Raw genomic sequence first — 111,924 nt, 5'->3', positions numbered from 1 at the left:
GCTGTCTACTTCTGGCTTTATCGGCGTAATGTGATCGCCTTTGGGGGGCGTGATACTGTCTGCAATCAGTTGATGGGCTTCTGCCATCTGCTCATTATTAATCGGTTCAAGTCGCTCATGACTGTTGCTGAGACCAGTGTCATTTTCGCTGGCTGCTTGACTAGTGACATGCTCTTCGCTGTGGCTGTCTGCTGCTGGCTTTATCGGCGTGATGTGATCGCCTTTAGGTGGCGTGTCGTCAGCGAACAATAGTGGATAAATTGGATTTAAATGGGCAATCTCTGTTGATACAAGCGGTAGATTATTTATTGTAACAGCCATTGATGAGGCAAGAGCCATAGAATCGATATTTTGATGACCGCGACCCGCATTTAGTGCTAATAGCTCGCTCTCAATAGACTTGATCGGAGTGATGTTATCTCCTTTGAGTTTATGGGTTTCACTCGGCAAGCTTAGTCCGATATCTTGCTGCGTATCAATTTCCAAATAAGAGAGTGAAAGTTCAATATTGGACCGGATCAGCATTGAGTTAGCGTCATATAGCGGGGAGTTGGTAATGTCTATATTGGTGTTTATAGGCGTAATATAGTCAGCTTCAAATTGATAAGGCGTCAACTTTATCGGTGTTATCCAATGGGTAAACTTATAGATCATATCGCTAGACTGTGAAAATTGAATAGCCGGTGGCGTCTCGATAGCTGATACTCTCAGGTCTCTTATTTCGCCCAAGAACTCAGAACCATCATCTAGGAGTTGATTGCCAGTACTAAATACTGTTGCGCTGCTGTCTACGGTTACCGTTATGATTTTCAACGCCCCCAGTGCAAATTCACCTTCGTAGGTGGCGAGGGGCTCCATATAGAGGGTGAAATTATCGCCATCACTGGCGCCATTAACACTCAAGGCCGCCACATCATCAATATTGACTAGCCACTTATTGCCTACTTTGTCACCGTGAGACAGGGTGAGATGATCCGGTAAACCAAAAATAGTTAATAAACCGGCTTCTGTTGCTGCAGGGTTTTTTAGTTCCAAACCTAAGTTGAGCAAGACGTTATTGGGGTCAGTGGCAATCACATCGGCTGCTTGAGTCCAAATGGGGCGATCGACTTGTGGCTCAATCTCGATATCGAAATGCACGGTTTGTGCATCGCTAGTATCTATCGAGGCCACTCCTAATACGATTGCGGCGTCGACTGAACTAATATCCATTTGTACATTGAGCGTACCAAAGGCCAGTGGTCCTGGGTGCAGTTCAAATTGAGACAGTGATGCACTATTAGTCGTGATTTGCGCGCTATAGCTGTCGTCACTGGCATTGTAGGTAAATGAGGCGAAGCGATCACCGATGGCGATACCGTCAAGGTCGACCAAAGCGCTGGCTTGATCTGAGGTAATGGTTATCGTTAACTGCACTAGCTCATCACCGCTGGTGTCGAGAATTTCCGCATTTAAATCGATGCTGATAATGTCATCTTCTACGCTGTTGTAAAGTGCATCAGGCGCTTGGATGATTTGTGCGCCGTCAGCAACGGGAGTGACTCCCACAATCAGCTCTGTCGTGGTGGTAGCAAACTGATCTGTGCCTAATTCTTGGGTGATTGCTTGTACCGTCAGTGGAATATCGCCATTGAAGTCTAAGGGAGGGCGCAGAACTAAGCTGGCTAGCAGTGCTTCGGTGACCGACCAAGAAAAAGTCGGTTTTCCAGCGAAGGTCCCGCCATCTTCGCCATTGTTCGGCAGTTGGACCAAGTTGCCACCATCTTGATAGTACAAGACGGCACCTTGAGGTACGCCCTGAATGGTGAGGTAAATAACTTCTGAGCCGTCTTGGTCAATCAATTCAAGATTGCTACTACTTAACCCCGATAAGTCGATATCGCTATCTTCGGCGCCCACAAAAGTAGCAATACCACCTGGCGTATTGGCTGCATCCACGACAGGTAGCACTGTGATGGTGCTGGTGGTGCTAAACGTATCGGTTGCTGTCGTTGGGCTGCCATCAATGTTAGCGGTGTCTTCGATGGTTCCGCTGATTTGAATTTGGAAATCACCACTTAAATGGGTTGGCGGCACAAACTCTACCAATCCAAGCGCGGCGTCTAAATCAGCTTGAGTAAATCCTTTAAATTGCCAAGTATTACTACTGCCAGCCGGTGCGACCCAGAAACCCGTTGGATCGTTAATCGTGCCACCATCAAGCAAGGTCAACGTGATGGGCTGTGCGGGGTCACCAATGAGCAATTGCTCTTGTCCGCCACTGGCGGGGCTTGAGTCAGCGTCTGCAAATAGCAAACTTATGCCTAAAGGAATGGGCTGATCTTCCAGCATAGTGTCGTTGGCAATCGTTAACTCTGCGCCATCAACGACAGGACTGATATTGATGTCTAAGTTTTGGCTAGTATCAGTTTGGGTATCACCGCTGATTGGGTCAGTTGCAATGATAGTAATTGGGATAGTTAAGTCACCGGCGTAATCATCGCTAATGTTATGCAATTTCAGGCTAGCCAATGATTGGCTAGTGAAAACGTACTCAACGACATTCATGCCACTGCTGTCATAAACGGCAATAACATCGCTGCCGCTAAAGTAGCCGCCTTGGGGGAGATCTGACGCCAAGACTTTGAAACTGACAATGTCGTTACTGTCGTTGGTGATATTAGCGTTTAGGTGGCCAGCAAAGTCGATAGTGTTATCTTCAATAGCGTCTACTGTAGAAAGTTGTAGGCTGTTAACGTTAGAGGCATCGCTCGCGCCACTGCCTTGATCAAATTGGACGTAGAAATCAGTACTGATGATATCGGCATCATCTCTATCGAGTACGCGTGCCTCAATGGTTATTTTCTCTAATCCAGTCGCTGACGCGCTGCTGATGGTTGCGCCATCGAGGATAGATAAGCCCCATTCTTGAGTGCTGTCGTTGGTCAAGTTGGATAGTGGAATGATCCAGCGGCCGTCACCATCATTTATTGCCCCATTCGGGTGTTCAACATACCAGCCATCACTATCCGGTACGATGATCACTACATAGTCGAGCACTTCTGAACCATCAATATCTTGCTCATTAAAGGTAACTTGCTGGGTTAAGTCGATTGGACTGCCATCAGCACTGGTTAATACTCGTTGCTCACGCTGTAAATTGGTTGCAAGGTCGACCACCGCATCAACATTGATACTCACCTGTGATGACACAAACTCGGTGACGACTTCTCCAGAATTTGAGGTATCTTGGACTTGGTATTGAATAGCAAGGTTGAACATACCATCCGCATCTTCAGGTGGTAAAACAGCCAACCGACCTGAGTTGATTAGCGCATCTAATGTTGGGCTAGTCGTGTCAGTTAAATTGGCAAGATCAATACCTTGTGGACCAATATCAACGGGTGCGCCATCGAGTAATAAAATTAAGCCATTGATTTGCGCTGGAATGATGATGCCGACAACGGTTTCGCTACTATCCATGTCTGCCAGCATGCTGGGGCTGAGATCTAAAATTATCGCTTGATCTTCTCGGCCGTTAACTAAGGTGGTTAGTGATTGGCTGTCAGCGTCAATAACCGGAGTAATATCAATGTTGAGTGTCATCTGGTAGTCACTACTATCGCCATCAAGTTCAGTACTTTGGGCTAAAATAGTTAAACTGACAGTACCACTAAAATCAGCCACTGGACGCAAACTCAGGGTACTTAATTGTGCAGCTGAAACGGCATATATAGGTTGGCCACTATTGAAGCCAACCACATCTAATTGCACTTCCATGCCATTAGAATTGACAAAAATAACCCCATCAGGCACGCCAGATAGACGCAGGTCTAACGACTCAGAACCGTCGATATCTGAACTCACGATGGTGAAATCTAATGCAATATCTTGGTCTTCATCAAACTGGGCAAGGTTGCTAATAGTATTGCTGGTGCTATCGATACTCCAATTGCCCTGATTATCGACTATGCTTGGCGCATCATTGGCCACGCCCGACAGTTGAATGGTTAACTGTTCGCTATCACTATAGGCCGGATTTGGGTGTGCGGGGGTGTTGTCCGGTGCAACGCCATCTTGGCTTGATTCGGTAGCAAAACTGCGTACGCTTAGGTTAAACGTCCCTAGGTTTGCTGAGCTGGCGTCATTTAACGGAATTAGCCAAGCATTATTAGCGTCGACATCGTCGGCCGAGACTGTCCAAACACCGCTGCCAAGATCTATTGCTGAGGGCGCTTGTATTGACCAGCCTACAGGTAAAGTAAATTCAAAGCTCAAACTCTCACTGCCAGATGTATCGCTGAGTTCCCCAGAAACAATATCTTGTATGGCGATGGGCTGATCTTCTTGGCTGCGTATATCCCGCGCAGATACGCTAGGAGTATCTGCCACTGGCGTGACAATGATTGATACAGTTTCGACTGTACTCAAGGCCGTATCGGCATTGTCACTTTCTTGGGTTTTTGCTTGGATCGTAAAACTAAACTCGCCTGCTAGGTTGTCATCGATATGCAGCTGTATGGCATCAAGTTGGACTTGGCTAATACTCGTGCCGCTGGTTAGGGTGATGCCAAAGGCGACTAGGTTTAGCCCGTCGGAAATATTGTCGATGATGTAACTGAGGGTTTCTGAGCCTTGCGGATCTACGCCGTTTTGGTCTTTAGAGCTGGCCCCGAGATTTAATCCGATTGCAGCGGCATCTTCTAGCATTTCATAATTAAAGACACTGTCGCCATCCCATTGAGGGGTATCGGCTACTGATTCAATATTAATCGCAACCGATGTGTCGATGCCGCCTTTACCAACAATGTTGACGGTGACATCAAATGAGGCGCTAACGGTCGCGTTTGAGGCATCCTCTGCCGGAGTGTAGGTCAAATCGCCGTTGGGAATTGCCACGCCCTCAATATCGATTAATAGGTCATTTCCCTGGAGAATATAATTTCCACTGCCGTCTTTGGGGAGCTCGATGCCATCTAATGCCAGTACACCACCTTGTAGTGCAGCAGTGTTAAACACTATGCTGGTAATCAGTTCACCATCATCAAGATCGCCTGGAGAAGCTTGGATCGCCACAGTTGCAGTGGTGTCTTCAACAAATTCAGTCGTGAATATTTTAATTGAGCCTTCCGCATCACGAGCGGTTAGTGACAATGTGCTGGTGGCGACGTCTCCGTCAGCATCGGTAAACGTAATGACGATATCTTCGCTAAAGGAGGGGGCCGCATACTCAAAGATGAAAGTGGAGACAGTGGCCGTACCGTCACTATTGACCACTAACTCACCATATTTGACCGCATCGGGGTTGGCATCGGTCATCAAATCGATGACATCACCAGGGAAGTAGGGGCCGCCTGGGTAATCTATTTGAGTGACCGTTGCGCCATCAGCACCTTGCTCAAATGCGCTAAACAGCTCAATACTGTAGGACTCGTTACTTGCTTCGGTGAAACTGAGTTCGCGGCTGGTATCTTGCGGAACACTATCGGTAATCTTGACGGTAACGGTCTGGTTATTTGAAGGGTCACCATCTGCGTCGATCGCTGTTACGCTAAAATCGATATTCAGTAGGTTCTCACCATTGTCACCATAACTATGATCAAGCGGCAAAAACTGTTTGAATTCAACTTTACCATTGCTGTCGAACTTAATTTGAAACACCTTTTGGTTATCGCCATCACGTTTGGCGACATACCAGCCATTATCATTCGCAGTGGTGTTGAGGCTGATCAAGTGGCCGGCGCTGTAAAATGTGCCTAAACTAAATCCCGGTGTGAGTTCAATTGTTGCGATATCGTCACTGCCAGCAAGGGTTTCAAGTATTTGTGTGGTACTTATTGGTGTCGAGGTCAGTAAGCCACTTTCTATGAGGTTGAGGGTCAGTGCGTCTGGCAAGCTAGGGTTTTGACCATCATAAATGTTAATGGCTACATTCCCGGTCGCGGCAGTATTATCGCTGTCGATGACGCTGACGCCCACATTGAGGGTATCAAGGAGGTTTGCACTGTTGAGGTGATCAATAGGGTGATGTAAATCAAAGCTAATATCTATATTTGCTGAGCTTTCAGCATCAATATGGATGGTGCTGGGTAATGACAGACTAAAGATTACTAGGCCGTCTGCAGTTTTTGCTTCTGCTGTTGCCCCGGTGTCAGAAATCGACCAATAGAGTTTGCTCGCGTTATGGGTGAGGGTTGCGCCAAGGCTGTTTTGTACTTCATCACCGTCGATTAGATTAAATAGCACGTTAACAATGGGATCTTTACTGGCACTAACATTAAACTGGCCGCTATCTGAATCATCAAACGCATTGACACTGGGGTCTTCACTGACCGTCAAGCTGATATCGTCGATGTTAGCCGCATCGGCATCTTGTACCGTCACGGTAATGTTTGCCTGACTCATATCGCCATCTTTATCTGTGGCGACCATGGCAAAATCAAAACTTTCAGTATCGGTCTGATCGAAGGCTTTATAGAGAGTAAAGGTATAGTCTTGATTTAAGCTATTGGTCTCACTGCTCCAACTATTAGAAAGTGAAAGCACGAAAACTGGGTCGCCAACATCACCGGTATGAGCTGTGAGTGTCAGGCCATCAGCACTCAGATGATAAATAATAGTTTGATTAGCCGCAGTTAATTGAGGCTGCTCATCAACACTGGCTATTCTTACATCGCTGATAGCATCACTACCTACGAACAAATCAAAGTTGCCCGTTTGACTCAGTGGTGTCGCTGACACATTGTTTTCATCAAAGCTGACCGAAGTAATATTGCTGATACTAGCGTTGTCGCCGTCAGCGATTTGCCAGTTGAGTAAGCCTTTGTTAATGGCTGTGCCATCGAGATCTTCTGCGACAATGGTCAGGGCTAAGTTGATGACATCATCAAGATTATGATCTAGCGGCCTGAATAAATTAAGGATGGCACTAACGTTGACATCGTCTCCATTATTTACGGCGGATAAATCAATGGTAAATATGGTTAATTCGGGAGAACTGGTGGATGCCGTTAGGGTCTTACCGTCAGCCGATAAGCTGTATTTAATTAGCAATCCATTGCTGGTTAACTGCATATTGGCAAGGTTAAATGGGGTTAGTGTGCCAAATTCGACACTATCGGCAATAACGGTATCTGAGCCCGCTTCAATGACGAAGGTTTTAGTTTGTGATACCGCATTACCAATTATGGCTTCTTCAGTCTGCGTTGTCGCCGTCGCCATTGAGCCTGCATCACCATCAACAATATCAATACTGACATTCGCCGACCCTGGTGTGCCGTCAATGTCGACTGCATGATATACAAAATTAAGTTGTTGAGTCAGGTTGTTATCTAGATTGCCAGCGGCGACAAATTGCCATACGCCGTTGGCGCTGACCGACAATTGCCCATAAGCGGTGTTAACAACCGTTGGGCCAGCTGCATTGACTTGATAGTCAACATTATCGATCGTAATTTTAGTGACCGTGAGCGGCCCCTCAATCGTGTAATCATTGGCAATTAATGATCCCGAGGTAATTGATTGCTCTGCTACGCAGTATTGGTCGTCGGCAACATATGAGAAGGTGTCGGTGATGGTCAATACTGCATAGGTTAATACCTTTTCTTGCGTACCGTCATCGTCAATTTGTAGCGCTTCTAACTGCACATATGTGGTGGTGCTGACACCGGATGACTCATCGAGAGGCTGCAGTAGTGTAATTTGCAACTGATCGTTCACCAGCTGTCCCTGCATGACAATCTCGCCGTCTGTGCGCGTTAGCGTAAATGCTTGGCCATCGCCATCTACCGTGACGGTGAGTGCTTGACCTTCTGAAGTGAGGCTTGTCAATCTTGCTTGGTCCAAACTGATACTGACATCGGCGTTGTCTATGGCAAACGGCACGCTAACACTGGTTGTCGACTGAAAATTGAGTAGCAGTTCAAAAAGCAATGCAGGGTGGGGCTGAACCAGTGTCGGCATGGCATCGGAGGTGGTGTTGCCTGCTTGGTCAGCGGTGCTAACGACGACATCCCAGCTAGCAAGTTTATCCAAACTACTGGTATCTAGGTTGGTAAATGACCAATTACCGTCATTGTCTATCTGGGAAACAAAAACTAAGGTCTGATCGCCATCGGTGATAGTTAAAGTGACATCTTGTCCTTGCTCTACGCCGCTACTGCTCCCTGACAGGCTATTTTGAATTTGATAAATAAATAACGCTGCGTTGAAGCCGTCTGCCCCAGTGTCGATGTCAATACTGACTTGGCTATCTATGGTCGCGGTATCAACTGCAGAAGCTGAATTGCCGGCGCTATCGCTCACCGTGGCTGTGGCGCTAATCACGCCATCTACAAAGCCAAGTGCTAGATAGTCTTCAGCGGCTAAGCTCCAGTTACCGTTGTTATCGATTGTTGCAGTGCGACTTATTGTTGTGCCTGCACTATCAGTAATAGTGACAGTTACTTGCCGGCCTACATCAATGAAGTTACTGCTACCAGATATCACTAACGCGCTGAGTTCTGCAGCATTGATTAACTCATCATCTCCGCTACCTATAGATATAAATACTTCAGCTTGACTGTCTTTAATGATTTGGGTGGTCGCAACTGCTGTATTGCCTGCATTGTCGGTGGTAGTCGCTGTGACCGTAAGTGCACCATCGGCTAATGATTGTAGATTAGCCCCATCAAACTGCCAACTGCCACCAAATACGGTGGTCACGAAGGTTAGGCTGATATTATTAATATCAGTAACGGTTATGCTTACTTGGCTATTATTATTAACATCTTGAGTCGTGCCTAACAGGGTCACTTGCGACATTTCTGTAGCATTGAGGATGTTATCAACAACGTCTTGATTAGTATCCACACTGACTGCTATTTGCGCCAATGTATCAATCTCAATACTGGTATCACTTTGGGCTAGGTTGCCCGCCAAATCAGTAACCACCGCACTTGCTGTGATCTGACCTTGCGCCAAACTGGATAGATCTAAATCTGTCAGCTGCCATTGACCACCGGTTACCTCGGCAGTGTATGTTAACTCCGTCGTACCATCGGTTATTGTGACGCTGACGACTTGACCATCTTCGACATTGGCGACTTCGCCACTTAAGGCTGCCGCGCTAACTTCGTCGCTATTGAGGACATTGTCGTTGTCATCAAACTGGATACTGACAGTGGCTAGTGTGTCTTTTTGAAGTGATGTGGTTTGTGATGCCACATTGCCGTACCTGTCGATAGTATTGACCGATACATTAATTTCACCATCAACTAAGCTACTCAAATCAAGTCCAGTGAATAGCCAGCGATCGAGGACGACAATCGAATTGAAACTTAAGCTATTATTGGCGCTGTCGGTAAACACGATATTGACCGTTTGACCACTTTCAACGTCGTTGGTCTGACCAAAATAGATGGCTTTACTGATAGAGTCTGCATTAAGAGTTTTGTCGCTAGAGCGTTCACTGAAATCAATATCAGCAACCACATTTTTGTTTTTGATATCGACTGAGGTAGCAAAGTTTCCGGCGATATCATCAACACTGGCTGTGGCGGTTATTGCGCCATCAGCGAGGCTGCTAAGATCGAGGTTATCTAGCTGCCAACGATTGTCAGTCACGGTAGTTTGAAAACTCAGTTGTTGGCCATTGATATCACTGACCAATACTGTGACGACTTGGCCATCTTCAATGTTTAAAGTACGCCCATATATCTGACTCAGTGGCGTTTCGAACTGATTGAGGGTATTGTCTTCGCCAGTTTCAATTCTGATGAGTATCTCAACAAAGCTAGAGTCTTTCTCGACCGTATTATTGGCCTCAGCGACGTTACCTTCAAAGTCTTGAGTGGTAACAAATAGCTGCAGCGTGCCATCAAGTAGTGATGATAGGTCCGCATCTTTTACACGCCATATTCCATTGACCACAACTGATTCAAAAGTCAAACTCGTGCCGGCGGCATCGGTTACGGTTACCAATACCGGACTGGCGTCTTCAACATTGAGCACAAAACCTGCTAATAAAGCTTCTTCACTTTCTAAGCTATTCAGCACACCGTCGGCATCGATTGCTGCAATGGTAATATTGGCCTTGGTTTCTTTGTATGCTTCGGTTTCTGAATTGGCCTGATTACCGGCTACATCGGCAGTTGTGGCGGTAAATATGATAGGTCCTTCGGCAAGGATGGCAAGGTTTGCCCCAAGCAATTGCCATTGACCAGATAAGACTTGGGCGGTAAAGGATAGTTCATCGCCATTGATATCTCGGGCAATGACAATGACCGTTTGGCCATCTTCAATATTATCAACCACACCATAGATATTGGTATCGATAACTTCAGTCTGGTTAATGACAACATCTGAGCCTGTTTCTACAAAGATATCAATACTCGCGAGGGTATCAATCTCAGCATCAGTGCTTGCTTCGGTGGGGTTACCCGCTTGATCTGAAACCAAGGCCGAGGCTGATAATGCGCCGTCAACCAATGTGGTTAAATCAACATCATCAATCTGCCATTGCCCGGCGACGACTACGGAAACTGCAGTGACAATATTGCCGATAGAATCGATAAAGGTAATGGTAACTTGTTGACCATCTTCTACATTGGTCACGCTGCCTCTAGCGCTGACCTTAGATAGTTCACTTGCATTGATAACCCCATCGTTATCAATGATTTCTATGCTGATGCTAGCTTGAGTATCTTTGAGAACACTGGAAGTGTTTTCAGCGATATTCCCTTCAAAATCTGAACTAGTGACGTACAGCTGTAATGTCCCGTCTGCCAGGGTGGAAAGGTCAGCATTATCGACAATCCATGTGCCGTTGCGCACCGTGCTACTAAAACTCAAGCTATTGCCTTGACTATCGGTGACGGTAATAGATACCGGGTTTCCATCTTCAATGTTATGAACCAACCCAGCGAGTGTCGCTATACTGACCTCTGCGCTGCTAAGCACTTGGTCGAGATCGATAGCATTGATAGAAACAAATGCTTTGGTTTCTTTATATACGTCAGTTTCTGCGATAGCAGTGTTACCGGCAATATCGGTGCTAGATGCGTTAAAGATGAGTGGCCCATCTTCAAGCTCTGACAAGTCGACAGCGTTAATTGGCCATGCTTGGTCTACCACGATGGTCGAAAAGCTCAAACTAATCCCTGATGTATCGGTAACGGTTATGGTAACAATTTGACCATTTTCAATATCAGTGACGTCACCATAGAGATCTGTCGCTACGACTTCGGTGGCATTTAATACCGTATCCTCACCGCTATCGACGTTGATGGTTATTTGAGCAAGGTCATCAACATTTATTTGCGTGCTAGCTTGGGCGTGGTTACCCGCAATGTCCATTGATAAAGCCGTAGCAATAAGGGTATCAGCAGCAAAAGCAGATAAATCAATATCACTCAGTTGCCAACCGCCATTGACGACATTGGTAGTGGTGCTCCATTGTTGGCCACTCGCATCACTAAAGGTTACTGTAACGGGCTGGCCATCCTCGATGTTGTTGACTTGGCCTTGGACCGTAGCTTGCGAGAGTTCCTGTTGATTGAGCACGCCATCATCATCGACAAACTCAATAGTAATCTCGGCTAAACTGTCTTTTATAAAATTGATTTGATCTTGGGCTGGATTGCCCGCAAGGTCGCTTGAGCTTGCAGTAAAAGTCAGTTGCCCTTCAGCTAGCGAAGATAAATCAACGTTGTTAAGCTGCCATGATTGTTCAACAACGCTGGTAATAAAGCTTAGAGTTGCACCTAATTGGTCGGTGACAGTCACGACTACATCTTGACCGTTTTCAATGTCGATAACATCACCGAATATATTGGTAGCTAGCATCTCCATTGCATTGATGATGTCGTCATTACCGGTATCAACATTAATGGTAATCACTGCAAGGTTATCTACAAGTATATCGGTGCTGGCTTGGGCAGGGTTGCCGGCAATATCTGCTGATGATGCGGTGGCAATCAGCGTCGCACTATCAAAATCAGATAGATTGACATCATTAAGTTGCCAACTTCCATTGACGACTACTGTTGTTGCACTCGATTGCTGGCCATTGGCGTCACTAAAGGTGACTGTCACCGCTTGTCCATCTTCGATGTTAGCGACTTGACCTTGGACTTGGGTGTGGGCAAGTTCCTGCTGATTAAGTACGCCATCATCATCGACAAATTCGATAGTAATACTGGCTAAGCTGTCTTTTAGATAATTGATTTGACCTTGAGCTGGGTTACCAGCAAGATCGCTCGAGGTCGCAGTAAAAATAAGTTGGCCTTCAGCTAGTGAAGACAAGTCAACGTTGTTAAGTTGCCATGATTGTTCAACAACGCTGGTAATAAAGCTTAGAGTTGCACCTAATTGGTCGGTGACCGTTACGACCACATCTTGACCATTTTCAATATCGCTGACGTCACCGTATATATCAGTAGCCAGCATTTCGACTGCATTGATAACTTGATCATTTCCGGTATCAACATTAATAGTGATACTGGCAGCAACATCGAGGGCTACAGTGGTTTCTACAACTGCTGGGTTACCAGCAATATCGATGGTCGTTGCCCGTGCTATTAAGGTATTGCTATCAAAGGCCAACAAATCGGCGTCTATAATTTCCCATTGGCCATTGCTAACGGTGGTGGTAAACGATTGCGAGTGTCCTTGTTCATCGGTTAATTCGACCGTAACGGGTTGACCATTTTGTACATCTTGTACCTGGCCAAAGAGCCTAGTCACCGTTGCCTCGCTGGCATTGATCACATTATCTGAACCGTAGTCTACCGTGATGCTGATATCAGCCAAGGTATCTTTTATTGCGTCATCGATCCCATTATTGACCTCACCGGGATAGAGCGGGGCGGTGATTGTAGCAATAACTTGCCCTTCTTCAAGTTGGCTCCAGTCTATATCAGCAAGAGTCCAAGCTTGGTTTTCGACACTAACTTCAAAGAGTAATTGCTTGCCTTTGATGTCTGTTAACGACAGGGTTAATTGTTGGCCGTCACTTGCATCAAGTGCGAGACCTGCTAGATCAACAGCCGGACTTTCAAAGCGGTTGATATAGATATCACCGTTACTGTTGATATTGACTGTCAGTGTGAGTGTCGCAAAACTGTCTTCCGTAATATTGCTAAATAAGGTACCGGTAGTGGCGTTTTGTTGGTCTGAAAAGGTATCAAAACCTGAACTCGGAGGTGAGATTTCACCATCGCGGTTAACGAGCTGAAAGCCCAAATTGATACCTTGCTGACCGACAACTTGGTTGGCTGCCGGATTGAGTGCGGGCGTATGAGATGTTGACTGGCGTAACTCATTGACGGTGCTGGTAGAAATATCGATGCTATTGCCATCAATGGTTATCTGGTTTTGTTCGCCATTGATGATGACAGCTAACTGTTCAGGTGTGACAAAGTGAATAACAATGGCATCAGAGAGTTGACTGGCATCAACAGGTAGCCAGCGGCCGTCAGCTGTGATTGCCCAAATCAGTTCACCTGATTGGACGTAGTACAATACTTGCGCACCATTGGTTGACGCCATAGTCACTTCCTTATTCGTGTACAAATCCTCATCAGCATTAGTTTTGATTAAAAAACTAGCAGCTTAAGTCTATTCTATGAGGAATTGCCAAGATTACAACTCAATTTGCTGTTTGAGATAGTGAAATAAGTATAGTTAACTATTTGAAAGCCATGTGAATAAAGGCTAGACATAAAAAAAGCCCCCTATTTGAGGGGGCTATGTATCTGGGTTGCTAATTTATTTGGCTTGCTCTTCTTGCAACCATTGTGCGGCGCGTTTAGCAAAGTAGGTCAAAATGCCATCGGCACCTGCACGTTTAAAGCACAGTAGTGATTCCATCACGATGGCCTTTTCTGCTAACCAACCATTTTCAATCGCCGCCATGTGCATCGCATACTCACCGCTAACTTGATAGGCAAATGTCGGCACTGCGAGTTCAGTTTTAACCCGATGAACAATATCTAGGTAAGGCATACCAGGTTTTACCATTACCATATCAGCGCCTTCTTGAATATCGAGGGCGACTTCGTGTAGTGCTTCATCACTATTGGCAGGATCCATCTGGTAGCTGTGTTTATTGCCACCTTTAAGGTTACCGGCTGATCCGACAGCATCACGAAACGGTCCGTAATAGTTTGACGAGTATTTCGCTGAGTAAGCCATGATCTGGGTGTTCACATGACCTGCTTCTTCTAACGCTTGGCGAATCGCGCCAATACGGCCATCCATCATGTCAGATGGGGCAACGATGTCTGCGCCTGCTTCTGCATGAGACAAAGCCTGTTTAACTAAGATCTCAGTGGTGATGTCGTTAAGAATATAACCGTCGTCATCAATGATGCCGTCTTGGCCATGGGTAGTGAAAGGATCCAGTGCGACATCCGTCATCACGCCTAGCTCCGGGAATGCCTCTTTAAGCGCACGTACTGCTCGTTGGGCGAGTGCATCGGCGTTATAGGCTTCCTCTGCAAGTAAGGTTTTTTTCTCAGCTGGAGTGACAGGGAAAAGTGCAATCAGTGGGATGCCTAATTTTACTAACTCTTCCGCTTCTTTAAGCAGTAAATCGATTGAGTAGCGTTCAACACCTGGCATAGAAGCCACTTGCTCTGTGCGGTTGTTACCTTCAAGCACAAACATTGGGTAGATTAGGTCGTTAACTGACAATTGGTTTTCAGCCATTAGTCGACGGCTAAACTCATGTTTACGCATACGACGCATTCTACGCTGCGGGAAAGCACTGGTGATTATATTCACTTTTGACTCCTGCAAATACCCTGTGAAGACAGCATGGCATTTTTGACTCTGTCTGCCTGACACACGGTTGGGTTGTGATTTATTCTTCTTCAGACCCGAATAATACGACTTTGTTCCGGCCTTCGTTCTTTGCCTGATAAAGCGCTTTATCAGCATGATCAAGTAGCAGCTGAGTATGGTCTTCATCCTCAACGACTTCAGCACAAACGCCGATACTGACGGTTAAAGGGATGGTTTGGTTATCCCAACTTAGCGGCAACTCATCGATGGCTTCACGGATCGATTCCGCCACCTGCAGTGCACCATCTTGTGCTGTATTAGGCAAGATGATAGCAAACTCTTCACCGCCAAAACGTGACACCAGATCCGCTGGGCGTTTTAATTTTGCTTTTAATGCTTGGGCGATTAAACGTAAACACTGATCGCCGGCCAAATGGCCATGATTGTCATTGATGGATTTAAAACGGTCGATATCCAACATTAAAATTGCCATTGGCGTTTGCTGGCGGCGGCTTAATCGGCCTTCGGCTTGCAATCGCTTGTCAAATGCCGCGCGGTTTTTGACGCCGGTTAAACTGTCAATGGTGGTTTGTTCAGTGAGCTTTTGATTGGCTTCATTGAGCTCTCGCAGGGCGATTTCTAACTCTAGGGTGCGCTCTTGAACCATTTGCTCAAGCTTTTCATTGGACTGTGCCTCCATACGCAAAGATTCTTCACGGCTTTGGCGCAGATGTTCTGCTTGTTTAAGCGCCTCTTGCTGTATGCGCATTTTGGCTTTGCGTTCATCGTTGTAGCGAATAGCTAAAATCGCCGCCATAAATACAATTTCAAAGCTCAGTCCCATCATTAATGGAGTTTGATGGGCGATTGGCAGGTGCAACAACCCAAGATACATAGATGCGGTAATAAAAGAGCCAACCAGCAATCCTGACCAAGCTAAGGTAAATAGCTTCGCCAGCTTATGACCTTTTAAACTTTGAATGATAGCGATGACCATCAATAGAACCGAAGAGATAAGCACGGCACTGATATAAGATACTAACGCGACGCTATAATCTAAAAACGGTGTGATGATAACCATCAGCGCCGCAATTGCAGCGCCGTAACGGCACATTCTCAGTAATCTCACCCCGTGATATTTGAGTTGCAGCACTTTTTCAGTAAACAGCAAGGCAAACATGATAGTTAATGGGATTAACAACAGGAGCATTAGCTGTTGCACATGCGGCCAGTTTGGCCACAAAAAGCGGAAAGCAAATCCATGCAGTGTCGCCACCAGTAGAGTCACACTGAGCACATAGCCAGAATAGTAACTGTAGCTGAAAGAGCCTGTGGTAATTGCAATAAACAAACTAAACAAGCCAATGGCGGTCAAGGCGCCTAATTGAAATCCGTGGGTGAGAGATTGTGTTTCAGTGCGTTTCGCAAGCTCGTTGGGGCTGTATAAATTAAGGGGTAAGTTGGCACTGCCTTGGGTTTCTACGCGAATGTAAAAACTGTGCATTTGGTCTTGGGATAACTCAAACGGGTAGAGAAAATTGTTGTTAATAATCGGCCGCTGATCAAATGGCAGGCTATCACCCATGGCGATTTGTTTATACAGCGTATCATTGACAAGGTGGTAGAGATCGAGCTTATCGATATGCGGATTCTCTATCGATATAAAGCGCCGCACGATATCGGGTGTTTGGTTGTATAGGGTAAATTTAACCCAGTAGGCTGGCTTGCCAACGTGATTGGTGACATCTGGGGTCAGTTTTTGCCAACGACTGGAGCTTAGCCTGGACACCTGCTGGATATTAAGCTCAGGTATGTCATTGGTGTAATAGGCCCACTGGGATAGGTTAAGCCCGCGCTCTTCATTAGTATCAATCGCCAAAACCACTTCGGCATGGGCGAGTTGCAGGGCACTCGTAATGATAGAGAGTAGCAGCCAGCACCAAGACTTTGCCATCATTGTGCTAACCCAAAAAAGTCTAAGCTGTTTTGATACGTTTGGCTGGCGAACACCGCTGGCGGTTGCTGCCTAAGGTTCGCCACATACTCGGCAATATAGGGCAGATATTGAGGCTCATTTTTACTCGACTTAGGTTTCGGTCGCATACTTCTCGGCAGTAGATAGGGGCTGTCTGTTTCTATTAGTATACGATCATTTGGAATATCTGGGACGATTTGTGCTAGTTCTTGTCCGCGGCGCTCGTCGCAGACCCAGCCTGTTACGCCAATGTATAAATCCATATCAATATATTGCATTAACGCATCGCGATCACCGGTAAAACAGTGCAGTAAGGCTTTAGGTAGCTGAGGGCGGTATTCGCTAAGAATGCGAATAAATTCTTGATGGGCGTCGCGCTCATGCATCAACACTGGCATATTGAGTTCACACGCTATAGCTAGTTGGTCAGCAAATGCTTGGCGTTGTTGAGGTCTGGGTGAGAAGTCGCGATTATAATCCAGTCCACATTCGCCAATGGCGACCACAGATGGACTTTGCGCTAGGGTCTTAATTGTTGCTTCTGACTGATTATCCCATTCTTTCGCGTGGTGTGGGTGAATGCCTGCTGTAGCATACAGCTGCCTCGGATAATCGCTGCAAACTTGTAGCGCTTGCTGGCTTTCTTCTATGTTGCTACCAATAACAATGAGTGGCGACACATCCGCTTGCACCGCCCTAGCGACAACACCTTGAAGATCTTTTTCAAGTGCGCTGCCAACTAAGTTAACAGCGATATCCATATACCTAGACATTACTTGAGGCGTTTTACTCGAATGGTTGCATTCTTATTGTCGCTCCCGAGGAAAAATGAGGTCAAGGCACCTTTTTCAACATAGACCCTTTCACCTGATTTTACTTTGTATCTTTTACTATCAGTTTGCTTCCACACCTGACCATTGTTGAAGCTAATTTTCAGCGCTCCGTATGCATCTTTTTCAACTTTACTGACTGTAAAATAGAGTTTGTCGATGCTTTCTTCCTCAACGGGCTTTAAGTTACCAAACTGCTGTTCTACTGTAGATACGGATTCTGCAGCGGGGGCTGCAACATTGGTTTGAGGTGTTGCAATATTATTTGTGGTTTGGATTGTTGAAGTCGGTACAGTTGACTGAGCAGCAATAGCTTTTTGAGGTTTCACCGTTTTTGCCAAATTATCATAACAAATTAGTCGGTCTAACTTGTCGGTGATGGTGGCACATTGGGCAAGATTTTGCTCAAGCCCGGCCTGGGCTTGAGCGGTAATGACTAGCGATGATACAGCGATAAAAAGTAGACGCAATGGCTTAACTGAGCGCATAAAAAGTTCCTTTTATTTTATTATCAGAGCGCTACAACAGTGCCAAGCTAGGGCCTATTGCTCAGGAACATCCTGCTGCTCTTCGTTTTCATCGTCCTTTTTACTGTAGAAACGCGCTGCAATCAATCCCCCTTCAAATAATATCAGCATAGGGATGGCTAACATGGTCTGCGAGATGATGTCTGGAGGAGTCAACATCATGCCGATCACAAATGCCCCGACAACAATATAAGGGCGTTTAGCTTTGAGTTCTTCTGGAGTCGTGACGCCTGCCCAACACAATAAGATCACCGCGATGGGGATTTCAAAGGCAAGGCCGAATGCGAAAAACAGTTTCAGTACAAAACTCAAATAGCTACTGATATCGGTAGCAACTTCAACGCCTTCAGGTGCAACACTGGTAAAGAAGCCAAATACCACCGGAAAGACAATGTAGTAGGTGAAAGCGATACCTAAATAAAACAACAGTGTGCTGCTTGCTAGCAGTGGCATCATCAAGCGCTTTTCATGCTTATATAACCCCGGTGCAATGAACGACCAGATTTGATAAAGCACATAAGGAATGGCGATAAAAAATGCCAAGACTAAGGTCAGTTTAAACGGAGCAAAAAATGGCGCCGCAACGTCGGTTGCGATCATACTGCTGGTTTCAGGCAGCGCCTGCATCAGCGGTGTGGCCATGTAGTGATAAATGTCATTTGCCCAATAGACTAGGCAGATAAAAACAAGAAGCACACTTCCTATCGCCCTAAGCAAACGATTGCGGAGCTCTAGCAAGTGGCTAATTAAGGGCTGCTGTTGCGACATAATTACCCGTTAGGTTTATCAGAGTTAGCGCTCTGCTTCGTTGGCGCGGCCTGAGTCGTTGGTGCGTCATCACTGGTTTTTTTGTCACCAGTAGCCACGTCCTCGACCTGATAGGGGTGATTCACAGATTGAGCTGCTTCTTTTAATTGATCGATTGAATCCTGTAACTCAGGAGAAAGATTCTTGAGTCCTTGATTCTCAGCCTTTTTTAAATCTGAGTGCAGTTGCTCAATTTTAAGCTCCTGCTCAAGTTCGTCTTTTACCGAGTTCGCCATACGTTTCATGGCGCGGATCCAGCCTGTAATTGAGCGCACTGCAACTGGCAGTCTTTCAGGGCCAAGTACCACTAGCCCCAAAATACCAATCAACAGTAGCTCCATAAAGCCGATACCGTCGAACATAAGGGATTACGCCTGTTCTTTATCCTTGGACTCAGTTTTCTTCTGCTCAGTTTGAGCAGTTTTTTCTGCGTTAGTGTCTTCTAGTGCTTTTTTCTCTTCATCTGAAGACATGGCGTTTTTAAAGCCTTTAACCGCGCCGCCAAGGTCACCACCTAGCGAACGTAACTTCTTTGTTCCAAAAAGCAATACCACGATTAAAGCAATAATTAGAAGTTGCCAAATACTAATGCCACCCATGAAACGATCCTCATTAATTTGATTCTGGTTCTATTATGAACCTTTGGTTATTTAGTGCTAGCTAAAATTTGCGATTCTTTGGCCTAGATCGCCATCCGAGTATCCAGAGTACGACCCCAAGACCACCTGCGCCATAAGAGGCCACTAGTGTAACTTGTTGGCTAAACAATATAGTGGCGCAGATCACTAAAACAGCTGATGTGAGCAAAAGGAAGTTACTTTTATGTGCTTTTTGCTGCTGTTTAAGATAGCGGTCAAGCATTTGGTTTTGTGAATTGACGAAATTTTTACCAACCTTCAGGTTGTCATAAATCAATTCAGGCATTTCTGGCAGTTTGTCCGCCCAATATGGCAGCTCTTTTTTAATCTTATTTGCCATAGCCTTAGGGCCAACTTGCTCAGACATCCACTGCTCTAAAAACGGCTTGGCGGTTTGCCATAAATCGAGTTGCGGATACAACTGACGCCCCAAGCCTTCAATATAAAGTAGGGTTTTTTCCAGTAATACCAGTTGCGGCTGAACCACCATGTCAAAGCGTCTGGCTGTTCTAAACAACTCTAACAGCACGTGACCAAAGGAGATTTCATCCAGTGGCTTGTTAAACATGGGTTCGCAGACAACTTTTACCGCTTGCTCAAACGCGCTGACATCGGTGTCTGGTGATACCCAACCAGATTCGATATATAGCTGAGCAATGCGGCGATAATCGCGATTAAAGAATGCCAAGAAGTTCTCGGCTAAATAGCGTTTATCTTCATCGGTTAACGTGCCCATGATGCCGCAGTCGAGGCCGATATAATACGGATCATTTGGGTGGTCGCGGCTAACAAAAATATTGCCAGGATGCATATCGGCGTGGAAGAAGTTATCTCTAAATACTTGGGTGAAAAACAGCTCCACACCGCGCTCGGCCAGCAGTTTTAAATTGGTACCTTGTGCTTCCAGTGCAGCACGATCCGAAACCGGAATGCCGTCAACACGCTCCATGACGATAAGCCTTGTAAAGCACAAGTCTTCATACATGTAAGGAATATAAAGCGCGCCAGAATCGAGAAAGTTGTTGCGCAGCTTAATGGCGTTGAGGGCCTCAAGTTTGAGGTTTAATTCACCTTCAATGGTAGTGCGGTAATCTTCAACAACCTCAGCAGGGCGTAAGCGGTTGCCTTGGCCTAGCAAGGTTTCTAAAAAGTTTGCAGCTTGAGACATCAACTGAATGTCAGCATGAACTTTCTCTTCCACATTGGGGCGCAACACCTTAAGCACCACTGGCTTACCATTGGACTTTAATGTCGCGGTGTGGACCTGAGAAATGGACGCCGATGCTAATGGCACATCGTCAAAGTCTTCAAAATAGGTATCGATATCTGTGCCGAGCTCAGCTTCAATCATACTGCGAGCAATGGCGGTATCGAACGGCGGCACGCGATCTTGCAGCATGGCTAACTCTTCAGCCCATTCGTCGCTGAGCAAGTCACGGCGGGTGGATAGCATTTGGCCAAACTTGATGTAAACCGGCCCGAGCTCTTGCATTGCCAGCTTTAAACGTTCACCACCGGCTTTGTCTTTATGCTTATTGCCTAGCCAAAAGAAGCAGCCACGCAATAGTTTGAAGTACCAAGGCTTAAGTTTAGCGGGAATAATGTCATCTAAGCCATATTGAAGGGCGATTTTGACGACCTGATAAGCGCGCTTGATACTGGTGGTGGTCATGTCGAGAGTTACGTCCTATTAGTTAACCTTGATATGCGTTGCTCTATGGCATCTACGTCCGCCACAAGCTCATCGATTCTATCACTTAAATGGATAAATTCGAGTTTATGCGGTGCTAAGCGGTATTCTTCGGTGGTTAATTGCCCTACATGGTCACGACTTTTGACAAAAACTTGCGTTAAGGTCTGCTTAGCCTGCGAAAACCCGTGTTGCAACAGGTGGGTGGGGGCATCACCGAGATACTTGGAAATAGGCTCAGCGAGATCAATGTCGATATTCTGCAATAGATGACTGAAGGTTTGCAGTAAGTTTAAATCGCCTTCAAGTCGCAGCTTATCTTGTTTGATGAGTTCAGTAAGATTAGCGCCTTCAGTAAGCTGGTATAAGGTGGTGATATCGGCATAAACCGTGGTGGTCACGTCACCGGCATAGCGGCTGTAGACTTGAACGTTTTTCGAGAAAATGAGGTAGATTGGCCAATCTAATTGGCTTAACTGCAAGCAAAGCACTTTGCCATGAAGCGTATGCGACTTGGCATAGGCTTCATGGGATTGGGTTAAGATTTTATCGAGCGCAGTTTCTATAGCGCCACAGACCAGTAAAGATAAGTCGCGTTTCATGGTTAACCCAATATTACTGCTCAAATTAGAACTTGTAGCCTTTATGAAGGGCGACAATACCATCGGTCATGTTGGTGTATTCCACCTGCTCGAAGCCCGCTTCAACCATCATGCCCTTAAGGGTTTCCTGGTCTGGGTGCATACGAATCGATTCAGCAAGGTACTCATAGCTGTCTGCATCTTGGGTGATTAATGCGCCCATTTTTGGCAGAATTTTAAAGCTATACATATCGTAAACCTTACGCATCACTTCGTGTTGAGGCTTTGAGAACTCAAGGATAAGTAACTTTCCGCCCGGCTTGAGTACACGTAGCATGGAACGAATCGCCGAATCTTTATCCGTTACGTTACGCAAGCCAAACGCGATAGTGATAATGTCAAAGTGATTGTCTGGAAATGGCAGTGCTTCGGCATTGGCTTGTACGTAGTTCACGTTACCTACCACGCCTTTGTTGCGTAGCTTTTCACGGCCTACTTTAAGCATTGAATCATTAATATCAGCCAATACCACTTCGCCCTTAGGGCCAACAAGGTGAGAGAACTTTGCCGTTAAGTCACCAGTCCCCCCGGCAAGATCCAATACTTTCATGCCCGGACGTGCGCCGGCCGCTTCAATAGTAAAGCGTTTCCACATACGGTGAATACCAAATGACATCACGTCATTCATAATGTCGTATTTTGCAGCGACAGAATGAAATACGTCAGCAACCAGATCGGCTTTCTGCTCAGTGTCGACAGTTTTATAACCAAAATGTGTACTGTTTTGTGGACCCTCAGACATCTATGTATTCCTGTATATGGCAAATGTAAGTAGCGAGTGTATGTGATTGATACACCCTACTGAATCTGTTGTCGGTCACATTGTGATCGAAGTTAATAAAAACCTTAACTAGTTTGAAAAAATGCGGCTTAGCGCAGAGTTTCAAATTTTTGGACTGCGCATTACATCATAGAAACGTGATAAAGCCAATCCAGTTGATGGATAACTGCGTGCTAGCCTAAATATTGGCAAGCGTTGCGGCCTTGAATGTAAGCAAATATCAGTTCGCTGACACTTTGTCCCACCTCTCTATAGCCTGCATCAACGCCCGCAGCATGGCATTGTGGAGCGCCTTCTGCGAGGTGCAGGTAATGGGCGCCAGTTTCATTAGCAAGGCGATACACATACCTCAGTGCATCCAGTAAAGGTATGCCTGCTGTGGTAGCAGCGCTGCTTGGCATATTGGTTATGGCATCTAAATCTAACTCAATCGCGACGGGTAACTGACTGTCTTTGAGAATACCGACAATCTCATCCAGTGCTTGATTAAGGCTCAACTCTTGTCTTACCCATATAGATTGCAATGAATGCCAGCTACCACCAAATGCTTCCAATTGTGCAAATGTCTGCTCGCTATTTTTCAACTCATGTAGGCCTAGTACATGATAAAACCCCAGTGCTCCAGACGCTGCAGCGTAGCTAAAGCCATTGCCACTATGTCGCCCTTCACGGGGGCGGAAATCTGAATGTGGATCTAAATTGACCGCGGCTATTTTTTTCGCTGTTGCTTGCTTAGCGGCAGTCAGTAGGCCAAAAGCATTGTTATGGCCGCCGCCGATAATGATGGGCTCTAATCCGGCCTCAAAAACTGGCGTTACCGCATTGATTACTAGCTCATCTAGCTTCTCTACCTCAATACGTAAATTGGTAGTGGTTAGATCACTTTCACTGGCAATTGTTGTTGTGTCTAGCTGCCCAGCTACAAGGAGTTGCTCGCCGCTAAGAAAACGGTTGGATTGCAAATTGAGTAACTGTGCCATGGTGGCATTAAAGGCGTCAGCAGCGCCACCACGTCCTAAGTTGGCTCTGGGGCCGATATCCTCGCCAATACCAATTATGACGAATCGTACTCCCTGATTTTTAGCATGTTGTAACCCAGCGACATATTGGTCCGCAGTCGAGATTGGATCAGCAAATGATTGCAAGGTTTGTCCAAGTTTTTGCTCTCCGGCTCTTGGACTGAGTAGCGTCGTGATTTCAGTGTCGGTAAAGGGCAAAAATAGTGGCATAGGTACTCTGTTTTCTTATTAGCATTAGTGGGCATATTGTGACTTATAGCACTATTGCCATGCAATTCATTTAAAGTTTGGCGCTAAAAACTAATCTAGTTTACTGTAACTAATCAGTTTTTCGTTTTTGGTACTTTTTTAATTACAGCGTTTTGATAACATGGTTGTTTCATTGGAAGAACAATAATAAGAGGAATGGATGCACCGATTTTTTGCATTGCTGTTGCTAGTAACTGGTTTGAGCGTCAACACTCAGTCGCTCCCCGTCGAAGCTTTTGGCTTATTGCCCCAGTCTGAACAAGTTAAATTATCTCCAAGCGGTAATTCTCTCGCTTTTATACTTCATCATGAAGGCAAAAGTTATCTCGGTGTTAAGGCTGTGGGTAAGCAGGAAGTGGATTATTTGGTGTCGACTGACAATCAAAAATTTAAGATGGATTGGTATACTTGGGCCAATGACGATACCTTGCTGGTCAGCGCCAATTACCCGATTGATAGGCGAGGAATGAAATATTCTGAGTCACGATTGTTAAAGGTCGATCTTAATGAGCCCAGTGATATTCGTTCAGTACTCAAATTAAGAGAACGTGAACATCGTCCCCAATTCCAAGACACTATTGTCGATATTTTGCCAGATGAGCCAGATTACATTTTGATGGCGCTTGATCTTAAAGTGGCAAACCAGCCTGATGTTTACAAAGTGAATTTGAACTCCAGGCTTAAACGTAAGCTGATTCAAAAGGGCCGAAGTGGTATCCATAGTTGGCTAACTGATCAACAACATAGACTCAGACTCGGTTATGGTATCGACGACACCAAAGTGTTTTTTCTACTCTTTGATATCGATACCGAAAAGTGGCGTAGAATCTGGGAATATGAACTATTTGATAACCCAGATATTACCCCACTAGGCTTCGGCGTAAACCCAAACACCTTGTATATCCGCTCGCTGCATAACGGCCGTTATGCCATCTTTACCGTTGACTTAGCTAAGGCCGATTTACCGAGAGAATTGGTTTATGCCGATGATAATTACGACGTTGAAGGGGCGTTGATTTATTCGAAGATTAGCAAAGATGTTATTGGTGTTCACCATGGCGAAGCCGCTAACGGTAAAGTGTTTTTTGATGAAAAATATGCACGCTTTCAACAAGCCTTAAATAAGGCGATTCCCGATGCTTACAACAACATCATGAGTTTAAGTGCTGATGAAAATCGTTATATCCTATATACCAGTAATCCTACATCACCAGGCACCTATTACTTAGGTGACCGTAGAGCGAAAGGTCTTGATTACATTCTTGATGAATATCCGCTGTTGGTGGAGCAGCCGTTATCCGACAAGCAAAAAGTGGTGTTTAAGGCCCGTGATGGGCTTGAGCTGGAAGCGTATGTCACTCTGCCGTCAAGCAACGTAAAGGCTAAGCAATCAGCATTGGTGATTCCCCATGGTGGCCCTATGGTAAGAAACTACGGCGGCTTTGACTGGTTCAGTCAGTTCTTTGCCAGTCGTGGCTATACCGTGATTGAACCCAACTTTCGAGGCTCATCGGGTTATGGTTTTGAGTTTGAAATGGCATCGATTCAGCAGTGGGGCGGGGCGATGCAGCACGACCTTGCTGATGCGGCATTCTGGTTAGCAGAGCATTACCCCATTGATAAAGATAAGATCTGTATACTTGGGGCTAGTTACGGTGGTTATGCCGCCATGCAAGCCGCGGTGACCCAACAACAACCGTTTAAATGTGCCGCCAGCTTTGCAGGGGTTTCCGATTTGGAGCATATTGTGCGTAAAGCACGCAGATTCACTAACTATAAAGTGGTTAAAAAGCAGCTAGGCGATGACTCTGATAAATTAGAGCAACAATCCCCGGTTAACTTTGCTAAGCAAGTTAATATTCCTATGCTGTTAATTCATGGCGATAAAGATAGAGTCGTGGATGTTTACCATAGTCGGGAAATGTTTGATGAGCTAAGTGACTATGACAAAGAGGTTGAATACATCGAGCTGGAAAATGGCAATCACTATTTAGAAATAGAGCAAAACCGGATGGCCACGCTAAAAGCATTTGAAGCGTTTTTGAGTAAGCACTTATAGTTAAAATCATCGTGCAAAAAAAGGATGACTAAGCTTTGAAAAAGCCGTCATCCTTACTGTTTTTGCGGTTAGATTAGTCGATATCTAACGGATCTTGCGACAGGATAATCCCTGTGTTGTCTGCATAGACATGGTCCAACGGCAAGAAGGTGACGCCACCAAAGTTAACCGGAATCCCTAATTCGCCAATGCCATGGCCATCAGCGCCAACCGGAATAGAAGCTAACGCTTGGATGCCAATATCGCAATCTTCCAAGGCATCAACATCGCGCACTGCACCATAAACGATAATACCTTCCCAGTTATTGTTCACTGCTATTTCAGCTAAAGAGGCATCAATTAATGCACGGCGTAGAGATCCGCCACCGTCAATCAGCAGCACACGACCTTCGCCCTCTTGCTCTAATACATCGGCAATAAGGCCATTGTCTTCGTGGCATTTGATTGTGCTAATAGAACCACCAAAAGAGCTACAACCACCGAAATTACTGAACATGGGTTCGACAACATCGACTGAGTCTAAGTTGCTATCGCAAAGTTCTGAGGTGTTGTATTCCATAAGTCATACTCCTGTTGAAAGGCAATCTACTGAGTTTTCGCAGTATTTCTTTAATTACTGCCAGTATATAAGCGTTTCTTAAAAAGAAAAGCGTTATCAATCACGCTATGGCCGATCCACCCTGAGTTTTGCCTCGATGTTGTTAACTTTTACCCACTGGTGTTTAATTGGGCAAAAAACATGATTTAGGTCATTAAATAACGTATTTTAATTACAACTTAGTTGATCGTTTGTTAGAATGTTTGCAGTCTTGAATTAACTTACTCGCTTTAGGGGCACGGATCCCCCAGTTAGCTTAGGGATGGCAGAGGGCCTCGAAAAAGGTGCCTTATGGAAGCTTCAACAATCGAACTCATTGGTTATTCTGCGTCAGTGATGGTGGCTATCTCGTTAATGATGAAAGATATCATCTGGTTACGTTGCCTTAACTTTACTGGTTGTACACTTTTCGTTATTTACGGAGTCTACATCTCAGCATGGCCTGTAGCGGGAATGAATGCCTTTGTTGCCTGCATTAATATCTATCATCTCATCAAGTTGTATCGCGAGCGTTCACATAAAGCCGTCGCCACGGCGTAAAGACTGTCACAAAACTTTAGACTGCCTGTCACCTCGGCGTCACGGTCATTTTTTAGGCTCTCAACTAATAACTGCAATTAGTTGAGAGCCTTTTATGTTTGAGTCTGTCGCCAAGCTTGATAGACACATATATTGCCAAGTAACTCAAATTGGCTTACGCCATGGGTTACGTCCACTCGCCAAGCGGATCTCATCGACCGGTGATGGACCTATGTATCTCTATATCAGTACGGTACTGTTACTGCTCAGCCACCAAGGTGAAAACTTCTTCGGTTTAGCCCTCGCGGCTTTTATGTTGGAGCTGCCGCTGTACTTTTTGCTAAAAAATAGCATCAGACGAATTCGCCCTTGCCACGCTGCTATGTCAGATGAGTTTGACGTGCAGCTAGCCGCATTTGAACCATCAGATAAGTTTAGTTTGCCTTCAGGTCATACTGGTGCGGCATTTGTCATGGCTACCGTGGTATTTCTGATCTATCCAGATTGGAGCGTTCTAGCCTTTGCTTGGGCTGCAGTCATTGGCTTGTCTCGCATTATTTTAGGGGTACATTACCCATTAGATATCCTTGCCGGTGCGCTATTAGGCATCACTAGCGTTTATCTTGCTTTTCCCTTTCTAGCTTCATAATCAGGACTGTAACTATGCGTATATTGTACGGTGTACAAGGGACGGGTAATGGCCATCTAAGTCGCGCCAGAGTGATGGCTAAAGCGTTGAAGAAACATAACGTTGACGTCGATTTCTTCTTTTCTGGTCGCCAAGCGTCACAATTTTTTGATATGCAATGTTTTGGTGACTATCAAGTGCAATCTGGGCTGACCTTTGCTACCCAAAGTGGTCGAGTAAGTGTGCCCAAAACCGCAATGCAGAACTCGTTGCTGGCATTAATGAATGATATTCGCGCCCTCGATTTGAGCCGCTATGATGTGGTACTCAATGACTTTGAACCTGTTTCTGCCTGGGCGGCTAAACGTCAGGGGATACCCTCTATTGGTGTGAGTCATCAGGCGGCATTGAAATTTGCAGTGCCTAAAGTTGGCGACAACTGGTTTAACGACATGTTGCTGAACTATTTTGCCCCAGTGGATATCGCGCTAGGTTGTCATTGGCATCACTTTGGTTTTCCTATCTTACCGCCGTTTGTTGAAGTTGATGGCGATGTCAGTCATTGCCTGCAAAAGATCATTGTTTATCTGCCTTTTGAGGCGGCCGACGATATTGTGGCGCTATTAAGCCCCTTTGATGATTATCAGTTTGCGGTGTTTCATGGCAGTGAACCTAGTCAGGCGCCGCCCGAACATATTCAGTGGTCGGGTTTTAATCGCGATGGCTTTAAACACAAACTGGCCCAAAGTGGTGGCGTGATTAGCAGCGCTGGGTTCGAATTGGCAAGCGAAGCGCTTACTTTGGGCAAAAAATTGTTGGTGAAGCCACTACATGGCCAGTTTGAACAGCTTTCAAATGTGGCGGCGCTAGAGCTACTAGGCGCCGCAGACAGTATGACCTTTCTCGACAGCCAAGCATTGCGGCGCTGGCTTAAGTCACCCATGCCAGCGCCAATCGATTATCCGCAAGTGGGAGATTCACTGGTGCCTTGGCTATTGCAAGGGCGCTGGCACGAACGTCAGCAATTGTGTGATTCGCTTTGGGGGCAGATGCAGTTACCTGAAAGCTGGCGCAAAAAAAGTCCGTAGTATTGGCTGAATCAAGGGGTAGTTGAACCAACTGAAAACTGCATTAAATCGGCTTATTTTTGGATAATTACGCGAATAAAGGCTAAATTGACCAAATGTTATTCTTTCAATAGACTAAATAGCATTCAAGGATTGCCTTGAACTATAGGGAGATAACATGAGCGTGCAGGGGAACGGCAAGCGTAAACGGTTTACCATTCGGTTTACCGTAGTAGGGATATTTGTATTGGCCACCTGTATGACGGCCGCCATCGCCATCGGTTTACAGTATTACTTTTCTCACAAGATGGCCACTGAGTCTGCATTAAAGCACTACAACCAAGCGGCAGACAGCACCAGTCAGTACATTACCCAAATCGATATTCAGGCTAATAACGTCGCTAAGCTGCTCGCCAGTGTTGATAACCTAGTGATCGACGGTAACTTCAACCTCGAAGCCTATCATACCTTTGCAGAAGTGATGACCATTAACCCACTGTTTTATGCCATATATGTGGGCTTAGCGGACGGCAGCTTTTATGAGTTGATCAACCTTGATGCGCATCCGATTGTACGCGCTCAGTTGCAAGCGTCGCATTTAGACCGCTGGGTGGTGATCACAGTAACCGAAGACGGCGGTGAACGGATTCAGAATTATCAATACTTAGACAGTGAATTTAAGCCGCGCACCAGTCATCAACAAGTAACAGAGTACGACGCCCGCCTGCGACCGTGGTTTAGCAGTGCTTTGCGTGACAGGGTGAACAAAACCGAACCCTACCTGTTTCAAAACCTGCAAGCACCGGGGCAAACTTACTCCATCAAACTGCCCGACTCGGGCGCCGTATTAGCGGTTGATATTGCCCTGTCTACTTTAAGTGATTACCTCATTTCTCAAGGCGATCAAACTCAATTAGAAAGCTACTTGTACAAAAACAGTGGTGAGCTTATCGCTTCAAATCGCCAACCGCAGCTCAACACTGTATTGCCGCAGAGCCAACAGCTTCTGCTAAGTGTCGAGCAGCAAGCTGTTGTACTCAACACCGGTGAGCTAATGGTGTCCAACGAGAATGATTGGGCGCCCATCGACTTTACTATTTCGGGTGAGCCTCAGGGCTACAGTATTGACCTGCTGAAAATGGTCGCGGAAATGACTGGGCTGCAGTTTAACTTTGTTAATGGCTATACCTGGAACGAGCTGGTTGACAGTTACATGCTGGAAGAGCTCGATATGCTGCACTCCATTATGCTAACTGAGCAAAATGAAAGCCTAGGTGAATTTACGCAACCTTTTCTCGATTTACATTATGCGGTCGTCACCCAGCCCAACGAGGCCGAGGTGACCCATTTAGCACAACTTGAAGGCAAGCAGCTAGCCATACCACGGGGATGGTCGATTATTCAGGTGATTAAGCAATCATTTCCCGCGATTGAAATCGTCGAATTGGATTCTACTCAAGCCATTTTGTTAGCCGTTGAGGCCGGTGAAGTGTTTGCTGCACTAGATAACAGCATTATTTTGCACTATACCGCTCAGAGCTATTTTATCGATAATTTGCAGTATCACGAACAAGTGAGTTTTGGTGACCAAGTGCCGCCGACAGGCCTTTACATGGTGCTACAAGGCAAAAACACCCCGCTTATTCCCATACTAAATGCCGCTATAGACAATATTTCTGATAGCCAACGTCGTGCACTGGCGGACAAGTGGTTTGCTAAAGGCGACCAAGATAGTTTTAAACCACAAGGGACCGTGCCTTACGAGCAGTTAATTGCGATTGCAGAAGATGAGTCTCAGCAAAACCAGCTGATTAAAACCCAGCTAAACGGCGTCGATACTTTTGTCTATGTCACTTCGTTTGGTAGCGAACAAAGTGGTGAAAAGTACGCTGTGGTTGTGCCGGCAAGTAAGCTGTTTGCCTCCAGTGATGAAAAAATTCGCACTTCAATCCTGATAACCGTCGCTTGTTTATTTATCGTCATGCCCATCTCTTGGCTGTTTGCCTCGCCCATCATTCGCCCCATCAATGCCTTAGCGGTTGAAAATGAGAAAATTAAGCACCGCCGATTTAAAAGCGTTAAACATATAGAGACCAATATTGCTGAAATTGATGAGCTGGCAAGCTCAATGGTGTCTATGTCATCGTCGATACAGCAATATGAAGCCGACCAGAAAGAGTTAATGGAGGCCTTTATCCGGCTGATTGCACAAGCGATTGATGATAAGTCTCCCTACACCGCCGGACACTGTAACCGCGTACCTGAACTGGGCTTAATGTTAGTGCAGCAGGCATCGGACAGTGACCTAGATGCGTTTAAAGACTTTAAAATTACCTGCGAAGATGAACAGCGCGAGTTTCGGATTGCCGCTTGGCTGCACGACTGCGGAAAAATCACCACACCTGAACATATTGTCGATAAGGGCAGTAAATTAGAGGCCATCTATAACCGCATTCATGAGATCAGGATGCGCTTTGAAGTGCTAAGACGCGATGCCCATATTGACTACCTACAGCAATTGGTGCAAAACCCTGATAACCGCCAACAACTCGATACTGAGTTGCAGGCGCGTTACCAGCAACTCAATGAGGACTTTGAGTTTATCGCTAACGCCAATGTGGGAGGCGAGTTTATGAGCCAAGCGCATGTCGACAAGTTACAGCAGTTGTCGCAGCAAACCTGGCAGCGCCACTTTGACGACCAGCTCGGCCTCTCTCCGGTGGAAGAGCTGCGATATCAACAGGCATCCCAGCCGCTGCCGGTTACTGAAATGCTGTTAAGTAACAAGCCAGAGCATATTATTAAACGTGATTTTCCGGTGGAGTTTGATGCCAAATTTGGCATTAAAATGGAGGTGCCAGAACACCTTTATAACCAAGGTGAGCTACATAATTTAGCGATATCCCGCGGTACCTTAACCGCCGAAGATCGCTTTAAAATTAATGAACACATTACCAGTACCATTAAGATGCTAGAAAACCTGCCGTTCCCACCAGAGCTAGCGCGGGTGCCACGCTACGCATCTACCCATCATGAAACGCTAAAAGGGACTGGCTACCCGCGTAAGTTGAGCGCTGATGATCTATCGATACCAGAGCGGGTCTTAGTTGTTGCGGATATTTTTGAAGCACTCACCGCCGCAGACAGACCTTATAAGAAAGCCAAATCTATTAGTGTCGCGGTGGATATCTTGCACAAGATGGCGCTCGATCAACACTTAGATATGGATTTATTTAAGCTATTCCTCAGCAGTGGCATTTACCTCGACTATGCCCATAAGTTTTTAGACCCCAGCCAAATTGATGAGGTGGATGTTGATAAGTATTTGCAACCACTGCCTGTGGCCAAAAGTGCTTAAGTGTTTGGTTTGTAGATGGGGTAGGTTGCCCATGACCTGATGGGGATGGCAGGTTTTCGCCTCCAGTGGGGGGGGTGTTTGATGGTAGCTCTCTTTATTGATAATTATTGCCTGCAGCAGGCTTATGTGCAGATGCTTTTTCGGCTCGCTGTTAACCCATCCATGGGCGCTCTACGACAGCATCCATGCTGTCGAAGGCCTCAGCCGCATCTACACTGGATTAAATGTCTCTTCGATTAACTTTTTTTTCAAACATGAAGCTAGTTTAAAGAGAGCTAAGTAGCTTTGAAATCAGCAGTGTCTTTTCAATGAATTAAGTTTACTCTGCTCCTATTTATAGTGGCTTAATTCAGTCATCATGGAGTTATTTAATGTCATTTAGTAAAGATGCTCATAAGATAAGAAACTCGATAAAACGCTACACAAAAGAATCTGTTGTACAACATTTATTGACTCGGTTACACACCGTATATCCTGATGAACCAAAAGCAATAGCTCGACCTTGGATAGTTTGCCTAATGCTTGAGTGGACATTAGAGCTAGAACCCTATCAAAGCGCTATTCCTGCTAATGAAAAAGATGTTTGGAATATATTGAACAAAATTTGGTCGCTCCAGGGAAAAGCTATAAAATTTGCCGATGAAGATAATGTTTGGTTGTCTCTAAGAGCGTTCTTACTACCTCAATTAAGATTTCAAACGAACCAGATAGTACACAATTATTTTTTGATAAGGTTGTTCTCAATAATATGCAATGAAGGTGCAAGTCGGTCTTTTCGAGATAGCTTCCAAGCTCAGACGGATATTGATTTGGAAGATTTTTTTGTCTTATCGGTGTTTTTCTTTTCTATATTCGATTCGTCTAAAAGTCCTGTCATTAAGTACAGAGAGTTTTTGCCTAAACTCTCACCTGCATATCCAGTCGCTGTGATTAAACAATATCTCAGTTTAGTTGGGGCAAACTTTGAACAGCTGCAACAATTGATGAAAAGTCGAAGGGGAGAAACTAGAGGCGATGGAGATGTAAGAGTTGAAGAGTATTTTTCTGAACCACTGTTACTTGAGAAACCAATACTCATTCTACCTGAGGGTATATCAACAGCTCATCCATACATTGCAAGTATCGGCTTGAGCGAGTTTGTTCTCAGAACGCTTAGAACTGCTGATTCTAGTGGTTTTCGAGGCAAGTTTACTAAAGAGTTTGAAGATTATTTAGCATATGTTTTTGATGCATATGATTTTGAGACGACAAGAGAAGAGCTGCTGAAAGAAGTCTACAGAGATAACAAAATCCAAGGCAAGGTTGTCGACTTCTTACATCAGCGAAAGGGAACTTCGATATTTATTGATGCAAAGGGTGTAGAACCCAACCAAAAAATTCTAGTGACTGACCAGAGCAACATTATTAAAGACAAGTTAAGGGATACTCACCTGAAAGGTATTAAACAAGCGGGTGAATGTGCAGAAAAGTTAAGTAGCGTTGGTTTTGATGAGCTTGCTGATTTTGACAACAGATATGCTCTCATAGTGACTCATCAAGACTTCTACCTTGGCAATGGGGTTAAACTCGCTTCCTATTTAGGGGGTGAATTTAGGCAAAGAATTGATGAAGCGGTTGCTGGCAATATACCTCTGAAAAACGTCCACTTCTGTTGTGTTGCTGATCTTGAAGGAATACTAGCGCTTTGCAATGAGACTAAAACCGAAGTAAGTGAGTTTTTGGATTTTTGTAACATTGAGGAAGAAGCACCAGAAACTGCTAAATTTGAGATGCGTCAGCACATCCAAGCATATGCAGCGAAACTAGCATCAGAGAAAAACTCTCCTATTGGTAGCGATAGGCTAGTAGAAAGCTATAGATACCTAACTTCTGAGCTTGCAGATAAAATGTCAACGTCTCGGCTATTCTGGAACAAAGGGTTAGTGAAAGCTCCTGAGTTTTTGCAGCACCTTAGAATAGTCAAAGAGCTCGTTTAGTCGCCTTTTAAGTTAGAAGTAACATGGCCAGAAATAGTTATTGGCTTTAGGGTTAAGTGTCTTTTGGTCAAAGATCTTATTAATTAGAACGGTTTACTTCGAAGATACAAAATAACCAAGTGCAGATGCGGTTGAGGCCTTTGACAGCATGGATGCTGTCGTAGAGCGCCCATGGATGGGTTTACAGCGTGCCGAGCAAGTATCTGCACAAACCCCGCTGGAGGCGAAAACCTGCAATTATCCATCAGATCATGGGTAAAACTCTCCCCGTCGTGCAGGCGAAACCCTGCCACTATCCATCAGTCTATGGATAACCCCACCGCTGGAGGCGAAAACCTGCAACTATCCATCAGGTCATGGGTAAAACTCTCCCCGTCGTGCAGGAGAAACCCTGCAACTATCCATCAGGCCATGGATAACCCCACCCCGCTGGAGGCGAAAACCTGCCACTATCCATCAGGTAGATGACTACCAAACCCCGCTGGAGGCGAAAACCTGCAACTATCCATGAGGCCATGGATAATCTCACCTTGGTGAAACCTAGTTAAAGGCTATCTTGCAGAGCCTGCAGCTTAGTTGTTGATTGTGCTGATTTCAGCCCCAACTGCAGGTAGCGTTTTGCTTCGCTCAGTTGCTGTTGTTTGATTAAAAGCTGAACCAGTTCGGTGTAGGCTTTTTCAAAGTCGGGTGCAATTGCCAGGGCTTGTTTAAAGGCGGCTATGGCGGATGCGACTTGGCCTTGTTGCTGGTGTACTTTACCTAAAAACAGCCAGGCGCTGTGCATGGTTGGGCGCAGTTCTATAGTACGTTCAAACTGAGTTTTTGCCGCAGTATATTGCTGCTGATTAAATAGCGCGATGCCTAAATTGTAGTTGTTTTTAGGATCGTCCTCTAAGGTGATGGCGTGTGACAGCACCTTGATGGCTTGCTCAGTTTGCCCCTCTGCAAGTAGGGCGATGCCAAGGTAAGATAGCGTGGTAAATTGCGGTGCATTGGGCTGGTTTAATATGTGCTTGGCGGTGTTGATAGCTGCCTGATAGCGCTCAAGTTTTACCTCAGCAGCCAATAAATCGACATAAGGGACAAACGAGTCAATCTGGTGTTTGACTAACAAGTGCTTTAACGCATCCGCCGCATCTGCGTTGGCTTTGGTTCTTAGTACGGTTGTGGCCCGGATTAACTGCGCGTTTACGCCTGTTGCCACCTCGCCAAATGGCAATAAATTGATATCAGTAATAATCGGGTCTTGTTTGTTAATTGGTGCGATCAGCGCATTAAGATCAAACGGCCCGCGACTGATTTTATGATCGGTCATGGTCACGTTGATCACATCTTGAGTTCTGGTTGTTGGCATATGGCAGCTGACGCAATCGGTGCTGACACTAATGTGTTTCAGCTCACTGATAGCAGGGTGTTTAGCTTCGATGCCTTGGTGACATTGTTGGCAGGTTTGTGAGACTTGGGCTCGAAAGGCTTGTGACTGAGGTTTTACATGGGGGTCGTGGCAGCTGATGCAAGCCAATTGTCCTTGGCTTTGTTGGTAACACTCACTCTGCCAAAAACGGTAACCATGGTGATTAATCTCAAAATGCTGTTTCTTGTCGGCATTGGCTTGGGTCACTTCCACATGGGCAAGGTAATCATTGAGCTTGTCACCGGCTCGAAAACTGTAGGTCGGGCTGTCGAAATCCCGTACGCCGACCATACTCACAGCAGGTAGCATATGGCATTGAAAACAGACCGAGTCACGTTGCTCGGGCGCCAGCTTTGCTGGGTTGATGATATTGCCATGGATTTTGCTAATTGGTTGTGCGTTTAATGCGGCGCGAATGTGATTGGCGCCAGGACCGTGGCAACGTTGACACCCTGTACCCTGTGGCAATTGCTCTGGAAACAAGTGCGCGGCGAATGGACTATCGCTCTTTGCCTCGACATCGGGGTAAGCGTTGTGACAAAACATACATTCGCGCTTAACTTGGCGCTGCACGCCAAAATGGTGTTTGGTTTCAAACCCTGGCGACATGGCCCATTGCTGAGTTTGTGCGTACCAGCCTAGGGGCAACATATACAGCTCACCGGCATCATTTTGATAGAGATAACTGCGGGCGCGATACCCCGAACCCAAAATCCAGTCAATGCCAACACTGAAGTGATTAATGCGATTGCCTTGGTCATCTTTTTGGTAGCGGTGAAAGATAAGCTCACGGTCTTGATTGTCGATGCGGTAATAGCGTGATGACTCAGCGTGGTAATACTCTTCGCCAAAGCGCTCCATTAACACCGCATCAGCGGGGGCAGCAAAAGAGCGCGCCATACCTACATCTTGATAGCTTTCAAACAGTTTGGCGTGACAGGTAGCACAGGCCTTGTCATCAACATAGCCTTTAGCCGCGCCATCATAGGCGCTGATTTTGAGTTGTTGCAGTGGGTCGGGTTTATTAGCAGCGGCGTGGAGCGATAGCGGCGAGCTTATTAGCATGCACAGTAGCAACACTGCAGCTAAGTTTCTCAGCAGGCTGCAACTCAAAAGGCTGCCTGGGTGGTTAAGCGTGAGTAACATTTGCCAACCAATGCTCTAAATAATGAATAGCTTGCCCACCTTCAATAAAACCTGGGTCGGTGAGTAAATTGCGTAGTAGGGCAATATTGGTGTCTATTCCGGCGATGTGTAATTCGCTCAAGGCCTGTTGCATACGCTCGATGGCCTGCTGACGACTGTCACCGTAGGTGATTAACTTAGCCACCATGGCATCATAATGGTGGGGCACCACATAGTCAGTATATAAATGGCTGTCCCAACGTACGCCTATTCCGCCGGGAATGACTAAGTGAGTCACTTTCCCGCTGCTGGGTAAAAAGCTCTGTGGGTGTTCGGCATTAATGCGGCACTCAATGGCATGGCCTTGAAGCCTGACCTGCTGCTGAGATAACGCTAATGGCTTACCTGATGCAATGTTGATCTGCTCGGCAACAATGTCGATATGGCTCACTAGCTCAGTTACTGGGTGTTCGACCTGTAGGCGGGTATTCATCTCCATAAAGAAACATTGGTCATCTTGATAGAGAAACTCTATGGTTCCTGCGCCGCAATAGCCAATGGCTTGGCACGCTTTGATGGCCAGCTCACTGATCTGTTGTCTCAGTGTTTCGCTAAAATTGATGGCGGGCGCTTCTTCAATGACTTTTTGTTGCTGGCGCTGCATAGAGCAGTCACGCTCCCCTAAACACAGAACGTTGCCGTGTTTATCGGCTAACAGTTGCAGTTCGATGTGGCGAGGCTGGGTGAGGTACTTCTCTAAATAAATCCCCTTGTTGCCAAAGGCTGCGTCAGCTTCGGCGCGCGTTAGCTCAATGGCCGCACCGAGCTCATCACTGTGGTTAACAATCCGCATCCCTTTGCCACCGCCGCCTGCAGTGGCCTTAATGATCACTGGATAGCCGATGTCGGTTGCCAACTGCTTATTGCTGGTTAAATCGTTACCTAGTAAACCATCTGAGCCAGGTGTGGTGGGAACGCCATGGGCTTGCATTGTGGCAATGGCACTGACCTTATCGCCCATGGTGCGGATCACATCGCTACTGGGGCCGATAAAGCGATAACCACATTGCTCGACTTGCTCAGCAAATTCGACATTTTCTGACAGAAAGCCATAACCCGGATGGATGGCATCCACTTGATGTAAGTCAGCCGCAGCGAGAATGGCTTGCGAGTTCAAGTAACTTTGTTGACTGGGGCCGTTACCAATACATACCGAGTATGTGGCCAGCGCCACATGGGGCAGGTTTTTGTCAACGGTTGAATACACCGCCACCGTTTCGATACCGAGCTGGTGGCATGTGCGTAGAATGCGCAAAGCCACTTCGCCGCGATTGGTAATCAGTACTCGTTTGATTGGTGCTAAGCTATCCATGCAATATTCGCTGCTACTGACGTGGTGTGATAATCATCAGTGGCTGGTCAAACTCTACGCCATCACCACTTTGTAGCAAGATGTCTGTCACGGTACCGGCATACTTGGCTTGGATCTGGTTCATCATTTTCATGGCTTCGATAATGCACAGGGTATCGCCAATCTCAACACTGTCACCAATGGCCACTACCGGTTCTGCGTTGGGTTCTGGTGCGAGGTAAAAGGTGCCAACCATAGGGGATACCACCACATTGGCATCGTCCACGCTCACTTGTTTGCTGCCGAACTCAGGTTCTTGAAGTTGGTCATCAGTGTTTGTCTGCACGCTTTGAGGCGTGACTCGTGGGGCGCTGTTGGGCTGGTTTTTAATCTTAATTGCGCCTTCAGCCTCAGTAATTTCTAGCTCGGCAATCCCTGATTCGGTGACCAGCTCAATGAGTTTCTTAATTTTACGAATGTCCATGGAGTTACCTTTGCGCCGTTAACGTTGGTGCTGTATCAAGTTGGCCTATTGCGCTATCTAAGGCGTAGTGATAACCCTTAGCCCCTAAACCGCAAATGACTCCGATGGCTTTATCAGATAAATAGGAATGGTGGCGGAAAGGCTCACGGGCGTGGACATTAGATAAATGCACTTCGATAAACGGGATAGCAACGCCCAGCAGTGCATCACGCAGGGCAACACTGGTATGGGTAAAGGCGGCGGGATTAATAATGACAAAATCCGCATCGGTGCCGTGAATGGCATCAATCAGCATGTGTTCGGCATTAGACTGTATATGTTCAAGCACCACACCGCGTTCACGGGCACTGTGTTTTAGCTCTTCAACAATATCATCTAAGGTTTGGTGGCCGTATACATCGGGTTCACGTCGGCCAAGTAAATTCAAATTTGGGCCATTAACCAATAATATTTTAGCCTGACTGCTCATTGTGCATCCCTTTGTACGTTATTAAGTTAACTCTAGTATTACCCCTAATGTACGTTATTTGCTAATAAATCGCAGCCATTTCAAGCAGGTTTTGAATTTTTATCATAACAAGGGATATTGACGTCAGTGGGGCGGCGCAACTCGTGGTGATAGCAAGTAGCGGTTTAGTACTTTGGCTTACTTTGTCGTAAGGCTTTGGTGGCACCACGTTGTTTTTTGGCTTCTACTCGGCGTTTTTGACTGCCTTTGGTTGGCTTAGTAGCGATGCGCTTTTTTTGCACCTGCGCCACACTGGCGACAAGTTCGATAAATTGATTAAGGGCAGTTTGGCGGTTGGCATCTTGGCTACGACTGGCTTGGCACTTGATGATCACTTTGCCGCTTTTGGTGATGCGATGGTCAGCCTTGTTGAGTAAACCTTGCTGATAGAACTCAGGCAGTGACGATTGACGAATATCAAAAATCAGCTGCGCCGCCGTCGATACCTTGTTGAGGTGCTGGCCGCCTGCGCCGCTTGAGCGAATAAACTGCCATTCGATTTCATTGTCTGCCAGTTGTACTCGATTAGTGATTTTTATCATGGTGTTCGATGTCGGTTTTAGTTTACCCTGTTTGACCTAAGGCCGGTTAAGCTGCTTTTGGGCAGCCCGTTTCGTTATCCCTGTGGGAGTGCAGCTATGTTATGTCAAATCGCCGATATTACCAAAGGCGTGCTGAGTTTATTTGCCAGCGGCCGTTTGTCGACCGAAGACTATGGTAAGCAAATTGTGCCCATTATTGACCAATATCGACAAGAGCACGGTAAGGTGTGTTTGTATATTGAGGCTGACGTCTTGTTAGAAGGTTGGCAAAGTGACTCACTTTCTGGTGTAGGTGAGGTACAATTGCCGCCATGTGATGCATTGGTGCTCGTCGGTGGGCCCGACTGGTTTGGTAATGCGGTCAGATTAATGGGGCCATTTATGCAAGCTGAGGTGGCTTGGTATCCACTGGATGACAAGCAGCTCGCCATCGATTGGATCAGTGCTAAACAGCCACTCGTCTAGTATGTCGCAGTCGTTACTGCGCGACAATTTTTAGTATTAAGGGAATATCATGTCAGGTTTATCTTCGTTTGTACGTCAATCTACAGTTTTAGCCTCTGCCGCGCTGTTAACGCTGAGCTTAAGCGGCTGCGCACCTGAAGTCGGCAGCGAGAAGTGGTGTAAGCAGATGGATGACAAGCCCAAAGGTGATTGGACTGCCAATGAGGCCGCTGATTACACCAAGCACTGCGTATTTTAACACAGTGATTGTGGCTTGATGTGCAAGTGTCAATTGCATCACAAATTGGCACTTTCAGCGCAAATTTGTTTGCGCTAAATGAACTTACATTTACACTACCTGTCAGATTGAATAACTTGCTAATGAACACTCATTAGTTACTACCACTCCTTAAAGGTGTTGTTTGAGCTACTTTTTGCGTCAACTATTCCACAAAATCGCCATTGCTATGGTCGCGATAGTGGCACTGCAATTTGCTGGTGCTAACTTAGGCGCGCATCAATTGCATTTGGGAACCCATGACCAAGAGGAAGACAATCACCCACACCTGCAATTTACAGCACAAGTGGAAAGCCTGCAGCAGTGCGTTGATTGCGTTTGTGAAGCCACAGAGCTTGAACCCAAGCAGCATCAACATCTAGTGACTAAAGTCGAAACTAAAAGCTTCGACTTATGTTTAGATTGCCAATGCCACGGTGGTCATCTGACACTGATCTCCCAAGTGGTTGTGGTGCCATCGGTACCGCTGTCGCAGGGGCACAATAATTTAGTTGAAGATTATTTCCCGCCGGAGCAGCAACCTGCTTACCGCCCCCCAATAGCTTAAATCCTAACTAAAAAACCACTATTACCTTAGCCGGTCATGTGCGCGTTCGCGTGCGTGCTTAGCTGCGGTGATATCTCGTATTGATTGCTTTTTATCTTCCACTGCCCTTTGTGGCGGTGATTTAAAAGGCAATATAAGCGCTAGGATTTATGATGAAACACACTATCATCACGGGCCTAATGTTAGGCCTATTAATGCCGGCAAGTATGTCGGTCGCCGTTGCAGCAGCTGAGCCCCCCATCGCTGCTAAGGCACACAGTGCTAACCCAACGTTTGCGCGCTGGTTGCCACAAATGTTGCAGCAATTTGAGCAGCAACCTGAAATTAAGGCGCAGCAAGCGCAGTACCAACAAGCTAAGTTAATGGTGCAGGCCGCCGATCAGGCTGTCTACAACCCTGAACTAGGTTTGGGTTACCAAAATGCAGACCAAGACACCTATTCACTGGATATAAGCCAAACGCTGGATTGGGGCGATAAACGCGGTATCGCTACTCGTCGCGCGCAGCTACAAGCGCAGATCCAATTAGCTGAGATTGCAGTGTCACGTAGCCAGTCATTAGCGCAGGCATTACTCGCCTTGGTCGAGCAGTCACAGAGCCGCAAGCAATTGGCGTTTCAACAAGGTCAGCTTGATGCCGCAAAGCAGCAGCTAGATATTGCTCAGCAGCAAGTGCAAGTGGGCGATCTATCGCTGGCTGAACTGCAAATGATGCAACTTGACTTGGCCAGTAAAGCGGCTGATTTTGCCCTCGCCGAGCAAGCATCTATTAGTGCTGACTCTCAAGTTGTGATGATTTTTGGCCGTCAAGATATCGCATTTGATGACTTTATTGAGCAACTGTCGTTGTCTGATTCTGCCGCGCAGGTCACCGCACAGCTGCCTGCGTTAAAGAGCGCTTATCAACAAGTGATGTTGAGCCGACTCGCTGTAGAGCAAGCAAAAGCCGATACCGCAGCCGATCCAACGCTGAGCCTCAGTGCTGAGCGCGAAGGTGATGAGAATAAGATTGGCATTGGCGTGTCTATTCCTCTGCAATTTCGTAACACCTACAAGCAAGATGTCGCCGTGGCAAGCCAAGGTATTGCAGTGGCAGAGCACACCTACCTGATTGATGAACGTCGAATTGCCCAAGGGCATGCTTTATTTTCTCTGAGCTTACCGCGATTACAACGACGTTATAGTGATTGGCGAGAGTTAGTACTCACTTCGATTGAGGGCGCCGACCAAGCAATGGATCAGCAGTGGCAGTCAGGCGATATCAGTACCAGTGACTATTTGACGGGTCAGCGTCAGCTCGCCAGCAGCTATTTGGCTGGACTATCGCTGGAGTCGGCGCTGTATCGCAGCTGGCTCGATTGGATGGGACAAAGTGGCCAGTTAGAAACTTTTCTCAAGTCACAACTTTCCACTGTAGGTACGCCATCAGCGGCGGATGCAGTGTTGATGAATAATTTAGGTGAGTAACATGAACAATCAATCAATAAGTCAATATCCTCAAGCTTTGAACACCGTCTCCTCTGCCATATTGCGAGCACTGGGATTTGCCGCTGTGGTCAGTTTATCGGTAATAGCATTGGTGCCCAGTGAAGCCCGTGCTGGTGAGGGCCATGCACACCAACCAAGTGCAGTGGTCACTGGTACTGAAAATAGCCCTGCTGATGATCATGGTGATGAAGCGTCTCATGGCATCAGCTTATCAGCTGCGCAACAAAAGTTGGCTGGTATTAAAGTATCGACCTTGTCTGAGCAAAGCTTCAACCTTGAGGCTGTCGCCACTGCCACTATGGTGGTTGACCGTGACCGAACCATGGCCTTAGTGCCTCAACTCGATGTGCGTGTTGAGCAGCGACATGTGGTCCCCGGACAAGAGGTCAACGCCGGCCAACCATTATTGACTTTAGGTGGCGTAGCGGTTGCACAAGCGCAGGCGGACTTTATTAATGCGGCAGCAGAGTGGGACCGAGTCAAACGTATGAGCCAAAGCGCTGTTAGTGCAAGTAGGCGCTTACAAGCGCAAGTTGACGCTGAGTTAAAACGGGCGGTGCTGGAGGCGATGAAAATGACCCCACAGCAGATTGCGCAGCTTGCTACCAAGCCTGAAACCATTGGTCGTTATCAATTGCTTGCCCCCATCAGTGGCCGAGTGCAGCAAGATCAAGCCAAGTTAGGCCAAGTGATTGCTGCGGGAATGCCGCTGATGCAACTCACCGATGAGTCGCACTTATGGGTGGAAGCCCAAGTGACACCGACGCAATCTGAATCTGTCAAAGTGGGTGGTAAAGCGTTGGTGGGCATCAATGGTCGCATGTTGGAAGCCACAGTGATTGGTCGCTCCCATGAGTTAGATAGCGTCACCCGCACCGAGCAAATTTTAGTCAGCCTAGAAAATCCCGGCCATGTTATCCATGCCGGTCAGTTTGCCGAGCTGTATTTGCCGAGTGCGATTGGTGGCGGGGTGATATTACCCGATGCTGCATTAACCAAAAGCAGTGACGGCGATTGGCAAGTTTTTGTTTTAACGGACGAAGGCTATCAAGCCCAAGAGGTGCAAGTGGTGGAACGTCAACGGGGGATGAATCTGGTGAAAGGCATTGTGCCCAACAGCCAGGTGGTCACTTCGGGGGCATTTTTTCTGGCGTCAGAGCAAGCGAAATCTGGCTTTGATATTCACAATCACTAGGGGGCAAGCATGTTAGATAAACTCATAGATGCCGCCTTGCGGCAGCGGTTGCTGGTGGTACTTGGTTTGCTAGGCGCGGTGATCGCCAGTCTTGCGATGTTACCTAAACTCAACCTTGATGCTTTTCCTGATGTGACTAACGTTCAGGTGACGGTGAATACTGCTGCTGAAGGGTTGGCGGCTGAAGAAGTTGAAAAGCTGATCAGTTATCCGGTGGAGTCGGCGATGTATGCGCTGCCTGCGGTGAATGAAGTGCGTTCACTGTCGCGCACCGGATTATCAATTGTCACCGTGGTGTTTGATGAAGGGACTGACATCTACTTTGCCCGCCAACAGGTGTTTGAGCAGTTACAAGCCGCCAGAGAGATGATTCCCGATGGCGTTGGTGTGCCTGAGATTGGCCCTAATACTTCAGGTTTAGGACAAATTTATCAGTACATATTGCGCGCCACGCCAGAATCTGGTGTCAATGCGGCTGAACTTCGAAGTCTTAATGATTACTTGGTGAAGCTGATTATGATGCCGGTGGCTGGGGTCACCGAAGTGCTGTCATTTGGCGGTGAGGTTCGCCAATACCAAGTGCAGATAGACCCCAATAAACTTCGAAGTTACGGCTTATCGATGGCACAGGTGACCAGTGCATTAGAGAGTAATAACCGTAATGCCGGTGGCTGGTTTATGGACCAAGGGCAAGAGCAACTTGTGGTACGTGGCTATGGCCTGTTGCCAGCCGGTGAGGCGGGGTTAAAAGCCATTGGCCAAACCCCATTGACTCAAGCGGGTGGTACACCGGTACGAGTGATTGATGTCGCCAATGTGGCTTACGGCAGTGAAATTCGTGTCGGCGCAGTGACCATGACTCGCCGCGGCAATGATGGCCAGCTTGAATCGCTTGGTGAGGTGGTTGCTGGGGTCGTACTAAAACGGATGGGCGCCAATACTAAAGCGACCATTGATGATATTGACGCGCGCAGCGCACTGATAGAACAAGCCTTGCCTGATGGTGTGTCGTTTGAAGTGTTTTACGATCAAGCGGATTTAGTCAATCAGGCAGTTAAAACGGTTCGCGATGCGCTGTTGATGGCGTTTGTGTTTATTGTGGTGATTTTGGCGCTGTTTTTAGTCAACATCCGCGCCACGTTACTGGTGTTGTTGTCGATCCCGGTCTCGATTGGCTTAGCGTTAATGGTAATGGCTTACTTTGGTATGTCGGCTAACCTGATATCCCTTGGGGGGCTTGCGGTGGCAATTGGTATGTTGGTCGATGGCTCGGTGGTGATGGTGGAAAATATCTTTAAACACCTCACCCAAACCGAGCGCCGCAGTGGTCACAGCGATAGCGCGGCCAAACCGCTGAGTAGTGACATTGTTACGCGAGTTAAGCTGGCGGCTAAGGAGGTGTGCAGTCCTATCTTCTTTGCTACGGCAATCATCATTGTGGTGTTTGCGCCTTTGTTTGCGTTAGAGGGCGTAGAAGGCAAGCTGTTTCAGCCGATGGCGGTAAGTATTATTTTGGCGATGATCTCAGCATTGTTGGTGGCCTTGATAGCAGTGCCGGCATTAGCAGTATTGCTGTTTAACCGCGGTGTAAGGTTGAAGCCAAGTCTAGTGTTGCGACCTATTGAGGCGGGGTATCGCACCATTTTAACGAGTGTGATGACTAAGCCTAGACCGGTGATGTCTGCGGCGGCGTTGCTGTTTGTTATGAGTATGGCGTTACTGCCGCACCTAGGCACTGAGTTTGTCCCTGAGCTGGAAGAGGGCACCATCAATTTACGAGTTACCTTAGCGCCCACAGCCAGTTTAGCTACCTCACTTGATGTGGCGCCGAAACTGGAGCAAATACTGCTGCAATTTCCAGAGGTTGACTATGCGCTTAGCCGTATAGGTGCGCCCGAGCTGGGCGGCGATCCCGAGCCTGTCAGTAACATAGAAATCTACATTGGCCTAAAACCGGTGAGCGAGTGGCAGAGCGCCGCAAATCGTTTCGAGTTGCAACGGTTAATGGAGCAGAAACTCAGCGCATTTCCCGGGTTACTGTTTACCTTCTCCCAACCGATTGCCACCCGCGTGGATGAATTGCTGTCTGGGGTAAAGGCGCAGCTTGCTATTAAGATATTCGGTCCAGATTTGGATGTATTATCTGAACGCGGCCAAGTGCTTACCGATATTGTGGCACAAATCCCCGGTGCGGTTGATGTGTCTTTAGAGCAGGTGAGCGGTGAGGCGCAGTTGGTGGTGCGCCCTAAACGCGATCAACTTGCGCGTTATGGCATTAGCGTTGATGAGGTGATGAGTCTTGTGAGCCAAGGTGTGGGCGGGGCTAGCGCCGGGCAAGTGATTGATGGCAATGCTCGTTATGATATCAATGTTCGTCTTGCCGAGCGCTATCGCAATGCGCCAGATGCGTTAGAAGATCTGCTGTTAAGCGGTGTAACTGGGGCGACGGTTCGCCTTGGCGAAGTGGCTGAAGTTGCCATTGAGATGGCACCGCCGAATATTCGCCGCGATGATGTGCAGCGCCGAGTTGTGGTGCAGGCCAATGTCGCAGGGCGAGATATGGGCTCGGTGGTTGAAGACATTTATGCGGCGGTGCCACAAGCCCAGTTGCCTCCAGGCTATACCGTTGTGGTGGGCGGCCAATATGAAAATCAGCAGCGTGCGCAGCAAAAACTGATGTTGGTGGTGCCGGTTTCCATCGGCTTGATCGCGCTACTGCTGTTTTTATCGTTTGGTTCGATTAAGCAGGTAGGGCTAATTATGGCCAACGTGCCGTTGGCCTTGATTGGTGGGGTCGTGGCGCTTTTTGTTAGCGGTACCTATTTGTCAGTCCCTAGCTCCATTGGTTTTATTACCCTATTTGGGGTGGCGGTGTTAAATGGTGTGGTGCTGGTGGATGCCATCAATCAACGCCGCGCCGCCGGTGAAGGGCTGAGTCAAAGTGTTTATGAGGGCAGTGTGGGCCGTTTGCGGCCGGTACTGATGACGGCGCTGACTTCTGCATTGGGCTTGATTCCCATTTTGCTGTCATCGGGAGTTGGTAGCGAGATCCAGCAGCCGTTGGCGGTGGTGATTATTGGCGGATTATTCAGTTCAACGGCGTTGACCTTGCTGGTGTTGCCGACGGTTTATCACTGGATTTACCAAGACCGCCATCATCAGCGGTAACATGTGGTAAAAAAAGTGCGAATTCATGGCAAATAAATACCATGAATTCGCGAGTTTTAGTTACGGTTTGTGGCCTAAAAAGTGGTGCGCCAGCGGCGTTGTTTGCGTCATGGAGATGAGCTAAAACAGTTTGCCTAACCTGCCGGTTTTAGCGGCACCAAAGAGAACACATCTTTAGTACGCACAGTGTTTTGCAGATGAAAAACACTGTGCTTTTTTGTCGCGGCTGCGGCGCTGAACTTTACTCCATAAAGTCCAGTGGTAGATGAGCTTGCTCACCCTTCACTTCAATGGCAACGCGATAGCTTTCAACATCTTGACTCCAATCAACACTGTCTAAGGTTAACTGATATATGCCAGGATCGGTTTCATCAATGGCCAAACTGCAGGTTTCGGTATCAATGCAGTTACCTTGCTCTGCTTGATGCCATGCTAATTTGTATTTGGTGGTCTGCCCATCTTTTGGATAGCCCATCACAATCAGGTTAAATGCGCTGGCGTCGGTGACGGCTTTGTCGCCATCACCCAGCAATTGCACAGTGACTTGGCCTTTTTCTAAATCGCTAGCAGCTTGCATGCTGGCGGTTAGTGTGGTGGTGTCACTAATACCAATAGTGTCATCCACTGGTGGCGGTACGGGTGTGGTGTTGTCATCATCATCTGAGCTGTTACAGCCAAATAATAATACTGAACTTAGTACCACAGCTAAATAGCGTGTCGTCGGTTTCATAGTGAATCCTCCTACTGATTAATGACCGCCGTGGCAGGTATCACATGACATATTGGTCTTCACACTTGGCGCAAATGTTGATTCTGCAGTGTGACAAGATTGGCAACTTTCAACGGTGTCTGAAACCGGGTGATCGTTAACCGTCTCACCATCGAAAGCTTTGTTGAGCATAGTCACAAGCTCATACACAATTGATGCTGATAACTGTTTGCAACGCATACCTTTTTGGCTAAATGATTTGCCGTTTTCACTGGCCCATAAGCTGATAGAAGAGTGACATAGGATGCTATTGGCCACCGTTGGCGTGCCCACTTGCGTCTGCGTTTCGGTCATATCCGCGCCAATACCGCTGATAAATTCTGCTGTTTGTAAGGGCAGGGCTTCACTCTCGTAGTAGCGCATGGTTTGGCTAAGTAAGGCGTTGGCTGGCTCACCATTAATGGACAGCATGTTAACGAGCATACCTGTGGCATTGATATTACCGCATACTGTGCCCTCGCCGAGGATGCCAGCGTAACCGTAGTGCGCCATTGCGGTAGGCACTTGGGCAAACTTATCGGCATCGACTGAATCTGACGCAGCTAAGCTTTTGATGATGCTATCAAATACTTGGTACATACAGCCGTTTGCGGTTTCATAGGCGAGTTTAGCAACGGTCATCGGGTCTAATTTGGCGTAAGCTAGGCGAGTGCCGACTTCGAGTTTCCAATCTCCTTCGCTAGCGGTGGCTGCAAGTAATGGGTTAGCGACTAATACACTTCCTGCCGCAGCAGAAGAGATGCCGATAATACGATTGAGTGCTTGTCTTCTGTTTAAGGTTTTCATTGTCATCACATCCTAAAGTTAGTGTTTTCTTTTTTTTACCGCTCGCTTGGCAACACTTTCATCAGTGCGATACCCAAATAGTGTGGGTGGTGATGCATGTTTGCCGCGATGTGGCTTGAGTTAACAATGACAGACGGCAAGCCGCGCTATTGAGACCGAGATCAAAGTAATTTTTGCACCTAAGATTAGATTTTTTGCATGCAATGCTTTTAGGGTTTTTGTCTTTATTTTGCTTGATTTTTGAAGTGATATATCGGGAATTATTGTTTTGCGGTATGTAATGCTAATTACGGCTTTTTACGAAAGCGATTATGCAAAATTAAAGTTGATGTTAATCAAACTAATGCCAAATGGTGACATTTTTAAGTTGCTTGCTTTGTTGCAATCAACACATGAGGTATACGGCTAGTGGTCAGCATGCAGGGTTAATAACTGATAATAGATGTGGTGTTGTTATAGTTAAAACGTGACTAGCTTGATATTTGCGGGTTGATAATTGGCGTAAAATAATGACGATAATTCTTGTTAGGCATCTTAGACATGCGGTTAAAAATTTTTGAGTTTGATATAGCAAATAGCCAGCTATACAACAGTGAAACTCAATCTTTGTTTCATCTTACGCGTACAGAATGCCAGGTGCTTGAGCAATTGGCACTGCACCCCAATCAAGTTATGTCTAAAAGTCAGCTTGCCTGTGCCGGTTCACAACAGCCCTTGATGAGCGAATCGGCGGTAGCTAAGGCGGTGTTTACCCTACGTAAACATTTTGGCGAAGCCCATGCTGAGCTGATTGAAACTTTACCTCGTAAAGGTTATCGGCTAAATCTTGAAGTCCCAAAAAGTGATTGGGCCATTAAGGCGCAGCAACGTAAGCGCATGCTGGTTGGCTTTGCGACTATGGCTATCTTGCTGCTAACAGTCAGCGTGATGGCCATGCATCAGTATATTTGGTTTAAAAAAGAACCCATGCCGATTAAGCATCACAAAGCGGTGATACTGGATAATTCACAGCCACTTACCGTGACGTGGCTAGAGTCGCCGTCTATTCAACCGCGGGAAGGGAAAACCATTGAAGCTAAGGTGGTGGCGGCAATCAATACCTGCCCTGAGGTCACGTGGCAGCAAGTGTACTTGGCGTTGTCGAACGACATGCAAGTTCTCAATATTTCTATGATGGGCAAAGGCGAACAAGGTCAGCTGCTGGTACGTAATATCAAAACCAGTGACTTTAGCTTAAATCCAAAATTTATCAGTCAGCAATGGCTGAGTGAGGTATCGCTCTGTGACTAAATCGACACTTAAAAGCGGCCTCGCGATAGGCATATTGGTGATTGCGGTTATCATTATCTATCAACATATTCGCGCCACTGAGGTAGACATTGTACTGTCCTGCCGTAATGAGCTGGTAGCAACCAACCCACAAACTCAGCAGATAGAGCACCATGCCTTAATTGCTGATTTTGCGTTACAAAAGCGTTCGGCTAGTATCAGCTATCGTTATTTCACTTCCGACGGTGTCCCCATAGCGACTTTACACCTCAGTGGCGATATTTTAAGTGCCAATAAGGGGCAAGATACCTACATTCTCAACTTAGTGAGCAGTGAACTGGTACGTCACCATGAACAGCTGTCTTTGCCGATGCATGCCAAACACCTGCAAGCTTTTGCCAATCGAAACATCAGTAAGCAAGGAGTGCACAATCTCACGGTGCAAATTGTTAGTCGTAATGAGGCTGACAATACCGCGCTACTGTATTTTCTACCCAGTACCAATATTTGTGCCTGTAGTTTAGTCACCATGAGTTAGGCTGCTGCATCTTGGCAGCCTGTTAAAAGCGTCGCCGTGATTGAATATTAGCGGCAAACTCATTAGGATCGGCCCATCTGTAAGCTAATATCTGTATAGGCTATGACTCAAGCGCTCTATTTTATCTACGATTCTCACTGTCCATGGAGTTACGCAACAACCCCATTGGTCAATGCACTGCAGCAAGCTTTTCCCGATATGGCGATTAATTTGCTACATGCGGCTCATTATATTGGTAAGGATTGTGCCGGTGAGCAGCAAGTTAATGCGGTTAAAAAAGTCAGCCGAGTCAAATTTACCGATGAGCATATGCGCTATGTGAATAGCCCGAAAAACTCGGTTAAAACTGCCAACTTAATGAAATGGCTGCAAAATAAACAGCCAGAAAAACAACTTACTGTGCTTAATGCCTTGCAGCAAGCCCATTTTACCCAAGGTAACCCACTGGAAGGTAAGCACAACTTTAATGACATTGTCAGCCAATTTAAGTTGTCGCCATCAAACAAAATTTTTAAAGATGAACTGAGTGTCGATGCAGAAATCACCTTAGGTGATATTGCTGAAATCCAGCAGATGATTGGCACCCAGCACTTCCCCGCACTTATCATGACTCAAGATGATAATGCGATATTTATCGACCACTCTAAATACCTTAATGATCCGCAAGCCGTGGTTGAGGCGGTTAAGCAAGAGCTGGCAGCGTTTTAATTTAGTTATTTATCGCAAGTGCAATATGTACTTGCGATTAATTAAGGCCTATAAACTTAGCGTCTAACGCTTAGCTTTTTCTAAAGTCATAAATCGCATTTACTATTGACCTTTAACAGCGCTAACTATGCATAAACAATGCGATTAAGTTACTGCGCTGCTAGCGAGGCTCAGCTGTTTAACTCCCAGTTTATTACTCGCTCTCTTTGCTATAAGCGTCCATTCTAACAATCTTCCCTTCGTGTGATGTCAGTAGTCCAATTCACCATTCACAACTTGGTTACAATTAACTTGTTCTGTATTTCTGGTATAAAGCATTTCCAATCAATAGTTTGAGTCGGTTTTTGTGATCGCACAATGTTATTCTTATGTTATGAATACGTATGCATTAAGTTGTGCTCAAAAAACAACCTTGGCTAGTATGGCTGATAAATTATAAGCCTAATGTCAGATTAGTCCGAGCCGTATAAGTGGATATTGGGTAATAAAAGTCGCAAGACCAAGGGGATTAAACCAATGTCACACTTTAAACCAAGTGTTCTCACTTTAGCGCTAGCAGCGGCAGGATTAGGCGGATTTTTTTATCCACTGAACTCACTTGCCGCAGAGCCAACGCCGCAAACGGTATCTGCCGACGACAAGGCAACTGACGCTACAGCGGCAGAAGCGAGCAATGACGCTCAGGAAGGTGAGCAAGAAATCGAGCGGATTGCGGTCACCGGTTATAGCCGTAGCTTGATAGATTCACTGAATCAAAAACGTTATGGCGATACGGTTTCTGAGCAGTTAAGTGCCGATGATCTAGGGGCATTGCCGGATGTGTCGATGGCTGATGCACTGACACGTTTGCCCGGTATTTCGGCGGTACGAACCGGTGGACAAGCCGCTGAAATTAATATTCGTGGTATGTCAGGTGGCTTTGTTTTTTCTACCTTAAATGGCCGTGAGCAAGTTTCTACCAGTGGTAGCCGCAGTATCGAGTTTGACCAATACCCTTCAGAGTTAATCACCTCAGCAGCCGTGTACAAATCGCCAAAAGCATCGCTTATTGAGGGCGGCGTGGCCGGTACCGTTGAGCTGGCGACAGCGAGCCCGTTAGCGATTGATAAACAGCACAGTTTTATTGCCAACGCCCGCGGTATGTATAACGACCGCGCCGATGAAGTCTATGGCGCACAAGACTACGGCCACCGCTTGAGCTTTTCTTATCAAGGCAAATACTTGGATGACACCTTAGGTGTGGCATTAGGCTATGCAAGGCTAGAGCAACCGAGTGTTGCCACCCAGTTTATTGGTCTGGCTTACAACGGCAATAAAGACGTTGATGGCTTAGCGAATGATACCAACGGCCCAGAAGATAATCCTGCAAATGAGTACATCAGTGAAGGCTTTGAAGTACAGCATTTAGGCGGCGTTGAAACCCGTAATGGTTATATGGGCGCGCTTGAATGGGCACCTTCCGATACCTTTACTTTAAAGGCCGATGCATTCATTTCACGCTTTGACAGTGAAGCGTTTGCCCGCGGTTATCGGGTAAAATTGGGCGGCCCGTCTGCAGCGGTTGCCAATCCCGTGCTTGATGGAAATGCGGTGATTGGTGGCAACTTTAACCGCACCTCGCAAAGCTTTACTCGGGTTGAGATTGTTAACGATGACAATCAAGACTTTGATGAAGTCGACAGCTTTGGTATTAACGGCACATGGCAAGCAACAGAGCGTTTAAGTGTGTCTGCCGATATCTCTTACTCGTCAGCCAAAAGTGATTTTCGCAATGGTTTGTTGTGGGCCAATGTTGCGGAAGATGCCACTGCAGAAACGCCAATCTTTGATAAAAATGTGGCGATTAACTATCAGCTTAACGGCTTAGATTTGCCCAATGTCGGTTTCAATCAGGCGGCGGCTTTTTCTGATATTGATAAAGTCATGGTCAGTAAATACGGTATTTACCCGTTTGTGAATGAAGATGAGGTCAATGCTTACCGTTTAGACTTTAAATATGATTTGGATAACGACTACATTGCGTCGATTGAAGTGGGGGCGCGCTATTCTGATCGCACCTATTCTAACGACCGCTCCGTATTCGAGTACGGCAATGATGGCGACTTTTCATCTACCGAGCCACCATTAAGGTTAACCGACGATATGACCACCGTGGTTGGCTGGGAAGGCGATTTCAATTATTTCCCTGACTATTTAGCGGTTGATCTCGATAAAGCGCTGGCGGCGTGGTTCCCAGAAGGCGTGCCGCAGCCGGTACAAACTTGGGGTAATGCCGATGGCGTGAGCGATGCTAAAGGTTACACCAGCAACTATTCATGGTCGGTACTGCAAAGTGGTGAAGTGTACGAAAAAATTCTTGCTGCTTACGTGATGGTTAATATTGATACTGAAATTGGCGGAATTCCGGTCACGGGTAACTTTGGTGTGCGTGCGGTAGAAACCGATCAATCTGCAACCTTGCTTGAAAATGTCGGTGGCGATCCTGAATTAGGCTCGCAAAATATCATCGATGAAGTGGGCATCATTAATAATTTGTATGCACCGACGGTTAAAGGTGAGAAGTACACCGATTATTTACCTTCATTAAACCTTAATTTCTTAATCACCGATCAATCACAAATTCGTTTTGCTGCGGCTAAAGTGATGTCTCGTCCACCGATTAACCGTTTAGCGGGTGATGCGAGCGCTTCGGTCAATGATGATGGTGAAATCAATGGTTCAAGTACTAACAACCCATTCCTACGTCCTTTCTACGCTGACCAATATGACATCTCATACGAGTACTACCTTGATGATGGTGCGATAGTCGCGGCGCTGTTCTACAAAAATATCGATTCGTTTATCGATACCGTTGCCATAGAAAACTTTGACTTTAAGGGCAATGGTTTCAACGTGCCCGACTACATCATTGACCCTGTCAGCGGCGAGCAGATCGAAACCACTAATGGCACCTATACCACCGCAGTCAACAACTCTGAGGGTGGCTATATTCGTGGTCTCGAATTGGCTTACACCCAAGTATTTACTAGTTTGCCTGAAGTTTGGTCTGGCCTTGGTTTGAACCTCAGTTATTCCTACACCGAAAGTGAAGTTGAGTCTCAAACTGATTTAGGTGGTGAGAGCGTGACTCAGTCGCTACCTGGATTATCAAATAACGTTGCCAGTGCCACGCTGTTTTATTCCTATGAAGGTTTCGAAACCCGGGTCAGTGCCCGCTATCGTGACGAGTTTGTTTCTGAGCAAGTGGCCATTAATGAGCAGGTGGTCAATTTTGCCGAAGAGACGGTGATTGATTATCAAGCTTCTTACCAAATAACCGACGCGTTAGGCGTGTTGTTCCAAGTGAATAACGTCACCGATGAACCCACTAAAAGTTACTTTGGTACCGAAAGTAAAACCGGCACCTTGCAGTACTTTGGACGCGAATTCTATCTCGGTATGACCTTCGCACTATAAACGCGACGAACATCAGCTTCTGCGGACTGAGCACTGCATATAAATACAAAGCACAGTCCGTTGTTTAACTTAATTAATTACTTAGGAGACATCACTCATGATGAGGATCTCTAATTCGGTTTCTTTACTGGCGCTTGCTGTCAGTGCTGTGGCCTTAAGCGGTTGTGGCGGCGATTCGTCAGAGCCTGGCGAAGTTTTACTGATCTGTAATGTGCCTATGGTGCCCAATGCTGCGGGCACAAGCTGTGTGGCGCCGGAGCCAATAAGCTGCCCAGCTCCTACCGTGCCCGATGAAAATAATGAGCAATGTATCGTCGGCGCCGATCCCACGCTGCCCGACCCGGTGTTTACTCCCGGTGACAATCAAGCTGTGGTGTACTACAACCGCCCTAATGACGCGACTAACAGTGCAAATGATCCCGTTTATGACGGCTATAAATTACATACTTGGAATAACGACGAGTGTGATGCTTACGCGGCGCCATTTGATGCAACAGATTGGGCCAATGGTCATCAGTTTGATGGGATTGATCCTAACTACGGCGCCTACTGGATTGTTGAGCTAAAAGATGGCTACAACGAATGTGCTAACTTTATTGTCCATATTGGCACTGAAGGTTCGGGTAAAGCCATGGGGGATGTCGATTTAAAAATGCCCCTAATGCAAGATGACGAAACCTTTGTGCGTATGAACTTTACCTTGCATGGCGAGCCTTCGGTTTTCGAATATCCAATCTTAAGCTTAGGTGCGCAACCATTATCTATTAGTGGTATGAGTGCTCACTGGCTTGATGCCGATACACTCGTATGGAATCAAGACGATGCCGGTATTGGCGTGTTCAAACTGCACTATAGTCAAAATGGTGATTTAGCCGTTGAGGCTGAGCCAGACCGTATTGTTAACAGTCAATCGGTGGAGCTCACCGCAGTTGAATTAACTGATGAGCAAAAAGCGCGGGTACCCCACTTAGCCGACTGGCCCGCTTATAGCACTGGCCTGAGCCAAGATGAGGCCAAGGCCGTGGCAAAAGCTCAGTTAGTGGTCGCCGCTTACAACGGCGACGATACGCCTGTTGCGGCGACTTATGTGCAGCACGCCAAGGTGTTAGATGCCTTATATACCCAAGGCGAAAATGACGCTGACGAAGCCACCCTTGGTGTGGTGTATAGCGACGATGGCATTATGTTATCAACGTGGGCGCCCACGGCTAAATCCGTCAGTGTGAATATTTATAACAGTGACAAGACACTAAACCGCAGTGAAGCGATGAGCCTAGATGAGGCCACCGGCATTTGGGGTTATAGCACTGATATGAGTGTCGATCGTTTGTATTACCGTTTTGAAGTGACGGTGTATCACCCAGTCAGCAAGCAGATCGAAACCATAGAGTCCACCGACCCATACTCGCTAAACGTGTCAACTAATGGCCGTTATAGTCAGTTCATTAATTTAGCCGATGAAGATCTCAAGCCAGAAGATTGGGATGGTCATCAAGTCGCCACTATCACTAACCCTGAAGATGCGGTGATTTATGAAGGCCATGTACGAGATTTTAGTGTTCGGGATGAAAGCACTTCAGCGGCTAATCGCGGTAAGTACTTAGCGTTTACCGAGATGGACAGCGCCCCAGTGATGCATTTGAAATCTTTGGTTGAACATGGTTTAACTCATTTCCACGTATTACCAGTAACCGATATTGCTAGCATCAATGAAGATGTCAGCGAGCGGGTCGAAATGACCGATACGCTAGGCATGTTGTGTGACAAGATAGAAGACAATGCAGATGCGTGCAGTACCCAAGATAAGTCGGCCACCATTGAGAGCATTTTGGCCGATGCCTTGCCTGGCTCGGCCGATGCGCAAGCGATTGTAGAGGCGATGCGCGGCTATGATGGATTTAACTGGGGATACGATCCACACCATTTCATTGCCCCTGAAGGTAGCTATGCTAGCTCGCCAGAAGGTACCGCAAGAGTGCTTGAACTACGTGCAATGAACAAGGCTTTACATGATATGGGGCTACGCGTTGTGCTAGATGTGGTCTATAACCATACCAGTTCATCAGGGCTGTGGGACAACTCCGTACTGGATAAAATGGTGCCGGGTTATTACCACAGGTATAACGAAGAAAGTGGTGATATTGAGCGCTCTACGTGCTGTGAAAACACCGCCACTGAACATCGTATGATGGATAAGTTTGTCAGTGATTCTATGGTGATACTCGCCAAAGAGTACGGTTTTGATAGCTTCCGTTTTGATGTGATGGGGCATATGCCTAAACAGAGCATTTTAAATGCGCGTGATGCAGTGCAAGCAGTCGACCCAGATAACTACTTCTATGGTGAAGGTTGGAACTTTGGCGAAGTGGCCGATAACCGTTTGTTTGAACAAGCCACACAAGCCAACATGGCAGGCAGTGAAGTGGGTACCTTCAATGACCGTATTCGTGAAAGTGTCCGCAGCGCCAATATCTTTAAAACCGAGGCCAGTGATGAAGCACTTCGCGATCAAGATACCCTGCGCCTTTCTATGGCGGGTAACGTTAAAAACTTTATTTTAAAAGATTTTAATGGCAACTCAGCTAAAGGCAGTAGCTTTAGTTGGAACAGTCAGCCAACCGCCTATGCAGCGGACCCGGCTGACAGCATCAACTATGTCTCTAAACATGACAATGAAACCCTGTGGGACAACTTGCAATATAAAAACCCAGTGGGCATGAGTTTAGATGAGCGCGTTCGGGTGCAGAACATAGCCGCCACCATTCCACTGCTTAGCCAAGGGATCCCATTCTTACAAATGGGCGGCGATTTGCTGCGCTCTAAATCAATGGATCGTAACAGCTATGATTCGGGCGATTGGTTTAACTGGGTCGACTTTACCAAACAAAGCCATAACTGGAATGTTGGCTTACCGCGTGAGCAAGACAACGGTGAAAAGTGGGACATGATAGCGGGCATTTCCGCTAACCCTAATGCTGCTGCCTCAATGAGTGAGATTGAGATGGCATCGAAGGTGTTCAATGAGTTCTTAAGTATTCGCCGCGATAGCCCACTTATGCGTCTCACCAATGAGATGGATATTATCGAGCGGGTTGGTTTCCATAATGTCGGTAAACGCCAGACTCAGGGTGTCATTGTCATGAGTATTGATGACGGCGATCAGTTAGCAGACGTTGATATGATGCACGATGCCATGGTGGTGATGGTTAACGCTAGCGCCGAAACCGTCAGCCATACGATCCCCACAGCGGCAGGCTTTGAGCTTCATCCAACGTTAAGCGCTTCTATTGATGCCATTGTCACAGGTGCTAACTTTAGTGCCGGCGAAGATGAAGGCACCTTTATCGTACCAGCTTATACCACTGCGGTGTTTATTAAACCGCAAGGTGCGGAGCGCGGCTATGGTCTAGATGCTAATGCAACAGTTGGCGCGCCGGATGTGGTGCCTTATGGTAGCACCGAGGTGTTTGTTCGTGGTGGCATGAACGGTTGGGGCGAAACCGACATGCTAACTTATGTTGGTGATGGTGAATATCGCATTACTATTACCTTAGCTGCCGGAGACTATGAATTTAAGATTGCATCGAGCGATTGGAGCAGTGTTGATTTTGGTGGCCTGTCAGCGGCTGAAGCTCAGGTAGAAGAGGGAGTTGCCGAGCCGTTATCTCGCTCGGGGGCTAACTTGCACTTTAGCGCAGCAATCGACGCCACTTATGTGTTCTCTTTTGATGCTTCAGATAAAGAAGCTCCGGTATTAACTGTGTTCAATGAAGAGCCGTTTGTTGGCACTGAGGTGTTCCTGCGTGGTGGCATGAATGGCTGGGGCACCGATGACATGTTGAGCTATATGGGCGGCGGTATTTACCGTGCTGATATCACATTAGCGGCAGGTTCACAGGAGTTCAAAATCGCGTCAAGCGACTGGTCTACTGTCGATTACGGCTCAGGTGAAGCCGATGGTGTGGTGACCTTGATGCAAGAGAAGCTACTGGCGGTGAGCGGCGCAAATATGACCTTTGATGCGCCGATTGATACCACTTATGCGTTCATCTTTGATGCATCAAACCGCAATGAGCCGACCTTGACCGTGTATGAAGCGGAAATGTTCGGTAGCAATACAGTTTATGTGCGCGGTGGCATGAACGGTTGGGGTGAGGTGGATGCATTGAGCTACCAAGGCATGTCAGTGTATAGCGTTGATATTGACTTAGCAGCTGGCGACAATGAGTTCAAAATTGCCACCGGTGACTGGAGCACGGTTGATTTGGGCGCGGCAGCCGAGCAAGAAAATGTCAGTTTGAATGTTGGGCAAACCCTAGCGGTAAAAGGGGCGAACATGCACCTTGATGTTGCTGAAGCGGGCAGTTATCGCTTCACCGTGACTGGGCCGGATGCTAAAGCTCCGCGACTAACGGTAACCAAAAACTAACTGGTTTATGGCTGCTAAATAACGATAAAAAAACCCAGCGTATGCTGGGTTTTTCTGCGTCTAGCTATTTATTCTTGCGTGTGGCTGAGCGACGTTATTGTCACACAACTGTCATTATTGGCTGATTTTGATGACATTGTTGGCAAATAAGTGCTTTTGCTGTTCATCGGTATAAGAGCGATAGCTAAATTGATATAGCGGTTGTTTGCCATTGGCGACATCAATGGTGAGCTTGGCGTCTTTGCCCTTTAGGGTGATCTTACCTTTCATGTTATTGCTGTCACACAAATCTAGCTTAGGCGAGCGGACAGTAAACACTTCTTCCTGTTCACCGAAAGTGGTGATTTCCACGGTATGACAATCGATCATATGTAAATTGAGTTGACCAAACTCACTGACAAATCCATTAGGCTCATCAGAGCTAAAACTACTGCGCTGCGTGCTCGGCTCGGGGGTATTTACTGCAAATGCTGATAGTAAATATTGCTCACCAGGCGCACACATTAAAGCTTGCGCTGTAGAAAGAGGTGATAATGCAGCAATGGCAGCAAGTAGGAGAGTCGGTTTATTCATTATATATCCTTATATTTAAAACGATTTTACTCAGGGAGTGCGATGGTAGCTTAGTGATTACAGCTAAGGCTATTGTCGGTGCAATGATTCCTACTTTTGGTGGGCAAAAAAGGCCATAAATGCTGCTTTTAGGTAGTCATTCACCCTGTCACATAGGTTGGTTTAGCCATGGTTATATTGTGGTGTTTAGCTATGCATAACCGGCTTGAATTAGACCGTAAACCGGCATCACCAACTAGGACTATGAACGGCTAATAGTTGCCAAAATAAACTGTATATAATGAGTTGTTAGCTGATTTTTTTTTGCACGCCATGAAACTTTTGTTAATCAATTGCTGTTTTTTTTACTTGCCGATCACCTTGCAATCCCTTGCTCAATAAGGATTTATTATTTTTGACATGTTAATGAAATGTTTCTGACACCTTGGCGCAGTCTTTTTGTCATTTTTGATCGTTAGGTTTTGCTGCCTAATTACTCAATAGCTTTAATCCGTCCCCGGAGATGACAATGGACCTGAAAAATATTTTTAAACTTGGTGCGCTTTCTACAGCATTAGCCTTAGCGGGTTGTGGTGGTGATATTAATATCAATACTGGCAATGAAGAAACGCAGACGCCGACCACTCCAACCAACCCAACTACACCTACGGTAAGTGACCAAGAGGCCGCTTATAGTGGATTTGCTGAGCGTAACACCAGTTTATCTGTTGATGGTAAAGAAGTATGGACGTTGAAAGGTTCGTTACTGCCAACAACCGATGCTTCAACTATGGGTTCTGGCGACACCGGTGGACAAGATGCAGCCAAAATCGTTTTAGGCAACGATGTGGTTTGGGAGCTTTATGGTGCCGTTGTTGCTGGTGGCGACAAAGAAAACAGCGTTGAGCTTGAAGTTCGAGCTGGTACAAAAGTTATCGGCGGCAGCGATTCTTATTTGGTAGTGAGCCGTGATTCAAGCATTCACGCTGAAGGCTCGCAAACTCAACCGATTGTATTTACCTCAAAAGAGAGCGCGATTGGCCAAGCTGGTGAAGCGGGTCAATGGGGTGGCTTGGTCTTACTCGGTAATGCGCCAGTTAACACTTGCCCAGATTTGGATGCTTGTGATGCGGCCTTTGAGGTTGGTAGCCACAACTATGGTGGTAACAACGCTGAAGATAGCTCTGGCGTGCTGAAGTATGTTCGCGTTGAGTTTGGTGGTTTTAAAATTAACGATACCCAAGAAATGAATGGTATCTCATTTGGTGCGGTTGGCAGCGGGACTGTTGTAGACCACATCCAAGTGCATTTGAACAACGATGATGGCGTTGAGTTTTGGGGCGGTAACGTTTCCATTTCTAACGTTGTTCTCACCGAGAATTTTGATGATTCTCTCGATTGGACAAACGGCTGGCAAGGGACTGCCCAGCACGTTTACATCCGCCAAGCCGATAACGGTTCTAACCGTGGTATCGAAGCGGATAGCAACAGTGATGCTAACGCGACTCCACAGTCAATGCCGGTACTGGCTAACGTGACAATTGAAGTGGCTAACGGTGAAAATGCAGGTGGTGATGCTGCCGAAGGTATTTTGTTCCGTAAAGGCACTGGCGCACATGCCTATAACGTACTGGTTAAAGGTGGCGTTGATTCAGGTGAATGTTTAGAAATCAACGATGACAACACAGTCGTGAGTGCGCAAGATGCTAACTTGACCATGCAAAACAGCTTAATTGATTGTGTTGAGCCATTTAAAGATGCTAAGCCTGATGCTGAAGAAGGTCGCACATTAGCGTTAGATGTTGAAGCTTGGTTCTTAGAGCAAAATGGCAACTTAGCCGGTGCATCTGACCTTGACGGTTACATGCCAAATGCTTCTTCAGTCGCCCTGACTGGTGGTGCAAGCGATTTGAGCAATATGGATGACCGTTTAGTGGATGCCGAGTACATTGGCGCATTTGATGGCAGCAACGATTGGACTACCGGTTGGACAACCGCCATCCATGGCGATACGACTCCACCGGTAACAAGTTTGCCGACCCTGACCTCTTGCCCAGTAGGCACCGCTGCTGAAACCGTGGTAGCGGGTATCTACAAGAATGAAGACATTAACCTAGTATGTACCTTAGAAGGTAACGTCACTTCAAATATCACCCTGCTTGCCGGTGAAAACGTCATGTACAAAATTGATGGCGGAGCTGTCGTGGTTGGCGGTGACAACACGGATTCAGCAACACTTGGGATTCAGGCAGGTGCCTCGTTGTTTGCCACAGATAACAGCTACATTGCAGTGAGCCGCGGCTCAAAAATCATGGCACAGGGTAATGCACAACATCCTATTGTGATGACCTCTGAGCAAGATGTGATTATGGGGGCTGAAGGTCAACGTGGTCAGTGGGGCGGTCTAGTCCTGCTGGGTAATGGTCTGACAAACAAGTGTGAAGATGCCACCAGCTGTGATGTTGCTTTCGAAGTGGGTGATTTCCCATATGGTGGTAATGACAACACCGACAGCAGTGGTCAGCTAAGTTATGTCGTAGTTAAGTACGCTGGTTTCAAAGTTAACGATACTCAAGAAATGAACGGTATCTCGTTTGCAGCGGTAGGTAGCGGCACACAAGTTGACCATATCCAAGTTCACGCCAACGGCGATGACGGTGTTGAGTTCTGGGGTGGTGCGGTCAACCTTAAATATGTCTACCTGACTGAAAACTTCGATGACAGCCTAGATTGGACTAACGGTTGGCAAGGTAAGGCGCAGTTTGTCTACATCACTCACGAAGACGGTGCTGCTAACCGTGGTATTGAAGCGGACAGCCATAAAGGCAGCGGTGATACGCCAGTATCTAAACCGACGCTATCAAACGTGACTATTTTACCTGGTATGGATATCGAAAATGCCAGCGGTGACAAAGGCGAAGGTATTCTACTTCGCGTAGCAACAGCGGGTGAACTGCACAATGTGCTAGTACAAGGCCGTAAAGGTGCGACTGCTGAGACTGAAACAGGTGAGTGTTTAGAGCTTGATGGTACTTATGCTGACTTGGTTGATAACGTTAACAATGCCCAGCTGGTGATGACCCACTCAATCATCGATTGTAATGAGCCATTTAAGTATAGCTCTGACAATACTGAAACAGCAGATGCGGTAAACGTTGAAACTTGGTTCCTTGGTCAGACTGGTAACAGCACGAGTGCTGTGAGCTTAACTGATGGTATGCCAGCAGGCACCGATACTGTGTTGTTAGGTACGGGTACTGACATGAGCACGGCAGATAGCTTCTTTGAGTCAACTGATTACATTGGTGCATTCGATGGTCAGACTGACTGGCGTCAAGGTTGGGCTTACTACCCACAATAAGTGATAGCACGGGGGAGCCAGTGCTCCCCCCTTTATTGTTGCACTTATTGATTCTATTCCTTGAACTCCTACAGGATTGAAATTCTATGAAAACTCAGCCGCGTTTTACTGCAAGTAAGCTAAGTCTAGCTGTAGCATCGGCGATTTCAGCGGCCACGCTTTTTACAGCTTCGCCTGCTTTTGCACAAGATGAAAACAATGTTGACCCAGGTGAAGATTTCCCTATTGAGGTCATTGAAGTTACTGGCCGATTGCGTGCCCATGCTTCAGCCGCCATGGAAGAGCGTCGCGAACAAGTCGCGGTAGCCGATTTAATGGGCGCAGAACAGATTGCGAGAACGGGTGATAGCGACGCTGCCGCAGCACTGCGACGTGTAACCGGTTTAACCCTCAAAGATGGCAAATTTATTTATGTACGTGGATTGGGTGAGCGCTACTCGAGCACCTCACTCAACGGTGCTACCGTTCCGTCTCCGGATCCGACCCGTAATGTGGTGCCTTTGGATATGTTCCCAGCATCTATTATTGAGTCATTATCGGTGCAAAAAGGCAGTACAGCTGATATGCCTGCTGCTTTTGGTGGTGGTCATGTGGACATTCGTACCAAATCGATTCCAACGGATACCTTCTTTAAGGTGTCGGTAGGTGGCCGATACAATACCAACGACAGTCAAGATACCTACACCTACAATGGTGGCGGTGACGACTGGCAAGGTAAAGATGATGGCACCCGAGCAATGCCAGGGAGCATCACTCAAACAGTCAATCAATATGGCGGCATTAGCCCGATTGATATTGTAACTGGTTCAAATGGCCAGATTGATTTTGCTTCGGCGCAACAGATGAACCGTGATTTGGCCGGTGACATTTACCGTGATATGACGGTAAAAACCGAGTCAACCGATCCAGGGTTTCGCGGCAATATCGCCCTAGGTAGTAACTGGGACATCGGTGAAGATGCCATTTTTGGCGTGATGGCGGCTGCTTCATACAAAGAGCAAGCGGAAAACTACACTAAGTTAGATGTGGAACTTGACGGTGATGAGTCTCAAGCACAAGTAGAAAATGCCAAAGATGTGGTGGGCACCGATTCTATTGTGCAGTTATCTGGGATGCTGAACTTAGGTTTTGAATTTACCGAAGACCATAAGATTGAGACTTTCACTACCTACTTACGCGACACTTCTGATGATGTGTCGGTGGCGATTGAAGAGACCATTGACACCCTAGGTGAGCCTAACGCGTTGCAGGTTTACCAAGTTGATTACGAAGAACGTGAACTGTTAAGTAATCAGATCAAAGGGCATCATTTCTTTGAGATGTTATGGGACTTGCAAGTAGAGTGGATGTACTCTGATGCGAGCTCTGAGCGCTACGCGCCAAACGAGCTGTCTTACACGTACAATGTCTTGTTTGATGATGGCGGCAATCTCACTTCGCGTAACCTCAATACCCAAGATGCGCCTAAGTATGTCTATAGCAAGCTTGAAGATGATACGGTCAACTATAACTGGAGTGCGGCGCTGCCTATCGAGTTTGGTTATAACGTGGCGACCATTAAGGCGGGTTATGAGTATTTTGAACGCACGCGTGAGAGCTATGCCACTCGTTTAGGTTTCGATGTGGGCTTGAGCCCAACCGATCCCAATGGCGATATTCTATCAGGTGACTTTGACCAGATTTTCAGCGATGAAAATATTGCCAACGATACCTTAGATATTGAGCTCAAAGATGCTTCTACCGACACCGAAGATTATGTTGCCGCAGAGAAGAATGATGCCGCGTTTGTGAGTGTGGATATCGACTTTGATGATGTATGGCGACTTTATGCTGGCGTACGCTATGAAGACTTTAGACGAGTCACGTTACCCATAGATCCAGAAGGCGAAGTGTCCGATGAGGGCGGCCGTTACGACATGAGTGACTATGCCATTGCCGAAGATGGCTGGTTCCCATCGTTGTCAGTAACTTGGAAAGATACCGATACTACCCAATGGCGTTTAGGTCTAAGTAAAACCATTGTGCGTCCAGATTTACGTGAAGTCTCGCCAGTGCGTTTTCAAGACCCAGTCACAGGTTTCGATTTCTTTGGTAACCCAGAGCTGGAAAGTTCGGATATCTACAACTTTGATGTGCGTTGGGAGTGGTATGCCGAGTCGGGTACTAACCTTAGTGTTGGCGGTTTCTATAAAGACATTGCTGCACCGATTGAGCCGATTCAACGTATTTCAGAGGCGGGTCGTCAACTTAAGTTCTACAATGCCGATTCGGGTTATATTTATGGTATTGAAACTGAATTCCTTAAAGATCTGAGCTTCTTTGGTGATGATGGTAGTGTTTGGGAAAGCTTTTTCATTACCGGTAACTTAACCCTAAGTGACTCTGAAATTGATATTTCACCTAATGGTGAGATTGACCCCACCAATGAAACGCGTCGCATGACGGGCCATTCAGAATGGGTGACTAATTTGCAGCTTAGCTTTGATTCACCAGATGACTATCATAGTGCAACGCTAGTGTATAACGTGTTTGGTGAACGTATAGCCTATGGCGGTCGCGGCGGCCTTGATGATGTGTATGAAAAGCCGTTTCATAGTTTGGACTTTACCTATAGCTTTTTTCCCGCAGAGAGTTTTGCGATTAAGTTTAAAGCGAAAAATATCTTAGGTGAACAAACCGAGTATGAGCAGCAAGGCATCAAAGTATACGCCAAAGATCCTGGCACTGAGTACACGCTGCAGTTTAGCTACACCTATTAATGACGCTTAAGTTAGCACTGATAAAGCCCATATCAATTGATATGGGCTTTTTGTTGTAATAGCCGGTGTGACTTGGCCAATTTTTTAGCTATTGGTTAGCACTGTGAGTCATACTTTAGTTTTGCTCATCATCAAACAAGTCATGACGGTCAATAATGCAAACACCCATTACAGCTATGTTATAGCGGTGTTAAATATTGTCATTACCCAAAAGTTTATATTTCGCACTGTAAAACGCCCTTAAGTTAGTTCCTTCTTCTAATTGTTTGGTAATTCTTAGCTCTATAGCATGAGTGAATCTCTAACATTTACGTCAATGAGTGATGAGGATGTGAGTGGGGGACATCGATGGAATTTGTGTTCAACAGTCTGTTTTACGTTGTGTCTGTGGCATGGAAGTCATCTGAGAAAAGGACATAGTGCGGCAAAGCCGCTCTACACTCTCTTGATTATTCAAAATAATGGGTAAACAGCATGATGCTAAAAAACAAAACATCTTTGGTTTTTCTCGCGGTGACAGCGGCACTTAGCTCACAAGCTATGGCAGCTGACCGTACAGACGTATCGTCTTTGAGAAACCTCTCTGCAAGCAACAACATCAATAGCGTCGTTTCTCTTGAAGCGGGCAGCGATTTTAAAGTGGCAAAAGAAGTTAAGCTTAAGTCTGGTAGCAAACAGCGTTTACAACAGTATTTTCATGGTGTGCCAGTATACGGTCACAGCATTAGCGCTGCTAAGTCAGAAATGGGTTTTTACAGTGATTTAAAAGGTAAAGTACTTAACAACATTGGCAAGGGTGAAGCGTTTGTCCAAGCTAAATTGTCAGCCGAAGATGCCATGCGCGCATCGGTACGTGAGCAAAAAAACGTTGTTAGCAAAGCACGTCACAATGAAAAGGCCGAACTTTTCGTTTATCAAGACGATGCGGGTCAAGCACGTTTAGTTTATATCACCTCTTATGTTGAGTACGGTGATTCACCATCACGTCCATTTACGATTGTTGATGCACACAGTGGTGAAGTACTAAAACGTTGGGATGGTATCGCCCATGCTGAAATTGGTACAGGTCCAGGTGGTAACGAGAAAGTAGGTCAGTATGAATACGGTACTGATTTTGGCTTCTTAGACGTTGAGCAAAACGTCGATACTTGTACTATGAATTCGCCTAACGTGAAAACTGTTAACTTGAATCATGGTACTAGCGGTACAACAGCGTTTGAATACACATGCCCGCGTAACACAGTGAAAGAAATTAATGGTGCATATTCACCATTAAACGATGCGCACTACTTTGGTAATGTGGTTTATAACATGTATAGCGAGTGGTACAACACCGCGCCGCTGAGCTTCCAATTGACCATGCGTGTTCACTACGGCAACAACTATGAGAATGCGTTCTGGGATGGTGCGGCCATGACATTTGGTGATGGTCAAAACACTTTCCACCCGTTAGTAAGTCTTGATGTTTCTGCACATGAAGTTAGCCATGGTTTCACTGAGCAAAACTCTGGCCTTATCTATTCCAACATGTCAGGTGGTATGAACGAAGCGTTCTCGGATATGGCCGGTGAAGCTGCTGAGTTCTTCATGCACGGTGTGAATGACTGGCAAGTGGGTGCGGATATTTTTAAAGCGCCTGGTGCATTGCGCTACATGGATGATCCAACTTTAGATGGTGTATCTATTGGCCATGCAGATGACTACTATGATGGTCTAGATGTGCATTACAGCTCGGGTGTATTCAATAAAGCCTTCTATTTACTGGCTACCACAGCGGGCTGGGATACGCGTAAAGCCTTTGACGTAATGGTACTTGCTAACCAACTTTATTGGACAGCTAACAGTGAGTTTTGGGATGGTGCTTGTGGTGTGACTACAGCAGCAAGTGATTTAGGTTACACGGTCACAGATGTTGAAGCCGCATTCTTAGCCGTAGGTGTTGAGGCTTGTGTTGAGCCTGAGCCAGAGCCACTACCGGAGCCAACGGTTCTTGAAAATGGCGTAGGCGTAATGTCATCGGGTGGCACAGGTCAAAAATCTTATTACACGCTTGAGGTTCCTGCTGGCGCAACGGATCTTAGTTTTGTTATGACAGGCGGTAGCGGTGACGCTGACATGTACGTACGTTTTGGTGAAGCACCGACTACAGGTGATTACGATTGCCGTCCATTTGCTGCGGGTAACGAAGAAACCTGTGATATCGACCCTGCTCAAGCCGGTACTTACTGGGTAATGCTAAACGGTTGGTCAGCGTATGCTGATACCACTCTAACTGGTAGCTTTGTTGGTGATGTAGTACCTAATGTGGGCCCTGAGGCGTCATTTGATGCCGTGTTCGCGCTAGGTGTTGGTACATTTACTAGCACAAGTACTGACAGTGACGGTACGATTGTTGATTATAGCTGGGACTTTGGTGACGGTAGCATGGGCAGCGGCGCAATGGCATCGCACCAGTACACCATGTCTGGTAACTACAGCGTGACGCTAACCGTGACCGATGATGATGGTGCAACTGATTCAGTGACTACGGCATATGATGTCGAAGTACCTGCAATGACCGTTGATCTTGAAGTGACGCGTGCGAACAAGTCTCGTCGCGGTTCAGTCCGTGTGAGCCTAGAGTGGAGCGGCGCTGCAGGTGATGTCGTTGTGCTACGCGATGGCGTACAAGTGGGTACTACGGGTTCATCTCGTTATACCGACCGCTTCAGAGACGCGAGCGTGACCAGCGTAACTTATCAAGTTTGCGAGCTTGAAGGTGCATGTTCTAACGAGCAAGTGGTTAACTTCTAAAAAGCAGTTAACGACTCACCAGAGATAATCTGGTATTGAACTCAAGTCTATTTTGAGTTTATGACAGAAAAAGGCCATCATTGAGATGGCCTTTTTTTTGCTCATCATCCGTACTGAGATAAGTTGCATTTTGAAGAGTCTCTGCCTGAACAACAGGAGCCCTGTATGTTTGATATCAGCTCATATCGAGCGCTTGTTTGCACAATGCTATTGATGCTACCGACAGGTTTATTGCCCTCACACGTCACGGCGAGAACATGGGATACCTTTGACACGCCTGTAAGCGGCGAGGCAGCGAGTATCGGCAGCTATGCGAACGGCTGCATTACAGGTGCTAAGGCGTTGCCATTGGTGGGGGAGGGTTATCAAGTAATTCGCACACAGCGAGGCCGTTACTATGGTCACCCAGACTTGGTAAATTTTATTGAGCAATTAAGTAAAACCCTACATCAAAGCAATGACGGATATTTATTGATAGGTGATATGTCGATGCCTCGAGGTGGGCGCTTTCAGTCAGGGCACCGCAGTCATCAAAGTGGTTTAGATGTTGATATATGGTTTCGTCAGGCCGGTGGATTATTGTCCGATGATGAGCGAGAGCAGCCCAGCAAGTTAGATGTAGTGCAAGCCGGTACTTTTAATGTGAATCAATACTGGCATCAGTCGCATGCGGATATGATTCGCCAAGCGGCGCTCAATCCAAAAGTTGCCAGAATATTTGTTAATCCCGCGATAAAACATCAGTTATGTTCTATGCAGTGGCAAGATGACAGTTGGTTGCAAAGAGTACGGCCATGGTGGGGACATTCACTACATATGCACGTGAGGCTGCGGTGTCCTGCTGGTGATGCGTTATGTCAAAATCAAGCTGAGATATCGGCGGGTAACGGTTGTGACGATTTAGCTTGGTGGCAGCAACAAATCACTGCCCCAAAGCCGGTCGAAAATTCACCTAAGAAAATAGTTAAGCCTGTGGTAAAAGTGCTGCATCCGCAGTGCAAAAAGATATTAACTCATTAATTGATATATATATTATGTCTGTGAAGGGGCAACTTTTAAACTAATTGAATTGTAGTTGAATTTGCACATGACCTGCATGCTTGTTTAAGCTGTAGGCTGGATTTTGTTTGATTAGGGATGATCAATGTTATTTCGTTATGCTTACCGCCTTTTATTTGTTGTTTCTGTTAGTTTTCCTTGCGCTACGTACGCCGTGACCAATTGGGTTGATTTTGAACTTATTAATGGTCATATCAATCTACCCGTCTCAATAGCTGGTATTGAAGGAAAAGCCATCTTAGATAGTGGTGCACAAATCAATGCGATTAATACCAGCTTTATCAATCGACATAACTTAAGCTTTAAAAAGTCAGGTAAAGTCAATGTTCAAGGGGTATATGGTACCCAGCGGCATCAAATGTACAGTGATGTTATGGCGACCTTATTTGGTGCAGAAATAGAACTTGATAAACTCGCATCTATGCGGATTGGCCATCATGAGACGCAGCTTATTTTAGGTGCAAGTTTAATGCAGCGATTTATTTTTCAAATTGATTACCCTAATAGTCGATTGCGTCTATTTGAGCGCGATAACCTTGATATGACCCAGTTTGAAAATATTGATATGCAAATTAACCGCAGTGACGGTCAACCTATTGTTAAAGTGGAGTTGAATGGTCAGAAATCGGTGTGGTTAGTGATGGATACAGGCAATAATGGTGGCCTGTTTTTAAAGCGAAGTATGGCTGATGATTTAGGTTGGTTAGAGGAGTATGCCACCATATCTGGTGAGTCTCGTGGCGCAAATAAGTTGGGGTTAGTTGAGCATTTTCAATTACCGGGAGTCAAATTTGGCCCCTATATTGTTGAAAACGTAATGTCCACAGTTCCGGCAAAAGGGCAAAGAGAGTCTGTTAGTGGCCAACAGCGAGGTTCTATGGTACGACTGAAAGGCAAGAATATCAAAGGGTTGATTGGCTATGATGTGTTAAAGCACTTTGTTTTAACCATTGACTACAAGTCCGGCCATATGCATGTTGGCCTGCCAGAAGAAAGTTAGCCTACGCTGTATTTGATAATTACTCTAATGAAGAACTATGTAGCATGATTAACCTCTACAACTACCCTGCGAACTGGTTGTTGTAGAGGGGAGCGATTTTATAAAGCGAGTGAACGTCCTTTTCGAGAACCATCATGGCTGGTGGCACGCACAGCTTGAATAGTTTCTAGTGGCGGTGGGCTCTGATGCCACTTGCCTTGTTTATCCTGATATTCAATAGGTAGCTGCGGTAAGCTGGTGCTGGTGGCGAGCGTGTTACCCTCACGCTGCGATCCCACGGTTGGAATACGATATAGCACCCCAGCTTGCTCTAATTTAGGCAATGCCTTTAGGCTCAACGTGGTAGCAAATGCCAGCCATTGTTGATCACGTCGCTTTTGTGAATCTTGGCTAAAATAGTTAGACTTTTCATGGTAGTGCTTGCCTTGGTAATCGTAGGCTAATGCCCACTCGGGTAGATGCCAAGCCCGCTCTGCAAGCGCTAATAAACGTGGGTAGAGCATGTATTGCGCCCGCTCGTCGGTGCGGATCATTTCACTCCATAAATGCCCTTGAATGCCTTTAAATTCGTTGCCTTGTTTTAGCTGTGTCTTACTATCGTCACTTTGGTAAGCATGTTCTTTAGTATCTCGCCAAATCTCCGCATGGGCTGGTAAGTTGTCCGGCATAAATTCAAAAATTTTCTGGGTGCTGATATGACGAGCCGCCCAATGGTTACCCGGCTCTTCGGGGTGTGCCTGGTAAGGGAAATCGAAGTAGGTCACTTCAGGGGTTGATACCACAGTTTGCCAACCTCTGCTGGCTTGCTCATGGGTTGGGATATGTCCTTCACTGTATAGTAGTGACCAAGAATTGGTTTGCACTTTAGCAGGCATGTTATCAGGGCGAGTTTCACCCATACCGTCGTTCCAACCAGCAACTTGAATGCCTTTTTGCTGCAACATGGTGGCGACTCGTTCAATAAAATAACCGTTCAAGGTGTTTAGGCCTGCGAGCTGGTCCCCTAGGCGCTTTTTTAGCTGGTTACATGCCGGTGATTCAAGCCATGCTCCGGCGGTTTCATCGGCGCCAATATGATAAATATCCAGTGGCATACCGGCTTGTTGATGCATAGCTTGAACATCAGTTATCACGGTATCGATAAACTTATAAGTGTTATCTATACATACGTTTAAAGTATTGTCGGTGTAATGCTGAATAGAGTAGTAATGGGTGGTGTCTTGCGGCTCGACCAGACGGTACTCATTGGCTTTATGGCTATCGCCTTGTTGCAAATAATGTTGATACCTAGCTTCCATTGCATGGATAGCGGCACGGCTGTGACCAGGCATATCTAAAGATGGGATTACTTGGATATGCCTAGCCTTAGCATATGCGAGGATTTCTAGGTAGTCTTGCTGGCTGAAATATTGCTTATCACTGGTTTCAATGTCACTGCCTAATTGGGGCAGTAAGCAGTTTTTGGGGGTGGTTTCAAAGCAGCGGCGGCTTCCTACTTCAGTCAGTTCCGGTAATGAATCAATCGCGAGGCGCCAACCTTCATCGTCAGCGAGATGTAAGTGTAGTTTGTTGAGCTTATAAGCAGCCATCTGCTCTAAAGTTTGCAAGATGAACGCTTTACTTAAAAAGTTCCGTGCCACATCGACATGTAGGCCACGAAACGGATAATGTGGCGCATCTTCAATACTCATTGCTGGCAGACTTAAGTCGCCTTTAGTTAGTAGGGCTGATATCGATTGCAGCGCATAGAAAACACCAGTTTTGTCATTACTGCGAATGTTGATTTCATCTGCAGATATATCCAGTTGGTAGCCTTCAGCTTCAATGTTGGCTTTGCTATCAACGATGACATTGAGCGCTAGCCCTTGTGGATGTTGCACCACCCCAAGGCTCGCCAAGCGATCTAAAGCGACTTGTAGCTCTGCTTGGTCAATACCCGTTACGTGCACGGCAACGCCGTTGCTCAAGTCGCCGGCTTTAACATCGCTGAGTAAAGCTTGCTTCTTGGGGGTAGGAATGAGTCGATGACGAACATCGATTGGCTGTTTGAACTGAGGCTGAGTTTGATAGATTGTTTGAGTATCGGCCCAAGTGGTCCTGTCATCGCTACTGAGCCTAAATTGGTGTTCTCTGTCGGTAAAAGGCAGCAAATAGGGTTGCAGTTCGAGTCCCGTTTCAGGGTCGATGCTGATTCTGGTGCTATCGATAATTTGCGCTGGCTGACCTGAGCTATGCACAAAGAAGTTAGGCATAAACTCACTGCGGGTAATTTGGCTGCCACCACTGACAAAGTCGATGGTGTAAGTTTGCTTCGCATTAAAACCGCTGAATGTCGCTTTAGGGCTGATTTTGTGTAAATCGCCGTTGATGTGCTCAATGGTAAACTCTGTAGAGTGCACTTCAACAACTGGCATGAGGTGGCTGAAGTAAATGTCCCAATTGGTTGCTGTAAGTGTGTTAGGCAAAGTGAGGTGCAACTTTGATTGGTAGCAACTGCTGATCCCATGGTATTGAGAAATTGCATCGGGGCATTGCTGCGGCTGACTATCAACCAGCTGATAGTCGATGTCCAGTTGTTCACTGAGTAGCGTGACGCTGGTTTGTGCACTGGCGGGCAAACAGAGCAAGCTGGCGATAAGTGTGAGTGTTTTTTTTATCATCTTAATCTCTTTATTGTTATTTTTAACGATAAGTTATTGTTAGCTCGCCATCGATACTGGCGCTGAGTTTGACTGACTATCTAAATACAGTTGTGCCGCCCCAAGTAGCGCGCTATTGGGTTCGCTGGCGGTGACGATTTGCAGGTTATCAATCACCTTTTGATAGGGGAACTGGGTGAGCGACTGCCATACACTGTGGCTGAACAGATCAAAAGATTTGGCCACAGATCCGCCAAGCACTATCACTTGTGGGTCGAGTATGAGTAATAACTGCGATATAGCGTAAGCGACGTGCTCACCAAATTGTTCGAAGGCTGCCTGAGCGTCAGCATCTCCTTGGCGTGCTTTATCCGCTAACACTGCGCCTTTATCACCGATATAACGATCAAAAAAACGCCCTGACGCATAATCATCGATGGTGGCATCTTTATAGCTCACCTCACCCACTTCGCCGGCACTGCAATTATGGCCTTCATGGAGTCGATTATTGATGATAAAGCCCGATCCGACACCGGTTCCTAAGCAGAGTCCGATAATGTCGTGGTAACTTTTTCCTGCGCCAAAGCGGTGCTCACCAGCAGTAAAGCAATTGACATCATTGTTGATATAAACCGGGCAGTGATAGTGACCTTCTAAGACCTGCTTGAGCGCAAATTCTTGCCATGCAGGAATATTCACTGCATCGTAAATGATGCCCTTTTGGGTATTAACGATGCAGGGCACCCCAATCGTGATGGCTTGGGTATCGGTCTCAAAATACTTGTCGATACAGTGGATAATGAACTCGGTAATGGTGTCGAGTTCAGCCGTTGCCGGAAAAGCCAACGTTTCGCTAGCGGTAATTTGCTGTTGGTCGTAGCGACCAACAGTGATCGTTGTGCCACCGATATCTAAAGTGACAATAGGGGATGATCGCATAGGGAACCTATAGAGTTAGCGCTATATAACAGGTAGCTAGCTGACCGGTGTGGCGCGTTTGTTGAACAGTTTAATGGTTTTGTTGGCGACTAATGGTTTAGCCCAAAAGCCAATGCTACAGATGTAGGCGAGTAGCACAAATACCACGACCATCCCCGATTTTAAGTTTCCGGTGAGGTCAATAATCAGGCCCACTAGCGGTGACGCAAGGCCACCACCAATAATGCCTGTGCATAAAATGCCCGCAACGGATCCGTGGTGCGCTTTTACTGAATTAAGTGCCAGTGAAAAGATGATTGACCACATAACGGAGAGGAAAAAGCCTGTCAAAGGGAAAGCGATCAAGGCTACTTCTACCGAACCGAAGAGGGCGAAACAGAGTGCAGCAATTGCTGCAGTTGAAAATAGAATAAGTACGATGCGACTATCGAGAATTTTAACTAAGCCTAAACCTAACACGCAGCCGATTGTGAGCATCAACCAAAATTGACTGACAACACCGGCACCTTGGGTGAGAGGGTCAATACCATGGGCTTGTTGTAAATACAGTGACATAAAGTTAGCAATGCCTTGCTCTGATCCCACATAGGCGGCAATGGCGATAAAAAATAGCATGACTTGTTTGTTGCTCAGCAACTGTTTGTAGACAGCAAAGGTACCGGTCGCTTCTTCATCATTACGGCTGACTTTAGGCAGACGTACCTTACTGACTAACACCACCATAAAAATGGACATTGCTGCAAACAACCAATACATCGACAACCAAGGCATATTGCTAGGAATAACGGATTGGGCAACTGAGGTAAAACCGTTTGCTGCGGGGGCATTGAGTTCTGTGACAAAGTAACTAAAAACAATGGGACTTAAGGTGCCTGCTATACCAAAAAGCAGTTGGCCGGATACTGAATAGAATGCAAAATTCTCTTCTCCACCCACTACCCGCAATAGCGGGTTAATCGCCACTTGAAGCATGGCCATGCCCATGCCGATGCAAAAGAGCGACAACATCGCCATAGTGAAAGTCGGTAGCAGTGCAAACAGTAAGGAACCGCTGAAAGCCAGCAAAAATGCGCCAATAATGACAGGTTTTTCGCCGTGTTTATCAACTAAAATACCCGCCGGAATCGACATGACGCCATAGGCGGCAAAGAAGGAAAACGGTAAAAAGCCAGCGAGGGCGAGACTGATGTCGAAATCGGCAACCAGTGACGGGAAGATTGGGCCGAGAATATTGGTGATAAAAGACACTACAAAAAAAGTGACTAGCACTAACGCTACGATAAATTTGTTTGTCTTCATGACCCGTAATTCCTTGGTTGAGCAAGCTAAGTTAGCAAAACACTTGCCTACCTAGTGACAGTTCCTAGTGATAGTTATTAACGCTAATTGACTAGCAAACTTAGTGTGCACAGGATTCTTGAGTCTGTGATATACACAACTATCAAATACTAATACTTTTCTATTGCAGCCATCTTGCTGCAAAAAATGACACCAACATTAATATCGGCGAGTTGTATTATTCTATTGATTGCTGATGGGTAAATATCAACTTTAATATTAGTGGTTGATGTTTGTAAAATATTGAATGTAAGTTTTTTATGCTTCATGAAGAAGCTAAATTAATAAGGAAATAAAATGAAGAATATAAATAGACTAAAACTTACGCTGGTTTCTTTTGGGTTGTTTTTAGGCGCACAGGCAAGTATCGCGTTTGCAGCATCATGTGCTGACTCTTGTGTTATAACCGCTCAGCAACAGCAAATTGCCATGTGTTCAGGTCAACAATCAGCCTGTGCTGCTAGTGAGCCACTGTTCAATCATTTATATCAACAGTGTCTACAAACTTATTGCAGCAACTAGCAAGACAAATAGACAAATAGACAAATAGACAAAGGCCAACAGCGAAAACTGTTGGCCTTTTTTACTTTAAGTACGCTAAAACGCTGGGACTTAGTTAACTGCGAACAGTGTATCGCTCGCAGCCGGTGTCCAAAGCGCTTGAGATACATGATCTGCAATAACCGTGTATTCAGTTCCCATGTAAGTCACTAAATCACCTGCTTGATAACTGACATTAGCCGACCAAACCGCGCTAGGTGTGCTCTTCACCCAAAGGTTAGAGTTAGCTGTGGGTGCCCAGTTATCTTGTGCGGTATGGGCAATCACTGTTTTAAAGACCACATCTTGGTATGTGACATAATCACCCACTTGGTAGTCAACGTTGTTTTGCCATTTAGGAGCATAGTTATCCATGGTATCAAAGGCGTAACCAGCAGCCTTAGCCAGTTCAATAAACTCTGCTAATTTAGGTAAGTTAAGCGTTGCGCCTTGGCCACGTTTGCCATCTTCAAATAAGAAGTCATGGGTAAGAATGATCACTTTATCTGCATGCAACGCGTCGCCACATGGGAAGTTGTGAGTTTTAGAGTTAATCGGGTTAATCGTGACCGGTGCACAAGCATTCAAGGCGGCATCGACATAGGCTAACATATCCGATGCTTCCGTTAAGCTGTTAGCGGGGAAAGCAATCCCCCAGTTTTCGGGCGCCCAATCAAGATCCCAACCATGGATGAGATAATCTTTATTGGCCAGAATATTAGACACTTCAATGGCTGCTGCCGAGCTGTTTGATGGGTTGTCAGGATCGCACACATAACCTGGCTCCCATGGTTTAAAGTCATCAGAGGTGGCACATAAGCCATCACCTTTTAGCTCGCCGCTAGAACGCCAGCCATTGGTATACGGTAAGCGTGCTAACGTATCACCTTTATAGTTAGGGTAGCTCTGAATGTTAGGAATGTATGACTCAAGCACCGTTAGGTTTTTGTCGAACATTGATGCGTCGTACACAGGATCTTGATAGGAGTTGATTTGATGATTCCCGGTCGCATTACAGTCTGCACCACTGGTGGGGCCGAACTCTTCCACACAGTTGTGGATCATATGATCGTAGCTGTGGTTACCAACCACGTGACCACCTTTTAAGGTATTGATAAGAGAGACTAAAGCCAAATCTTCGTTTTCATCACCAATCCCGTCTAAGTGCCAAGCATTGACATAAAATGTAGCTTTGATGCCACCGGCATTGAGGGTATCAAGCAGTGCTGGCGTAGCATTCATTGGGCCATCGTCAAAAGTGAGGTAGATAGTTTTATCGGCGGCGTTTGCTTGGCCCATTGTTGCTAAGCCAAGGGTGAGTGCGGTCACTAGGGGTTTTATATTCACAGTAAATCGTCCTTATTTTTTTCAGGGTAATTATTCATTGCCATATGTTTTTATATGTTTGGCCATAAATAACCTATCGACTTATGTGAGGGTCAGTTATACGAATCAAGGTTGTTGGTATATTATTCTATCAAGTTGTTCTTATATTAAATATTGTCATTCAGTGTTTTTAAATATCGGATAATAAACTTGTTACTTTGACGGGATTTTATTAATTTTATCGCTGAATGGCTTGTCTGCTCTAGGTTTATTGATGTTACTTTTTACTGGTGGTTTTTTGTATATTTTAAATAACAGTTAAATATGTCAAATTATCTATAAAGTGGTTCTGGTACGATGAGTTGCAGGCTGGCGAACAGCGTAGAATAATATAATATTAAGGTCTAATATCATTGCTTTGGTATTTAGATAAACTGGCTAAGCTTTCTGGAGAGAGCGCTTCACTTTTTATTGAATTAGCACCAAGGTCGGCTTACAAATAAACGGATTTTTACGATGAAACCCATGTGCGAGAAGGTGATACCGTCCACCAATAGCTCTTGGCGGTACGCTAAGTATGATATCCCTCAAATTGACTTTAATTGGCATTACCATCCTGAGTACGAGGTTTGTTTGACGCTTAACAGTCAAGGCTTACGCTATGTTGGTGATAATATTGCTGATTACGCTGATGCCGACTTAGTGCTAGTGGGGCCTAATATGCCCCATACTTGGCATAGTAGCCCTAATGAAGATGGCTCTATGCAAGTTGTCCATGTGGCGCAAATTCCCAAAGTTTGGATTGAAAATTTAAGTGCAGATCATCCAGAAATGACCGCACTAGAAACCATGCTGAAGCGCTCTGGACGCGGTCTTTTATTCTCTAGTCATAGCGGTGAGCGTGCTAAGGTTTTGTTTGAGCGCATGACCCAAGAAGATACATTCCAGCGTTATATTCTACTCTTGGAACTGTTTAATATCATGCTGCAAGATAAAGAGCCTCAGCCGTTATCGAGTAGCTTTTTTAGCTATGGGGATAAAACCGATGCCGGCATTGATAAGCTAGATAGGGTGATTGAATACATCTACAAGAACTTCGATTCAGCGCTTTATGCTGATGATATGGCCAAGCTTGCTCATATGAGCACCAATCATTTTCATCGCTTTTTTAAACGCCGCACCGAACGCACATTGACCGAATTTATCAATCAACTGCGTATCGGCAAAGCCTGTAAATTACTGATCACCTCTAATCACCCCATTGCTGTTATCAGTGACAAATGTGGCTTTAACAACATCTCCAATTTTAACCGACAGTTTTTATCGATAAAGAGCTGTACGCCTAGCCAGTTTAGAAAGCAAATTAGGGCGAAGCACCTATTGTCCTGAATGCTTCTAGCCCTTTTTAGCTGTATAGGGTTAAGCGCTTAGGGCATAGCCACCTTTCAAATGGGCCACTTGACTGAAGCCAAGGCGATGCATGGCCTGTGCCGCTACCATTGATCGGCTGCCACTACGGCACACTAATACCCACTGCTGCTGTTTAGCGTTGCTATTTTCTTCAATGAATTGCACTAGGCGTGTTAGCGGGATGTTGAGATCGCAGTTATCTAAGTCGGCCAGATCATGTTGCAACGCGTATTCATGGGGCTCACGTATATCAACAATTTTCAGATCGTTAGGTTGCGATAACACCTGTCTTAGCGTCTGGCTGGTATATTCAATGATGTGTTGTTGCTGGCAATCTTGTGTGTATGCGCCACACATAATGGTTTGGCCAACTTCATCGCATAGGTGGGCATCAAGTTGCTGCTTACGACTGACAAACTCATTGCGGTCAATGGATTCGGTTAACACCGCTTTTAAAAGCGCATTTCGGGGCATTTCCGCCGCGAAACTGGTGGTGAACTCGTTGTGATAATCATGGCTGGCGCACAGCAAAGTATCTTGGCCTATCAATGCATACAAAGATTTGAGACTGTCGAACATCTGCTCGGCGCTACTGCTATCAAAGTTAGTGCGCCCAAGGCTGCCCATCAATACCGTATCACCACAAAAGGCAAAGTGAATCCGTTCATCATTGGCTAGAAGGAATGTCACGCTATCATCGGTATGGCCGGGAGTGGGCACCTTAATTAGATTTAAGGTGCCGACTTTCATCATGTCAAAACGATTGTTTTGTAAATCCAGTTTATCGCTGTCTGCTGGCCAACCTAAGTGATCACAATCTTGCTTGGCTAAGTGTAACTTTGCCAGCGCAACGCGGCCAGATTCGTGGTCGGCATGGCCGTGGGTATCGAGTATGGCAACAGCTTGTAGCTGCTGGCATTGCAATAACGTGTCAATTCGCTCAACCAGCTCCGGCACGGCATCAATAACCACGGCTTGTTGACTGGCTTGGTCTGCATATACCCAGCAACAATTCGCCCCTGCACGCAGTTCTACTAGGCCGTTGAGTGGTGATTTATCATCGATTTGCTCAGGGTTAATCCGCAGGCAGCTTTGGCCTAACGCATTTGCCGCCGTTTGAATGCGAGCACATGCAGCGTCTATCTCTTGTTGGTTAATGGCGGGTCCAAAAGACATTCTTATCGCGCTTTCGCTCTGCCAGGTCGGCAGTCCCATGGCATCAAGTACGAAACTGCGGGTGACTTTTGAGCTACACGCTGATCCAGAACTGACGCGGATATGGGCCGCATCAAAAAGATCCATGATCTCTTTACTACTGAATCCAGGAATCGCGAAATTCAATGTGGTTGCCACGCTGTTGCTAAAGTCGTGATTAAAAACAATGCTAGGGAAAGCCTGAGTGAGGCTATCAGCTAACTGCTGACGAAAACCATCAAGAGTTTGCAAATCGGCAAAAGGGCTATTTGTTGGCTGAAGTAGCATATCAAAGATCACCGATAATGCTGCTAGACCTGGCAGATTTTCAGTTCCGGAGCGTAACCCTCCTTCTTGACCGCCTCCGGCAATAAAAGGCGTAAACGGGGCGTTGTCTCTGATGTATACAAAACCAATGCCTTTAGGCGCGTAGAGCTTATGACCGCTAAATGGGGCATAGTCGATACTGGTGTTAGCGAGTGTTAGTGATCTTTTTCCTAATGCCTGTACACAATCGACCATCCAAAATACGCCAGGGTTATGCTGACGAATACAGCGATCGAGTTTGGGGAGATCTTGGAACACGCCAGTTTCATTGTTGACCGCCATGGTGCAAATCATCAATGCCGAAGGCACATGCTCGGCAATAAAGTCATTGTCCAAATTACCCATTTTATCTACCGGGATGGCTTTTATTTCAGCGTTGATGCCAAGGATCTCATTCCAATGTGCCAGTGAGTTGGGCACCGCCTTATGTTCTGTCGCGCCGTAAAGTAGGCAATAGCTTTTGTCGGCTTGCATCTGCTGTTTGGCGGCTATCAGTGCCGACAGGATTGCGGTTTGAATACCTTCTGTCGCCCCACTGGTAAAGATCAATTTGCCATTGCCACTGCCGAGTAATTGCTGCCCCTTTTGGCGAGTTTGCTCCATCAAGTGTTTGGCTTTCAGGCCCGTAATGTGGCTACTGCTTGGGTTACCAAATAACTCCTGCATTGCTGCTACTGCGGCGTTTGCTGCCTGGGGGAGCACCGGGGTGGTAGCGTTAGCATCAAGGTAAATTTGGCTCAGTGATTGGCTTTGGCTCATGGGTAACTCTTATTCTTATGGTTATGTGGGTTCAATTCATCACCTATTTTTTTTATTTCTTTTGGTGATAACTAATTCGATTTGGTTATATTGGCAGTTTGGTGATATTGATCAAGATCACATTTACTGTGTATGGCAACGGAAGTTGACAGTGGTTTGAGCCAGGGAAATTATCAATAATTTATTGATAGTGTTTAAAGTCAGGCGGCATTTATCAACTGTTTTGGTTCGCTTATGATGTTGTTTGTTTTGAATATGTGGGATGAGATTAAGGTGGAATGATGAAGATTAGGCGCGTATTCGCTAGAGCTGTGCTGTTGGTGGTGACATTTGGCAGCCAGTTAACATTTGCTAATGACGCTGCTCCTGTCGGCGAGTATAAGCAGTCATCCTGGCTAAGCAGCGATGCGATTGAATGGGGATACCTTAATCCGTTAAGAGGAGATAAAAGTCCCGCGGCTGCTAATTTATGGGGAGACCGCACCCAGAATGCAGCAACGGGTATGTTGGTGAGATTTAATCGTGGCTTTGCTTCACCACCACACATTCATAATATCAGCTACCGAGGTGTCGTGATTGAAGGTGAATTACATAACGATGATCCCGCAGCGGCTAAAGCGTGGATGCCAGCCAGCTCTTTTTGGACCCAGCCAGCGGGTGAGAACCATATAACAGCTGCAAACAGCGACAGTAATCTAGTTTACTTAGAAATCGACGCGGGGCCTTATTTGGTTAAACCATCTGCAGAGGAGTTTAACAATGGTGAACATGCGTTAAATCTTCATCAAGCCAATATGGTGTGGCAATCGGGTAAGGATGTAAATTTCATTGCCAGTCCACAAGTGCAGCTTACTCAGCTATGGGGTAGCCCATTGCTTGGTAAGCTCGGTGGCACATTGCTTCGTATTCCGGCAGGGTATCGCGGTCAGCTAATGGCCAATGCTGCTGAGTTTCGAGCTGTTGTGATTAAAGGGGCGATTGAGTATCAATCAAATGAAACTGGTGAACCGGTTAGTTTAAATACCGGCAGCTATTTCTCTTCGGTAGGTGAATTCACTCATAATATCAATACGACTACAGAGACTTTGATTTATCTGCGTTTGAAAGGAAGTTATGAAATTTCCGATTCCAGTTTTTAGGTTGCCAAAATAGTCAACCTAAAAACTGTCATCACTAAAACTGATTATTCTCCGACTTGAACGGCTGATATGATGGGATCTTGCTCGCTATTCATAACCTTTGGGTTCACACCATAGTGTCTACTAGTGAAAGTGAAGTCTTTGCCTTTGGTATCAATATTGTTTTTGGCTTTGTTGCCACAATTAAAGGAAACAGTAATGCTGCCATTTGCGTTTTTTTCCCAAGAATGAGAGCTAATATGTTTTACCCCTTCAATTAGGTACTTGTCGCCATCATAAGCAGTTATTGAAGTGAAGAACTTATTGTTGGGGTCAGCAAAGGTGCTTGTATAGCATTTGTTTGCGCTCATTTTAGGGCTGTTGGCATATTTATTCCCAACAAAAGCTTCTGGGCTTGCTCCACCCCAGCCTGCCGCATTTTCTAGGTTCCACTGATGAAGGTCAGTGACTTTCTCACTGGTGCGTGGGAAGGTATAGGTGAAATTTTCTTTACTATTCACTTCAGCGGTGTACTTGCTGACCCATTTCTCGACTTCTTGGTAGTTATATGGCTGTACCTGATAGTCGGTTGCAAAGTTGAAATCAGTGTCATCAACAGTATCTAAAACCGCTTTGGCGGCCGCTATTCCATGCTCTGTCCCAGACCGATAAATCAGGAAGGCATATTCACTTTCAACGGGTAGATTATAATCTCCATCTTCCACAACGTAATGTTGTCCATGACCACGTTCAGTGATGACTTGTACTGCAAGGTAGTTATCACTTGTTGGGATGGAGAACGTCACCTTGCCATCAATTGATTTGACGATGGCCACACCATAAAGCGTATCGTCATTCATTTGTACTGTCGGTGCGGCTTTACCGCGAGGTGGAAGGTTTGCCATTTTTGCAAACTGTTCAGTAGCTCCTTTACTTGCCCAGTTTCGATAGTTGCGTGCAGTTTCTGCGTGGCTAAAGTTCTGCTCAGTAATTTGAATGTGTTGTTGCTGTTCAGCGCTAACTGAAGCAGAGAGAAATGTGCAGGCGATTGTTGCTGCTAATGTGAGTTTAATCATGCTATTGCCCTTCTGGTTATTAATCAAATTATCGTTTAGAACGTCCTTTTTCTATACGCTATGAAATAGTTATCTATTTATCGTTAGCACACAGAACAACATGCTTAGCCTAAATGTTGAGTGTTTGTTCGACAAGTGCTTATTTAGCGATCAGTGGAGATATTAAATAACCCAAATTATAATTTGAAATTATTTATTTTGATATCTAATATAACTCTTGATCATATCTTGTGAGAGCTGGGGGTTGATGCGATGAAGACCTTGGAGCAAAATTTAAGCAGAATTGACTTAAATCTATTGATCGCGCTAAGTGTTTTACTCAAAGAGAAAAATGTATCAAAAGCGGCACAGAAGCTCTATGTGACGCAACCTGCGATGAGTCGTACATTAGCTAGATTACGCTTGTTGTTCGATGACCCTTTGTTTTATCGAACTGCAAATGGGTTGCAGCCAACTGATAAAGCACTTGGTTTAACCAGCCAGCTTGAGAGTATTCTATTGTCGGTTGAGGGCTTAATTTCGAGTCACCATTTTGAGGCGCAACATTGCGAGCGAACATTTGGCATCTCTACCCCTCCTTTGATGAGTCGCTGGTTGATTTCTACATTAGCGACCGAAATATACAAACAGGCGCCCAAGGTGGCTTTGGAAGAATATCCTGCATCGATGGATTCAACCACGCTACTTAAGGATGGCTTAGTTGATTTTTCCATTCATGTTCAAGAGCCCCTGAAATATGTTGACTACGACTTTGAAAAGCTTGGTCACACATACCCAGTGATTTACGGCTCGAAAAATCACCCATTGGCCAAGAAAGAGCAGGTCACACTGTTAGAATGCTTAGACTATTCTTTTGCAGATTTATCTTTTGACGTCAGGGACTCTGGCAGTTACTTAAACCCTATTGACCAACTGTTGCACAAGCAAGGAATACGGCGTCATATTGGATTGCGTTCTGGCCAGTTATCGACACTACTTACTGCAATTCAAAATAGTGATCGGTTGCTTATTGGTGGCCATTTCTTGTCTCGTGACAGTAAAATAAATCAACAATTTGCCACAATAAAGGTATTCAATGAGCCCAGTTTCTTGGTTGATGTTTATCTAGTTGAGCATCGTAGAACTTTAACTAGTACTGCGCATCGGTGGCTTCGAAACTTAATAAAAGAGGCGCTTGAGCCGCAATTTGTCTCGACTATGGATTAAAAGCTTAGCTTAAAGTGTGATTACATTCAGCGGTCGAGATTAATTTGAACGACTGTTGAAAATAGTGCTTGCCTCAACAGGGTTGCCTTTCATGCAATTATCAAGTGATTAAAAATCGTAGATTATTCCTATCTGCCGTGTACACTGAGCTATTTGTTTGGCAAGCGCAAATGCCACTAATGCCTCAGCGTTTTGACGTCACCTAAGGGAGTTAATGTGAGCTGTTTACGATTTTTAGTTGGACCGACAGCGCGAAAAGTCATTGAACAACAAGGCTTAAATCCGCAATTGTTTACCCGACTATTAGCCGCATCTGGTGGGCCTAAGTGGATAGGGATTGCCGCGCTAGATCGGTATATTTTTAGTCAGTTTTTAGCTAATCGTCAGCATGTTATCGATACCTTAGGTGCTTCATCTGGCGCGTGGCGTTTATGCTGTTTTGCCCAAGATGACATTGATGCTGCCTATTCTCGCTTTGAGGCGCTGTACATTAATCAGCGTTACGATACTAAACCCTCACCGGAGCAAATCAGTGCTAATGTCGCGAAGATTATTAGTGGCATCGTGGGCGTTAAATCCGGGGCCGATATCGTGACTCAGCCGCTGGTAAATAGCCATTTTATTGCCTGCCGTGGCCGGCATTTAAATGGGGGGCAGCATCGAGCGCAACTGGCAGCGGGTTTGCTGGGGGCGGCAGCAAGTAATTTGTTGAGCCGCCGCAGTATCGCGCTACATTTTCAGCGTACTGTGTTTGCCACTAGCCCTAACACGTCGCCGTTTAGCCAATTGGCAGATCTACCGACAACAACGGTCGCGTTAACCGCAGACAATGTACAGCAAGTGCTTGTGGCTAGCGGGGCAATACCTTGGGTGATTGCCCCAGTACACAATATCAGTGGCGCACCAGCGGGGGCTTATTTTGATGGTGGTATCAGTGACTATCATTTTGATATTCCCCATACCGGCCGCGATGGACTCACCTTATATCCGCATTTCTATCCCCATATGAAACCCGGTTGGTTTGATAAAGCACTCGGTTGGCGCCGTGCATCAAGCAATTATCACGATGCGTTGGTGTTAGCGCCCAGCCAAGGATTTATCGACAGTTTGCCTTATGGCAAGCTTCCCGACCGTGAAGACTTTAGCCGCCTCAGTAGCGATGAGCGCATTCAATACTGGCAAATGGCACTAAAAATGAGTCAGCAGCTTGCCGATGAGTTTGCCGAAGTCGTAGTTAAAGGCAATGTAAGTGATTATCTAGAGGACTTGTACTAGCGCTCACGCTGCATCATGAAATGAAATCGTGATATCCCCTGTCTAATTAAGTAGTGACGATGGATGATCGCCGCGGCGATATCGTTGGCCTACTGTGTCTAAGCAGCTTTGAATGAAGCTGCTACACTTTACATGATCGATTAAATTTGTCTGATTTTTGTACTAATCGTTAAAAAGTGCCGCTGGTTAAGTAATGGCGTGTTTGCGAGGCCAAGGACTGCAATGATTGACTCAATTGCAGCGGCTGCATTAACTATCGCTGTCATAGCAAAGCGACAAACAAAGGCTGAGCTAAGCAACTTTTATTGCGATTAATTCATACACTGTAGCCGACCCAAAGCGGGAAGGGGGTAGTGATGCTAACTCATGAGATGGCGCTAATAGCGCGAGATGATCTGCTATTGCCTGGCGGTCGTATCGAGATCCGCGTGGTCGAACCCGGCCAGCTTGCGGTGATAGCCGAAGTGCTAAAAGGCGACTACCGATTAGCCTTTGCTATGGAACGAGAGCAGCAAGTCATACCCTGTTATCCACTGGCGACAGAGTGCGATATTATCGACTTTAATTTACTTGATGACGACAGTTTAGGTTTAGTGCTTGAGGGACGACAGCGAGTAAAAGTGTTGTCTGCCGCCCAGCGCCGTGATGGTGCATGGATTGCCCGTACACTGGCATCTAATAATTGGCAGCATGAGCCTATTGAAGGCGAATTTGAGCTCATTAGTCAGGCTTTAGCGCAGTTTTATGAAGTGAATCCTGAGTTGTTCGGTTTGTATGTGCACTTGCATCTTGATGATGCGACTTGGGTGAGTCAGCGCTGGCTAGAGGTGTTACCTCTGTACAATAAAGACAAGCAGCTATTACTGAGCCAACCTGATTGTCATAAGACGATGGATTTCGTTTTAGAGTTAATCAAATCTCACGCGACCTAGCTGGTTTGGCTTGTTGCAAACCATTGACTGAACGAGTACCTCTGCTTGCAGATCATAATGTCATGATTGCTGTTACAATATTGGCGTTAATGGTTATTTGAGCGAGTCATGTCTAAGTCTTCCCCTGTTAGCCCTGCAGCAACCCCTTCTACTGTGCGTGCCCAACAAGCATCTTATGTCGCGGTGCCAGCCGACGCGTCAGTTTCTTTAACTGTGGTGGAGTTTTTGTGTCAGCGCTTTCCACATATCGATGTAGAACAATGGCGCGCGCGAATCAAGGCCAATAACGTGTATTGGCACGATAAACAGCCGGTTACGCTTGACAGTTTGGTGCGTCGTCGCCAACGCCTTTACTACTACCGAGAAGTGGCCGTTGAAGCCAAGATACCGCTGCAACATCGCATCGTTTATCAAGATGAGCAGATTATCGTTGCTTATAAACCACCGTTTTTGGCATTGCATCCAAGTGGTAAGGTGATCAACGAATGTTTAGTCAACCGACTACGCCTGCAAACTGGGTTAATGGATATTGAACCGGCGCACCGGCTTGATAGGGCCACAGGTGGCTTAGTATTGCTGAGTAAAACCGCTTCTGGGCGTGATGCCTATCACCGATTATTTCGCGACGGTGAAATTACTAAAACCTATCAGGCAATTGCGCCACTCACGCCGCAGTTATCTCAGTGCTGGCAAAATAACACTTTGACACTGCCGCTACAGTGGCAGGTGCGTAATCGTATTGTCAAAGCCACACCGAGTTTTACCCGCAAAGTGGTTGATGGCGAACCCAATAGCCATTCGATCATTACGCTTGAACAAGTGATGGCAGGACTTGGACTATTCAGCCTAGCGCCAATCACTGGTCGAACCCATCAATTGCGACTGCATATGCACAGCTTAGGTATTCCAATTATTAATGATTTATGCTATCCGCAACTACAAGCTGCGCAGGATGATGACTATAATCAGACGCTACAACTATTGGCCCAACGTCTACAATTTAACGACCCTATCACAGCTAAACCCATCGATGTCAGCTGTGAGCCGTTGACTTTGTAATTTTGTATAAAATATTCTATTGTTGTTTTTTAGACCATATCAGATTATGCTGATTTGACACTGAAGGCATCGCTATCCTGAGTTTATGCCTATAAAAAGGATAATAATATGAATAAAACAGGACTGATTTCTATTGCCGTGGTGGCCGTTTCGTTAGCTGCCGTGGCACTCTATAGCCAGCAAGACCCCGCCGCTGAGCTATCCTCAACTGTAGACTCGCCAGTATCGAGTGCCCAAAAGCCAGCACCTACTGCACAAACCCCTGCAGTGGCGGCCAAGGTTATTAGCGCTCCGGTATCGCAAACTGCGCCGGTTGAGCAGCGTCCAAGTCGAGTGGTTAATGAAGATGGGTTTGAGCAACAAGTGGTGCAACAGCGTCAACATAAAGCACCCGTGCCTCGTCCAGATGCACCTAGTGCTCAGCGGGCACCAACTCAACCACCTCATAGCCCAGAAGACTACGCTTATCACAAGCATCAAAGTAGTGAACAAGCCACCAGTGCACCTGTTAGTCGCCCTATGCCTAAGCCAGAGCAGTAAGTCTACTTATCTCTGATAGCAGCGCTAGTGCCAAAAAGGACTAGCGCTTACTTCTTGGCGGATCAAACTGGGTGATACTCATATCAGCATGTAAAACTCGTATGCTTGTTGGTTCACCATTCTCACCAAAATAGACATGGCCAATACCACTGTTGTTCACCAAGCGCTGACTGCGCTCACCATTGGGTATGCGCCCACGGATAGACATGCGTTTACGCTTAGTAAAGAAGTTAAGTGGTGAGAAGTGCCCGTAAAGCCATCCATTAAGCTTATCGAAGCAGGGCAGTAACTTTTCAGGAAACTGATTACGAATACCACTGCTGGTAATTTGATAGATCCTCGGTCCGCCTCTGCGGAATCGGATGCGGATGTCGTAAGCAAAAGAGTAATGTACATCGCCGGACAAAATCACAAATTGTTGTGGGGTTTTGCGGTGCTGGAAAATACTAAGCAAGGTATTTGCGGTGCCGGGGTGGGCCATCCAGTTTTCAGCATCAACCAGTAACGACGCGCCAAAAGCTGTGGCCGTTCTTTGTATTGTTTCAATCAGTTTTACCCCAAACATGGGGGCAGCAGAGACGATAATGACTTTGTCTTCGCCGACTAATTGCTGCTGAAACTCCATTAAGGCTTCCCAATCCATTAAGCCGGAAGGTTTTGCCAAGTTAGATTCACTGCGCCAGCGATTGGTGCGGGTATCAAGTACCACGACTTTGGGGCTAGTGTTGAGTTGATAGTGCCAGTTTTCAAATTTAAGTAGATCGTCGATCAGACTGTCGTGACTGGTCTCATCATAGTCACTAAGAAATTGCTTTAGCTTGGCAGCTATTGTGGGTTGAAAAACGGCTGGCGCATTACCTAGCCCTTGAAACAAGGTATAGCCTATCAGTGCATTGCCGATAATCCGTTTAGAAAACCGGTGGCCATAGGCGGCTTCTTCCCATTTAGCCGTCAGGTTCCAATCGTCGGTGACATCATGGTCATCGAAAATCATATAGGTGGGTATATGGGCAAGCAAACGTCTGACTTGGTGTAAGCCGGCTTTAAATTCAAATAAATGCTGCCACTCCTGCTGCCAACGTTGCTGCAACTTCGGGCTTAATCCTGCCACTTCTTTGGGGATATCAATTTGCTGCCACAGCTCAGGTGACCAGGTAAGTAAGTAAAGCGCCATCACTTCTGACAGGCTGACAAGGTGGTTTTCGGCCAGTGATGAAGTGAACACTGGGTGATTACGGTACCAGCGACCTAGGGCTGTTTTAGCAGGATATTCTGTATGGGGTAACAGCTTTTGATGACGTTGGTACAGTGCAGCAGGTTGATAGCTAATCTGTTTGCTGTGGGTAAGCATTTGCGCGTCAATATGTTCATCATGCAAACCGAGTAGTTCTATGACTTTGCCAATGGCGTATAACATAGGCCCAGCAATATCATCCACATAGACCTGATCGCCACTCATCATTAACAAACTTGGTCTGGCGGCTAGACTTAAATCTTGGCCTAGTTGGGTATCGGCGGCCACCAAAGCATCACCACTGTGATGATGGGCATTGCGACAAGATCCATGCAGCATATGCTCAATCTTAGGTTTGACTATAAAATTGACTGGTGTTTGCTCATCGTACTGTATGTCCTCGATGTTGCCAAACAAGGCAACATCATCGGCATAAACCTGATAAGCAATCGATTGATCGCTGGGGAGTAACTCAGGTTGTTCGAGCTGAATCAGATACTGGTAGGCTCGCTGACCCAAGGGAAGAGCTAAATATTGCTGTTCGGTCAATGCTTGTTGAAAAAGTTCAACAGGGGTATCGCCTTGTTGAGTTAACGCGACACTTAAATTGCTAAGAGGCTCACGGCTAACAAACCACAAAGTAAAATGATGGTTATCACAGTGACGTAAAATGGGGCCTGCAATGATAAGTGGTAAATTATCTGGCGTCATGCCGAGTCAAATCCTAGCAAAGTGCGGGTCTATGCAGTCAGATTAGCGAATTGGGCTGGTTTTGCAAAATAATAATCGTCACAGAATATGACCAGCTTAACAATGACATTGCCCGCAATACCATGCGCTAAGCTTTGGATTGATAAAGCTTATTATTTAAATACGCCTCGTCGGCGAGGGCTAGCATCGCCAGGTCTTCATCGGTGTCGCCGTAGGCATAGATTTTTTGGTAGTGACTGAGGTTATACGCCTGCTGAATTCGACTCACTTTTCTCTGTGCGCAGCAGTCGCCATTGACATAGCTGCCGGTAAGTCGCTGTTGCTGCTGTTCAACTTCGCTGCACAGTAACGCCAGCTGATGTTGCTGGCACCATGGCTGCAAATACAAATCTAATGAGGCAGAGACCACAACCACTTCATGGCCTTGAGCTAGATGCCACTCTATCTTAGCCAACATCGTTGGTCGGATAAACTTAGGCAGGCAACGCGCGGCATATTGCTGACCAATATGTTGTAACTCTCGATAGTGTCGGCCGCGCAGTGCGAGCAGTGATACTAAACGGCGCAGTGGGCTGGCTGGAACAAAGCCGGCTTTATAACCAAGATAAAGTGGCAAAAGCAGAGGACCAAAACAGACAACACGCCATACCTGAGCACTGTATCGCATAAATGCGGTAAACGAGTCGGTATCGGTGATAGTGCCGTCAAAATCAAAAAAGACAATGGCGGGGTGCTCAGCGTTTTTGGGTTTAGCGCTCATCTTTTGGGGTATCCATTACCACCAATGTGGTGATGGCATTCACGTTAGCAATATCACCGAGAATGTCGGTATGAAAATGTTTATAGGCGTTAAGATCACGGGTCTCAACTCTAAGTAAATATTCATTGGCGCCGGTGACGTTGTGGCACTCAGTGACTTCAGTTGCTCGCATTACGTCGTTTTCAAATGCCTTTTGCGCTGCTTTGCTGTGATTAGACAGACCAATGGTGACATAGGCGATAAAGCCAATGCCCATTTTCCCCGCATCTAAAATAACCCGATAGCCTTTTATCACACCACTGCGTTCGAGTTCTTGCACTCTTCTTAACGTTGCAGATGGCGATAAACCCACTTGTTGAGCTAAGTCGACATTAGACAATTTGCTATTCACTTTTAGCGCTTGCAATATTCTTTCGTCAAATCTATCCATAATGTTATTTTGTTGCTTAAAAGCACGTAATTGTCGTCAATAAGGCATAAAATTTACCTGTATACGCGGTAAAATTCAATCTCTACTGTTTACCGAGAGAGAATCACTGTGGAGCTACAAAGTCTCATTGCACTACTAACTTTTGCGTTTGCCTCAACGGTGTCGCCAGGCCCCAACAATATTATGTTGATGACATCGGGTGCCAATGTGGGATTTGTTCGCACTATTCCGCACATGTTGGGTATCACCCTAGGCTTTAGCTTTATGGTGGTTTTAGTTGGCGTCGGTCTGATGCAGTTGTTTCAGCAGTGGCCGCTGCTACAGCAAATATTGCAAGTATTGTGTATTGGTTATCTTATCTATTTGGCAGGGAAAATCGCCTTAAGCAAACCCAGTCGTCATGATTGCGCCTATAAGCCAATGAGCTTTATTGCGGCGGCAAATTTTCAGTGGATCAATCCCAAAGCTTGGTCAATGGCCTTGACTGCGGTGAGTGTTTATAACGTTAGTGGCACCTGGCAAGGGGTATTGATTGTGTCAATGTGCTTTGCACTGGTGAATATCCCCTCGGTGAGTATTTGGGCATACGCTGGGCAAAAACTGCAACGCTGGCTCAGTTGCGACCAGCGTTTACGCGGGTTTAATATTACCATGGCGGCGTTATTGCTATTGTCTTTGGTGATGATGTTTTAGTGTGTTACACCTTAAATTGGCCGAGCAACTGTTGCAATTGAGTGGCTTGTGATTCAGCGGTGCCAATCGATCGTGTCACTCGTTGAATTTGATTGACACTTTCATCGGCTTTGTCACTAACAGCGCAAATGTTTTCACTGATCAGCTGCGCTGCTGCAGTTTGCTGAGTAATGGCACTGGCAATTTCATTGGTTTGTTGTTGGAATTGACCCAGTGCATCGGTAATTGCATTGAAGGTATCGGCTATTTCATCACTGTGCTGCATGCACTGGCGGGTGTCTTGTTGGCTGGCGTTCATTACCTCTACAGTGTCGTTTGCACTGCTTTGCAAACGCACAATAATATCTTGGATTCGAGAGGTAGAATCTTGTGTCTTTGATGCCAAAGAACGTACTTCATCGGCCACGACTGCAAAACCTCGCCCTTGTTCTCCGGCTCTTGCAGCTTCGATTGCCGCATTAAGTGCCAATAAGTTGGTTTGTTCGGCAATGGCCTTAATCACATCTAGCACTTCAGAGATATTCTCTGTTTCAGCCTTTAAATGACTAGCCACATCGGAAGCTTGGCTAATTTGGTTGTTTAGTTGCTCAATCCCCTGTACAGATTGGCTCACCACCTTAAGACCGCTTTGCACTTGCCTATCAGTTTGCTGCGCAATATCGTAAACACTGCCAATACGTGTTGAGACATGCTCAGAGGTTTGTGCTGTCTGCGTTGCAGCACTCGCAACAGACTCTATTTGCTGCTTCTGACTAGTAATGTGTTGCTGAGACTGATTGATTGAGGTTTGCGCCTCCTCGGTTTGAGTTTTGACATTGCCGGCTGAGTCTCGGGTGTCTTGTACTAAGTTTTGCAGTTGGCTGACGAATTGGTTGAAGGCTTGCGCGAGTGCACCGAGTTCATCTTGGCGATTTAATTTAATCCGTTGCGATAGATCTGCATCTCCGCTAGCGATGGTTTGTAGGCCATCAAGTAATTGTTTTATAGGTTTAAGTTGCCAACGACTATATGACGCAATGACCAAAGCCATAATGACTAAGATAACCACGATTCGCAGCAATTCAGATAGCTGCGCTTGCTCCAGCGGTTGGCTAATCGCGCTTTCTGGAAGCATGACAGCAACTTGCCAGTCAAGCTTGGGGGCTGTGAGTGTAATGGCTTGACTATATACTCGATAGGCTTGGCCCTGCCACTGCACAGGAAAGTCACTAACAGTACCGGCGAGCATTGCTTGTTGTAAATCATTAAACCCTTTAGCTTGCTTGAAATGCTGGTCGACATCTGCAATTCGTAACTTATTACCGGTAAATTGATCTATATCTGGAAAGGCGACGGCAGCGCCTTTGTCGGTCATTAGAAAGGCTTCGCCGACACCGTTAATTTTAGCCTTGTGCATCAACTCCTGAGTAAATCCTGTCATTTCTATATCTAGGCCAACGCTACCAAGTAAAACATCGTCTCGATAAAGGGGCTGGCGCATAGCAACAGCCAATCGCCCGGAAAGATCTCGCTGCGGATCTTCAATATAGAGGCGATTGATTTTTAACAGTTCTTGCCACCATGGGCGAGTCGATACGTTGTAATCATTATCAAGGTAGCGACCATAAATATCATAGTATTCATGGGTCACCGCCGATGAAAAATAGGGAGTCACGATAAGCGGATCCATCGCTGCGATTTGGTTAATGAACTCAAGTAGGTCAGTGATCTGCGTATTATCATCGTACGAGGCACCGCGTATCTTAAGGCTAGCAATGGCGTCCAGGCTGGTGGGGTTTAGAAATAACGCATCTGACTGCAGTTTTTTAGTTAATAAAATATTACCTAGCTCAGTGGTCACGCGATCCAGAGACTGCTGCACCGCCTGTTGGTAAAACGACTCAGTTTGTTCGGTGACGCGTTGTAAGTTAATGGCGCCATTGAGCACCGTAATACTAAACAAGGCGATACACAAACCTAAGGTTAATTGGGCGACGATTGAAGACTTAATTTTATTAAACATAGCAATCTTTATTATTTTTGTATTTTAAATATTGTATACATTAATTTTGATTGTGAGTCATCCTTCTGGATTGAATAAAAAATGTTCAGCTTTGAAAGCCAATACTCGCTAGCGCTATTGACTAGTCTTGCTGGCTAACGCAGTTATTTCATGGGGTGAGTTTGAGCAGGTCGCATTGCCAAGCCGATGTTAACTCGTACCGCTGAGCAACCCATGATTGCAGATTTTCCAATATCTGCCTTGGTAATGATGCGCATAAGCGGCTGGTCACATCCGTGGTAATCGTGGCTATTCATTGGCGCGTAAACGCCCTAAACTAGCGTCATGGAAAGCCTAATTAGGGAACACTCATGACAAAAGTACTTGTGACCGGCGCCAGTGGCTTGTTGGGCAGGGCGGTTGTAGCCGCCTTTAAGCAGCAAACTCAGCTTCAAGTGGTGGCCGCGGCTTTTAGCCGTGCAAATGCAGGGGATTATCGGTTAGATCTTACCGACAGCAAGGCTGTTGATGCCTGTTTGGCTGAGGTGCAACCGGATATGATTATCCACTGCGCTGCCGAGCGGCGACCTGATGTGTCAGAGCAAAATCCCGAGGCGGCATTGAACCTCAATGTACAGGCAAGTGCGGACTTAGCTCATGCGGCTCAGCGCCACAACGTCTGGCTACTCTATGTTTCTACCGACTATGTGTTTGATGGTCAGCGGGGAAACTATGCTGAGTCTGATTTGCCAAATCCAGTGAATTTTTATGGTCAATCTAAATGGCAGGGGGGAGCAAGTCGTACAAACCGTTAGCGACGATTTTGCCATTTTGCGGCTCCCCATTTTGTATGGCCAGGTTGAGCGTGTCGATGAGTCAGCAGTATTGGTGCTGCTTAACCAGCTTCATCGTCTCTCCCAGCAACACGTTGATAATTGGGCGATACGCTCACCAACCAGTACCGCTGATATTGCGCAAGCCATATTGCAACTGGCCAGTCATAAAGCCAACCAGACACCCGTGCACGGTATCTATCATTTTAGCGCCCGCGAGCGTATGACAAAGTACGATATGTTACTCACATTGGCGAAACTAGTCGGTAAGCCAAGCGAGCACATTTTACCCGCGGATGCCCCCAATGATAGTGCCAAACGACCACGAGATTGCAGCTTGTTATGCCAACGCCTTGAGGCACTGAATATTCGCAGCGATGTAGATTTTGTTCAAGGTGCCACCGATGCTTTGGCGCAGTCTTCGCAAGCTTTGGCGGCAATAGGCATGCAGCTCACTAATGCAGAGGGTGCTTAATGCAATTGAGTAATGTCTATCGTGGTGGCGAGCAGTTAGCGCTGCTTTGGACCATGGGGTTAGTGCTTAAACTGTGTCTGACCTTTATTTTTGCCGACACCTTTGGTTTGTCTTTGCACAGCCCGCTGCTTAATTTGACCTTATCGATTGAAGCCATCTATTTGGTGGTCGTGATTTGGAATAGAAAGCCACTGCTAAGTAGTGATAAACGCTTGTTTATTGCCTTGGCGATTGATAGCTGTTTTTGGATCAGCTGGTTGTATTTCTCTGGCGGGGCAACCAATGCATTTATCTCATTATTGCTAATGCCCATCGCCATCTCTGCCATATTACTGCCTTATTGGGCGCCATGGATATTGGCATGTTTATCGACGTTAGCTTATTCGGTTATGGTGTTCTCTATTCCGGAATCGACCATGAATCATCATGGTATGGACATGAGCTCACACTATTTGGGTATGTGGTTTAACTTTGTGATCTCATCGCTCGTGTTAACCACTACCGTGGCCTATATTGCTAAGCGTATGCGGCGCCAAGATGCCGAACTGGCTTATATGCGTGAGGCGCAATTACGCCAAGAAAAGTTACTGGCGTTAGGGACGGCATCAGCGCAGATGGCGCATCAGCTCGCCACTCCATTGGCCAGCTTAAGACTATTAGTGGACGAGCTTGGGGATGACTTGCCCGCAGATGATCCTATGTTGTCCGATATGAATACAGCATTAGGCGTGTGCGAAAAGACCTTAGCGGATCTGCGCATTGCCACTGAGTCTATCCGTGAAAGTGAGCCACAGTTACAGGCGATAAGCGATCTTGGTTTAGATTTACAACAGCAAGTCACATTGTTAATGCCCCAAGTGCAGCTGTCGCTCACAGCGCCGGTTCAAAGCGAAGGATTACAGCTAAGTAGTGATGCAAGCTTATTACCCGCATTGCTGTCATTAATTGAGAACGGCGCGCGGGCCAGTTTTGAGAATCGCGGTCATTATCAAGTTGAAGTGACGTTGCAGTACGATGATGTGACCCAGCAATTAGTGGTGTCGGTAAAGGATTATGGTTGTGGGATCCCGCCTGCGCTATTGACACAATTAGGACATAAGATTGTCGAAAAGCCAAAGGGGATGGGAATCGCGTTAATGTTGAGTCATGCCAGTTTTGAGCGTTTAGGTGGGCGGCTGTTACTGAGTAGTCCTCCAGATGGCGGCACCGTGGCCCAAGTGGAGTTACCAGTATGGGAAAGTTAGCAAAAAAACTACTCATTATTGAAGATGATGTTGCTTTGGCTGGCGTATTAGCGCGGCGAATGAGCAAACAGGGATTTGAGTGTCAGTTTTGTCATGATGCGAGCCAAGGCTTATTGCTGGCTCGGCAGTTTAAGCCTAGCCATATTCTTTTAGATATGAAATTGGCGCAAGACAATGGTTTAGCCTTAATCGAGCCGTTACGGCGCTCTTTGCCCGATGTCATTATGGTGCTGTTAACTGGGTACGCCAGTATTGCTACTGCGGTGGAAGCAATCAGGCTAGGGGCTGACAATTATTTAGCTAAACCGGCCGATACCCAAACCTTGCTTAACGCACTCAATGCTTCACCTAATGAGTTGGCCGCGAGCGAGCTTGATGATACGCCGCTTAATCCTAAACGGGTAGAGTGGGAACATATTCAGCAAGTGCTGACAGCTAACAGTGGTAACGTATCAGCGACCGCTAGGCAGCTAGGAATGCACCGGCGTACATTGCAGCGAAAACTGTTAAAAAAGCCCGTGCATGAATAGTGTTATGTAATCGATAAGGTTCATTGAAAAGAACCCCGAAGGCTATCTTAGAGGAGAGTAGACCGGTTCGGGGTGGGTAATTGCAGTGGTAAAGCTCCCAAAATTTTCAATACTTGGCCGAGGCCTAATTGAGATTGTTGCAATCTAAGCCTAAGCTGGCAAAGGAAAAAACCGCAACTGCGACACCTTGTCGCAGTTGCGGTTTAGTTTTCAATATTACGTGTGGCTTTTAAGACTTAAGATCCGATACCGTCAGCCATTGGCGACGACCCATCTCTAGCACGACGCCTACCGCTAATCCTGCTGCTGTATTGATTAGCAAGCACACTGCGGCAGTTGAAAAAATCACAAAAATACAGAATGGTCTGCCATCAATAAAACGGCGCGACCACGCTAATTGCGTGCCAGCAATGGTGAGTAAGCTACCAAGTACCGCCAACGGAATAAGCGCGAGTAAGCTTGCCATTCCGTCTCCCCATGCAAGCGCGATGATAATGCAGCTGCTGCCAAAAATGGCTGGCGCAATCCAAGTGCGAGCACCAAAGTGATGCTGCACCGCTAAGCCTCCTGCGCCATGACACATTGCGGTTGCCCCAAATGGTGCCAGCAATAAATTAGCCCAACCTGATGTTTTTGCCAGCTGTTTTGGCGCCAGTCTGTCACCATCTTCGGGGAACTTTTCTTTAGCCATGGCCGAGGTGGCTATTACGGCGTTAGTTAAGGTTAAAGCAAGCTGTGGCAATACTAACAGGCCGGCTGCTGTGGTCCATTCATCGATGGTTGGCCAAGCTAACTGCCATTGGGACTGCACTACAGGGGTAAAGCTATCTGCGCTGCCAGTGTAGTACTGCCACAACATGGCGCCAATTAACACTGCGGGCATGGCGAGATAACGTAACGGTAAGAAACGGCTAAAGAAGATAACGGCTAGGGCAATTAGGCCGATAGACCAAGTATTGCTCATCATCAGGCCGCCCATCCAGATGAGCTGCAAACCAATAGCAAGTTGAATACCAATACTGACGGCTGGAGAAAGCTGCTTCGCCATCCAAGTAATGGCACCAGAGTACGCCAACACCAGCAAAATTATTCCCATTAAAATACCACTGGCTTGCAACATGCCGGGTGTTAACCCTTGGGCGATGACCAAGGCGGCAATCACTTTCATGGGCTGTACGGGAATTGGGCGGCGATAATACATCGCGATAAACAATGCGAATAAGCCAAACCCCATAAAAATACCTTGGGGCGAAAACTGGTTTAATGCAATTAAACTCAGCACTAAAGGCAGGAAGGTGCCGAGATCAGCAAATGCGCCACTGAACTCACCACTTAAACGGTCACAACGGTTTAAAAAAGAATACTTACATGTCATATAACTTGCCGTGGAAAAAGATCACTTTAGTGAAAGCAAGATAAATGCCAGTTTCAATACCCCAGTAAAAACAAGGGTATTACAGTGTTATGGCACCATTAACTCATCTTATAGTGAGACAAGTTGACGCACTTATGGATTGGGGTGGGACAAGGCGACTAATATTGATAATCGCTAATAAGCGATTATCAATATTAGGTTAATCAGTGGGGTGCTGCCGATAGCAGGTTAGCCATCGGCCAGCCGTTACGACTAGATTTGATTGTGCATGTCATTGAGCGCTTGATGCAGCAAGTCATCATCGTTGGCGTAGTGATCTGGCTGATCCATTTGTGGATCATTGTCCATTAGATGCTCACTCGCTTGATGATGGGGGTCGTCATCCAACGGGTTTTCAAATCCATCTGATTGAGTCACATCTAGCATATCCGCATCAGCACCTGATTGGACTAAATGGGTCAACTCGGTTTTCGGTTCTGTTGGTGAATTAGTGGGTGTAAGCGTATCCTCTGTCGGGGTGATTCCGAGCATTTGGAAGTAATGATCGACAGGTGAGCTAGGCTCAATGGCGGCGCTTACCTCATCAATAACAACGTTGGTTTGGCTTTGCTCGGCAGGATCGTCAGCTGCAGAAGCTTGTGCAACAGCCGCGATAGTCGGGAGCACATCGACACCAAGCGCCTGACTGCTGGTTGCCGTTGAGCTGCCATCGTGGGCTGTGGCAACAACTTGAATATCAAAATGACCACTAAAGTCTGTTTCAGGTACCAGTTTCAGGTTGGTTAACTCACTTTGTTGTAGGGTCCATACGCCATTATGTTCCGTGCCGGCAGATAAGCTTGCACCTGAGGGAAGGCCACTTATCTCTACAGTAAGCGTTTCACTGCTATCTGGGCTGGCCACATTGATGTTTAGTGCAAGCTCGGTATTTTGATTACCTTGAATTGCAAAACTATCCAATGGTGCCGATAAGTCTCCGACATGTTTAGTGAATATCATGGTGGGCGTGTCAGCATCAGGTGACACATGGACAGCCATACTATTATCGACTGATGCGTGGCCATCAGAAACTTTGTAAGTCAGTCTTAATTCACCACTAAAGTTAACTCCAGGGTTAATTATCCAGTGATCGCCTTGGGGTTTGATGCTGCCGCCACCTTCAAGCTGTAATTGACTAATTGAATAACTATCAAGACTATCGACGTCTTTTACGTTAGCCAGTAAGTCAGCTTTGTTCAGTGTCAGCAGATGATCTTCAACAACAGTACCCGAAAGCGCGTGGCCAATAACGGGCATGTCATTGGTGCCAATGATCACTAACTTCATGGCTTGATCAACACTGTGGCCAAGGGAGTCGGTTGCTGTCACCATGACTGTTTCTTCAAGTCGCTCACCCTGAGCCAAGGCCTGCACACGAGCCGAATCGTTGTGGGCCTGATATTGCCAACTGCCATCGCTATTTAAGGTTAGGTCACCATATTGCGGACGTGTTCCGGCTTGCAATGCCCATGTGACACCGCTCGCGACTTTGACATCACTCACTAATAAATCGAGTAAACCGTGCGAGCGTGTGACTTTATCTTCAGTGACTACAGACTCCGAAGCGCCGAAAATTTGCGGACCGGTTTTACCGTCACCAATATGCACGGTCAGATGTTCTTCCCGGCTCTCACCGCTGCTATCGGTTACTTTAAGGGTGACTGTTTCGGAGTGAATCTTACCTGCGGCCACTTCTTGATCAAGCTTGTCACGCTCAGGACCACTGTGGCTGAAGGTAAAATCCCAACGTCCATCGGCATCGATATTAAAATGACCGATGCCTTGTACATCAATTTTATTACTGTTGCCTGGCGTAAAATCTAATAGATGGTGCCCACCCTGACTATCAATGTATTCAATATTGAGTTTATCACCAGCATCGATGTCATCAATATTGATATAGCCAAAGGAATGGGTGTTGGTCATTGAGCCCGTCGTAATTGAACGAGATATTTCAAAAGTGCCCGTTAATAGGGGGGCATCGTTGGTGCCATGAATACCAATATTAACCACGGCATGTTTGGTGTCGCCATGGTTATTGGTATAACTGATGAAAAAGTTATCTGCATGGGTATCTGTTTGCCCCATTTGCTGAATAGCGGCTGCGTTATTGTCCAATGTGTATTGGTAACTACCATCGACATTCATTTGTAAAGTGCCGTAGTTGCCTTGTAATACGCCTGTAGTGGTAACAGTTTCACTCGCGCCTACAGCAAATAAAGTCCCTGTGGCTGTGGTTTTACTGTCCTCTTCTACTGCCTGAGTTTGTACCAGAGTGCTTAAATCGGCAGATACCACTAGCTGGCGTCGAACTTGAGCTGTGTCGCCAGTTGCGGTCGCGATAACCTCTGCATGGACTTGATAGGCACTGTCGCTAATATTGGCAACTTGATTTGCCGGAATGACCAATTGCCAATGGTTATTGTTAACGTTGGCGCTATAGTGTGTACCTGCGACAATCACATCAACCGAATTGCCATCAGCCACATGGGTTGTGGCACCTGTAATAGTTAAATCCTGCTGATGGTCATGATGATTTACCCAATCGTCATTGGAGATAGGGTCGATAGACAGCGTTGGTTTAGCAGTATCTATAGTGATTTTATGATGGGCTTGGGCATAGCTGCCATCAGCTTTTACTTCAAATACGGTCAGCGTATAGGTACCATCGGCGCGATCTGTTGCGCTGACATCCAATTTCCAATGACCATTTGCATCGACAATTGCTTTAGGGCCACTGAGAATCCCACTTCCCATGATCGTGCTACTGGGCTCGCCAGTTCCGTATAAGATTATGTGGCCGTCGCTAGTAACAAAGTCACTGTCACTGACCCCAGTATCTCGCTCTAATCGGGTGATCGCCAGAGGCGGTGTGACATCAATTATTGCGTTGGCATCAATCGTGTTATGACCATCACTGACTTTGAAACTAATGGCTAAATCGTTACCAACAAAGCCTGGATTTGCTGTAAAGCTATAGCTACCGTCAGGATTGGTTACCACAGTTCCATGGGGAGAGAGCAGTGAGCCCGCCACAATCGATAGCCCTGCTGCACTGGTATCGACATCGGTAACATTAGCAAGCAAATCTGTTGCTTGGAAGTCGTGGGTGCGACCAGATTCAACCTTGCCTAAATCGGTGGTGACGGTTGTTGGGGCAGTGTCGCTGCCGATGAGTGTTACACTCAATTGTTGCTCTGTTCCATCAAGAGTTTTTACGGTAACAATATCGGTGGCGTTATGGTTTTGAGTCAAGGTTTCTGCCAGCTTACTTGGGGTGAATTCCCAACTTCCGTCAGCTTTTATCGTAAATTGACCATGAGCACTTGGTATAACTTCTGCTATAAAATACGCTTGTGATGAATCTGTATCGGTAATAGTTAGCTGACCCGATACAGTTGAGACTTCATCTGTGGTTAGTTGTTCATCCCCGGTAATAACAGCATCAGGAACCGGGGAGTTAACATCTAATATTATTGGCAGTTTTGCACTATCGGTTGTACTTATACCATCAGGTCCGGTCGTGGTTGCGACTAACTGCATTAGCATGTTCTGATCGCCATGAGCAGGTAATGTTGCTGTCACTTTATCTAAATCCCAACCGGTAACATCCGCATGTTGCACCGCTGAGCCAATCGTTAAACTATGATGACCATCGCTAAGAATCGTGCCTTTCGCAAGTCCCAATATCTCTATCTTGCTGAGAACATCGTCATGATCTATAGGAGCCGCTACTGACAGGTGCATATGTAATACATCGCCTGGCGCTAAAGCCGTTGAGCCAGTATTGACCATTTCACCTGTAAACGTATGTAAGTCAGCAATATCAAGCTGATGGTGACCTGTTTGGTCTGATATAAGGCCATGACTGTCGGGTCGAATGTCGATTAATAGACCATTATTTTTACTAACAGACTCATAGACTGGGCCATGTTGAATTTGTTCTGGTGTAAGTGCTTGCGAGGCAAAACTAGTTGAGAGCAATCGTCCTGGAAATTTATCTTGTCCTGCAAAATGCCCCGGAACGTATTTACTGCCTACATTTAAAAATGGATTTGCCGCAATGTGATCACTTCCTGCAAAACCATGAACCGTAACTTTTAAAACACCGTTATCATAAAGTAGAGCGGTATCTGTTTTACCATCCCATGTCATGGTTATACGATGATCTTGACCATCATTAAAATTGACTCCAGGGTTGCCGTTATCACCACTGATATGTGAACTGGTAAACTTCAAATTACCGCCAAAGGTCCACATGCCGAAATTAACGCCATCCATATCAGGCGTGCCATCAGGTTTAACCCCATGAAACATAACAAAATCTTGATAAGTACCAATGGTGATTTTGGGATCATGGATATAAGTGAATTCAGCCGTAAAAGCGTGTAAATCACCACCCGATTCAATTTGATCGCCATGTGGCTTGATATATCCATGGTCAGATGATGAGGTTAGGCCAAATGCTGTACGTTGAACTTCTGCAGACAAGGAAGTCGTTGCTGCATCTGTAACTGAGCTCACACTTAAATGAGCCGTTTGGGCGTACTCGGTCGTTCCGTCACTGACTTTATAGTCAATTTCAGCTGGTCCATGGTAATTTGCATTCGGGGTAAAGTCATACCCTCCTGATGCATTCGCTGTTACTGTGCCATGAGTTGATGTCGGCACGCCGCTTATATGTAACGCACCATCGGCATCTGATAAGTTTGCGAGTAATTGCGCGTCTGTAAAATGTGTGGTGGTATCTTCATCCGTTGTACCTAAATCACGCATACCGCTATCGATTAATGGATCGTCAACTGAAGCGATATGTATTGATTCTCTGGCTGGTGCTGAGTCCACATGACCATCATTGACTGAATAAGCAAAGTCTACATCACCATGGAAGTTGGCGCTTGGTTCAAACTTAAGTTGACCTATGTCAGTGGCTGAAATTTGTTGATTGGTTGTAACTTCTACACCATTTAAAGTAAGTTTACCGTCTGCAATATCTGGTAAATCGGTAATAGTAATGTGATTTAGAGTATCGCCATTATCGACATCGGTAAAACCAAAATCAGCTTCGTTGAAGCTATAAGTATTATCTTCTGTACCGCTCAGTGAGTTTGGCGTTATCGTTGGTGCATCATTTCTAGAAGCAACATCAATAGTTGCCTGAGCTTCTGCTGAACTATCATGGCCATCGCTAACACTATATTTAAAGTTTACATTTCCATTAAAGTTAAGATTTGGCGTAAACACTAAATTAGGAATGTCCGCATTACTGATTTGTTGGTTAGCCGTTATAGCGTGACCATTTAAGCTTAATTCTCCCTGAGATTTAGGTGGTAGCTCCGTAATCGTTAAGTGCTCTAATGAGCCACCATCACTGTCAGTAAACCCAAAATCCGCCTTTGTAAAGTGATAGTCGGTATCTTCATAAGCTGAAATTGTGCTTGCTGTAATTGTTGGCGCTTCATTGCTACCTTGAACGTCAAAGTGCATGGTGTGAGTTGTTTGCCCACCTTCATTATCGGTAACGACTACATTGAATGTTTCGGTAACGTGTTGCCCTTCGGTTAAGGCTTGAGTTGCAGGTAAAGCATTATCAAGTTCATAATGCCAGCCGCCATTCGCCGCAATTGAAAAATGTCCATAAGTGCCCAATACATCGGTTTGTTCAGTAATGCTATGGGTATCACCGGTATCAGGATCGCTGATACTTAGCATTCCTGAAGTGCGAACATGGTCATGTCCACCGTCTTCTATAACGGTTTTAGGTGCTGCAAGTTCAGTAACGATTGGGTTATCGTCACGGCCATCAATGTTAACGACAATTTGATGCTGGGTGCCATCAAGTGAGGTAACAATTAACGCATCTTGTACATGATCAGTTTTATTTAAGGCATTGGTTGTAGCATTTGGTGTATAAGTCCAATGGCCGTCTGTATCAATCGTTAAATGGCCATACTTGCCATCAATAGGCGTAGTATCAAAATACGCTTGTGCGGCATCGGTATCGGTAATTAATAGCTGTCCTGATATCGACGTGTCTTCATCGGTTGTCTTATTATCATCGCCGCTAATTACGGCATTTGGAATCGGTTTAGTAGGATCAAGCACTAAAGGCTGGTGTGCTTCTGTGGTTGAGGTGGCGCCATCTGGTCCGGTAGTCTCCACACGGACAATAATGTCCATGTTATGATTATTGCCTCCAGGTAACTGCGCGGTAAGATGATCCAAATCCCAGCCCTGAATATTGAGAGCATCCGTCATTGATGAAACAACATGATTGTGCCCAGGAGTACCATCGGTGATGACTGTGCCTGAAATCAATCCTAGTAATTCTACCTTAGAAATATGGTCATCGGGATCAACGGGGTCGACAATATGAGGGCTAAGATTCAGTAAAGAATCACTATTAGGAATAGCGACTCCTGTATCAACTGACACAGTATGTGAGGTTAACGATCCAAAAGAGGTTAGCTGATGGTGCCCAGTCATATCAACTAACTGCCCTGAAGCTGACATTCTCATATCAATAACAAGACCATTATCTTTATCAACCGTATTCGCTAGAGGAGCATGTTGAAGAGAAGCGGGGGCTACAGGGTGATTCGTCACCATTGATGTACTAAAAATTTGACCATGAAATGCGTCATTAACACCAAACCCATGAGATTGATGTGAGCCATCCTCAAGCACAAATTTCTGACCATGAACCACATCCTGATCTTGTCCAATAGCTAGGGTGCCATGACCATTCATTGGTTGGCCTTTATGGACATTTGCATGAGTAAACTTAACGTCACCATCCACTAATACTTGCAGTACCCCTGTATTTGAATCCCATAAAATTGAATAGCGGTGAGTTGCAGTATCTTGAGTTGTATCGATGCCTGTAGCGTATTCAGTGCCATGGATCGCAATAGTTAAATTGCTTGGTTTCCAAGCATACATTTCATTATCTGATTCACTATTGGCATAACTAAAGTAGGTGGCTCCATGTGTTGAGCCCGATGTGACTTGTGGGCCGCCGATAACATTAAACTCGACCGCGACACTATTGATTTGGTCGCCGGTTTGTAACACCCCATTGTTCATTGCAGAGGCAGAACCATCTGTACCTAACTGCATCACTTGTTGTTGGGCTGTCATGCTAAGGCCGACTTGTGCTGTATCGGTGATTGGGGTTGCAGATAGTTGAGCTGTTTTAGCATATTCAGTCGAGCCATCAGTGACTTTGTAGTCAATTTCTGCAGGGCCGTGGTAATTAGGGTTTGGAGTAAAATCATATCCTCCAGAAGCATTTGCTGTGACTGCACCATGTGCCGATGTTGGTAAGCCACTTACATGCAATGGGCCATCAACATCAGATAAATGTTCCAATAATTGTGCTTCTGTAAAGTGGGTGGTGGTATCTTCATCCGTTACACCTAAGTCACGTACTCCACTATCGATTAATAGATCTTCCACTGAAGCAATATTTAAAGAGCCTGTTGCAGTCGCCGAATCTGTATGACCATCATTAACGGTATACGTAAACTGGATATCACCGTTAAAATCTTTTGCTGGGATAAATTGTAATTTACCGATGTCGCCTGCATCGATAACTTGGTTTGCGCTAACATCGTGCCCATCAAGTACAAATTTACCTTCAGTTAAACTTGGCAGATTGGTTAAGCTTATAGAATGAAGTGTGTCGCCAGAATCAACATCGCTAAAACCAAACTGGCTTGCTTGCATTTGGTAACTGACATCTTCAGTACCATTGGTTAAATGCACTTGGTTTACAGTGGGTGCATCATTAGTCCCCGTGACATTAATATGAAGATCGTAGGGTGTACCATCTTTACTATGTACTCGATATATAACAACTTCGGTTTGACCTTCAGCTAAGTGTTGAAGGTTAGCGTTGTTTACACTGTAACCCCAGCTTCCACCATTATCTATACGTAACATACCCCTGAACGGGTCGTGTATTTTTGTCTCTCCGAATTGGCTGTATCTAAACGCATTTTCACCACTGTCAGGGTCTGTAACATTCAGTGTACCTGTGGCTATCTCATTTACTGTGCCATTAGTATTGCTGCCATGAGGCCCGTCTTCAATGATGCTACCAGTATTAACTTCTGTGATAACTGCGCTATCTTGAACCGCCGCTAATGATGTCGTTGCACCCGTATGTGTGACACCACCATGTGCATCTTTAACGTCATAACTAAAATGAACTTGACCGTTGTAGTCTTTGTCTGGGGTAAAGGTAAAGGTGCCATCTTGGTTAGTGAGAATAGAGCCATGATCAGCATGCAGATTGGCAATGGTGAGTTTGCCTGCATCATTGGTATCCACGTCTATGGTATTTGCTAACAGATCAACGACAGAGATGGTCTGCGCTAGATCTTCTTTGCCACTAGCTAGCAGCACTTCTGAAGAGCAATATGGGCGGTCATTATCACCATGAATGGTAATAATAATGTCGTGAGATGTGCCATCTTTAGCGTATACAGTAATGGTATCCGTTAACGTTTGATGCTCACTTAATTTATCAATGGCAGTGCCGATTGTTGTCTTGCGATTTCCGACCCAATCAACACTCCCTACGGTAACATCGTAATGCCACGTTCCATCTGGATTTAATAGTAAGTGTCCATATTGTCCATGGTAAGAGTTATTCCAGGCACCGCCTTTAGGATCAAACTGAGACTCTCCTGTATCGGGGTCAACAATATCTAACTTGCCATCAGCTGTTAGTGCTGCTTGACCTAACTTAGCCATGCCTGGCTGAGCATAATCTGGCGACATATCTTGTCCAGCAGTTCCCTCGCTGACATCGCCAGTATCAACTCCACTAATGACGGCGGCATTATTGGTGCCGGTTACGCTAATAGAAAGGTTTTGTGTGGCGCTGGCATTATGTTCATCAGTGACGGTGACAGGAATCGTAAGTGTTTTTGTTACCCCAGAGGCTAGTGATTGATAACTTGCATGGCTAGGGTCAAAGCTGTAGCTGCCGTCGGGGTTTAATGTGAGTCCATCTACCTGTGGTGCTGAATAACGCAGTTGTGCACCAGTATCAATATCATGGCCTATCATCTGCCCATTTAGGATGGCGCCACCCTCAGTGACAGACTGTGATTGTGCACTCACTGTGGGGGTATCATTGGTGCCGTGTACACTAAGTTCGATGGTATGCTCAGTGCCGTCAGCGGTGCGGACAATCGCCGAATCTGTTTTTGTTTCGCCGGCGGCAAGGTCTTGAATGTGGCGATTGTCCAACGTATAGGTGTAGTGGCCATCTTGCATGAGTAAGATATGCCCACCGAGTTTAGTATCGTAACCAATACCTTGGAAAGTTTGCGGACCTATATTAGGGTCAAAACTGTTATCGCCTTTGTCGGGATCTTGAATGTTTAATTTACCGTCATAGTGCAGATCGTAATGGGTATCTATGTAGCCGCGATCTTCAGTAACGCCGCGTAAATTACTGTCTGTTTGAGCATCAGTGACGGTTGCCTTATCGTCTGTGCCGTTAATAGTAATGCTAAGACGGGACTCGGTTCCGTCAGCTGATTTAACCAAAATGTTTTCTGTTAGTGATTCACCGGCTTTTAACTCTTGAATAGCAGATTGTGCGTTGTCAGCTGTGTATTGCCAATGGCCTGAAGTATTTATGCTTACTGTGCCATAAGTGCCAGTGTAAGAGGCGGCAATAAATTGCGACTCCCCGTTGTCTACATCTAAAGCCGTTAATTGCCCATCGGTTTGCAGGTAGCCATGATTAACGTGTAAATCTTCCGACACTGAACCAGTTTTATCACCACTAATTGTGGCAATATCGTTTTCCCCGGCGACATAAACCTGAATTTTATGCTCGGTCCCATCAATTGAGTGAACAATAAATGTTTCTTGAAGGGTGGCACCTTTTGGGAGTTGTTGAATGGCATTTTGTTGATTATTTGCGAGATATTGCCAATGACCATCATTACTGATGACGAGCTGCCCAAATAGGCCATCTTGAGTCCCTGACGGGAAAATGTTCTGCCCGGCGTCTACATCGGTAATCGTCAGTTGCCCTGAGGTCGTTAATAATCCTGAAGTGAGTTTATCTTCGGTCACTGTCCCGGTATCAACACCTTGAATATCGGCTCTGTCATTACTGCCAAGGACTTGAATTTGTATGCCATGAGGAGTGCCGTCAGTAGATTTTACAAAAAAGGTTTCCAATCCGAGCTGGTTTTCTTGTAATGACTGAACCGCTTGCGAGCTGTTGTTGAGTTGGTAGTGCCATTCTCCTTTATCATTGACCAGCAGTTGACCATATTTTCCCTGCAGAGTTTCAGCTGTGAACTGCATGTCACCTTTATCTGGGTCGAATATATTAAGCTGCCCATTAGCCGATAATTGCGCCGTATCTTCTTTGAGCAGCGCCACGTTTTGGCCGGTAATAATTGCTGGAGAATTACTGCCTAATACGGTCGCCGTGATAACTTGAGAAGTCCCATCGACACTGGTTACAGTGAAGCTCTCATTGAGCTTTTCGCCTGCTTTTAAACTGACTATATCGGTGTTGTATCTATCGACACTGTATGTCCAAGCACCGGCTGCATCAATGGTTAAGAAACTACCATGACTGCCAGCTATCACTTGAGCTTGGAAGTGATTTTCTCCAACGTCTGTGTCGGTAACCGTTAATTGCCCGTTAGCGAGTAAGATATTAGGCGCATTGGCTGCATCGGTAATGGTAGCGCTATGATTGCCACTGATTACAGCGTTATCGTTGCTGCCCAGGATATCTACCGATAAGGTTTGTTCTGTACCGTCAGCCGTTTTTATAATGACGGAATCAGTGAGCTTTTGCCCTTGGGCGAGAGATTGAATGGCTAATTGGCTATTGTCGGCATGATAATGCCAATGACCATTTACATCGATTTGAAATTGGCCATATTGGGTTGTACTCGTTTGAGCCAAAAAATACCCTTGCCCCGAGTCTGCATCTGTAGCGGTTAGCTGGCCTTGGGTTTGTAGTAGACCATGCTGAACATCTTTGTCCTCGGTTACTGTGGCTGTTGCGCTACCGGCAATGACAGCCTTATCGTCTGTGCCATTGATTTTGATAGTCACTTGTTGCTCAGTGCCATCAATTGAGTGAACGATTAGGGTATCGGTCAGTGACTCGCCAGTTTTGAGCCCTTGAATCGTCGCTTGCGCGTTATCAGCGGTGTAGGTCCAATGACCCAAATTGTTGATAGAAAGCGTGCCGAATTGGCCTTGCAGGCTTTCCGCATTGAACTGATCTTGACCGTTATCGGCGTCGGTGATACTTAAATTGCCGTCTGCTTGAAGCAACCCTTGATGAACATCTTTATCTTCGGTGAGGTTTGCAGTTGAAGCCCCACTGATTACCGCTTTGTCGTCCGTGCCGTTAATGGTCACCGTAATTTTGTGTTCGCTACCATCCGCTGAATGAACTCGCAAAGTCTCTGTGAGTGACTCACCCGTTTTCAGGCCTTGAATCGCCGATTGCGCGTTATCAGCGGTGTAAATCCAATGGCCTAAATTGTTGATAGAAAGCGTACCGAATTGGCCTTGCAGGCTTTCGGCATTGAACTGGGCTTGGCCGTTATCGGGGTCGGTGATACTTAAATTGCCGTCTGCTCGAAGCAACCCTTGATGAACATCTTTATCTTCGGTGAGGTTTGCAGTTGAAGCCCCACTGATTACCGCTTTGTCGTCCGTGCCGTTAATGGTCACCGTAATTTTCTGCTCAGTACCATCAACAGAGTGCACTAGCAGGGTATCGGTGAGTGATTCGCCGGTTTTTAGGCCTTGAATCGCCGATTGCGTGTTGTCAGCGGTGTAGGTCCAATGGCCTAAATTGTTGATAGAAAGCGTACCGAATTGGCCTTGCAGGCTTTCGGCATTGAATTGGGCTTGGCCGTTGTCAGCATCGGTGATGTTAAGTGCGCCATCAACACGCAGTTGACCACTATGTACTTCTTTGTCTTCAGAGAGTGTGGCTGTTGAAGTACCTGAAATCACCGCCTTATCGTCAGTCCCGTTAATGGTCACCGTGATCTTTTGCTCGGTGGCATCCACCGAGTTTACCAGCAAGGTGTCGGTGAGTGACTCGCCAGTTTTGAGCCCCTGAATTTGCGGGTTTGAGTTGTTGGCGGTATAAGTCCAATTGCCTCTATTATCTATTGATAAATAACCAAATTGACCTTGCAGTGAGCTGACTTGGAACTGAGCTTGGCCGTTGTCAGCATCGGTGATGTTAAGTGCGCCATCAACACGCAGTTGACCACCATGCACGTCTTTATCTTCGGTGAGCGTAGCTGTACTGGTGCCTGCAATCACTGCTTTGTCATCTGTGCCGCAGATGGACACAATAATTTTGTGTTCGCTACCATCCGCTGAATGAACTCGCAAAGTCTCTGTGAGTGACTCACCCATTTTCAACCCTTGAATGACAGTTTGCGAATTATCGGCCTTGTAGCTCCAATGACCGGATTCGTCAATCGATAAAGCCCCAAACTGACCTTGCACTGTATTGGCAATGAAGTGAGCTTGGTTTTTATCCAGGTCAGTCACTGAAAGCGAACCTTCGGCGTGTAAGTCACCTTGACTGACGTGGTAATCTTCCTTCACGTAAGAGAAAGTATCTCCTCCTGGTGTTGGTGCCGTTAAGGTATTGGCATTGCCTGCATAGGAGATGACATTAGCGATCACCGCTTTATCATCAGTACCATTAATTGTGATGGTAACCTGTTGCTCGGTACCATCCACACTACGAACGAGTAGGGTATCAGTCAGTAACTCGCCTGTTTTTAGCTCTTGAATTGCCGTCTGGAAATTATCTGCGGTGTAGCTCCAATGGCCATTGGTATCGATACTGAGCTGGCCAAATTGTCCTTGCAGACTACTCGCGGTAAATTGGTTTTCACCAGAGTCAGGATCGACGATTGATAACTACCCTTGGGTATGTAACATGCCACGGCTATCTAAGTGCAGATCTTCAGTGATACTGGCACTGTTGACCCCTTGAATTTGAGCGACCTGATTGTGCCCGTCAATATCGATAGTGACCTGTTGGCTAACCTTTTGCCCTGAGCTATCAGTGACATTGACGATGAACTGTTCTCGCGCATTATCGCCCTGTTTAAGCGCCTGAGTATGGGCTGACTGATTGTCTAAATGATATTGCCATTCGCCAGTTTGTGGGTTGATAGTGAGTTGCCCAAATTGCCCTTGAGTGTTAGCGATTGACCAGCTTGCAGTATCATTGTGATCGACATCGGTTGCCAGCAATTGCCCTGTGACGGTATCTACGCTGCCTTGTTCACTGATTGAGGCATGATGGCTGCCGGAGATCGTCGGTAGGTCATTGCTGCCTTCCACCGTTACGGCTATTAGGCTATCGATGTGATTGCCTTGATTGTCTGTAGCGGTAATGACAAATTGCTCGGTATGGTGTTCGCCTTCGCTTAATGCGTCAGTGCTGGCTAAGGTGTTATCGAGATGATATTGCCATTGGCCGGTGGTGCTATCTAGTTGTAAATAGCCATATTGTCCCTGTATTTGCGTGGTTGACCAGGTTACGGTTTGGCTACCCTCACCGTGGGCTACTAGGGTGCCTTGAACGGTATCTGTTGAGCTATCTTCTTTAATTTGTTGAGTTTGTTGTTGACTATCAACAACAAGTGGCTTCTCATGGCTGCCAGTGCCAGTGCCAGTGCCAGTGCCAGTGCCAGTGCCAGTGCCAGTGCCAGTGCCAGTGCCAGTGCCAGTGCCAGTGCCAGTGCCAGTGCCA

At 46.2% G+C, this 111,924-nt stretch carries 67 protein-coding genes and 1 pseudogene; 34 read left to right on the top strand and 34 right to left on the bottom strand.

Features of this window, described 5'->3' with window-relative positions; translation table 11 throughout:
- From L865_RS23425 to L865_RS0108245, 12 genes are all read right to left on the bottom strand, one after another.
- On the bottom strand, window positions 1-13,506 hold a 13,506-nt coding region (locus tag L865_RS23425; protein WP_051484523.1), incomplete at its 3' end, for an Ig-like domain-containing protein.
- 219 nt (window positions 13,507-13,725) lie between these two features.
- Window positions 13,726-14,742 carry a porphobilinogen synthase gene (gene hemB, locus L865_RS0108295; RefSeq protein ID WP_028772801.1) on the bottom strand — a complete coding sequence of 339 codons (1,017 nt, stop codon included), beginning with the start codon at window positions 14,740-14,742 and terminating at the stop codon, window positions 13,726-13,728.
- A 79-nt stretch (window positions 14,743-14,821) separates the two neighbouring features.
- Window positions 14,822-16,696: a sensor domain-containing diguanylate cyclase gene (locus tag L865_RS0108290; protein ID WP_028772800.1), complete on the bottom strand. Its 1,875-nt coding sequence runs from the start codon at window positions 16,694-16,696 to the stop codon at window positions 14,822-14,824.
- The gene (locus tag L865_RS0108285; protein WP_028772799.1) at window positions 16,696-17,490 is read right to left on the bottom strand and encodes a TatD family hydrolase; all 795 of its coding nucleotides are present in this window, start codon (window positions 17,488-17,490) and stop codon (window positions 16,696-16,698) included. Before L865_RS0108285 ends, L865_RS0108290 begins: the two co-directional genes overlap by 1 nt.
- Window positions 17,490-18,035, bottom strand: coding sequence for a hypothetical protein (locus L865_RS0108280; protein WP_051484522.1), 546 nt, complete (start codon window positions 18,033-18,035; stop codon window positions 17,490-17,492). The genes L865_RS0108285 and L865_RS0108280 overlap by 1 nt, the downstream gene beginning before the upstream one ends.
- A 54-nt stretch (window positions 18,036-18,089) precedes the next feature.
- Entirely contained in the window at window positions 18,090-18,842 is a 753-nt protein-coding gene (tatC, locus tag L865_RS0108275; RefSeq protein WP_028772797.1) for a twin-arginine translocase subunit TatC, read from the bottom strand.
- A gap of 2 nt (window positions 18,843-18,844) precedes the next feature.
- Window positions 18,845-19,243, bottom strand: a complete 399-nt coding sequence (gene tatB / locus L865_RS0108270; RefSeq protein ID WP_028772796.1) for a Sec-independent protein translocase protein TatB — start codon at window positions 19,241-19,243, stop codon at window positions 18,845-18,847.
- Between the two features lie 6 nt (window positions 19,244-19,249).
- Window positions 19,250-19,480, bottom strand: a complete 231-nt coding sequence (tatA, locus tag L865_RS0108265; protein WP_028772795.1) for a Sec-independent protein translocase subunit TatA — start codon at window positions 19,478-19,480, stop codon at window positions 19,250-19,252.
- Between the two features lie 61 nt (window positions 19,481-19,541).
- Window positions 19,542-21,191 carry a ubiquinone biosynthesis regulatory protein kinase UbiB gene (gene ubiB / locus L865_RS0108260; RefSeq protein WP_028772794.1) on the bottom strand — a complete coding sequence of 550 codons (1,650 nt, stop codon included), beginning with the start codon at window positions 21,189-21,191 and terminating at the stop codon, window positions 19,542-19,544.
- Between the two features lie 8 nt (window positions 21,192-21,199).
- Window positions 21,200-21,811, bottom strand: coding sequence for a ubiquinone biosynthesis accessory factor UbiJ (locus L865_RS0108255; RefSeq protein WP_028772793.1), 612 nt, complete (start codon window positions 21,809-21,811; stop codon window positions 21,200-21,202).
- A 25-nt stretch (window positions 21,812-21,836) separates the two neighbouring features.
- On the bottom strand, window positions 21,837-22,592 hold the full coding sequence (gene ubiE, locus L865_RS0108250; protein WP_028772792.1) for a bifunctional demethylmenaquinone methyltransferase/2-methoxy-6-polyprenyl-1,4-benzoquinol methylase UbiE: 756 nt from the start codon (window positions 22,590-22,592) through the stop codon (window positions 21,837-21,839).
- Between the two features lie 212 nt (window positions 22,593-22,804).
- Window positions 22,805-23,860, bottom strand: a complete 1,056-nt coding sequence (locus L865_RS0108245; protein ID WP_028772791.1) for a formimidoylglutamase — start codon at window positions 23,858-23,860, stop codon at window positions 22,805-22,807.
- A gap of 199 nt (window positions 23,861-24,059) precedes the next feature.
- Between L865_RS0108245 and L865_RS0108240 the strand changes: the two genes are divergently transcribed.
- Window positions 24,060-25,958: an alpha/beta hydrolase family protein gene (locus tag L865_RS0108240; protein ID WP_028772790.1), complete on the top strand. Its 1,899-nt coding sequence runs from the start codon at window positions 24,060-24,062 to the stop codon at window positions 25,956-25,958.
- A 73-nt stretch (window positions 25,959-26,031) separates the two neighbouring features.
- Here L865_RS0108240 and rraA read toward each other — a convergent pair whose 3' ends face one another.
- Window positions 26,032-26,517, bottom strand: coding sequence for a ribonuclease E activity regulator RraA (gene rraA, locus L865_RS0108235; protein ID WP_028772789.1), 486 nt, complete (start codon window positions 26,515-26,517; stop codon window positions 26,032-26,034).
- A 330-nt stretch (window positions 26,518-26,847) separates the two neighbouring features.
- Between rraA and L865_RS0108230 the strand changes: the two genes are divergently transcribed.
- The 5 genes from L865_RS0108230 (at window position 26,848) to gapS1 (ending at window position 34,104) form a co-directional block, all read left to right on the top strand.
- Window positions 26,848-27,096, top strand: coding sequence for a YgjV family protein (locus L865_RS0108230; RefSeq protein ID WP_028772788.1), 249 nt, complete (start codon window positions 26,848-26,850; stop codon window positions 27,094-27,096).
- Window positions 27,097-27,190: 94 nt separating this feature from the next.
- Window positions 27,191-27,724 (top strand): phosphatase PAP2 family protein, encoded by a 534-nt coding sequence (locus L865_RS0108225; protein ID WP_028772787.1) that lies wholly within the window; start codon window positions 27,191-27,193, stop codon window positions 27,722-27,724.
- 14 nt (window positions 27,725-27,738) lie between these two features.
- Window positions 27,739-28,791 carry an MJ1255/VC2487 family glycosyltransferase gene (locus L865_RS0108220; RefSeq protein WP_028772786.1) on the top strand — a complete coding sequence of 351 codons (1,053 nt, stop codon included), beginning with the start codon at window positions 27,739-27,741 and terminating at the stop codon, window positions 28,789-28,791.
- A gap of 157 nt (window positions 28,792-28,948) precedes the next feature.
- Window positions 28,949-32,128 (top strand): HD domain-containing phosphohydrolase, encoded by a 3,180-nt coding sequence (locus L865_RS0108215; protein WP_028772785.1) that lies wholly within the window; start codon window positions 28,949-28,951, stop codon window positions 32,126-32,128.
- A gap of 371 nt (window positions 32,129-32,499) precedes the next feature.
- Window positions 32,500-34,104, top strand: a complete 1,605-nt coding sequence (gene gapS1 / locus L865_RS0108210) for a GapS1 family protein (RefSeq protein ID WP_028772784.1) — start codon at window positions 32,500-32,502, stop codon at window positions 34,102-34,104.
- Between the two features lie 544 nt (window positions 34,105-34,648).
- Here the strand turns inward: gapS1 and L865_RS0108205 are convergent.
- The 5 genes from L865_RS0108205 to arfB form a co-directional block, all read right to left on the bottom strand.
- Window positions 34,649-36,664 carry a tetratricopeptide repeat protein gene (locus L865_RS0108205; RefSeq protein ID WP_028772783.1) on the bottom strand — a complete coding sequence of 672 codons (2,016 nt, stop codon included), beginning with the start codon at window positions 36,662-36,664 and terminating at the stop codon, window positions 34,649-34,651.
- Window positions 36,648-38,015 carry an acetyl-CoA carboxylase biotin carboxylase subunit gene (accC, locus tag L865_RS0108200; protein ID WP_028772782.1) on the bottom strand — a complete coding sequence of 456 codons (1,368 nt, stop codon included), beginning with the start codon at window positions 38,013-38,015 and terminating at the stop codon, window positions 36,648-36,650. Before accC ends, L865_RS0108205 begins: the two co-directional genes overlap by 17 nt.
- Window positions 38,016-38,028: 13 nt before the next feature.
- Window positions 38,029-38,478 (bottom strand): acetyl-CoA carboxylase biotin carboxyl carrier protein, encoded by a 450-nt coding sequence (gene accB / locus L865_RS0108195; protein ID WP_028772781.1) that lies wholly within the window; start codon window positions 38,476-38,478, stop codon window positions 38,029-38,031.
- 4 nt (window positions 38,479-38,482) lie between these two features.
- Window positions 38,483-38,947 carry a type II 3-dehydroquinate dehydratase gene (gene aroQ, locus L865_RS0108190; RefSeq protein ID WP_028772780.1) on the bottom strand — a complete coding sequence of 155 codons (465 nt, stop codon included), beginning with the start codon at window positions 38,945-38,947 and terminating at the stop codon, window positions 38,483-38,485.
- Between the two features lie 164 nt (window positions 38,948-39,111).
- Window positions 39,112-39,528 (bottom strand): alternative ribosome rescue aminoacyl-tRNA hydrolase ArfB, encoded by a 417-nt coding sequence (gene arfB, locus L865_RS0108185; RefSeq protein WP_028772779.1) that lies wholly within the window; start codon window positions 39,526-39,528, stop codon window positions 39,112-39,114.
- A gap of 96 nt (window positions 39,529-39,624) precedes the next feature.
- Between arfB and L865_RS0108180 the strand changes: the two genes are divergently transcribed.
- The 6 genes from L865_RS0108180 (at window position 39,625) to L865_RS0108155 (ending at window position 46,667) form a co-directional block, all read left to right on the top strand.
- A complete protein-coding gene (locus tag L865_RS0108180; protein ID WP_028772778.1) occupies window positions 39,625-39,993 on the top strand; it encodes a SpoIIAA family protein in 369 nt (122 codons plus the stop codon).
- A 49-nt stretch (window positions 39,994-40,042) separates the two neighbouring features.
- Entirely contained in the window at window positions 40,043-40,231 is a 189-nt protein-coding gene (locus tag L865_RS0108175; protein WP_028772777.1) for a DUF3012 domain-containing protein, read from the top strand.
- Between the two features lie 163 nt (window positions 40,232-40,394).
- Entirely contained in the window at window positions 40,395-40,817 is a 423-nt protein-coding gene (locus L865_RS0108170; RefSeq protein WP_037470824.1) for a hypothetical protein, read from the top strand.
- A gap of 152 nt (window positions 40,818-40,969) precedes the next feature.
- A complete protein-coding gene (locus L865_RS0108165; RefSeq protein WP_028772775.1) occupies window positions 40,970-42,283 on the top strand; it encodes a TolC family protein in 1,314 nt (437 codons plus the stop codon).
- A gap of 1 nt (window position 42,284) precedes the next feature.
- Entirely contained in the window at window positions 42,285-43,499 is a 1,215-nt protein-coding gene (locus tag L865_RS0108160; protein WP_037470821.1) for an efflux RND transporter periplasmic adaptor subunit, read from the top strand.
- Window positions 43,500-43,508: 9 nt separating this feature from the next.
- Entirely contained in the window at window positions 43,509-46,667 is a 3,159-nt protein-coding gene (locus tag L865_RS0108155) for an efflux RND transporter permease subunit (protein ID WP_028772773.1), read from the top strand.
- A 241-nt stretch (window positions 46,668-46,908) separates the two neighbouring features.
- Here L865_RS0108155 and L865_RS25775 read toward each other — a convergent pair whose 3' ends face one another.
- Together L865_RS25775 and L865_RS0108145 are read right to left on the bottom strand one after the other, a co-directional pair.
- Window positions 46,909-47,397 (bottom strand): hypothetical protein, encoded by a 489-nt coding sequence (locus L865_RS25775; RefSeq protein ID WP_028772772.1) that lies wholly within the window; start codon window positions 47,395-47,397, stop codon window positions 46,909-46,911.
- Between the two features lie 18 nt (window positions 47,398-47,415).
- Window positions 47,416-48,222 carry a cytochrome c3 family protein gene (locus tag L865_RS0108145; protein ID WP_028772771.1) on the bottom strand — a complete coding sequence of 269 codons (807 nt, stop codon included), beginning with the start codon at window positions 48,220-48,222 and terminating at the stop codon, window positions 47,416-47,418.
- Window positions 48,223-48,762: 540 nt separating this feature from the next.
- Here L865_RS0108145 and L865_RS0108135 point away from each other — a divergent pair.
- The 5 genes from L865_RS0108135 (at window position 48,763) to pulA (ending at window position 58,622) form a co-directional block, all read left to right on the top strand.
- Window positions 48,763-49,512 carry a winged helix-turn-helix domain-containing protein gene (locus L865_RS0108135; RefSeq protein ID WP_028772770.1) on the top strand — a complete coding sequence of 250 codons (750 nt, stop codon included), beginning with the start codon at window positions 48,763-48,765 and terminating at the stop codon, window positions 49,510-49,512.
- Window positions 49,505-50,029: a hypothetical protein gene (locus tag L865_RS0108130; RefSeq protein ID WP_028772769.1), complete on the top strand. Its 525-nt coding sequence runs from the start codon at window positions 49,505-49,507 to the stop codon at window positions 50,027-50,029. The genes L865_RS0108135 and L865_RS0108130 overlap by 8 nt, the downstream gene beginning before the upstream one ends.
- Before the next feature lie 102 nt (window positions 50,030-50,131).
- Complete coding sequence (locus L865_RS0108125; protein WP_028772768.1) at window positions 50,132-50,737, top strand: hypothetical protein; 606 nt, start codon at window positions 50,132-50,134, stop codon at window positions 50,735-50,737.
- A gap of 516 nt (window positions 50,738-51,253) precedes the next feature.
- Complete coding sequence (locus L865_RS0108120) at window positions 51,254-54,193, top strand: TonB-dependent receptor (protein ID WP_028772767.1); 2,940 nt, start codon at window positions 51,254-51,256, stop codon at window positions 54,191-54,193.
- A gap of 97 nt (window positions 54,194-54,290) precedes the next feature.
- A complete protein-coding gene (gene pulA, locus L865_RS0108115; protein ID WP_028772766.1) occupies window positions 54,291-58,622 on the top strand; it encodes a pullulanase-type alpha-1,6-glucosidase in 4,332 nt (1,443 codons plus the stop codon).
- A gap of 114 nt (window positions 58,623-58,736) precedes the next feature.
- On the opposite strand, the gene L865_RS0108110 is transcribed toward pulA, so the two are convergent.
- Entirely contained in the window at window positions 58,737-59,195 is a 459-nt protein-coding gene (locus L865_RS0108110; protein ID WP_028772765.1) for a hypothetical protein, read from the bottom strand.
- A gap of 508 nt (window positions 59,196-59,703) precedes the next feature.
- Between L865_RS0108110 and L865_RS0108105 the strand changes: the two genes are divergently transcribed.
- The 5 genes from L865_RS0108105 (at window position 59,704) to L865_RS0108085 (ending at window position 70,146) form a co-directional block, all read left to right on the top strand.
- The gene (locus L865_RS0108105; RefSeq protein WP_028772764.1) at window positions 59,704-62,535 is read left to right on the top strand and encodes a hypothetical protein; all 2,832 of its coding nucleotides are present in this window, start codon (window positions 59,704-59,706) and stop codon (window positions 62,533-62,535) included.
- Between the two features lie 86 nt (window positions 62,536-62,621).
- Window positions 62,622-65,294 (top strand): TonB-dependent receptor domain-containing protein, encoded by a 2,673-nt coding sequence (locus tag L865_RS0108100; protein WP_028772763.1) that lies wholly within the window; start codon window positions 62,622-62,624, stop codon window positions 65,292-65,294.
- A 474-nt stretch (window positions 65,295-65,768) separates the two neighbouring features.
- Entirely contained in the window at window positions 65,769-68,087 is a 2,319-nt protein-coding gene (locus L865_RS0108095; RefSeq protein ID WP_028772762.1) for a M4 family metallopeptidase, read from the top strand.
- A 165-nt stretch (window positions 68,088-68,252) separates the two neighbouring features.
- Window positions 68,253-69,107, top strand: a complete 855-nt coding sequence (gene mepA, locus L865_RS0108090) for a penicillin-insensitive murein endopeptidase (protein ID WP_051484521.1) — start codon at window positions 68,253-68,255, stop codon at window positions 69,105-69,107.
- Between the two features lie 124 nt (window positions 69,108-69,231).
- A complete protein-coding gene (locus tag L865_RS0108085; RefSeq protein ID WP_028772760.1) occupies window positions 69,232-70,146 on the top strand; it encodes a pepsin/retropepsin-like aspartic protease family protein in 915 nt (304 codons plus the stop codon).
- Window positions 70,147-70,244: 98 nt separating this feature from the next.
- Here L865_RS0108085 and L865_RS0108080 read toward each other — a convergent pair whose 3' ends face one another.
- Genes L865_RS0108080 through L865_RS0108070 form a run of 3 tightly spaced genes read right to left on the bottom strand, consistent with a single transcriptional unit; the run spans window position 70,245 to window position 75,023 of the window.
- Window positions 70,245-72,806, bottom strand: a complete 2,562-nt coding sequence (locus L865_RS0108080) for a family 20 glycosylhydrolase (protein WP_051484520.1) — start codon at window positions 72,804-72,806, stop codon at window positions 70,245-70,247.
- A 39-nt stretch (window positions 72,807-72,845) separates the two neighbouring features.
- Window positions 72,846-73,724: an ROK family protein gene (locus L865_RS23420; RefSeq protein WP_051484519.1), complete on the bottom strand. Its 879-nt coding sequence runs from the start codon at window positions 73,722-73,724 to the stop codon at window positions 72,846-72,848.
- 36 nt (window positions 73,725-73,760) lie between these two features.
- Window positions 73,761-75,023, bottom strand: a complete 1,263-nt coding sequence (locus L865_RS0108070; RefSeq protein ID WP_028772758.1) for an MFS transporter — start codon at window positions 75,021-75,023, stop codon at window positions 73,761-73,763.
- Between the two features lie 336 nt (window positions 75,024-75,359).
- On the opposite strand from L865_RS0108070, the gene L865_RS0108060 reads away from it, so the two are divergent.
- On the top strand, window positions 75,360-75,584 hold the full coding sequence (locus L865_RS0108060; protein WP_028772757.1) for a hypothetical protein: 225 nt from the start codon (window positions 75,360-75,362) through the stop codon (window positions 75,582-75,584).
- Between the two features lie 90 nt (window positions 75,585-75,674).
- Here the strand turns inward: L865_RS0108060 and L865_RS0108055 are convergent, their stop codons facing one another.
- Window positions 75,675-76,949: a polysaccharide deacetylase family protein gene (locus L865_RS0108055; protein WP_028772756.1), complete on the bottom strand. Its 1,275-nt coding sequence runs from the start codon at window positions 76,947-76,949 to the stop codon at window positions 75,675-75,677.
- A 495-nt stretch (window positions 76,950-77,444) separates the two neighbouring features.
- Here L865_RS0108055 and L865_RS0108050 point away from each other — a divergent pair, with 495 nt between their 5' ends.
- Window positions 77,445-78,317 carry an AraC family transcriptional regulator gene (locus L865_RS0108050; RefSeq protein ID WP_028772755.1) on the top strand — a complete coding sequence of 291 codons (873 nt, stop codon included), beginning with the start codon at window positions 77,445-77,447 and terminating at the stop codon, window positions 78,315-78,317.
- A gap of 30 nt (window positions 78,318-78,347) precedes the next feature.
- Here L865_RS0108050 and L865_RS0108045 read toward each other — a convergent pair whose 3' ends face one another.
- The gene (locus tag L865_RS0108045) at window positions 78,348-80,618 is read right to left on the bottom strand and encodes an aminotransferase class V-fold PLP-dependent enzyme (protein WP_028772754.1); all 2,271 of its coding nucleotides are present in this window, start codon (window positions 80,616-80,618) and stop codon (window positions 78,348-78,350) included.
- Window positions 80,619-80,899: 281 nt separating this feature from the next.
- On the opposite strand from L865_RS0108045, the gene L865_RS0108035 reads away from it, so the two are divergent.
- The gene (locus L865_RS0108035) at window positions 80,900-81,757 is read left to right on the top strand and encodes a DUF4437 domain-containing protein (protein WP_028772753.1); all 858 of its coding nucleotides are present in this window, start codon (window positions 80,900-80,902) and stop codon (window positions 81,755-81,757) included.
- 44 nt (window positions 81,758-81,801) lie between these two features.
- On the opposite strand, the gene L865_RS0108030 is transcribed toward L865_RS0108035, so the two are convergent.
- Complete coding sequence (locus tag L865_RS0108030; protein WP_028772752.1) at window positions 81,802-82,812, bottom strand: DUF1214 domain-containing protein; 1,011 nt, start codon at window positions 82,810-82,812, stop codon at window positions 81,802-81,804.
- Between the two features lie 252 nt (window positions 82,813-83,064).
- Between L865_RS0108030 and L865_RS0108025 the strand changes: the two genes are divergently transcribed.
- From L865_RS0108025 to L865_RS0108000, 5 genes are all read left to right on the top strand, one after another.
- Complete coding sequence (locus L865_RS0108025) at window positions 83,065-84,018, top strand: LysR family transcriptional regulator (protein ID WP_028772751.1); 954 nt, start codon at window positions 83,065-83,067, stop codon at window positions 84,016-84,018.
- 216 nt (window positions 84,019-84,234) lie between these two features.
- Window positions 84,235-85,293 (top strand): patatin-like phospholipase family protein, encoded by a 1,059-nt coding sequence (locus L865_RS0108020; protein WP_028772750.1) that lies wholly within the window; start codon window positions 84,235-84,237, stop codon window positions 85,291-85,293.
- Window positions 85,294-85,649: 356 nt separating this feature from the next.
- Window positions 85,650-86,225 (top strand): LON peptidase substrate-binding domain-containing protein, encoded by a 576-nt coding sequence (locus tag L865_RS0108010; protein WP_028772749.1) that lies wholly within the window; start codon window positions 85,650-85,652, stop codon window positions 86,223-86,225.
- A gap of 108 nt (window positions 86,226-86,333) precedes the next feature.
- Window positions 86,334-87,284 carry a pseudouridine synthase gene (locus L865_RS0108005; protein ID WP_051484518.1) on the top strand — a complete coding sequence of 317 codons (951 nt, stop codon included), beginning with the start codon at window positions 86,334-86,336 and terminating at the stop codon, window positions 87,282-87,284.
- 108 nt (window positions 87,285-87,392) lie between these two features.
- Entirely contained in the window at window positions 87,393-87,824 is a 432-nt protein-coding gene (locus L865_RS0108000) for a hypothetical protein (RefSeq protein ID WP_028772747.1), read from the top strand.
- A 40-nt stretch (window positions 87,825-87,864) separates the two neighbouring features.
- Here L865_RS0108000 and L865_RS0107995 read toward each other — a convergent pair whose 3' ends face one another.
- The 3 genes from L865_RS0107995 to L865_RS0107985 all read right to left on the bottom strand — a co-directional run bounded on the left by L865_RS0107995 (window position 87,865) and on the right by L865_RS0107985 (window position 90,959).
- Window positions 87,865-89,769 carry an alkaline phosphatase D family protein gene (locus tag L865_RS0107995; RefSeq protein WP_028772746.1) on the bottom strand — a complete coding sequence of 635 codons (1,905 nt, stop codon included), beginning with the start codon at window positions 89,767-89,769 and terminating at the stop codon, window positions 87,865-87,867.
- Between the two features lie 127 nt (window positions 89,770-89,896).
- Window positions 89,897-90,529, bottom strand: coding sequence for an HAD-IB family hydrolase (locus L865_RS0107990; RefSeq protein WP_051484517.1), 633 nt, complete (start codon window positions 90,527-90,529; stop codon window positions 89,897-89,899).
- A complete protein-coding gene (locus tag L865_RS0107985) occupies window positions 90,519-90,959 on the bottom strand; it encodes an Lrp/AsnC family transcriptional regulator (RefSeq protein ID WP_028772744.1) in 441 nt (146 codons plus the stop codon). The genes L865_RS0107990 and L865_RS0107985 overlap by 11 nt, the downstream gene beginning before the upstream one ends.
- 108 nt (window positions 90,960-91,067) lie before the next feature.
- Here L865_RS0107985 and L865_RS0107980 point away from each other — a divergent pair, with 108 nt between their 5' ends.
- On the top strand, window positions 91,068-91,652 hold the full coding sequence (locus L865_RS0107980; RefSeq protein ID WP_028772743.1) for a LysE family translocator: 585 nt from the start codon (window positions 91,068-91,070) through the stop codon (window positions 91,650-91,652).
- A 4-nt stretch (window positions 91,653-91,656) separates the two neighbouring features.
- Here the strand turns inward: L865_RS0107980 and L865_RS0107975 are convergent, their stop codons facing one another.
- Window positions 91,657-93,654 carry a methyl-accepting chemotaxis protein gene (locus tag L865_RS0107975; protein ID WP_028772742.1) on the bottom strand — a complete coding sequence of 666 codons (1,998 nt, stop codon included), beginning with the start codon at window positions 93,652-93,654 and terminating at the stop codon, window positions 91,657-91,659.
- Between the two features lie 350 nt (window positions 93,655-94,004).
- Between L865_RS0107975 and L865_RS23415 the strand changes: the two are divergent.
- The 3 genes and pseudogenes from L865_RS23415 (at window position 94,005) to L865_RS0107960 (ending at window position 96,715) form a co-directional block, all read left to right on the top strand.
- A pseudogene (locus L865_RS23415) lies at window positions 94,005-94,941 on the top strand (dTDP-4-dehydrorhamnose reductase family protein).
- Window positions 94,941-96,185, top strand: a complete 1,245-nt coding sequence (locus tag L865_RS0107965) for a sensor histidine kinase (protein ID WP_028772741.1) — start codon at window positions 94,941-94,943, stop codon at window positions 96,183-96,185. Before L865_RS23415 ends, L865_RS0107965 begins: the two are co-directional and overlap by 1 nt.
- Window positions 96,173-96,715 (top strand): response regulator transcription factor, encoded by a 543-nt coding sequence (locus tag L865_RS0107960; RefSeq protein WP_028772740.1) that lies wholly within the window; start codon window positions 96,173-96,175, stop codon window positions 96,713-96,715. Before L865_RS0107965 ends, L865_RS0107960 begins: the two co-directional genes overlap by 13 nt.
- Before the next feature lie 229 nt (window positions 96,716-96,944).
- Here L865_RS0107960 and L865_RS0107955 read toward each other — a convergent pair whose 3' ends face one another.
- The 3 genes from L865_RS0107955 to L865_RS25460 all read right to left on the bottom strand — a co-directional run.
- The gene (locus L865_RS0107955) at window positions 96,945-98,090 is read right to left on the bottom strand and encodes a putative sulfate/molybdate transporter (RefSeq protein ID WP_028772739.1); all 1,146 of its coding nucleotides are present in this window, start codon (window positions 98,088-98,090) and stop codon (window positions 96,945-96,947) included.
- Between the two features lie 252 nt (window positions 98,091-98,342).
- The gene (locus tag L865_RS25465; protein ID WP_281171111.1) at window positions 98,343-111,077 is read right to left on the bottom strand and encodes a VCBS domain-containing protein; all 12,735 of its coding nucleotides are present in this window, start codon (window positions 111,075-111,077) and stop codon (window positions 98,343-98,345) included.
- 6 nt (window positions 111,078-111,083) lie between these two features.
- Window positions 111,084-111,924 (bottom strand): VCBS domain-containing protein (locus L865_RS25460; protein ID WP_037470813.1); only part of this gene is annotated, 841 nt, incomplete at its 5' end.

It is taken from the genome of Shewanella waksmanii ATCC BAA-643 (assembly GCF_000518805.1).
GTDB lineage: Bacteria > Pseudomonadota > Gammaproteobacteria > Enterobacterales > Shewanellaceae > Shewanella > Shewanella waksmanii.
This window is presented reverse-complemented; position numbering and strand designations above follow the sequence as displayed.

Coding starts and splice junctions, on each gene's coding strand:
- L865_RS0108290 (WP_028772800.1), bottom strand. CDS start 16,696: ATGGCAAAGTCTTGGTGCTGGCTGCTACTCTCTATCATTACGAGTGCC.
- L865_RS0108285 (WP_028772799.1), bottom strand. CDS start 17,490: ATGTCTAGGTATATGGATATCGCTGTTAACTTAGTTGGCAGCGCACTT.
- L865_RS0108280 (WP_051484522.1), bottom strand. CDS start 18,035: ATGCGCTCAGTTAAGCCATTGCGTCTACTTTTTATCGCTGTATCATCG.
- tatC (WP_028772797.1), bottom strand. CDS start 18,842: ATGTCGCAACAGCAGCCCTTAATTAGCCACTTGCTAGAGCTCCGCAAT.
- tatB (WP_028772796.1), bottom strand. CDS start 19,243: ATGTTCGACGGTATCGGCTTTATGGAGCTACTGTTGATTGGTATTTTG.
- tatA (WP_028772795.1), bottom strand. CDS start 19,480: ATGGGTGGCATTAGTATTTGGCAACTTCTAATTATTGCTTTAATCGTG.
- ubiB (WP_028772794.1), bottom strand. CDS start 21,191: ATGACCACCACCAGTATCAAGCGCGCTTATCAGGTCGTCAAAATCGCC.
- L865_RS0108255 (WP_028772793.1), bottom strand. CDS start 21,811: ATGAAACGCGACTTATCTTTACTGGTCTGTGGCGCTATAGAAACTGCG.
- ubiE (WP_028772792.1), bottom strand. CDS start 22,592: ATGTCTGAGGGTCCACAAAACAGTACACATTTTGGTTATAAAACTGTC.
- L865_RS0108245 (WP_028772791.1), bottom strand. CDS start 23,860: ATGCCACTATTTTTGCCCTTTACCGACACTGAAATCACGACGCTACTC.
- L865_RS0108240 (WP_028772790.1), top strand. CDS start 24,060: ATGCACCGATTTTTTGCATTGCTGTTGCTAGTAACTGGTTTGAGCGTC.
- rraA (WP_028772789.1), bottom strand. CDS start 26,517: ATGGAATACAACACCTCAGAACTTTGCGATAGCAACTTAGACTCAGTC.
- L865_RS0108230 (WP_028772788.1), top strand. CDS start 26,848: ATGGAAGCTTCAACAATCGAACTCATTGGTTATTCTGCGTCAGTGATG.
- L865_RS0108225 (WP_028772787.1), top strand. CDS start 27,191: ATGTTTGAGTCTGTCGCCAAGCTTGATAGACACATATATTGCCAAGTA.
- L865_RS0108220 (WP_028772786.1), top strand. CDS start 27,739: ATGCGTATATTGTACGGTGTACAAGGGACGGGTAATGGCCATCTAAGT.
- L865_RS0108215 (WP_028772785.1), top strand. CDS start 28,949: ATGAGCGTGCAGGGGAACGGCAAGCGTAAACGGTTTACCATTCGGTTT.
- gapS1 (WP_028772784.1), top strand. CDS start 32,500: ATGTCATTTAGTAAAGATGCTCATAAGATAAGAAACTCGATAAAACGC.
- L865_RS0108205 (WP_028772783.1), bottom strand. CDS start 36,664: ATGTTACTCACGCTTAACCACCCAGGCAGCCTTTTGAGTTGCAGCCTG.
- accC (WP_028772782.1), bottom strand. CDS start 38,015: ATGGATAGCTTAGCACCAATCAAACGAGTACTGATTACCAATCGCGGC.
- accB (WP_028772781.1), bottom strand. CDS start 38,478: ATGGACATTCGTAAAATTAAGAAACTCATTGAGCTGGTCACCGAATCA.
- aroQ (WP_028772780.1), bottom strand. CDS start 38,947: ATGAGCAGTCAGGCTAAAATATTATTGGTTAATGGCCCAAATTTGAAT.
- arfB (WP_028772779.1), bottom strand. CDS start 39,528: ATGATAAAAATCACTAATCGAGTACAACTGGCAGACAATGAAATCGAA.
- L865_RS0108180 (WP_028772778.1), top strand. CDS start 39,625: ATGTTATGTCAAATCGCCGATATTACCAAAGGCGTGCTGAGTTTATTT.
- L865_RS0108175 (WP_028772777.1), top strand. CDS start 40,043: ATGTCAGGTTTATCTTCGTTTGTACGTCAATCTACAGTTTTAGCCTCT.
- L865_RS0108165 (WP_028772775.1), top strand. CDS start 40,970: ATGAAACACACTATCATCACGGGCCTAATGTTAGGCCTATTAATGCCG.
- L865_RS0108160 (WP_037470821.1), top strand. CDS start 42,285: ATGAACAATCAATCAATAAGTCAATATCCTCAAGCTTTGAACACCGTC.
- L865_RS0108155 (WP_028772773.1), top strand. CDS start 43,509: ATGTTAGATAAACTCATAGATGCCGCCTTGCGGCAGCGGTTGCTGGTG.
- L865_RS25775 (WP_028772772.1), bottom strand. CDS start 47,397: ATGAAACCGACGACACGCTATTTAGCTGTGGTACTAAGTTCAGTATTA.
- L865_RS0108145 (WP_028772771.1), bottom strand. CDS start 48,222: ATGAAAACCTTAAACAGAAGACAAGCACTCAATCGTATTATCGGCATC.
- L865_RS0108135 (WP_028772770.1), top strand. CDS start 48,763: ATGCGGTTAAAAATTTTTGAGTTTGATATAGCAAATAGCCAGCTATAC.
- L865_RS0108125 (WP_028772768.1), top strand. CDS start 50,132: ATGACTCAAGCGCTCTATTTTATCTACGATTCTCACTGTCCATGGAGT.
- L865_RS0108120 (WP_028772767.1), top strand. CDS start 51,254: ATGTCACACTTTAAACCAAGTGTTCTCACTTTAGCGCTAGCAGCGGCA.
- pulA (WP_028772766.1), top strand. CDS start 54,291: ATGATGAGGATCTCTAATTCGGTTTCTTTACTGGCGCTTGCTGTCAGT.
- L865_RS0108110 (WP_028772765.1), bottom strand. CDS start 59,195: ATGAATAAACCGACTCTCCTACTTGCTGCCATTGCTGCATTATCACCT.
- L865_RS0108105 (WP_028772764.1), top strand. CDS start 59,704: ATGGACCTGAAAAATATTTTTAAACTTGGTGCGCTTTCTACAGCATTA.
- L865_RS0108100 (WP_028772763.1), top strand. CDS start 62,622: ATGAAAACTCAGCCGCGTTTTACTGCAAGTAAGCTAAGTCTAGCTGTA.
- L865_RS0108095 (WP_028772762.1), top strand. CDS start 65,769: ATGATGCTAAAAAACAAAACATCTTTGGTTTTTCTCGCGGTGACAGCG.
- mepA (WP_051484521.1), top strand. CDS start 68,253: ATGTTTGATATCAGCTCATATCGAGCGCTTGTTTGCACAATGCTATTG.
- L865_RS0108085 (WP_028772760.1), top strand. CDS start 69,232: ATGTTATTTCGTTATGCTTACCGCCTTTTATTTGTTGTTTCTGTTAGT.
- L865_RS0108080 (WP_051484520.1), bottom strand. CDS start 72,806: ATGATAAAAAAAACACTCACACTTATCGCCAGCTTGCTCTGTTTGCCC.
- L865_RS23420 (WP_051484519.1), bottom strand. CDS start 73,724: ATGCGATCATCCCCTATTGTCACTTTAGATATCGGTGGCACAACGATC.
- L865_RS0108070 (WP_028772758.1), bottom strand. CDS start 75,023: ATGAAGACAAACAAATTTATCGTAGCGTTAGTGCTAGTCACTTTTTTT.
- L865_RS0108060 (WP_028772757.1), top strand. CDS start 75,360: ATGAAGAATATAAATAGACTAAAACTTACGCTGGTTTCTTTTGGGTTG.
- L865_RS0108050 (WP_028772755.1), top strand. CDS start 77,445: ATGAAACCCATGTGCGAGAAGGTGATACCGTCCACCAATAGCTCTTGG.
- L865_RS0108045 (WP_028772754.1), bottom strand. CDS start 80,618: ATGAGCCAAAGCCAATCACTGAGCCAAATTTACCTTGATGCTAACGCT.
- L865_RS0108035 (WP_028772753.1), top strand. CDS start 80,900: ATGAAGATTAGGCGCGTATTCGCTAGAGCTGTGCTGTTGGTGGTGACA.
- L865_RS0108030 (WP_028772752.1), bottom strand. CDS start 82,812: ATGATTAAACTCACATTAGCAGCAACAATCGCCTGCACATTTCTCTCT.
- L865_RS0108025 (WP_028772751.1), top strand. CDS start 83,065: ATGAAGACCTTGGAGCAAAATTTAAGCAGAATTGACTTAAATCTATTG.
- L865_RS0108010 (WP_028772749.1), top strand. CDS start 85,650: ATGCTAACTCATGAGATGGCGCTAATAGCGCGAGATGATCTGCTATTG.
- L865_RS0108005 (WP_051484518.1), top strand. CDS start 86,334: ATGTCTAAGTCTTCCCCTGTTAGCCCTGCAGCAACCCCTTCTACTGTG.
- L865_RS0108000 (WP_028772747.1), top strand. CDS start 87,393: ATGAATAAAACAGGACTGATTTCTATTGCCGTGGTGGCCGTTTCGTTA.
- L865_RS0107995 (WP_028772746.1), bottom strand. CDS start 89,769: ATGACGCCAGATAATTTACCACTTATCATTGCAGGCCCCATTTTACGT.
- L865_RS0107990 (WP_051484517.1), bottom strand. CDS start 90,529: ATGAGCGCTAAACCCAAAAACGCTGAGCACCCCGCCATTGTCTTTTTT.
- L865_RS0107985 (WP_028772744.1), bottom strand. CDS start 90,959: ATGGATAGATTTGACGAAAGAATATTGCAAGCGCTAAAAGTGAATAGC.
- L865_RS0107975 (WP_028772742.1), bottom strand. CDS start 93,654: ATGTTTAATAAAATTAAGTCTTCAATCGTCGCCCAATTAACCTTAGGT.
- L865_RS0107965 (WP_028772741.1), top strand. CDS start 94,941: ATGCAATTGAGTAATGTCTATCGTGGTGGCGAGCAGTTAGCGCTGCTT.
- L865_RS0107960 (WP_028772740.1), top strand. CDS start 96,173: ATGGGAAAGTTAGCAAAAAAACTACTCATTATTGAAGATGATGTTGCT.
- L865_RS0107955 (WP_028772739.1), bottom strand. CDS start 98,090: ATGACATGTAAGTATTCTTTTTTAAACCGTTGTGACCGTTTAAGTGGT.